At 61.1% G+C, this 87654-nt stretch carries 82 protein-coding genes and 1 other RNA gene (1 of these 83 running past the window's edge); 56 read left to right on the forward strand and 27 right to left on the reverse strand.

The genetic code is table 11. The annotated features are described in order from the left end of the window. On the reverse strand, window positions 1-386 hold the 5' portion of the coding sequence (locus MKZ87_RS20700) for an amino acid ABC transporter permease (RefSeq protein WP_085702347.1). 295 nt of this gene lie to the left of the window's left edge; 386 of the gene's 681 nt are visible here — the first part of the coding sequence; it begins with the start codon at window positions 384-386; its stop codon lies beyond the left edge, outside the window. A gap of 21 nt (window positions 387-407) precedes the next feature. Further along, complete coding sequence (locus MKZ87_RS20705) at window positions 408-1193, reverse strand: transporter substrate-binding domain-containing protein (protein ID WP_085696888.1); 786 nt, start codon at window positions 1191-1193, stop codon at window positions 408-410. 256 nt (window positions 1194-1449) lie between these two features. Here MKZ87_RS20705 and MKZ87_RS20710 point away from each other — a divergent pair, with 256 nt between their 5' ends. From MKZ87_RS20710 to MKZ87_RS20740, 7 genes are all read left to right on the forward strand, one after another. Beyond that, on the forward strand, window positions 1450-2157 hold the full coding sequence (locus tag MKZ87_RS20710; protein ID WP_266201912.1) for a FadR/GntR family transcriptional regulator: 708 nt from the start codon (window positions 1450-1452) through the stop codon (window positions 2155-2157). 120 nt (window positions 2158-2277) lie between these two features. Further along, on the forward strand, window positions 2278-2610 hold the full coding sequence (trxA, locus tag MKZ87_RS20715; protein ID WP_085696889.1) for a thioredoxin TrxA: 333 nt from the start codon (window positions 2278-2280) through the stop codon (window positions 2608-2610). A gap of 249 nt (window positions 2611-2859) precedes the next feature. After that, window positions 2860-4119, forward strand: coding sequence for a transcription termination factor Rho (gene rho / locus MKZ87_RS20720; RefSeq protein WP_007951825.1), 1260 nt, complete (start codon window positions 2860-2862; stop codon window positions 4117-4119). A gap of 134 nt (window positions 4120-4253) precedes the next feature. Continuing rightward, the gene (locus MKZ87_RS20725) at window positions 4254-6209 is read left to right on the forward strand and encodes an acyltransferase family protein (protein WP_085696890.1); all 1956 of its coding nucleotides are present in this window, start codon (window positions 4254-4256) and stop codon (window positions 6207-6209) included. Between the two features lie 80 nt (window positions 6210-6289). Then, complete coding sequence (gene ubiD, locus MKZ87_RS20730; protein WP_266201913.1) at window positions 6290-7756, forward strand: 4-hydroxy-3-polyprenylbenzoate decarboxylase; 1467 nt, start codon at window positions 6290-6292, stop codon at window positions 7754-7756. Continuing rightward, a complete protein-coding gene (locus tag MKZ87_RS20735) occupies window positions 7756-8724 on the forward strand; it encodes a CDP-6-deoxy-delta-3,4-glucoseen reductase (RefSeq protein WP_085702350.1) in 969 nt (322 codons plus the stop codon). Before ubiD ends, MKZ87_RS20735 begins: the two co-directional genes overlap by 1 nt. Window positions 8725-8921: 197 nt before the next feature. Then, window positions 8922-9590: a gamma-glutamylcyclotransferase gene (locus tag MKZ87_RS20740; RefSeq protein ID WP_085696893.1), complete on the forward strand. Its 669-nt coding sequence runs from the start codon at window positions 8922-8924 to the stop codon at window positions 9588-9590. On the opposite strand, the gene glpT is transcribed toward MKZ87_RS20740, so the two are convergent. Then, window positions 9566-10915: a glycerol-3-phosphate transporter gene (gene glpT / locus MKZ87_RS20745; RefSeq protein WP_085696894.1), complete on the reverse strand. Its 1350-nt coding sequence runs from the start codon at window positions 10913-10915 to the stop codon at window positions 9566-9568. The genes MKZ87_RS20740 and glpT overlap by 25 nt on opposite strands. 326 nt (window positions 10916-11241) lie before the next feature. On the opposite strand from glpT, the gene MKZ87_RS20750 reads away from it, so the two are divergent. Beyond that, window positions 11242-11850 carry an energy transducer TonB gene (locus tag MKZ87_RS20750; RefSeq protein WP_085702351.1) on the forward strand — a complete coding sequence of 203 codons (609 nt, stop codon included), beginning with the start codon at window positions 11242-11244 and terminating at the stop codon, window positions 11848-11850. A 51-nt stretch (window positions 11851-11901) separates the two neighbouring features. On the opposite strand, the gene MKZ87_RS20755 is transcribed toward MKZ87_RS20750, so the two are convergent. Further along, window positions 11902-12879: an NADPH:quinone oxidoreductase family protein gene (locus MKZ87_RS20755; protein WP_085696896.1), complete on the reverse strand. Its 978-nt coding sequence runs from the start codon at window positions 12877-12879 to the stop codon at window positions 11902-11904. Window positions 12880-13029: 150 nt separating this feature from the next. On the opposite strand from MKZ87_RS20755, the gene MKZ87_RS20760 reads away from it, so the two are divergent. Continuing rightward, window positions 13030-13437: a flagellar basal body-associated protein FliL gene (locus MKZ87_RS20760; RefSeq protein WP_027610485.1), complete on the forward strand. Its 408-nt coding sequence runs from the start codon at window positions 13030-13032 to the stop codon at window positions 13435-13437. A gap of 16 nt (window positions 13438-13453) precedes the next feature. On the opposite strand, the gene MKZ87_RS20765 is transcribed toward MKZ87_RS20760, so the two are convergent. The 4 genes from MKZ87_RS20765 to MKZ87_RS20780 form a co-directional block, all read right to left on the reverse strand. Further along, complete coding sequence (locus MKZ87_RS20765) at window positions 13454-14572, reverse strand: ABC transporter permease (protein ID WP_266201914.1); 1119 nt, start codon at window positions 14570-14572, stop codon at window positions 13454-13456. Beyond that, window positions 14572-17292 carry a ribosome-associated ATPase/putative transporter RbbA gene (gene rbbA, locus MKZ87_RS20770; protein WP_266201915.1) on the reverse strand — a complete coding sequence of 907 codons (2721 nt, stop codon included), beginning with the start codon at window positions 17290-17292 and terminating at the stop codon, window positions 14572-14574. Before rbbA ends, MKZ87_RS20765 begins: the two co-directional genes overlap by 1 nt. Further along, the gene (locus tag MKZ87_RS20775) at window positions 17289-18254 is read right to left on the reverse strand and encodes an HlyD family secretion protein (RefSeq protein WP_085696899.1); all 966 of its coding nucleotides are present in this window, start codon (window positions 18252-18254) and stop codon (window positions 17289-17291) included. Before MKZ87_RS20775 ends, rbbA begins: the two co-directional genes overlap by 4 nt. Window positions 18255-18375: 121 nt before the next feature. Continuing rightward, window positions 18376-18825, reverse strand: a complete 450-nt coding sequence (locus MKZ87_RS20780; protein WP_085696900.1) for an EVE domain-containing protein — start codon at window positions 18823-18825, stop codon at window positions 18376-18378. 197 nt (window positions 18826-19022) lie between these two features. On the opposite strand from MKZ87_RS20780, the gene MKZ87_RS20785 reads away from it, so the two are divergent. Then, the gene (locus MKZ87_RS20785) at window positions 19023-19178 is read left to right on the forward strand and encodes a hypothetical protein (RefSeq protein ID WP_007911192.1); all 156 of its coding nucleotides are present in this window, start codon (window positions 19023-19025) and stop codon (window positions 19176-19178) included. A gap of 35 nt (window positions 19179-19213) precedes the next feature. On the opposite strand, the gene MKZ87_RS20790 is transcribed toward MKZ87_RS20785, so the two are convergent. The 4 genes from MKZ87_RS20790 to MKZ87_RS20805 form a co-directional block, all read right to left on the reverse strand. Continuing rightward, window positions 19214-19819, reverse strand: a complete 606-nt coding sequence (locus tag MKZ87_RS20790) for a 5-formyltetrahydrofolate cyclo-ligase (protein ID WP_266201916.1) — start codon at window positions 19817-19819, stop codon at window positions 19214-19216. Window positions 19820-19899: 80 nt separating this feature from the next. Further along, a non-coding RNA gene (gene ssrS, locus MKZ87_RS20795) (6S RNA) lies at window positions 19900-20078 on the reverse strand. 30 nt (window positions 20079-20108) lie between these two features. Further along, window positions 20109-20426: a cell division protein ZapA gene (locus MKZ87_RS20800; protein WP_007951811.1), complete on the reverse strand. Its 318-nt coding sequence runs from the start codon at window positions 20424-20426 to the stop codon at window positions 20109-20111. Continuing rightward, entirely contained in the window at window positions 20423-20632 is a 210-nt protein-coding gene (locus MKZ87_RS20805) for a TIGR02449 family protein (RefSeq protein WP_007940359.1), read from the reverse strand. Before MKZ87_RS20805 ends, MKZ87_RS20800 begins: the two co-directional genes overlap by 4 nt. 125 nt (window positions 20633-20757) lie before the next feature. On the opposite strand from MKZ87_RS20805, the gene MKZ87_RS20810 reads away from it, so the two are divergent. From MKZ87_RS20810 to gcvP, 10 genes are all read left to right on the forward strand, one after another. After that, window positions 20758-21318, forward strand: coding sequence for a YecA family protein (locus tag MKZ87_RS20810; RefSeq protein ID WP_085696902.1), 561 nt, complete (start codon window positions 20758-20760; stop codon window positions 21316-21318). Between the two features lie 27 nt (window positions 21319-21345). Then, a complete protein-coding gene (gene pepP / locus MKZ87_RS20815; protein WP_085696903.1) occupies window positions 21346-22680 on the forward strand; it encodes a Xaa-Pro aminopeptidase in 1335 nt (444 codons plus the stop codon). Then, a complete protein-coding gene (gene ubiH / locus MKZ87_RS20820) occupies window positions 22677-23864 on the forward strand; it encodes a 2-octaprenyl-6-methoxyphenyl hydroxylase (protein WP_266201917.1) in 1188 nt (395 codons plus the stop codon). The genes pepP and ubiH overlap by 4 nt, the downstream gene beginning before the upstream one ends. Further along, entirely contained in the window at window positions 23857-24342 is a 486-nt protein-coding gene (locus tag MKZ87_RS20825; RefSeq protein ID WP_266201918.1) for a DUF4442 domain-containing protein, read from the forward strand. The genes ubiH and MKZ87_RS20825 overlap by 8 nt, the downstream gene beginning before the upstream one ends. A gap of 9 nt (window positions 24343-24351) precedes the next feature. Further along, entirely contained in the window at window positions 24352-25569 is a 1218-nt protein-coding gene (locus MKZ87_RS20830) for a 2-octaprenyl-3-methyl-6-methoxy-1,4-benzoquinol hydroxylase (protein WP_176247713.1), read from the forward strand. Window positions 25570-25706: 137 nt separating this feature from the next. Then, window positions 25707-26711 (forward strand): extracellular solute-binding protein, encoded by a 1005-nt coding sequence (locus MKZ87_RS20835; protein WP_085696907.1) that lies wholly within the window; start codon window positions 25707-25709, stop codon window positions 26709-26711. Between the two features lie 157 nt (window positions 26712-26868). Continuing rightward, a complete protein-coding gene (locus MKZ87_RS20840) occupies window positions 26869-28485 on the forward strand; it encodes an ABC transporter permease (RefSeq protein WP_085702357.1) in 1617 nt (538 codons plus the stop codon). Window positions 28486-28642: 157 nt separating this feature from the next. Next, complete coding sequence (gcvT, locus tag MKZ87_RS20845; protein ID WP_085696909.1) at window positions 28643-29725, forward strand: glycine cleavage system aminomethyltransferase GcvT; 1083 nt, start codon at window positions 28643-28645, stop codon at window positions 29723-29725. A gap of 49 nt (window positions 29726-29774) precedes the next feature. Beyond that, window positions 29775-30158, forward strand: a complete 384-nt coding sequence (gene gcvH / locus MKZ87_RS20850; RefSeq protein WP_085702358.1) for a glycine cleavage system protein GcvH — start codon at window positions 29775-29777, stop codon at window positions 30156-30158. 134 nt (window positions 30159-30292) lie between these two features. Next, window positions 30293-33166, forward strand: a complete 2874-nt coding sequence (gene gcvP / locus MKZ87_RS20855; protein ID WP_085702359.1) for an aminomethyl-transferring glycine dehydrogenase — start codon at window positions 30293-30295, stop codon at window positions 33164-33166. A gap of 103 nt (window positions 33167-33269) precedes the next feature. Here gcvP and MKZ87_RS20860 read toward each other — a convergent pair whose 3' ends face one another. From MKZ87_RS20860 to MKZ87_RS20870, 3 genes are all read right to left on the reverse strand, one after another. Beyond that, window positions 33270-33587, reverse strand: a complete 318-nt coding sequence (locus MKZ87_RS20860) for a DUF2388 domain-containing protein (RefSeq protein WP_085702360.1) — start codon at window positions 33585-33587, stop codon at window positions 33270-33272. 69 nt (window positions 33588-33656) lie between these two features. Beyond that, the gene (locus tag MKZ87_RS20865; RefSeq protein ID WP_085702361.1) at window positions 33657-35441 is read right to left on the reverse strand and encodes a GspE/PulE family protein; all 1785 of its coding nucleotides are present in this window, start codon (window positions 35439-35441) and stop codon (window positions 33657-33659) included. A 90-nt stretch (window positions 35442-35531) separates the two neighbouring features. Continuing rightward, entirely contained in the window at window positions 35532-35870 is a 339-nt protein-coding gene (locus tag MKZ87_RS20870; RefSeq protein WP_085702362.1) for a hypothetical protein, read from the reverse strand. A 126-nt stretch (window positions 35871-35996) separates the two neighbouring features. Between MKZ87_RS20870 and MKZ87_RS20875 the strand changes: the two genes are divergently transcribed. Beyond that, window positions 35997-36467, forward strand: coding sequence for an Lrp/AsnC family transcriptional regulator (locus MKZ87_RS20875; protein WP_007951785.1), 471 nt, complete (start codon window positions 35997-35999; stop codon window positions 36465-36467). A 150-nt stretch (window positions 36468-36617) separates the two neighbouring features. Here MKZ87_RS20875 and MKZ87_RS20880 read toward each other — a convergent pair whose 3' ends face one another. Continuing rightward, window positions 36618-37988, reverse strand: a complete 1371-nt coding sequence (locus tag MKZ87_RS20880; protein WP_085702363.1) for an inorganic triphosphatase — start codon at window positions 37986-37988, stop codon at window positions 36618-36620. 156 nt (window positions 37989-38144) lie between these two features. On the opposite strand from MKZ87_RS20880, the gene argE reads away from it, so the two are divergent. The 11 genes from argE to MKZ87_RS20935 all read left to right on the forward strand — a co-directional run bounded on the left by argE (window position 38145) and on the right by MKZ87_RS20935 (window position 50350). After that, window positions 38145-39293 (forward strand): acetylornithine deacetylase, encoded by a 1149-nt coding sequence (gene argE, locus MKZ87_RS20885; protein ID WP_085702364.1) that lies wholly within the window; start codon window positions 38145-38147, stop codon window positions 39291-39293. 135 nt (window positions 39294-39428) lie between these two features. Next, on the forward strand, window positions 39429-40727 hold the full coding sequence (gene argA / locus MKZ87_RS20890; protein WP_085696916.1) for an amino-acid N-acetyltransferase: 1299 nt from the start codon (window positions 39429-39431) through the stop codon (window positions 40725-40727). A gap of 553 nt (window positions 40728-41280) precedes the next feature. Next, the gene (locus MKZ87_RS20895; RefSeq protein WP_085696917.1) at window positions 41281-42609 is read left to right on the forward strand and encodes an OprD family porin; all 1329 of its coding nucleotides are present in this window, start codon (window positions 41281-41283) and stop codon (window positions 42607-42609) included. Between the two features lie 417 nt (window positions 42610-43026). After that, window positions 43027-44379, forward strand: coding sequence for an OprD family porin (locus tag MKZ87_RS20900; RefSeq protein WP_085702365.1), 1353 nt, complete (start codon window positions 43027-43029; stop codon window positions 44377-44379). Window positions 44380-44686: 307 nt separating this feature from the next. Beyond that, entirely contained in the window at window positions 44687-45325 is a 639-nt protein-coding gene (locus tag MKZ87_RS20905; RefSeq protein ID WP_085702366.1) for a peroxiredoxin, read from the forward strand. Window positions 45326-45673: 348 nt separating this feature from the next. Continuing rightward, window positions 45674-46267 (forward strand): NADPH-dependent FMN reductase, encoded by a 594-nt coding sequence (gene ssuE, locus MKZ87_RS20910; RefSeq protein ID WP_085696921.1) that lies wholly within the window; start codon window positions 45674-45676, stop codon window positions 46265-46267. Between the two features lie 90 nt (window positions 46268-46357). After that, entirely contained in the window at window positions 46358-47338 is a 981-nt protein-coding gene (locus MKZ87_RS20915) for a sulfonate ABC transporter substrate-binding protein (RefSeq protein WP_085696922.1), read from the forward strand. 25 nt (window positions 47339-47363) lie between these two features. Continuing rightward, window positions 47364-48512: an FMNH2-dependent alkanesulfonate monooxygenase gene (gene ssuD, locus MKZ87_RS20920; protein WP_011336452.1), complete on the forward strand. Its 1149-nt coding sequence runs from the start codon at window positions 47364-47366 to the stop codon at window positions 48510-48512. Window positions 48513-48521: 9 nt separating this feature from the next. Then, window positions 48522-49304 carry an aliphatic sulfonate ABC transporter permease SsuC gene (gene ssuC, locus MKZ87_RS20925; RefSeq protein WP_085702368.1) on the forward strand — a complete coding sequence of 261 codons (783 nt, stop codon included), beginning with the start codon at window positions 48522-48524 and terminating at the stop codon, window positions 49302-49304. Continuing rightward, window positions 49301-50107 carry an aliphatic sulfonates ABC transporter ATP-binding protein gene (ssuB, locus tag MKZ87_RS20930; RefSeq protein ID WP_085702369.1) on the forward strand — a complete coding sequence of 269 codons (807 nt, stop codon included), beginning with the start codon at window positions 49301-49303 and terminating at the stop codon, window positions 50105-50107. Before ssuC ends, ssuB begins: the two co-directional genes overlap by 4 nt. A gap of 27 nt (window positions 50108-50134) precedes the next feature. Continuing rightward, the gene (locus tag MKZ87_RS20935; protein ID WP_065259896.1) at window positions 50135-50350 is read left to right on the forward strand and encodes a TOBE domain-containing protein; all 216 of its coding nucleotides are present in this window, start codon (window positions 50135-50137) and stop codon (window positions 50348-50350) included. 177 nt (window positions 50351-50527) lie between these two features. On the opposite strand, the gene MKZ87_RS20940 is transcribed toward MKZ87_RS20935, so the two are convergent. Together MKZ87_RS20940 and MKZ87_RS20945 are read right to left on the reverse strand one after the other, a co-directional pair. Then, on the reverse strand, window positions 50528-51154 hold the full coding sequence (locus tag MKZ87_RS20940) for a TetR/AcrR family transcriptional regulator (protein WP_085702370.1): 627 nt from the start codon (window positions 51152-51154) through the stop codon (window positions 50528-50530). 118 nt (window positions 51155-51272) lie between these two features. Further along, complete coding sequence (locus MKZ87_RS20945) at window positions 51273-52649, reverse strand: glutamine synthetase family protein (RefSeq protein WP_085702371.1); 1377 nt, start codon at window positions 52647-52649, stop codon at window positions 51273-51275. Window positions 52650-52927: 278 nt separating this feature from the next. Here MKZ87_RS20945 and MKZ87_RS20950 point away from each other — a divergent pair, with 278 nt between their 5' ends. The 8 genes from MKZ87_RS20950 (at window position 52928) to MKZ87_RS20985 (ending at window position 61746) form a co-directional block, all read left to right on the forward strand. Further along, window positions 52928-53284: a gamma-glutamyl-gamma-aminobutyrate hydrolase family protein gene (locus tag MKZ87_RS20950; RefSeq protein WP_234206126.1), complete on the forward strand. Its 357-nt coding sequence runs from the start codon at window positions 52928-52930 to the stop codon at window positions 53282-53284. A 94-nt stretch (window positions 53285-53378) separates the two neighbouring features. After that, complete coding sequence (locus tag MKZ87_RS20955) at window positions 53379-54737, forward strand: glutamine synthetase family protein (RefSeq protein WP_085696928.1); 1359 nt, start codon at window positions 53379-53381, stop codon at window positions 54735-54737. A 56-nt stretch (window positions 54738-54793) separates the two neighbouring features. Continuing rightward, window positions 54794-56158: an aspartate aminotransferase family protein gene (locus MKZ87_RS20960; protein ID WP_085696929.1), complete on the forward strand. Its 1365-nt coding sequence runs from the start codon at window positions 54794-54796 to the stop codon at window positions 56156-56158. 171 nt (window positions 56159-56329) lie between these two features. Continuing rightward, window positions 56330-57442 (forward strand): polyamine ABC transporter substrate-binding protein, encoded by a 1113-nt coding sequence (locus tag MKZ87_RS20965; RefSeq protein WP_085696930.1) that lies wholly within the window; start codon window positions 56330-56332, stop codon window positions 57440-57442. A 187-nt stretch (window positions 57443-57629) separates the two neighbouring features. Then, window positions 57630-58727: a polyamine ABC transporter substrate-binding protein gene (locus tag MKZ87_RS20970; protein ID WP_085696931.1), complete on the forward strand. Its 1098-nt coding sequence runs from the start codon at window positions 57630-57632 to the stop codon at window positions 58725-58727. A gap of 72 nt (window positions 58728-58799) precedes the next feature. Then, on the forward strand, window positions 58800-59942 hold the full coding sequence (locus MKZ87_RS20975) for an ABC transporter ATP-binding protein (protein ID WP_085689847.1): 1143 nt from the start codon (window positions 58800-58802) through the stop codon (window positions 59940-59942). A gap of 35 nt (window positions 59943-59977) precedes the next feature. Continuing rightward, window positions 59978-60859: an ABC transporter permease subunit gene (locus MKZ87_RS20980; protein ID WP_234206559.1), complete on the forward strand. Its 882-nt coding sequence runs from the start codon at window positions 59978-59980 to the stop codon at window positions 60857-60859. After that, on the forward strand, window positions 60856-61746 hold the full coding sequence (locus tag MKZ87_RS20985; protein WP_085696933.1) for an ABC transporter permease subunit: 891 nt from the start codon (window positions 60856-60858) through the stop codon (window positions 61744-61746). The genes MKZ87_RS20980 and MKZ87_RS20985 overlap by 4 nt, the downstream gene beginning before the upstream one ends. Window positions 61747-61888: 142 nt before the next feature. Here the strand turns inward: MKZ87_RS20985 and MKZ87_RS20990 are convergent, their stop codons facing one another. Continuing rightward, window positions 61889-62530, reverse strand: a complete 642-nt coding sequence (locus MKZ87_RS20990; RefSeq protein ID WP_085702372.1) for an HD domain-containing protein — start codon at window positions 62528-62530, stop codon at window positions 61889-61891. 190 nt (window positions 62531-62720) lie between these two features. Between MKZ87_RS20990 and MKZ87_RS20995 the strand changes: the two genes are divergently transcribed. Beyond that, window positions 62721-63686: a GlxA family transcriptional regulator gene (locus MKZ87_RS20995; RefSeq protein ID WP_266201928.1), complete on the forward strand. Its 966-nt coding sequence runs from the start codon at window positions 62721-62723 to the stop codon at window positions 63684-63686. 7 nt (window positions 63687-63693) lie between these two features. On the opposite strand, the gene MKZ87_RS21000 is transcribed toward MKZ87_RS20995, so the two are convergent. After that, window positions 63694-66105 (reverse strand): penicillin acylase family protein, encoded by a 2412-nt coding sequence (locus tag MKZ87_RS21000; RefSeq protein WP_266201919.1) that lies wholly within the window; start codon window positions 66103-66105, stop codon window positions 63694-63696. Window positions 66106-66208: 103 nt separating this feature from the next. After that, entirely contained in the window at window positions 66209-66787 is a 579-nt protein-coding gene (locus MKZ87_RS21005; RefSeq protein ID WP_266201920.1) for a DUF6436 domain-containing protein, read from the reverse strand. A gap of 359 nt (window positions 66788-67146) precedes the next feature. On the opposite strand from MKZ87_RS21005, the gene MKZ87_RS21010 reads away from it, so the two are divergent. Further along, window positions 67147-68100, forward strand: coding sequence for an alpha/beta hydrolase (locus MKZ87_RS21010; protein ID WP_266201921.1), 954 nt, complete (start codon window positions 67147-67149; stop codon window positions 68098-68100). A gap of 101 nt (window positions 68101-68201) precedes the next feature. Here MKZ87_RS21010 and MKZ87_RS21015 read toward each other — a convergent pair whose 3' ends face one another. Beyond that, complete coding sequence (locus tag MKZ87_RS21015) at window positions 68202-68954, reverse strand: DUF2059 domain-containing protein (protein WP_085697906.1); 753 nt, start codon at window positions 68952-68954, stop codon at window positions 68202-68204. Window positions 68955-69062: 108 nt separating this feature from the next. Between MKZ87_RS21015 and MKZ87_RS21020 the strand changes: the two genes are divergently transcribed. Continuing rightward, the gene (locus MKZ87_RS21020; RefSeq protein WP_266201922.1) at window positions 69063-69695 is read left to right on the forward strand and encodes a 2OG-Fe(II) oxygenase; all 633 of its coding nucleotides are present in this window, start codon (window positions 69063-69065) and stop codon (window positions 69693-69695) included. A gap of 1 nt (window position 69696) precedes the next feature. Beyond that, window positions 69697-70182, forward strand: coding sequence for a DUF523 domain-containing protein (locus tag MKZ87_RS21025; RefSeq protein WP_266201923.1), 486 nt, complete (start codon window positions 69697-69699; stop codon window positions 70180-70182). Between the two features lie 118 nt (window positions 70183-70300). Here the strand turns inward: MKZ87_RS21025 and MKZ87_RS21030 are convergent, their stop codons facing one another. Continuing rightward, on the reverse strand, window positions 70301-70885 hold the full coding sequence (locus tag MKZ87_RS21030; protein WP_085697903.1) for a transporter substrate-binding domain-containing protein: 585 nt from the start codon (window positions 70883-70885) through the stop codon (window positions 70301-70303). Between the two features lie 132 nt (window positions 70886-71017). Between MKZ87_RS21030 and MKZ87_RS21035 the strand changes: the two genes are divergently transcribed. Next, a complete protein-coding gene (locus MKZ87_RS21035) occupies window positions 71018-71443 on the forward strand; it encodes a DUF4399 domain-containing protein (protein ID WP_007953489.1) in 426 nt (141 codons plus the stop codon). Between the two features lie 61 nt (window positions 71444-71504). Here the strand turns inward: MKZ87_RS21035 and serA are convergent, their stop codons facing one another. After that, window positions 71505-72734, reverse strand: coding sequence for a phosphoglycerate dehydrogenase (serA, locus tag MKZ87_RS21040; RefSeq protein WP_007953487.1), 1230 nt, complete (start codon window positions 72732-72734; stop codon window positions 71505-71507). Window positions 72735-72938: 204 nt separating this feature from the next. Between serA and MKZ87_RS21045 the strand changes: the two genes are divergently transcribed. The 4 genes from MKZ87_RS21045 to MKZ87_RS21060 all read left to right on the forward strand — a co-directional run bounded on the left by MKZ87_RS21045 (window position 72939) and on the right by MKZ87_RS21060 (window position 77196). Beyond that, window positions 72939-74333: an FAD-binding oxidoreductase gene (locus MKZ87_RS21045; protein ID WP_266201924.1), complete on the forward strand. Its 1395-nt coding sequence runs from the start codon at window positions 72939-72941 to the stop codon at window positions 74331-74333. 40 nt (window positions 74334-74373) lie between these two features. Then, entirely contained in the window at window positions 74374-75039 is a 666-nt protein-coding gene (locus MKZ87_RS21050; RefSeq protein WP_085697901.1) for a fumarylacetoacetate hydrolase family protein, read from the forward strand. Between the two features lie 197 nt (window positions 75040-75236). After that, window positions 75237-76160: an SdiA-regulated domain-containing protein gene (locus MKZ87_RS21055; RefSeq protein ID WP_085702379.1), complete on the forward strand. Its 924-nt coding sequence runs from the start codon at window positions 75237-75239 to the stop codon at window positions 76158-76160. A 118-nt stretch (window positions 76161-76278) separates the two neighbouring features. Then, a complete protein-coding gene (locus tag MKZ87_RS21060) occupies window positions 76279-77196 on the forward strand; it encodes an SdiA-regulated domain-containing protein (protein WP_085702380.1) in 918 nt (305 codons plus the stop codon). A gap of 147 nt (window positions 77197-77343) precedes the next feature. On the opposite strand, the gene rpiA is transcribed toward MKZ87_RS21060, so the two are convergent. After that, window positions 77344-78018 carry a ribose-5-phosphate isomerase RpiA gene (gene rpiA, locus MKZ87_RS21065; RefSeq protein ID WP_266201925.1) on the reverse strand — a complete coding sequence of 225 codons (675 nt, stop codon included), beginning with the start codon at window positions 78016-78018 and terminating at the stop codon, window positions 77344-77346. Between the two features lie 148 nt (window positions 78019-78166). Between rpiA and ilvA the strand changes: the two genes are divergently transcribed. Both ilvA and MKZ87_RS21075 read left to right on the forward strand, forming a co-directional pair. Next, complete coding sequence (gene ilvA, locus MKZ87_RS21070) at window positions 78167-79681, forward strand: threonine ammonia-lyase, biosynthetic (RefSeq protein WP_266201926.1); 1515 nt, start codon at window positions 78167-78169, stop codon at window positions 79679-79681. Window positions 79682-79720: 39 nt separating this feature from the next. Beyond that, window positions 79721-80146, forward strand: a complete 426-nt coding sequence (locus MKZ87_RS21075; RefSeq protein ID WP_085697896.1) for a DUF2269 family protein — start codon at window positions 79721-79723, stop codon at window positions 80144-80146. Window positions 80147-80263: 117 nt separating this feature from the next. Here the strand turns inward: MKZ87_RS21075 and MKZ87_RS21080 are convergent, their stop codons facing one another. Continuing rightward, window positions 80264-80920, reverse strand: coding sequence for an HAD family hydrolase (locus MKZ87_RS21080; protein WP_085702383.1), 657 nt, complete (start codon window positions 80918-80920; stop codon window positions 80264-80266). A gap of 143 nt (window positions 80921-81063) precedes the next feature. Between MKZ87_RS21080 and MKZ87_RS21085 the strand changes: the two genes are divergently transcribed. Beyond that, on the forward strand, window positions 81064-81543 hold the full coding sequence (locus MKZ87_RS21085) for an RNA pyrophosphohydrolase (protein WP_053163553.1): 480 nt from the start codon (window positions 81064-81066) through the stop codon (window positions 81541-81543). Window positions 81544-81565: 22 nt separating this feature from the next. After that, window positions 81566-83845, forward strand: a complete 2280-nt coding sequence (gene ptsP, locus MKZ87_RS21090) for a phosphoenolpyruvate--protein phosphotransferase (RefSeq protein ID WP_085697894.1) — start codon at window positions 81566-81568, stop codon at window positions 83843-83845. A 54-nt stretch (window positions 83846-83899) separates the two neighbouring features. Here ptsP and MKZ87_RS21095 read toward each other — a convergent pair whose 3' ends face one another. Then, the gene (locus MKZ87_RS21095; RefSeq protein WP_085702384.1) at window positions 83900-84646 is read right to left on the reverse strand and encodes an NRDE family protein; all 747 of its coding nucleotides are present in this window, start codon (window positions 84644-84646) and stop codon (window positions 83900-83902) included. Between the two features lie 131 nt (window positions 84647-84777). Here MKZ87_RS21095 and MKZ87_RS21100 point away from each other — a divergent pair, with 131 nt between their 5' ends. The 3 genes from MKZ87_RS21100 to MKZ87_RS21110 all read left to right on the forward strand — a co-directional run bounded on the left by MKZ87_RS21100 (window position 84778) and on the right by MKZ87_RS21110 (window position 87494). Next, window positions 84778-85560, forward strand: a complete 783-nt coding sequence (locus MKZ87_RS21100; RefSeq protein WP_085702385.1) for a sulfite exporter TauE/SafE family protein — start codon at window positions 84778-84780, stop codon at window positions 85558-85560. A gap of 96 nt (window positions 85561-85656) precedes the next feature. Continuing rightward, a complete protein-coding gene (gene lgt, locus MKZ87_RS21105) occupies window positions 85657-86472 on the forward strand; it encodes a prolipoprotein diacylglyceryl transferase (protein WP_007953463.1) in 816 nt (271 codons plus the stop codon). A 50-nt stretch (window positions 86473-86522) separates the two neighbouring features. Continuing rightward, window positions 86523-87494: a thymidylate synthase gene (locus tag MKZ87_RS21110; protein WP_011336420.1), complete on the forward strand. Its 972-nt coding sequence runs from the start codon at window positions 86523-86525 to the stop codon at window positions 87492-87494. The last annotated feature ends 160 nt before the right edge of the window (window positions 87495-87654 follow it).

The raw sequence follows: 87654 nt of genomic DNA on the forward strand, positions 1-87654 counted from the left end.
ATCGCCAATGCCGCCGCGGCTTCCAGCTGCCCGCGCGGAATTGCCTGGATGCCGGCGCGGATGATCTCGGTCGAATACGCACCGAGGTTGATCACCATCGCCAGCACCGCCGCCTGCCACTCGGAAATCTGCACGCCGAGGGACGGCAGGCCAAAAAAAATGAAGAACAGCTGCACCAGAAACGGCGTGTTACGGATCAGCTCCACGTACACGCCGAAGATCGCCGAGAACGGACGGATCTTCCACGCCCGCACCAGCGCTCCGACGATGCCCACGCCAACCCCGAGCAGCGCGCCGATGGCCGTCAGCTCAAGGGTAAACAACGCCCCGCGCAGCAGCAGGTCGGTGTTTTCCACCACCGGCAAGAAATCGAACTGATAGGCCATTAAAGTCTCCCGCGGCGCCGGTCAGAGGTCGGCCGGCAGCGGCTCTTTGAGCCAGGTCTGCGCATTCTTTTCCAGCGCGCCGTCAGCCTTGGCAGTGGCCAGGATCTCGTTGACCTTGCCCAGCAGCGCCGGCTCGTTCTTGTTCACGCCGACGTAGACCGGCGAATCCTTGAGTTTCACTTTCAGCGCGGGAACGCGTTTCGGGTTCTTTTCGCTGATCGCGACCATCACCACGTTGCCGCTGGCGATCAGGTCGACTTGCCCTGCGAGGTAGGCGGCGATGGTCGAGTTGTTGTCTTCGAAGCGTTTGATGGTCACGCCTTCGGGAGCGACCTTGGTCAGCTCGATGTCTTCGATGGCGCCACGGGTGACGCTGATGGTCTTGCCCTTCAGGTCGTCGAGAGTGTTGACGGCTGCGTCCGGCGGACCGAACACGGCGAGGTAGAACGGCGCATAGGCGCGGGAAAAATCGATGACCTTCTCGCGCTCGGGGTTTTTGCCGAGGCTGGAAATCACCAGGTCAACCTTGCCGGTGGTCAGGAATGGAATGCGGTTGGTGCTGTTGACCGGGGTCAGTTCGAGTTTGACCTTGAGCTGCTCGGCCAGCAGTTTCGCAGTGTCGATATCGAGGCCGCGCGGCTTCATGTCCGGGCCGACCGAACCGAACGGCGGGAAGTCCTGAGGCACGGCGACTTTCAAGGTGCCGCGCTTGACCACGTCATCCAGACCGTCGGCATGGGCGGGGGCCTGGCTCAGCATCAGACCGGCAAACAGGGCGGCGAGGAGGGCGCTGTAACGCTTCGTCATGGACAATCTCCGGATCGGCGGGAAGTGAAATGTGCGATCGGACAGAGCATGGGCCGTGCCAAGACAGAGGTTCGGCCCCGCAAAGCCACGGGTTTAGCGGGTTTGTTCGGTCTTACTGGTCTGAACAGTCGGATCGGGTTTCGCACTGCGATAGCGCATCGACGCGCCCTGTCGAACCCCGCTGGGGCACGACTTGCCTGATGCCTCGAATAGCTTTACAACTGGCCGCACCTTGGCCTGGTTCGTCTGGAAAACCATGAACTCGATCTCCCGCGCCGTACCCGAAGTGGCGCTGCAAGCGATCCGCAAACTAATCACCGAGCAGGGCTTCGGCCCCGGCGATGCGCTGCCCTCGCAACGGGATCTGGCGGTTCAGTTGGGTGTCAGTCGCGCGTCGCTGCGTGAGGCGTTGTCGTCCTTGAGTGCGCTGGGCGTGGTCAGCATCCAGCCGGGCAAAGGCGTGTTCGTGCATGCGCCGGTGGAATTGCCGCGCGGCGAGGGCGCGCCGGCGTGGCCGTTTGCAGCCCAGGCTTCGCCGCTGGAAATCTTTCAATTGCGCTATGCGCTGGAAGGGTTTGCGGCCGGTCTGGCGGCGGTGACGCTGAGCACGTTTGATCTGGACGAACTGGAAGACAACGTCGCGGCCATGCGCGAGCAACTGCGCGCCGGCGACTTCGAGGCGGCGGCGAAACTGGATTTCGAATTTCACCGGCGGATCCTGCTGGCCAGCGGCAATCAGGCGATGCTGAGCATCCTTACCGCCAGTGCCGACATCTTTCTGGAGAGCCAGAAACTACCGTTCATCCGCGCCGAGCGGGCCATGGAAACCTGGCAGGAACACCGCAAGATCCTCCGCGCCCTGGCTCGCCGGGCCTCTGCCGCCGCGCAGAAAGCCATGCAGGAACACGTGCGCAACGCGGCCCTGCGCACCGGAATTTCCTTCATTGCCCCCGCCAGCGCGTGACTTGAGCTATACCCAAACTCATCGGGTGCCATAGCAAGACTCAATCATCTGCGGCTTCCTGAACAAGGGAAGGGCGGCTATGATGGGCCACGTTTTTTTGCTTACAACCTGGAGAATTCCATGAGCAGCAGCGATCTGATCAAACACGTTAGCGACGCTAGCTTCGAAGCCGACGTACTCAAGGCCGAAGGCGCTGTCCTGGTCGACTACTGGGCTGAATGGTGCGGCCCTTGCAAAATGATCGCTCCGGTTCTGGACGAGATTGCAGAGGAATACGAAGGCAAGCTGACCATTGCCAAACTGAACATCGACGAAAACCAGGGAACCCCTGCCAAGCACGGCGTGCGTGGTATTCCAACCCTGATGCTGTTCAAGAACGGCAACGTGGAAGCGACCAAGGTCGGCGCGCTGTCGAAGTCTCAGCTGAAAGCTTTCCTCGACGCCAACATCTAAGCGTTGCGGTAAAGACTGTCCTTGAAAAGCCCCGCAATTTGCGGGGCTTTTTGCGTATTCAGGGCTAGACGCTCCGAAACTCAGGTGATACATTCGGCCCCGCACTGGTTTCTCCACTGCCCCCTGCTAGCCGTCGCCGACGCACTCCTTTTCGAATAAGTACGCGATCCTGTCGCCTTCTCCGCGGCGCGGCCTCATTAAGCCAAAAGCTTAATTTCCCCCCTCCATAAATGATTACGTCATTCCTATATGAATCTGACTGAACTCAAGCAAAAGCCGATTACCGAACTGCTCGAATTGGCCGAACAGATGGGCATAGAAAATATGGCCCGTTCGCGCAAGCAGGACGTGATTTTCTCCCTGCTGAAAAAGCACGCTAAAAGCGGTGAGGAAATCTCCGGTGATGGCGTGCTGGAGATTCTCCAGGACGGCTTCGGCTTCCTGCGCTCCGCTGACGCTTCCTACCTCGCCGGCCCTGACGACATCTACGTCTCGCCGAGCCAGATCCGCCGTTTCAACTTGCGCACCGGTGACACCATCGTTGGCAAGATCCGCCCTCCGAAGGAAGGCGAGCGGTATTTCGCCCTGCTCAAGGTCGACACGATCAACTTCGATCGTCCTGAGAACGCGAAGAACAAGATTCTCTTCGAGAACCTGACTCCGCTGTTCCCGAACGTGCGCATGAAGATGGAAGCCGGCAACGGTTCCACCGAAGACCTGACCGGTCGCGTGATCGACCTGTGCGCCCCGATCGGCAAAGGCCAGCGCGGTCTGATCGTTGCACCGCCGAAGGCCGGTAAAACGATCATGCTGCAGAACATCGCGGCGAACATCGCCCGTAACAATCCTGAAGTTCACCTGATCGTGCTGTTGATCGACGAACGTCCGGAAGAAGTGACCGAAATGCAGCGCACCGTGCGCGGCGAAGTGGTTGCCTCGACCTTCGACGAGCCGCCGACCCGTCACGTACAAGTGGCTGAAATGGTGATCGAGAAGGCCAAGCGCCTGGTCGAACACAAGAAGGACGTGGTGATCCTGCTCGACTCCATTACCCGTCTGGCCCGTGCCTACAACACCGTGATTCCGAGCTCCGGCAAGGTGCTGACCGGTGGTGTCGATGCCCACGCCCTGGAGAAACCGAAGCGTTTCTTCGGCGCCGCGCGCAACATCGAAGAAGGCGGCTCGCTGACCATCATCGCCACCGCGCTGGTTGAAACCGGCTCGAAGATGGATGAAGTGATCTACGAAGAGTTCAAGGGCACCGGCAACATGGAGCTGCCACTGGACCGTCGTATCGCCGAGAAACGTGTGTTCCCGGCCATCAACATCAACAAGTCCGGTACCCGTCGCGAAGAGCTGCTGACTGCCGACGATGAGCTGCAGCGTATGTGGATCCTGCGCAAACTGCTGCACCCGATGGACGAAGTGGCGGCCATCGAGTTCCTGGTCGACAAGCTGAAAACGACCAAGACCAACGACGAATTCTTCCTGTCGATGAAGCGCAAGTAATTCGCTGTTGTTTGAATAAAGCGCCCTATAAGGGCGCTTTTTTTTGCAACGGATTATTTGTATCTGGATTGAAATGTACGTGGCTGATAACTTTCGCGCTTTCCAAGGACTCTGTATCCAGAACGAGAAAGATCATGCACACGTTTGGCAATCGCCGTGATATCGACGGATTACGAGCTCTGGCGGTTATTCCGGTCGTACTGTTTCATTTCGGATTCAGTACATTCAGTGGCGGCTTTGTCGGGGTTGACGTTTTTTTCGTCATTTCCGGCTTCCTGATCACAACGATCCTGTTCCGCGAAATCAGCTCTCAGCGCTTCAGCTTCATTGATTTCTGGGCACGCCGTGCCCGCCGCATCATTCCTGCCCTGAGTGTGGTCATGCTGGTGACGCTGGCATTGGGCTGGTTGCTGCTGACGGCCAAGGACTTCGCCGAACTCGGGCGAACAGTGCGCTATCAGTCGCTTTTCATCTCCAACATTCTGTTCATGCGAGAGGACGGCTACTTTCAGCCAGCCTCGGATCTGAAGCCGCTGCTGCACACCTGGTCGCTGGCGGTAGAAGAACAGTACTACATCTTCTTTCCGCTGTTGATGGCGGTGCTGATCCGCTATTTCCGCCATTGGCGCTGGATGCTGTTCGCCGTGTTGCTGGTATCGTTCGGCTTGAACATCGCCAACATCGAACACAAGCCGGAATTCACCTTCTTCTCGCTGCCTACCCGGGCCTGGGAGTTGCTCTGCGGCGCGATGCTCGCGGTCATGCCGGCGCCGAAACAGGCGGTGCGTCCCTGGTTGTATCAGGCTGTGGGGCTGGCCGGTCTGGTGGCAGTACTGGTTGCGGTGTTCACTTTTGACAAGTCCACCGTGTTTCCGGGTTGGGCAGCCTTGTTGCCGGTACTGGGGACGACGGCGTTGATCTGGTCGGGCGCGCAAGGTGCGAGCCTCACCGGGCGGCTCTTGAGTCTGCGGCCGTTGGTCTGGGTCGGCTTGCTTTCGTATTCGCTCTATCTTTGGCATTGGCCTGTGTTTGTCTATGCCAACGCGATTTCCATCGATGGCATTCAGCCTGTTGAAGCAATCGGCTGGATAGCCTTGGCGCTGGGTCTGGCCTGGCTGAGTCTGCGCTATATCGAGCTGCCGTTTCGCGAAAAACGCTTGCTCGCCTCGCGTAATGCAGTGCTGGCAGGCAGTCTGGCGGCCATCGTTGCACTTGTGGCGACGGGGTCGGCGATCCGTTCCGCCGGTGGCGTCCCTCAACGTCTGACCGGTAAAGCGCTGGAGTATGCACAGTCCCGTGAGTGGCATGCGGGGCAGATGAAATGCATGTTGGTGACTCAGGATAAAGAGCTGGACAAGGCCTGTCTGGTGGGTGGCAGTGGGGATGTTCCGGCCACTCAATTGTTCTGGGGCGATAGCCACGCCGCCGCCTTGCTGCCGGCTATCGAGAATAATGCCCGTCGCGAGGGGCGTCCGGTTTGGCTGTACAGCATGAGCGCGTGCCCGCCGATTCTCAGCGACGACCCGCGTCAGCGCTGCAAGGATTTCAACGAACGGACCATGGAACGCGTGCGCAGTCTCGGCATCAAGGATGTGGTGCTGGCGTCCAACTGGAGCCTTTACGTGTATGGTCGCGAAGACGGCGACAAGAAGGTGCTGCTCAATTCGCAGGACGATACCGTCCAGGCCGAGCAACGCATGGCCGCAGCGCTGAAGGCGCGAGTTGCCGCATTGAGAGCGACGGGGGCGCAAGTCTGGCTGTTCAAGGAGGTGCCGCTGCAACGCAAAGGCATCGTCAACCGCTTGACCAGCCTGGCGCGGATCGGAAGGTCAGCCGAAGGGCTGGGTCGTCCGCTTGAGGAACATCTGGCGCGCCAGCATTTCCTCAGCAGCCTGTTCGACTCAATGAGCGCCGCTGATCCGGGTGTGCACGTGATCGATCCAACGCCGCTGATGTGCGCCAACGGCGTCTGCAGCATCGAGGTCAACGGTCATTCGCAGTACAAGGATGAGGATCATCTTTCGGACGCGGGGAGCTCCCGGCTGAGCCCGCTGTTTGCGCCTCTGCTGCTGGGTACGAGCCACAATTGAGCGAGGCCTGATGCTGACGGGCTGCTGTTTGCCCGTCAGAGCAGGTAGGATGTACGCCTATTTTGAGGGTGCCATCGTCAATGAAATTCAAGGATCTTCGGGATTTCGTGCAGCAGCTTGAGCAGCGCGGAGAGTTGAAACGCATCCAGATTCCCGTCTCGCCGGTGCTGGAGATGACCGAGGTGTGCGACCGCACGCTGCGGGCCAAGGGCCCGGCGCTGCTGTTCGAGAAACCGACCGGCCATGACATTCCGGTGCTCGGCAACCTGTTCGGCACTCCCGAGCGGGTCGCGATGGGCATGGGCGCCGAGTCGGTCAGCGAGCTGCGCGAAATCGGCAAGCTACTGGCGTTCCTCAAGGAGCCGGAGCCGCCGAAGGGCTTGAAGGATGCGTGGTCGAAGCTGCCGATCTTCCGCAAGATCATTGCGATGGCGCCGAAAGTCGTCAAAGACGCGCCGTGCCAGGAAGTGGTCATCGAAGGCGACGACGTCGATCTGGCGATGTTGCCGGTGCAGACTTGCTGGCCGGGCGACGTGGCACCGCTGATTACCTGGGGCCTGACCGTCACCAAGGGCCCGAACAAGGATCGGCAGAACCTCGGCATCTACCGTCAGCAAGTGATTGGCCGTAACAAGGTCATCATGCGCTGGCTCAGCCACCGGGGTGGCGCGCTGGATTTCCGCGAGTGGTGCGAGAAGCATCCGGGTCAGCCGTTCCCGGTGTCCGTGGCCCTCGGTGCGGATCCTGCGACCATTCTCGGCGCGGTCACCCCGGTGCCGGACAGCCTCTCCGAATACGCCTTCGCCGGTCTGCTGCGCGACAGCCGCACAGAACTGGTGAAGTGCCGTGGCAACGACCTGCAAGTGCCGGCCACCGCTGAAATCATCCTCGAAGGCGTGATCCATCCGGGCGAAATGGCCGATGAAGGCCCGTACGGCGACCACACCGGTTACTACAACGAAGTCGACAGCTTCCCGGTGTTCACCGTCGAGCGCATCACCCACCGGATCAACCCGATCTACCACAGCACCTACACCGGCCGTCCGCCGGATGAGCCGGCGATTCTCGGCGTGGCGTTGAACGAAGTGTTCGTGCCGATCCTGCAGAAGCAGTTCCCGGAGATCACCGACTTCTACCTGCCGCCGGAAGGCTGCTCGTACCGCATGGCCGTGGTGACGATGAAGAAGGCGTATCCGGGCCATGCCAAGCGCGTGATGCTGGGTGTCTGGTCGTTTTTGCGACAGTTCATGTACACCAAGTTCGTTATCGTCACCGACGACGACATCAACGCGCGTGACTGGAACGACGTGATCTGGGCCATCACCACGCGCATGGACCCCAAGCGCGACACGGTGATGATCGACAACACGCCGATCGACTACCTCGACTTTGCCTCGCCAGTGTCGGGGCTCGGCTCGAAGATGGGCCTGGATGCCACCCACAAGTGGCCGGGCGAAACCACTCGCGAGTGGGGCCGCGTCATCGTCAAGGATGATGCCGTCACCCAACGGATCGATGCCATCTGGAATCAGTTAGGAATAGATTGATGCGTGTAACCCTGCAGCCCTCCGGAGCGGTGCTCGAGATACGGCCCGGAGAGCGGATTCTCGATGGTGCGCGGCGCCTGGGCTATGAATGCCCGCAGAGCTGCCGCAACGGCAATTGCCATGTGTGTGCGGCGCTGCTGGTGGAAGGCCGGGTCGAACAGGCCGGCAAGGTGCACGACCACGGTGAGTTCTACACTTGCATAGCGGAGCCGCTGGAAGACTGCATCGTGCTGTGGGATGGCGTGCTCGCGCTGGGAGAACTGCCCGTGCGCAGTGTGTCGTGTCAGGTCATCGAATGCCGGGACGTCGGTGGCGATACCTTTCGTGTGCGCCTGCGGGCACCGGCCGGCAAGCCGCCGCGCTATCACGCCGGTCAGTACCTGATGATCGAGCGCGAGAACGGCGAGAAGTCGGCGTTCTCCATGGCCTCGGCGCCCCACGGCGGGCGCGATCTGGAAATCCATGTGCTGGCGCGCGAATCCAGTGCGCTGAACCTGATCGATCAGCTCAGGCGCAACCCGATGGTGCGGGTCGAACTGCCGTTCGGCGACACCCATCTGGCGGAATTGCCGGACGGGCCGCTGGTGCTGATCGCCGCCGGCACCGGCATGGGTCAGATCCACAGCCTGATCGAACATTGCCGGGCCAACGGCTTCAAACAGCCGGTGCACTTGTACTGGGGCGTGCGTCGCCCGGAAGACTTCTACGAAATCGAACATTGGGACGAATGGCTGAAGTTGCCCAACCTGTTCCTGCACAAGGTCGTCAGTGATCAATGCGGTTGGGAAGGGCGCTGCGGCATGTTGCATGAGGCGGTGTGTGAGGATTTTCCCGATCTGAAACCGCTGCACGTCTACGCCAGCGGCTCGCCGGCCATGGTCTACGGCACGCTGGATGCGCTGGTGGAAGCGGGGATGGATGCCCATCAGATGCGTGCGGATGTGTTCGCTTACGCGCCCCGTTCCTGAATTCTTTATAACTCTCTATATAGCCGATCGGTATTTATGTAATTGCATAAATGCCGGTAGGTTATATATCAATCAGGCAATAAATTAAGAACTGTGCCATGGCACTCCAATTGCTTTAAAACATATGTGCCTTATTGTTACAGCGGTGCGTTCTATTAAGTAATTCTTCACCCGCGGGGAGCTGAACGCTATTCGCCATGAGCGCCATTGAAAACGCTTTTCTGAACCTGGCTTACCCTCCGCGGCTCGATCTCGGGCCGCAGCTGACGCACGAACAACTTCTCGCTTCCATGCAATCGACCATGGCGCGCCACAAGGGCGGGCCGGTGTGGCTGTTCGCCTACGGATCGCTGATCTGGCGGCCGGAATGCACCGCCGTCGAGCGTGTGCGCGGTCGAGTGCATGGATACCATCGTGGCTTGTACCTGTGGTCCCACGAGCATCGCGGCACGCCGGAAATGCCGGGTCTGGTCTTTGGTCTGGACCGGGGCGGTTCGTGCAGCGGCTTCGCCTACCGGTTGCCGGAAGACAACCTGGACAGCGCGCTGTATGCGTTGTGGAAGCGCGAGATGCCGTTCCCGTCCTATCGCCCACACTGGCTCAACTGCCGACTCGAAGATGGCAGCCAGGTTCAGGCCTTGGGATTCGTATTGGAGCGACACCTGCCCAGCTATGCCGGCAACTTGCCGGATCATGTGCTGAGCCAGGTGTTCGAAAGCGCTTGCGGGCGTTACGGCACGACTCGCGATTATGTCGAGCAGACCGCTCACGCCCTGCGCAGCCACGCCATGCCAGACCGGAATCTGGAGGCGCGGCTCAAGCGCTGCAGGTCAAAGGCCGATCAGGCGACTGCTTCGCGGGTCTGACTGGCGACTTGCTTGTGCCACAGGGTCGGGGCCAGGAAGGCCATCGACAGCAGGCAAGCGCCCACCAGCAACACGAAACCGCCATCCCAGCCGAAATGGTCCACGGTGTAGCCCATCGCTGCACTGGCCGCGACCGAACCACCCAGATACCCGAACAGACCGGTGAAGCCCGCAGCAGTACCGGCGGCTTTCTTTGGTGCCAGCTCCAGCGCCTGCAGGCCGATCAGCATCACCGGGCCGTAGATCAGGAAGCCGATGGAGAACAGCGCGATCATGTCGATGGTCGGGTTGCCGGCCGGGTTCAGCCAGTAAACCAGGGTCGCCACGGTCACCAGCGCCATGAACACCATGCCGGTCAGGCCACGGTTGCCACGGAAGATCTTGTCTGACATCCAGCCGCACAGCAGCGTGCCTGGAATCCCCGCCCATTCGTAGAAGAAATAGGCCCACGAGGTTTTATCTACAGTGAAACCCTTGGCTTCCTTCAGGTAGGTCGGCGCCCAGTCCAGTACGCCGTAGCGCAGCAGGTAAACGAAGACGTTGGCCATGGCGATGTACCAGAGCATTTTGTTGCGCAGCACGTATTTGACGAAGATTTCCTTGGCGCTGAATTCGTCTTCGTGGCTGGCGTCGTAGCCTTCCGGATAGTCGTTCTTGTACTTCTCGATCGGCGGCAGGCCAACCGATTGCGGGGTGTCGCGCATGGTCACGAACGCGAACACCGCTACCGCCAGAGCAACAGCGGCCGGAACGTAGAACGCTGCGTGCCAGTCGTTGAACAGGCCCATGCCGACCAGGAACAGCGGGCCGATCAGGCCGCCCCCGACGTTATGCGCCACGTTCCACACCGACACCACGCCGCCACGTTCCTTCTGCGACCACCAGTGCACCATCGTGCGTCCGCTCGGCGGCCAGCCCATGCCCTGGGCCCAACCGTTGATGAACAGCAGGATGAACATCATGGTCACGCTGGACGTTGCCCAAGGCGCGAAACCGAAAATGAACATGACCCCGGCCGATACCAGCAGGCCGAAGGGCAGGAAGTAGCGCGGGTTGGAGCGGTCGGAGACCAGGCCCATGAGGAACTTGGACAAGCCATACGCAATGGCGATCGCCGACATCGCCAGGCCCAGATCGCCACGGCTGTAGCCTTCGTCGATCAGGTACGGCATGGCCAGCGAGAAGTTCTTGCGCAGCAGGTAGTAACCCGCGTAGCCAAAGAAGATGCCGGCGAAGATCTGCCAACGCAGGCGTCGGTAGGTGCTGTCGATTTTTTCTTCAGGCAATGGAGCCTGATGTGCGGCAGGACGAAAGAAAGCAAACATTCAAGAGCTCCAGATTTCTTGTTTTGACTGCGGATGCGAATGTTACAGTTTCGTTACCGAAAATAGCACCGCTTCCCATCGACAAAACAGTGGAAATGTTGGAAGTCGCACGTTCCTTTATGAACATGTCGCTCAGATATAAGTGAGGGGCGCTGTGGGAAAGGTTACTTCGGCGGCTTCCTGCAGGGTTTCAGCGAGACGTAGGGCAAGTTTTGAGGAAATCTCCTGCTTGCAACGCAGAAGCGGCGACGTTCTATTTTGGAGGGGCGCGCCTTAACCTTTTCGCAGATGCCTGATCGGGCATTCGGGTCGCGAGGGGAGGAATCATGCGCTGGTGTACGTTGTTGGTTTTGCTGTTGGTGGCGGGCAGTACCTGGGCGGCCGAGGTATTTTTGATTCCGGAACATCATCCGAAACCAATCTACCCTCCGGGGCTGCAACGGGCCGGGTTTACCGGAGGCGTCAAAGTAAGCTTTACCGTTAGTGCAGACGGAGCGGTGAGTAAGGTCGGCATTTTGAAAAGCGATCATGCCGAACTGTCCGATGCGGTCAAAAAAGCGCTGGCGCAATGGCGCTTTAAACCGTGGACTGTTGAAGGAGAACGCCCGCCAGAGCAGGAAATAATCGCCCCGATGACGTTCGGATTCGACTCTCCCGACGGTGTCAATCTGTGGCTGAAGGATCTCAAATGCCGCGAGTTCAACAGTTTGCTGGCGCACTATCCAAGACATGCCTGGGTGGATGCTGCACCGTTTCATTATGTGCGCGGTTATCTGGCAAATACGTTTTTCCAGGGACAGATCCCGATGGAGCAACGCCTGGCCATGGTCGCCAAAATGAACAAGCGTGTTCCCAGCATTGTGACGCGCTGCCAAAAGAGTCCAGGCCTTAAATACGTCACCCTTCTGCCGGAAGACATTCGCAAGGTTTTATGAGAACAGTGCATGCCTGTCTGGTCAGGTACATGACCAGACAGCTTTTTCCGTTTAGCGCACGCTGACGACAACCTTGCCCACAGCCTTGCGCTGCCCGAGATCATTGATCGCCTGCGCGGCATTGCCCAGCGGGTAGACCTGCGACACCAGCGGCTTGAGCTTGCCCTCGGCAAACCAGCCGAACAGTTGCTGGAAGTTTGCGGCGTTGTCCTGCGGCTGGCGCTGGGCGAAGGAACCCCAGAACACGCCGAGTACCGCCGCGCCCTTGAGCAGGGCGAGGTTGACCGGCAGTTCGGGAATGCGTCCGCTGGCGAAGCCGACGACCAGCAGGCGGCCGTTCCAGGCGATGGCGCGGATAGCCTGGTCGAACAGGTCGCCGCCGACCGGGTCGTAGATCACGTCGGCGCCCTGGCCGTCGGTCAGGCGTTTGATCTCGTCCTTGAGGCTGGTTTCGCTGTAGTTGATCAGTTCGTCGGCACCGGCAGCCTTGGCGACGGCGAGTTTTTCCGCGCTGCTGGCGGCGGCAATCACCCGGGCGCCCATGGCTTTGCCGATTTCCACGGCGGCGAGGCCAACGCCGCCGGAGGCACCGAGTACCAGCAGGGTTTCACCCGGTTGCAGGTTGCCGCGCTGTTTGAGGGCGTGCATCGACGTGCCGTAGGTCATGCTGAACGCGGCGGCAGTGTTGAAATCCATCGACGGCGGGATCGGCAGCACGTTGTAGCCCGGCACTGCGACCTGCTCGGCAAAGCTGCCCCAGCCCGTCAGGGCCATGACCCGGTCGCCGACCTTCAGGTGACTGACCTTTTCACCCACTTGGCTGACCACGCCGGAGGCTTCCCCACCCGGGGAGAACGGGAAGGGCGGCTTGAACTGGTACTTGCCCTCGATGATCAGCGTGTCCGGGAAGTTGACCCCGGCGGCGTGCACGTCCAGCAGGATTTCGTTCTTCTTGGCGACAGGACTGGCGACGTCTTCCAGCACCAGCGATTCGGCAGGGCCGAAGGCTTTGCACAGCACGGCTTTCATCAGGGCTATTCCTTTGGGAGTGATGGCCGATAAGTGTAGGTGTGGCAGTCAACGGGTCAACGAGCATGCCCGGCCCTGATAGTCCGCCATAAGCTTGTGCTTGCGCGGCGGGTCGTTATGCTAGGCCGCAAACCGGATAAGGAGCGAATTGTGAAAGCGTGGATCATGTTGTTGCTGGCCCTGTCTCTGCCTGTGGCAGCGCTGGCCGAAGAAGCCAAAGAGGGCGAGGCGCCGAAGGTCAACTACATCACCCTGAGCCCGCCGTTCGTGGGCAACTACGGGCTGGATGGCACGCCGAAGCTGAAGGTCTACAAGGCCGACGTGGCACTGCGGGTGACCGGCGAAGAGGCGACCAAACTGGTCAAGGCCAACGAGCCGCTGATTCGCAATCAACTGGTGGCGCTGTTCACTCAGCAAACCACCGAAGCGATGGGCAGCATCGAAGGCAAGGAAAAACTGCGTCAGGAAGCCTTGAAGCAGACCCAGCAAGTGATGAATGACGAGACCGGCAAGCCGGTGGTCGAGGATCTGTTGTTCAACAACCTGATCATTCAGTAAATGTTGTCTCGGTTGTTCAGGACGCCAGGCTCTTGCGAAACCGTGCCAGGGCGATGAAAAAGAACAGCAAACCGATGACGACCAGCGCCAGCAAGTCAGGCCACACCACGCTCAGCCCGGCGTCGCGGAACAGGATCGCGGTGCCGAGGCTGACGAAGTGGGTGGACGGTGACCCTTGCATGACCCATTGCAACCACTGCGGCATGCTGTCCAGCGGTGTACTGCCGCCGGACAACAGCAACATCGGGATAATCACCGGGATGGCCAGCAGGCCGAACTGCGGTGTCGAACGCGCCAGCGTTGCCAGAAATATGCCCAGCGCGGTGCTGGCGAACAGATAAACGGCCGTAACCAGCAAGAACAGGCTCAATGAGCCGGATAAAGGTACGCCCAACGCACCTTTGACAATCACTTCCAGGGACAGCCAGGTGCATAGCACCACCACCAGCAGATTGCTCCAGACTTTCGCCAGCATGATTTCCAGTGCGGTCAGCGGCAGCACCAGCAAATGATCCAGTGTGCCGTGTTCGCGCTCGCGCAGGAGCGCGGTGCCGGTCAGAACAATCGCCAGAATAGTGATGTTGTTGACGATCTGAATCACGGCCAGAAACCAACCGCCCTCAAGATTGGTATTGAACAGGGCTCGAGTCGTCAGTTGCACCGCAGACCCGGTCTGCACATCACCCTGGCCTGAGTAAGCCAATAACTCACGTTGAAATATCCGGCTGATGTAGCCGGCGCCCATGAACGCCTGACTCATGGCGGTGGCGTCGACGTTGACCTGCAGGGCTGGCTGGCGACCCGCGAGCAGGTCTGTCTGAAAACTGGCGGGGATGTTGATGACGAACGTGTATCGGCCGCTATCCATGACTTCATCCAGTTGCTCGTAGGGCAGCGGTACCGGCGTCTGGAATTCCGGAGGTTGCAGCGCCTCGGCCAATTGGCGCGAAAGGGCGCTGTGATCCTCGTCGACAATCGCCACGCTGGCGTTATGCACACCGATCACCGAACCGGCGGCTGGCATATAGATGGCCACGGTGAAGGCATAGAACAGGAACAGCAGTAGTACGCTGTCATGGCGCAGGCTCGTCAGCTCCTTGAGGCCCAATCGCAGGATATGTGCGAGCTTGTGCATCAGGCCTCCTGCTTTTTCAGCATGATCAGGCTCAAACCGGTGAACCCGATAAAAAAGCCGCCCAGCGCCAGGCATTGTGGCCAGAGCTGGCGCAGGTCCAGAGCTTTGGTGAACGTTCCTACGGCGATGTCGAGGAAGTGACCGGCCGGAAACAGCACGCCCATCACGGCGGCGGCCCCTTCCAGCGAAGAACGCGGCACGATCAGACCCGAGAACTGAATGGTCGGCAGGCTGGTGATGATCATGGTGCCGAGGATCGCCGCAATCTGTGTTCGGGTGAACGCTGAAATCAGCAGGCCCATGCTGGTGGTGGCCAGTACATACAAAAGCCCGCCGAACGCAAGGGTCGGCAGGCTGCCCTTGAAGGGCACGCCGAACAACCAGCGATTCATGGCCGTGAGCACGGCGAGGTTGACCAGGCTGACCAGCAGATAAGGCATTTGTTTGCCCAGGAGGAATTCGAGGCGGGTCAGGGGCGTGGCGTAGAAGTTGGTGATTGAGCCCAGCTCTTTCTCGCGCACGATGCCGAGCGCCGTCAGCATCGCCGGAATGAAGGCCAGAATCAGCGCCATCACGCCGGGACCGATGGCATTGACGCTGACCACATCCTGGTTATAGCGAAAGCGGGTCTGCAGCGTGGCCGGGGCTGACAGGGTCAAGGCCGGGCTGCTTTGTTCGGCAAGTTGCTCAAGATTGGCCAGATGAACGGCCTCGACGTAGTTGCGACTGGTCTCGGCGCGAAAGGGCATGCCGCCATCCAGCCACGCCGCGACCTCCGGCCGATGCCCGGCGTACAGGTCGCGGCCGAAGCCGGGCGGGATCTCCAGCGCCAGTTTGATTTCCGAACGTTGCAGCCGACGGTGCAGAGCCTGTGGATCTTCGATGGGCGGCTGTTCGGCGAAATAGCGGGAGCCGCGAAAGGCCTCCAGATAGGCGCGGCTTTGTGGCGTTTGATCCTGGTCATACACGGCAAAGGCCAGGTTCTCCACATCCAGGGAAATCCCGAAGCCAAAAATCACCATCATGAAAATCGCACCCAGCAGTGCAAACGCCATGCGCACTTTGTCGCGGACCAGCTCTTTGCCTTCGCGGCGAGCCACTGCCGTCAGACGACCGAAACTGAAAACCCGTTCCTTGACGGAACCGGCCGGCGCTTTCGGGGGCGGTGACGGCTCGGGGGGCGGGGCGGTTTCGGCGTCGCCCTGAGCCTGTTCAAGGCAGGTCACGAACGCTGCCTCCAGGGACTTGCCGCCAAACTGTTGTTGCAGTGCCGTCGGCGTGTCACAGGCCAGCACTTTGCCCGCGTGCATCAGCGAGATGCGGTCGCAACGCTGAGCTTCGTTCATGAAATGGGTGGAGAGGAAAATGGTCACGCCTTGATCACGGGACAGCTCGATCAACAGGCGCCAGAAATCGTCTCGCGCCGCGGGATCAACTCCGGAGGTCGGCTCATCCAGAATCAGCACTTCCGGGCTGTGCAAGACCGCCACCGCCAGTGACAGGCGCTGGCGTATTCCCAGCGGCAAGGCCCCGGACGATTGATTGGCGACACCGTGCAGATCGAAGCGTTGAATCAGCGCGTCGATGCGCTGGGCGCTCTCGGTTTTCGGCAAGTCGAACAGGCGCGCGTGCAGTTCAAGGTTCTGCCGGACGCTGAGTTCGCCATACAGCGAAAAGCTCTGAGACATGAATCCGACCCGTTTGCGCGTGGCCAGATCCTTCGCATCCACCGGATTGCCCAGCAGCGTTGCGCTACCTTCGCTGGCAGGCATCAGTCCGGTCAGGACTTTCATTGTGGTGGTCTTGCCGCAGCCATTGGAGCCAAGGAAACCGAAAATCTCGCCTCGCCCGATGGCGAAGCTGACGTGATCCACGGCCGTAAAGTCGCCGAAACGCAACGTCAGGTCATGAGCTTCGATGGCAATATCGGCGTTGCCAGTGCGAGGCGGGATCTGCAGTGGTTGAGTGGTGTGACGGCTGTCACCCTGGAAATGAGTGAAGGCGTCATCCAGCTTGCCGCTGGGCGTGACAGCGGCCAGTTCGCGGCTCAAACCGGTGGCGATCATCCGCCCGCCGTCGAGCATCAGGCAATGCTCGAACTGCTCTGCTTCCTCCATGTAGGCCGTGGCGACCAGCAGGGTCAGCTGCGGTCGTTGGCGTCGAACATCGTCGATCAACTCCCAGAACTTGCGGCGTGAAAGCGGATCGACGCCGGTGGTCGGCTCGTCGAGGATCAGCAGATCCGGTTCGTGGATCAGTGCGCAACACAGTCCGAGTTTCTGTTTCATGCCGCCGGAAAGTTTGCCGGCTGGTCGATCGGCGAACCTCAGCAGATCGGTCGCGAGCAACAGGTTGTGCAGGCGCTGGGCGCTTTCGTCTGCAGAGAGGCCGAACAAGGTGGCGAAAAAATGCACGTTCTCGCGGATCGACAGTTCCGGGTACAGGTTGCCGCCCAATCCTTGCGGCATGAAAGCGATGCGCGCGTACAGCGTGTTGCGGTGGCTGCGATCCTGGATCGGACCGCCAAGCACTTCCAGTTGCCCTTGCTGAAGGGTTTTCACGCCCGCAATCAGCCCCAACAGACTGGATTTGCCTGCGCCGTCGGGGCCGATCAAGCCGCAGCGGGTACCGGTCGGCAGGTCGAACGCAATGCCATTCAGGGCTTGCCGCTCGCCATAGCGGTGAGTGATGGCGTTCGCGTGAACCGCGACGCTGTTCATTGCAGATTGGCCGGCCAGTCGATCGGCGCGGTGCGCACATAGCCCGCGCCGGGCATGCCGGGCTTGGCCTGGGGGACGTCGCCAGGTCGGGTCAGGCGCAGCTTGACGCGAAAGACCAGTTTTTGTCGCTCGTCGCGGGTTTCGACCTCTTTGGGTGTGAATTGTGATTTGGCCGCCACGAAACTGACTTTCGCCGGCAAGGCCTGATCGGGCAGGGCGTCGAGCAGGATCCGCGCTTCATCGCCGACCGCCAGACGCCCGGCGACGGAAGCCGACAAGTAAAGATTCATGTATTGGTCGCCGGGATCGATCAGCAGCAGGACTCGGCCGCCGGCACCCAGCACTTCGCCGGGTTCGGCCATGCGCAACTGGATCAGCCCGTCGATCGGCGCGCGCAGACGGCTGTCATCGATCTCGCTGGCCAGTTGCGCAACCTGGGCCTGGGCTGCACCGATGGCCGCGCTGACTGCAGCGACCTGCGCCCGGGCTGCAGTCACAGCAGCGTTAGCGGTGCCGATCCTTGATTGCAATTGATCGATGACCTGCGCGCTGACAAAACCGTGCTTGAACAACGACTGCGAGCGGCCAAGTTCTTGCTGGGCCAGCAGTTGCTCGCTCAGGCGTAACTGCACGTTGGCCTGGGCGGCGGCGAGGTTCTCGCGGGCGCGGATAACCTCGGCTTCGGCCTGATTACGCTGGGCCTCGAGGGTTCGGGTGTCCATTCGCGCAAGCAGTTGCCCTTTGCTGACCTTGTCGCCTTCGTCGACCAAGACCTCGGCGAGACGTCCCGGGGTCTTGCTGGCGATCTGCACTTGCGTTGCCTCAAGTCGCCCGTTTGCGCTGTGGAGCCCCTCGGGAAGGCGGTTGCTCATGGACTTCCAGTAGCCGAAGCCTCCGGCCGCCATCAACAACAGAATGAGGGCGCCGGCGTATATCAGAGAGGAGCGTCGATGCGTTGACATGAGGGCATCCTGCGTCTTGGGCGTTCAGTCTGACGGGTTAAGCGATGGCATCGCTTGATGTCGGTCAAATGTCGGCGAAGCAGCAGCGCTGAGTCATGTCAGCCGCAAGGGCCGAGGTCTCTCAGCGCAAACCGAGTACTGCCGCCCACTGCTCGGCCGTCACTGGCATCACCGACAGTCGCGAGCCCTTTTGTACCAGCGGCATTTCGGCCAGTGCGGTCTGCTGTTTCAGATAATCCAGCTTCAAGACCCGGCTGAACGTCTCCACATGGGCGACGTCAATCGCGCTCCAGGCGTTTTTCTCTGGCGTGGCTTTCGGGTCGAAATAATGGCTTTGCGGATCCATTGCGGTGGGATCCGGGTACGCGGCCTGAATGATTTTGCCGATCCCGGCAATTCCCGGCTCCGGGCAGCTGGAGTGGTAGAAAAAGAATTCGTCCCCTACTGCCATGGCCCGCAAGAAATTACGTGCCTGATAGTTGCGAACCCCGTCCCAGCGCGCTTTACCGAGCTTTTCCAAACCCTTGATCGAGAGCTCGTCGGGCTCGGATTTCATCAGCCAGTAGGCCATGGTGTGTGCTCCTCAAGCGGTCGTTGGGCAGGTTGTCGGGCAATTTTATGACAAACCGACGGTCGGTTGACGTCAGCATTTGCGCAGCGGTTCACGTTGTCGCAAAATGCCGGCCTTTAAAGCTTGACGCTGCTGCACGGCCTACGAATGGAAACCGCTGCTGTCATCGTGATGATGTGCCTTGAGGGGGGCAATCGATGAAACGCAAACCGGATTTGCTGTGGACTTTGGTTATTTTGTTCGGTCTGGGCGTCGTGACCACCGGTTATGCGCAAAGTCTGTGGGCCAACAAGGCCGATGCTCCGATTGAAGTGGCGCAACAAGTACAACAGTCGACAGCCTTCAAACGCTGAAACTGCCTTTTCGACGCCGCTGATCCGCGCGGCGTCTATCCCGCGAAATACCATGCCTTGTCTGTCACCGTTCCCTGCAACGGTACATCCCAGCTCGCTTGCGCGAGACGTCCGACTTTCTGACATTCATGGGCCAGACCCAGCAGTGTAGGCTTGCGCCAGTTCTGGCGTCGGGCCAGATACGCCAGGCTGCGGTCGTAGAATCCGCCGCCCATGCCCAGGCGCCCGCCGACATCGTCGAATCCCACCAGTGGCAACAACACCAGATCCAGTGCCCAGACCTTGCGCTGACGGGCCAGATTGGCGCGCGGCTCAAGGATGCGAAAACGGTTGGGCTTGAGTTTTTCGCCTGGGCGGATCTGTTGAAAGACCATTTTGGTCCTCGGCCAGGCACTGAGCACCGGGAGGTAGGTTTTCTTGCCACGCCGCTGGGCTGCGCGCAGCAACAGGCGCGGGTCGATCTCACCGTCGGAGGGCAGGTACAGGGAAATGTGTTTGGCCCGGCGAAAGTGCGGGTCTTGTGCCAGTTGCTTGTACAGGCCTTCGGCGGCCTGGCGTTGCTGGCTCGGCGTCAGAGAGCGGCGGGCCTTGCGCAGCAGGCGGCGCAGTTGGGGGCGGGGCAGCAACGCGGGTTCGGTCATGGTTCGGCTTCGGCAGGGTGGGACGAAAACGTACGCATAAAAAATCCGATGCCGGCATGCACCGGCATCGGATTCGAATCAGGCTCCCCGGATGAGCCGCTGTCGACTTAGCCCTTGAACCCGAGAGTTCAAGGTGGAGGATGCAGTAGGCTTTAAGGCTTTCCGTCTGGCGGACATGCACACCAGCCCAACGTGCAACCCCCAGGGTAGTGCAAATCGGCTCAGGGACATCGTCAACTGGCAAGCACCCCAGGGAGTGCGGCGAGTATAACTCAAGCGGCCTGGTGAATCAGCCCTTGCTGATGTCCGGATCGTCGGCCAGCACCAGATCGACACGATCGAGCAAGTCACGCACCTGTTCACGGGTCGAACCGCTGGCCTGGATGTCCGGACGCTCTTCTTTGTGCAAGAGATCGTGGGTGATGTTCAGCGCGGCCATCACGGCGATGCGGTCGGCGCCGATGACTTTGCCGCTGCTGCGAATCTCGCGCATCTTGCCGTCCAGGTAGCGGGCGGCGCTGATCAGATTGCTGCGCTCTTCCTGGGGACAGATGATCGAATACTCTTTGTCGAGGATCTGCACGGTAACGCTATTGCTTGAACTCATGAGTCTTGCTCCAGGGCCTTGAGGCGCGAAATCATCGATTCGACCTTACGCCGGGCGATTTCGTTTTTTTCAATGAGGTGCGCGCGTTCCTCGCGCCAGGTCTTTTCCTGAGCAAGTAAGAGTGCATTTTGACTTTTTAGTTGCTCGACTCGGGTAATCAGCAGTTCGAGTCTGGCCATCAGCGCTTGCAGGTCGGTGTCTTCCATTGTGTCCACTGATTCGGTCTGATGGGTTTGGCTGGCGGACAGCCTTTAATGGTCTTGGCGAGTCTGTCGATGTAGGATACAAGGCCTTCATTCTAGACATAGCGCCGTCTGGCGCCTAGCTGCCCATGCCCATTCAGAATTCCCCGTACCAAGGCTTTGCCACCCTGCTCAATTCCAGCGGTCACTCCGTTTCGCCTGCCGAACTGCACGGCCTGTTGCTGGGTCGCAGTTGCGCCGGCGCCGGCTTCAATGCCGAAGAATGGCTGATCGATGCTGCCGAGCTGCTCGAAAGCGAGCCGCAGGACAACGTCCGCAACGCGCTGATCGGTCTGCAGGAGATGGTCAAGAGCGAACTCACCGGCGACGATATCACCGTGGTTCTGCTGCTGCCGAACGATGACGCTCCGCTGACCGAGCGCGCCGCCGCGCTGGGCGAATGGTGCCAGGGCTTCCTCACCGGTTTCGGCCTGAACTGCCGCGACAGCAGCATGCTGAGCACCGAAGCCACCGAAGTGTTGCAGGATCTTGCAGCAATCTCCCAGGTGCAAGACGCACTGGAAGAGTCCGAAGACGGCGAAAGCGACTATATGGAAGTCATGGAGTACCTGCGTGTAGCGCCGCTGCTGCTGTTCTCCGAAACCAAAAAGGCCGACGTGCCGCCAGCGGCCAAGCCGTCGCTGCACTGATCGCGTGCCAGGGAAAGCCATCTGCCCATGATCCATATCCCGAAAGCGGAATACGCCCGGCGCCGCAAGGCGCTGATGGCGCAGATGGAACCCAACAGCATCGCGATCCTGCCTGCCGCCGCGGTCGCCATCCGCAACCGCGACGTCGAGCATGTCTATCGCCAGGACAGCGACTTCCAGTACCTCAGCGGTTTCCCCGAGCCACAGGCGGTCATCGTCCTGATGCCCGGTCGCGAACACGGCGAGTACGTGCTGTTTTGCCGTGAACGCAATGCCGAACGCGAACTCTGGGACGGTCTGCGCGCCGGCCAGGAAGGCGCGATTCGCGATTTTGGCGCCGACGACGCTTTCCCCATCACCGATATCGACGACATCCTGCCGGGCCTGATTGAAGGCCGCGACCGGGTGTATTCGGCCATGGGCAGCAACCCGGAGTTCGACCGCCACCTGATGGACTGGATCAACGTGATCCGTTCCAAGGCGCATCTCGGCGCCCAGCCGCCGAACGAATTCGTTGCCCTGGATCACCTGCTGCACGACATGCGTCTGTATAAATCGGCGGCAGAAGTGAAGGTGATGCGCGAAGCGGCGCGGATTTCCGCCCAGGCCCACATCCGGGCAATGCAGGCCAGCCGTGCCGGCCTGTACGAGTACAGCCTCGAAGCCGAGCTCGATTACGAGTTCCGCAAGGGCGGGGCGAAAATGCCGGCCTACGGTTCGATCGTCGCTGCCGGGCGCAACAGCTGCATCCTGCATTACCAGCAGAATGACGCGTTGCTCAAGGACGGCGATCTGGTACTGATCGACGCTGGCTGCGAAATCGACTGCTACGCCAGCGACATCACCCGCACCTGGCCGGTCAACGGCAAGTTTTCCGCCGAGCAGAAAGCGATCTACGAATTGGTATTGGCCTCGCAGGAAGCAGCGTTCGCTGAAATCGCTCCGAACAAACACTGGAACCAGGCGCACGAGGCCACGGTTCGGGTCATTACCGCCGGGCTGGTGAAGCTGGGGCTGTTGCAGGGCGAAGTCGACGAATTGATCGCCTCCGAGGCCTACAAGGCGTTTTACATGCACCGCGCCGGCCACTGGCTCGGGATGGATGTGCATGACGTCGGCGAGTACAAGGTCGGCGGTGAATGGCGGGTGCTGGAAGTCGGCATGGCGCTGACCGTGGAGCCGGGCATCTACATCGCCCCGGACAATCAGAACGTAGCGAAAAAATGGCGCGGCATTGGCGTGCGCATCGAGGATGACGTGGTAGTGACCAAGAGCGGTTGTGAAATCCTGACCGGCGGCGTGCCGAAAACCGTCGCCGAGATCGAAGCCCTGATGGCGCAAGCACGGACCTGCGCGGCATGAGCCGGGTCAATCTGGCAATCATCGGTGGCGGTCTGGTCGGCGCCAGTCTGGCGTTGGCCTTGCAGGCCGGGGCCAAGGCCCGTGGCTGGAAGATCGTGCTGATCGAACCGTTCGCCCCCGGGAACACCTGGCAGCCAAGCTACGACGCGCGTTCCTCGGCGCTGTCCTTCGGCTCGCGACAGATTTATCAGCGGCTGGGTGTGTGGCAGGAAATCTCCCGCCGCGCCGAGCCGATCAAACAGATTCACGTGTCCGACCGTGGGCGCTTTTCCACCGCCCGACTGTCGGCGATGGAAGAGGGCGTTCCGGCACTTGGTTATGTAGTGGAAAACGCCTGGCTCGGTCAGTGCCTGTGGCAGCACCTCGACAAAGATGTGATCAGCTGGCGCTGCCCGGCAGAAGTCTCCCGCATGGAACCGTTGCCGGACGGCTATCGCCTGACCCTCAACGATGAGACCACGGTCGAGTGCGATCTGGCGGTGCTCGCCGATGGCGGCCGTTCCGGTCTGCGTGAGCAACTGGGCATCAACGTACGCAAGCGCCCCTATAACCAGAGCGCACTGATCGCCAACATCACCCCGAGCGAAGCCCACAACGGCATGGCGTTCGAGCGCTTCACCGACGAAGGCCCGATGGCGCTGCTGCCGCTGCCGGAAAACCGTTGCGCGCTGGTCTGGACCCGTCTGGGCATGGACGCGCAACGTCTGGCGGACCTGAGCGAGCGGGATTTCCTCAGCGAACTGCAAGGCGTGTTCGGTTATCGCCTCGGCACCCTGAAACAGGTCGGCGCACGGTATCTGTACCCGCTGGCGCTGGTGGAAGCCGAAGAGCAGGTGCGTTCGCATCTGGCCGTTCTCGGCAACGCCGCCCACAGTCTGCACCCGATTGCCGGGCAGGGTTTCAACCTGTCCCTGCGCGATGCCGATGCGCTGGCCGCCGCGCTGCTGACCAGCGACAAACCGCTGGGGGATTTCGCCACGTTGCAGGCTTATCGCGAGCGTCAGCGTCTCGATCAGGACCTCACCGTCGGCTTCTCCGATCAGGTCACGCGGCTGTTCGGCAGTACCCAGCCGCTGGTATCACTGGGACGCAACATCGGCCTGCTCGGCCTCGATCTGCTGCCGCCGGCCAAACGCTGGTTCGCCCGTCAGGCCATGGGGCTGGGGACGCGGCCGGATGCGTGAGTGGCTGATCAGACGGTTTGGCAAGGCGCGGCTGATGCGCTGGATCATGACGTTCTACCCGCCGTACTTCGGCGCGGGTGTCCGGGTGAAGCACATCAGCGATGACTTTCGTGACATTCAGGTCTCGATGGGCCTGGGCTGGTACAACCGCAATTACGTCGGCACCCAGTTCGGCGGCAGTCTGTATTCGATGGTCGATCCGTTCTTCATGTTGATGCTCATGGAAAACCTCGGCTCGCGGTACATCGTCTGGGACAAGGCCGCCGACATTGATTTCATAGCGCCAGGCAAAGGTCCGGTGTTCGCCCGGTTCCACATCGACGACACGTTGCTCGACGAGATCCGTCGGCAGACCGCCAGTGGCGAAAAGTACCTGCCGCAGTTGCAGGTCGATATTCATGACGGCGCCGGCAACCTGGTGGCGCGGGTCGGTAAAACCCTTTACGTGCGGCTCAAGCCGCCAGCGAGACAGGCTTAAAGCATGGAAATGCGCGCGGATGTGCTGATTGTCGGAGCCGGAATGGTCGGCAGTGCCCTGGCGCTGGCGTTGCAGGGCAGCGGACTGGAAGTGCTGTTGCTCGACGGCAGCCCGTTGAGCGTCAAACCCTTCAATGGCGATGCGCCGTTCGAGCCACGGGTGAGCGCACTGTCGGCGGCCAGCCAGCGCATCCTCGATCGCCTCGGCGTGTGGGACGGCATCGTCAACCGACGCAGCAGCCCTTACACCGACATGCACGTCTGGGACGGCAGCGGCACCGGCCAGATTCACTTCTCGGCCAGCAGCGTACACGCCGATGTGCTCGGGCATATCGTCGAAAACCGCGTGGTTCAGGATGCCTTGCTCGACCGTCTGCACGATTGCGACATGGGCCTGCTGGCCAACGCGCGGCTGGAGCAGATGCGCCGCTCCGGTGACGACTGGCTGCTGACCCTGGCCGACGGCCGCACTTTGCGCGCACCGCTGGTGATTGCGGCGGACGGGGCCAATTCCGCCGTGCGCCGTCTGACCGGCGTCGCCACCCGTGAGTGGGATTACCTGCATCACGCCATCGTCACCAGCGTGCGCAGCAGCAAACCGCACCGGATGACCGCGTGGCAGCGTTTCACCGATCACGGGCCGCTGGCGTTTCTGCCGCTTGAGCGTAACGGTCAGCAGGACTGGTGCTCGATCGTCTGGTCGACCACGCCGAGCGAGGCCGAGCGATTGATGGCGCTGGATGAAGCGGATTTCTGCCGTGAGCTGGAGCGAGCGTTCGAAGGCTGCCTTGGCGAAGTCATCAGCGCCGACCCGCGCCTGTGCGTGCCGCTGCGTCAACGCCACGCCAAACGTTACGTGGCCGAAGGCCTGGCGCTGATCGGCGATGCGGCGCACACCATTCACCCGTTGGCGGGGCAGGGCGTGAACCTCGGCTTCCTCGATGCCGCCGTGCTGGCTGAAGTGCTGCTGCAAGCGCACGAACGCGGCGAACGCCTGGCGGACGTGAAAGTCCTGAGCCGCTACGAGCGCCGGCGCATGCCGCACAACCTGGCACTGATGGCGGCGATGGAGGGGTTCGAGCGGTTGTTCCAGGCCGATCCGTTGCCATTGCGCTGGTTGCGCAACACCGGCCTGAAAATCGTCGAGCAGATGCCAGAGGCCAAGGCGTTGTTCGTGCGTGAAGCATTGGGGCTGACCGGGGACCTTCCAGTCCTGGCTAAACCTTAGTGCTCTATTGAGGCTGACGGCGCCGGAAGTTTCGGGCTGTGCAACATCTGGTAACTCCTTGGGAAAGTGTTCGATTGAGCTCGCAAATGTGAGTCCTTATCATTTGGGCCACTTTTCCCGACCGAGAGACCGCTCCCATGTTGGCATCCAAGCGTGTTCTGACCGCACTGGCCCTGACCCTGATCGGCAGCACCGCCGCCCAGGCCGCCGACGAGGTGGTGGTCTACTCCTCGCGTATCGATGAACTGATCAAACCGGTGTTCGATGCCTACACCGCCAAGACCGGGGTGAAGATCAAGTTCATTACCGACAAGGAAGCGCCGCTCATGCAGCGGATCAAGGCCGAAGGCGAGAACGCCACCGCCGACCTGCTGCTGACCGTCGATGCCGGTAACCTCTGGCAGGCCGAGCAGATGGGCATTCTCCAGCCCTTCACCTCGAAAACCATCGACGCCAACATTCCCCTGCAATATCGCTCGTCCAGCCACGCCTGGACCGGCCTGAGCCTGCGCGCGCGGACCATCGCCTATTCCACCGAACGGGTGAAACCGGGTGAACTGACCACTTACGAAGCATTGGCCGACAAGAACTGGGAAGGCCGCCTGTGCCTGCGCACGGCGAAGAAGGTCTACAACCAGTCGCTGACCGCCACCATGATCGAAGTGCACGGCGCCGAGAAGACCGAGAAGATCCTCAAGGGCTGGGTCAACAACCTGTCCACCGACGTGTTCTCCGACGACGTCGCGGTGCTGGAAGCGATCAACGCCGGCCAGTGCGACGTCGGCATCGTCAACACCTACTATTACGGGCGCCTGCACAAGCAGAAGCCGGAACTGCCGGTGAAACTGTTCTGGCCGAACCAGGCGGATCGCGGTGTACACGTCAATCTGTCGGGTATCGGCCTGACCAGACACGCACCACACCCGGAAGCGGCCAAGGCGCTGGTCGAGTGGATGACCACGCCTGAAGCGCAGAAGATCTTTGCCGATGTGAACCAGGAGTTCCCGGCGAATCCGGCGGTGAAACCTTCGGACGAAGTGGCGGCTTGGGGGGAGTTCGTGGCTGATACGCTGCCGGTTGAAGTGGCGGGCAAGCGTCAGGCTGAAGCGATCCGGATGATGGATCGGGCGGGTTGGAACTGAGTTTTCACTTTTTTTGATCATTCCCACGTCGAACCGACTGCGTGGGAATGCAGGCCCCCGACGCTCTGCGTCGCATCAACGATAGCGTGATGCGGAGCGTCACAGGATGTGTGCCCACGCAAAGCGTGGGCACACACATTTGAATGAGACTGTTTCATTGGCCCACCCCGCCCAACGCCGCTGGTACCCCATCGTCTTCGCCATCGCCGCGTTGGTGTTGCTCCCTCTCAGCGTGCTCCTGCTCTCATGGCAAACCATCGATCAGCAGATCTGGTCGCACCTGTGGGAAACCCAGATGCCGCGCCTGCTGGGCAATACGCTGACACTGGTCTTCGGCGTCGGTGTCGGTGTGACGCTGATCGGCGTGAGCCTTGCCTGGCTCACCAGCCTCTGCGAATTCCCCGGACGACGCTGGCTCGACTGGGCGCTGATGCTGCCGTTCGCCATCCCGGCCTACGTGCTGGCGTTCGTCTTCGTCGGCCTGCTGGACTTCGCAGGTCCCGTGCAGACCCTGCTGCGCGAATGGTTCGGCAGCGGCCTGCGCCTGCCGCGAGTGCGCTCTACCGGTGGCGTGATTCTGGTGTTGGTGCTGGTGTTTTATCCCTACGTTTACCTGCTGGCGCGCACCGCGTTCCTGGCGCAGGGCAAGGGCTTGATGGAAGCCGCGCGAGTGCTCGGCCAGTCGCCGTGGCAGGCGTTCTGGCGCGTGGCGTTGCCGATGGCGCGGCCGGCCATCGGTGCCGGTGTGGCGCTGGCGTTGATGGAAACCCTGGCGGATTTCGGGGCGGTCTCGGTGTTCAACTTCGACACCTTCACCACCGCGATCTACAAGACCTGGTACGGCTTCTTCAGCCTGCCGAGCGCCGCGCAACTGGCCAGCCTGCTGTTGCTGGTGGTGATGCTGGTGCTGTACGGCGAACGTCGCGCGCGCGGCGCCAATCGGGCAAGCAACGAGCGACCACGGGTCAAGGCGCTGTATCACTTGCGCGGGCCAAAGGCCTGGGCGGCGAGCGGCTGGTGCGGTCTGGTGTTCGCCTGTGCGTTTGTCATTCCGGTGCTGCAACTGGTGGTGTGGTTCTGGCAGCGCGGGCGATTCGATCTGGATGAGCGCTACGCCGGGCTGATTCTCCACACGTTATATCTGGGCGGCATGGCGGCGCTGATCACGGTCGGCGTTGCGATGTTGCTGGCGTTCGCCCGGCGTCTGGCGCCAACCCGGACGATCAACTCTGCGGTCGGTCTGGCCAATCTCGGTTATGCCTTGCCGGGCTCGGTGCTGGCGGTGTCGATCATGCTTGCGTTCAGTTATCTGGATCGGGAGTTGGTGATTCCACTGTCCGGCTGGCTTGGCGGTGCGGGCAAACCCTTGCTGCTGGGCAGTCTGGCGGCGTTGCTGCTGGCGTATCTGGTGCGGTTCGTGGCGGTGGCCTATGGGCCGCTGGAAAGCAGTCTGGCGCGTATACGGCCTTCTTTGCCTGAAGCGGCACGCAGCCTGGGTGTCAGTGGGCCGCGACTGTTTTTCAAAGTGTATCTGCCGCTGTTGCTGCCCGGCACGCTCAGCGCCGCGTTGCTGGTGTTCGTCGATGTGCTCAAGGAAATGCCCGCGACCCTGCTGATGCGCCCGTTTGGCTGGGACACGCTGGCGGTGCGGATCTTCGAAATGACCAGCGAAGGCGAATGGGCGAGGGCGTCGCTGCCGGCATTGACCCTGGTGCTGGTCGGTCTGTTGCCGGTTGTCGGACTTATTCGCCGCTCGGCGCATCGAAACACTTAGTAGTGAGTCCTGAATCATGCGGCTACAATGCGCGGCATTCGGTGCGGTCCGTCTGACAGACCCTGTCGCTGAAATCGGCTGAAAGCCCTTTTTTACGGGGTTTTCCGATCCGTGCAGCAGCGTTCCGCACCTTCGCCACGCCCGGAAGGAGAAACCCATGGGACAGCGTACGCCTCTGTATGACCTGCATCTCGCCCTTGGCGCGAAGATGGTCGATTTTGGCGGTTGGGACATGCCCCTGCATTACGGCTCGCAGGTCGAGGAGCATCACGAAGTGCGTCGCGATTGCGGGGTGTTCGATGTTTCCCACATGACCGTGATCGATGTCACCGGCCCCCAGGCCAAGGTCTGGCTCCAGCATTTGCTGGCCAACGACGTCGAACGTCTGCACAGCCCCGGCCGTGCGTTGTACAGCACCATGCTCAACGAGCGCGGCGGTATCGTCGACGACATGATCGTCTACCGTCTCGAGGACGGTTATCGCCTGGTGGTCAACGCCTCCACCCGCGATCAGGATCTGGCCTGGATGCAGGCACAGTTGGGCAGCTTCGATGTGCAAATGCACGAACGCTCCGAGCTGGCGATGCTCGCCATTCAAGGCCCCCATGCCCGGCACAAGATTGCCGAACTGGTGACCCAGTCCCGCGCCAATCTGATCCAGATGCTCAAGCCTTTTGAAGGCCACGTCGACGGCGACTGGTTCATTGCGCGCACCGGCTATACCGGTGAGGACGGTCTGGAAATCGCCCTGCCGGCCGATCAGGCTCCGGGATTTTTCAACGATCTGGTGGGCGCCGGCATTTCTCCCATTGGCCTCGGCGCTCGCGACACCTTGCGGGTGGAAGCGGGGATGAACCTCTACGGTCAGGACATCCATCAGGACGTTTCGCCACTGGCCTCGAACATGGCCTGGAGCATCGCCTGGGAACCGGCCACGCGCCGATTCATCGGACGTGATGCGCTGGAAGCGGAAAAAACCGCCGGCGTGCAGCACAAACTGGTCGGCCTGGTGCTTGAGGAACGCGGGGTTTTGCGTGCGCATCAGGTGGTTCGTATCGCAGATGTTGGCGAAGGAGAGATCACCAGTGGTAGTTTCTCTCCTACGCTTAGCAAGTCGATTGCCCTGGCGCGTGTACCGATGGCGACTGCCGACCGCGCCGAAGTGGAAATCCGTGGCAAGTGGTATCCGGTACGCGTGGTCAAACCGACCTTTGTCCGTCACGGCAAAACCTTGATCTAAACCTTTTCCGGCGGGCACGACCGCTGACAATTTCTTGAGGACACCGAGCATGAGCAACATCCCAGCTGAACTGCGTTTTGCCGAAAGTCATGAATGGGCGCGCCTGGAAGCCGACGGCACTGTCACCGTGGGCATCAGCGATCACGCCCAGGAAGCGTTGGGTGATGTGGTGTTTGTCGAGCTGGCAGAAGTGGGCAAGGTGTTCGCCGCCGGTGATGCCGCCGGCGTCGTCGAATCGGTCAAGGCTGCTTCCGACATCTATTCCCCGGTTGGTGGCGAAGTGATTGCCGTCAACGAAGACCTGGCCGGTTCGCCGGAAGAGCTGAACAACGATCCGTACGCCGCGTGGATCTTCAAGCTCAAGCCAAGCGACAAGTCCGAGCTGGACAAACTGCTCGACGCTGCCGCCTACAAGGCCGCCATCGGCGAATAAGCTGCAGGCCAGATCCCAAGGCCCCGACCCGTCGGGGCTTTTTTCTGCCCGGGACTTTTGCCGTCGGGGTGGCTGCTATGCTGGTTTGACCGTGTTGCATTGACGCCGAGCCGCCAGCCAAGAGAGAGCCCGTCATGTCCCAGTTGCCATCCCTGAGCCAGTTACGCGATCCCCATGCCTTCCTGCGCCGCCACCTCGGCCCGGATGCCGCCGAGCAGCAGGCGATGCTCGACAGCCTCGGCCTCGGCAGCCGGGTCGAACTGATCGAACAGACCGTGCCGCCGGGCATTCGCCTCAACCGCGAGCTGGACCTGCCGCCGGCGCTGGACGAACAGGCGGCGCTGGCCAAGCTGCGCGGTTATGCCGAACAGAATCAGGTCTGGACCAGCCTGATCGGCATGGGCTACCACGGCACCCTGACGCCGACCGTCATCCTGCGTAACGTGCTGGAAAATCCCGGCTGGTACACCGCCTACACGCCTTACCAACCGGAAATCGCCCAGGGCAGGCTCGAAGCGTTGCTCAACTTTCAGCAACTGACCATCGACCTCACCGGCCTTGAACTGGCCAACGCCTCCCTGCTCGATGAAGCCACTGCCGCCGCGGAAGCCATGGCTCTGGCCAAGCGGGTGGCGAAGTCAAAAAGCAATCTGTTCTTCGTCGACGAAAACTGTCATCCCCAGACCATTTCCGTGGTGCAGACCCGCGCCGAAGGCTTCGGTTTCGAGCTGATCGTCGACACTGTGGATAACTTGAAGCAGCACCAGGTGTTCGGCGCGCTGCTGCAATACCCCGACACCCACGGCGAAGTTCGCGACCTGCGGCCGCTGATCGACCACCTGCACGCGCAGCAGGCGCTGGCCTGCGTGGCGGCGGATCTGCTCAGCCTGTTGCTGCTGACCCCGCCGGGCGAACTGGGTGCGGACGTGGTGTTCGGCTCATCCCAGCGCTTCGGTGTACCAATGGGTTATGGAGGCCCGCACGCGGCGTTTTTCGCCAGTCGCGAGGAATACAAACGGGCAATTCCCGGGCGGATCATCGGCGTGTCGAAAGATGCCCGTGGCAACGTCGCGCTGCGCATGGCCCTGCAAACCCGCGAGCAGCACATTCGCCGGGAGAAAGCCAATTCGAACATTTGCACCGCCCAGGTGTTGCTGGCCAACATCGCCAGTTTCTATGCGGTCTATCACGGCCCGGAAGGACTGAAACGAATCGCCCAGCGCGTGCACCGGCTGACCTGCATTCTCGCCGCCGGACTTGAACGCCATGGCATCAAGCGCCTCAACGAACACTTCTTCGACACCCTCACGCTGGACGTCGGCGGGGCGCAAACCGCGATCATTGAAAGTGCCCGGTCCGCGCAGATCAACCTGCGCATCCTCGGTCGTGGCCAACTGGGGCTGAGCCTCGACGAGGCCTGTGATGAAACCACCGTGGCCAGGCTGTTCGATGTGCTGCTGGGCGCCGATCACGGGTTGAGCGTCGATGATCTCGACGGCGAAACGCTGGTCTCCGGCATTCCCGACACGCTGCAACGCAGCACGCCGTACCTGCGCCACCCGGTGTTCAACGCCCACCACAGCGAAACCGAGATGCTGCGCTACCTCAAGCAACTGGAAAACAAGGATCTAGCGCTCAACCAGTCGATGATCCCGCTGGGCTCCTGCACCATGAAACTCAACGCCACCAGCGAGATGATCCCGATCACCTGGCCGCAGTTCGCCAATCTGCACCCGTTCGTTCCCCGGGAGCAGGCTGTCGGTTACACGCTGATGATCGAAGAGCTGGAGCGCTGGCTGTGCGCGATCACCGGGTTCGATGCGATCTGCATGCAGCCCAACTCCGGCGCCCAGGGCGAGTACGCCGGGTTGCTGGCGATCCGCAAATACCATGAGAGCCGCCAGCAGGGCGGGCGGGATATTTGTCTGATTCCTTCCTCGGCCCACGGCACCAACCCGGCCTCGGCGCAGATGGCCGGGATGCACGTGGTGATTGTCGAGTGCGACGAGGCCGGCAACGTTGATCTGGAAGATTTGAAAGCCAAGGCGTCCGAGGCTGGCGCCAGGCTGTCGTGCCTGATGGCGACCTATCCGTCGACCCACGGCGTGTACGAGGAAGGCATCAACGAAATCTGCGAAGTTATCCACAAGCACGGCGGCCAGGTGTACATGGACGGCGCCAACCTCAACGCCCAGGTCGGGCTGGCGCGGCCGGCGGACATCGGCGCCGACGTATCACACATGAACCTGCACAAGACCTTCTGCATTCCCCATGGCGGAGGCGGGCCGGGCATGGGGCCGATTGGCGTGCGTGCGCATCTGGCGCCATTTGTTGCCAACCATCCGGTGATTCCGATCGACGGGCCGCAACCGCAGAATGGAGCGGTCAGCGCCGCCCCATGGGGCAGTGCGAGCATTCTGCCGATCAGCTGGATGTACATCGCGATGATGGGGCCGCAACTGGCGGACGCCAGCGAAGTGGCGATCCTCGCGGCGAATTACCTGGCGCAGCACCTGTCCGGCGCTTTCCCCGTTCTGTACACCGGGCGCAACGAGCGGGTCGCCCACGAATGCATTCTGGATCTGCGGCCGCTCAAGGCCGCCACCGGCATCAGCGAGGAAGACGTCGCCAAACGCCTGATGGATTACGGCTTCCACGCGCCGACCATGTCGTTCCCGGTGCCGGGCACCCTGATGGTCGAGCCGACCGAAAGTGAGTCCAAGGCCGAACTGGATCGCTTCATCGGCGCCATGCTGAGCATCCGCGCAGAAATCACCGAGGTGCAGAACGGCAACTGGCCGGCCGAAGACAACCCGCTCAAGCGGGCGCCACACACCTTGGCCGATATCACCGGCGTGTGGGATCGGCCTTACAGCATCGAGCAGGGCATCACGCCGGATGCTCACACCAAGGCGCACAAGTATTGGCCGGCGGTGAACCGGGTCGATAACGTCTACGGCGACCGCAACCTGTTCTGCGCCTGCGTGCCGGTGGACGATTACCGCTGATCTTTCGCGTATGCCTCGACCGTGGGAGCGGGTCAGGGCGAACCGGAAACTGCGGGCACAAAAATGCCGCTCGTGTGAGCGGCATTTTTGTCTGTCCGGAAAGTTATTCCGACGCCACGGCGTTCTTCGCCAGAATCGCGTTCGCCAGTTCCATGTCCGTTGCCTGCAGGCCCGGATTGTCGGCGCGGACTTTCTGCATCGCCGCTTCCAGGTACGGGCCACGGATACCGCCGTCACTGGCGACGAAGCTGCCGGCATCGTCCTGGGCGGCAACGATCAGTTTGTGATCCTTGAAGGTCAGGTAGGTCGAGCCGGTGGTGGCACCGGACGAAATGACGTTACGCCAAAAGCTGTCGGCCATTGCCGAACCAACAGGCAGAGACAGCAGGGCAAGGGTGGCGACAGCAAGTTTGAGATGCATGTTGGGTGACTCCACTGGTGTTGAATAACCGGTTGGATCGCCGTTTCCCCGATCCGGTTCCGTGAGCGGCTATTTCTGCTCGCTCTGGGGTGTCACCCGCAACACTTCCTCAAGGGTTGTCAGCCCTGCCGCGACTTTCTGTGCGCCGGACAATCGCAGGCTGCGCATGCCTTCCTTGAACGCCTGCCGGCGGATCGCGGTGAGATCGGTGTCGGTGCTGATCAAGGCCTTGAGGCTGTCGCTCAGTTGCATGATTTCGTAGACCCCGGCACGACCGTGATAACCGGTGTCGCGGCATTCCAGGCAACCGATGGCCCGTTGCGCATTGCCCGGCAGCGGCGCCTGCCACGGCCGGGTCAGGGTTTGCCAGTCTTCTTCGTCCAGAGTCAGCGGCGCCTTGCAGTGCGGGCACAGGGTTCGTACCAGTCGCTGCGCCATCACCCCGAGCACGGTGGCCTTGATCAGGTAATGCGGCACGCCGAGTTCCAGCAGGCGGCTGATGGCGCTCGGCGCATCGTTGGTGTGCAGGGTCGAGAGCACCAGGTGCCCGGTCAATGCCGCCTGGATTGCCATTTCGGCGGTCTCTAGGTCACGGATCTCGCCGATCATGATGATGTCCGGATCCTGCCGCATCAGCGCGCGCACGCCGGCGGCGAAGGTCAGGTCGATGTTGTGCTGGACCTGCATCTGGTTGAACGCCGGCTCGACCATCTCGATCGGATCCTCGATGGTGCAGAGGTTGACCTCCGGGGTCGCCAGTTTTTTCAGTGTGGTGTAGAGCGTGGTGGTCTTGCCCGAACCGGTCGGGCCCGTGACCAGAATGATGCCGTTGGGCTGGCGGGTCATGTCCTGCCAGCGCCGCAGGTCGTCGGCGGAAAACCCGAGCTGGTCGAAATCCTTGAGCAGCACCTCCGGGTCGAAGATCCGCATCACCATTTTTTCGCCGAACGCGGTGGGCAGGGTCGACAGGCGCAGCTCGACTTCGCCGCCGTCCGGGGTCTTGGTCTTGACCCGGCCGTCCTGGGGTTTGCGCTTCTCGGCAACGTTCATCCGGCCGAGGCTTTTCAGGCGGCTGACGATGGCCATCGTCACCTGCGGCGGAAATTGATAGACGTTGTGCAGCACGCCGTCGATGCGAAAGCGCACCGTGCCTTGCTCGCGCCGGGGCTCAATGTGGATATCGCTGGCCCGCTGCTGGAAGGCGTACTGGAACAGCCAGTCGACGATATTGACGATGTGGGCGTCGTTGGCGTCGGGTTCCTGATCGCTGGCACCGAGATTGAGCAGTTGCTCGAAGTTGCCGAGATTGCCGCCCTGCGCATCGGCATTGCTGGCGCCGCTGACCGATTTGGCGAGACGAAAGAACTCGACGCTGAAACGCTGAATGTCGGCGGGGTTGGCCACCACCCGTTTGATCGGCAGTTTCAGGACGTGAGTCAGATCCGCCTCCCAGCCGCTGACGTAGGGCTGGGCGCTGGCCACAGTGACCGCGTCGCGGTCGACCGACACCGCGAGGATCTTGTGGCGCTGCGCAAACGCATAGGACATCAGCGGTGTGATGGCGGCGACGTTGATCTTCAGTGGATCGATCCGCAGATACGGCTGGCCGGCCTGCTGCGCCAGCCACAGGGTCAGGCTTTCCAGGTCGAGGTGTTTGCCCGGACGGCTGAGGTCGTCCAGTTGCTGGCTGGCGATGAATTCCAGCGGGTGCTTCTGACCGTGGGCGGCATGCCGGCGCCGGGCATTCAGCGCCTGCTCGGCCGAGTCCTGGCAGATGAAACCCTGGGCGACCAGTTCACGCAGTACCTCATTGAGATCCAGCCAGCGGTCCTGAGTGGCAAGTTGAACGGGCATGCGGACTCCTTTTGAACGACAGTGCGCAAAGGATAGTCGTGGCCCCGCCGACCGTTGGGCCACTACCCGACGAAGACGTTTCGGCTCTTGTCAGCCGGTCGCCTGCGCCGGCGCATCCCACGCCGCGTCGGGGTTTTGCAGGTTTACCGAGCAGACGCTGATCAGGTTACGAAGTTTTTCCGCGATCACCTGGGCGCGGTGCCAGCTCAGGCCACCCATGACGATGTCGATCGATAGCAAATCGTCCATTCGCTGGACATTGACCTGTTCCGGGGTGAGGAACTGCAAGCCGAACAGGTTCAGCACCCGCACCAGCACATCCGGCTCGGCCTCGGCCAGGATCCGGTATTGCGCAAGGCAATGAGGGTTGCTGGCGTTCCACACATCGGCACGGGGCGCGGGGGTGTTGACGGCTTCGAGGTGTGGCATGGCAGGTCTCCGGAGTCAGTGGAGAAATTTTTACATTCGATGCCGGGCATTTCTTATCTAAGATGAGCCGATTCCGCGATTGATCGGCTGGATCAATTCGCTATTGGCTGATTCCGAGGATTATTTATGCACAGTGAGCTGGACAGCTACGACCGACGCATTCTCGCGTTGCTGCAAGAGGACGCTTCCCTGTCCAGCGCACAGATTGCCGAACAGGTGGGTCTGTCGCAGTCGCCCTGCTGGCGGCGAATTCAGCGGATGAAGGAGGAGGGGATCATTCGGGGTCAGGTGACTTTGCTCGATCGCAAGAAGATCGGCCTGAACACGCAGATCTTCGCCGAGATCAAACTCAACGCCCATGGGCGCTCGAACTTCACTGAGTTCACCGAGGCGATTCGCGGCTTTCCCGAAGTGCTGGAGTGTTATGTGCTGATGGGGGCGGTGGATTTCCTGCTGCGGATCGTCGCGGCGGATATCGAGGCGTATGAGCGATTCTTCTTCGAGAAGCTGTCGCTGGTGCCGGGGATTCAGGAAGTGAATTCGATTGTGGCGTTGTCGGAGATCAAGTCGACGACGAGCCTGCCGGTACTGCGCTGATTTGATGATCGTTCCCACACTCTGCGTGGGAATGCAGCCCGGGACGCTCCGCGTCCCAAAGCGGACGCAGAGCGTCCATTGAGGCATTCCCACGCAGACGGTTCGACGCCTCGACGTGGGAACGATCACAGTCTGCTGGCGATGGCGGTGTTACATGCGCAGCAGCATTTTCCAGGCGCGATTCTGGTACACCGCAATCGCCTGATGCTTGCGTGCATCGAGCAGTTCGTCAGTGATGGTCGGCTCGTTGGCCAGTTGCGCCAGTTTGTTCAGCTCGCCGTACAGACGATCCATTTCCGGGATGTCCAGCACGTTGCGCGCGTGGTGCAGCCAGACCTGGATGCGCTCGATGCGCGGCAGTTGCTCGGCCAGATCTTCCGGTTGCTGCTGATAACGCTGCAATTGCAGCGAAGTGGCTTCTTCGCCCAGCAGGCGCGGCAGCCAGCTTTGCAACTGCGCGGCACCCTGGCGATTGCCACGGGTGTTGCGGTCAGCCGTCCAGGTGCGGGCCAGCAACCAGCGCGAAGCGTTCAGCGAGAACAGGCCCCAGCGCGGGTCTTCCAGTTCTTCGAGGAACTGCTCCGGCGCGGCTTTGCGCACGTCTTCGTCTTCGATGCCGACCTGTACCAGCGGGCGCCAGTCTTCCAGCAGTGCATCCAACGCAACGCGCAAGTCGTGGGTCGACTGACGGGGCGCGGCCTGGCCGAGGCTGCTCAGCAGGGCGCGCATTTCCGCAAGGTTCTCGACCCAGTCCTGCAGCAGGCGCCAGTGACCGTTGAAACGATACTGTTCGGCCAGACGTTGACTGCTGCCGAGCAAGTGCCAGGCCAGGGCGGCGAAGGCGTCGTCCAGCGGCGTTTCGGCGGTAATGACCGGCGCCGGCAGGCTCAGCGAGTAGCTGTTGGCGTCGTACAGGCGATAACCGCGCTCGGCCTTGCTGATGTCGCACGGCATCAGGGCCAGGGTTTCGGCCAGTTCGGCGGCCAGTTCCAGCAGTGCGGCAGGTTCGCCTTCGCGCAGTTCCAGTTCCAGCTCGCAGATTTCTTCTTTCTGCTTGCCGACCACCACGTGGCCCAAGTCCAGCGCGGCTTCGATGACCACTTTGGTCTTGCCACGGCCCCAGGCGATTTCGGCGCGTTCGCGGACGAAATCGGTGGTGAAGATCGGCTTCAGGGTTTTCTTGTCCAGCTCGGCAAGGGACTCGGGCCAGCACTCGCCGTCGAGTTTCTTCACGTCGAGCTTGGCTTTGGGCAGGTGCCAGTCGTACTCGTTACGCTCGGACAGGCCGGCGACGCTCTGGCCACGGGTCTTGAGGGTCTGAATCACTTCTTCGCCGTCCTTGCGCAGGCGCAGGGCAACTTTGGCCCGGGCCAGGTCACGCTCGGGCGTGTCGAAGTATTGATTCATCAACTCACGGCGTTCCCAGCCACTTTTGTTGCGTTTTTTCAGGAGAGGGTGCTCGCGCAGGGCGGCGAGGGTTTCGCGGCTGACGCGGAGTTTGATTTCGGTTTCTTTCTGCATGGCCGGAAAATCCAGGATCGGGAGCGCAGCCGGGGGAATGTGTGGCTGCCAAGGTCGTGCAGTGTACAGGACTGAACCTTCCTACGCTTTGCGGCGGTTTATTCTCGGCGCCGGATGGTTCTATGATGAACCTCAATCCGGGAGTTGGAGTCAGCGATGCCTTTGCCGTCCATGCAAGACCAGTTCGCTGCACTGATCGCCGCGCCGTCGGTCAGTTGCACCCAGCCGGGCCTCGATCAGTCCAACCGGGCGGTGATCGACCTGCTCGCGGGCTGGCTCGGCGACCTCGGTTTCGCTTGCGACATCCAGCAGGTCAGCCCCGGCAAATTCAACCTGCTCGCCAGTTTCGGCAGCGGCCCCGGCGGGCTGGTGCTGGCCGGGCACAGCGACACGGTGCCGTACGACGATGTGCTGTGGAAAACCGACCCGCTGAAACTCACCGAAGTCGATGGCCGCTGGGTCGGCCTCGGCAGTTGCGACATGAAGGGCTTTTTCGCTCTGATCATCGAAGCCGTGCAACCGCTGCTCGACCAGCCGTTCAAGCAACCGCTGCTGATCCTTGCCACCTGCGATGAAGAAAGCTCGATGTCCGGTGCCAGGGCGCTGGCTGAAGCAGGGCGGCCGCTGGGCCGGGCGGCGGTGATCGGCGAGCCGACCGGGCTCAAGCCGATCCGCATGCACAAGGGCATCATGATGGAGCGCATCGATATCCTCGGGCAGAGCGGCCATTCGTCGGATCCGCGTCTGGGACTCAGCGCTCTCGAAGCGATGCACGACGCCATCGGCGAACTGCGCGGCCTGCGCCTGTTGTGGCAGCGCGAATTCAACAACCCGCAGTTCAGCGTGCCGCAGCCGACCATGAACTTCGGCTGTATCCACGGTGGCGACAACCCCAACCGCATCTGCGGCCAGTGTTCACTGGAGTTCGACCTGCGGCCGCTGCCGGGGATGGACCCCAAGGTCTTGCGCAGCGAGATTCTGCACAGGCTCAATCCGGTCGCCGAACGCCATCAGGTGAAGATCGATTACGCACCGCTGTTTCCCGAAGTGCCGCCGTTCGAGCAGGCCGAAGACGCGGAACTGGTGCGAATTGCCGAAAAACTCACCGGCCACACGGCCGAAGCGGTAGCGTTCGGCACCGAAGCGCCTTATCTTCAGCGCCTTGGCTGCGAAACCATCGTCCTCGGTCCCGGCGACATCGCTTGTGCGCACCAGCCGGACGAGTACCTCGAAATGTCACGTTTGCAGCCTACCGTGCATCTATTGCGGCAGTTGATCGAACATTACTGTCTCAAAGCTGTATAAATTGCCCACACACCCACCCGTATTCATGAGGAGAGCGCGCGTGTCGCCAAGCCTGTTCCGACGATAACCATCAGCCCGCTGTGCGTTTTCCGTTTCGCCCCTTTTCCGGCTGCTATTTATTACAGGCCCAGGTTCATGCCCGAATACGTCAATTGGCTTCGCCACGCGTCTCCCTATATCAATGCTCACCGCGATTGCACCTTCGTCGTCATGCTCCCGGGCGACGGCGTCGAGCATCCGAATTTCGGCAATATCGTCCACGACATCGTGCTGCTGCACAGCCTCGGCGTGCGGCTGGTGCTGGTTCATGGTTCTCGCCCACAGATTGAAACCCGTCTCGCCGCCCGCGGCCTGACCCCGCACTACCACCACGGCATGCGCATCACTGATGCCGCGACGCTGGAGTGCGTGATCGACGCGGTCGGTCAGCTGCGCATCGCCATCGAAGCGCGCCTGTCGATGGACATGGCTTCGTCGCCGATGCAGGGCTCGCGTCTGCGGGTGGCCAGCGGCAACCTCGTGACGGCACGGCCGATCGGCGTGCTGGAAGGTGTCGACTATCACCACACCGGCGAAGTACGCCGGGTCGACCGCAAGGGCATCAACCGCCTGCTTGACGAGCGCTCCATCGTGCTGCTGTCGCCGCTGGGCTATTCGCCGACCGGTGAAATCTTCAACCTGGCCTGTGAAGACGTGGCGACCCGTGCTGCGATCGATCTGGGTGCCGACAAGTTGCTGCTGTTCGGTGCCGACCCCGGTCTGATCGACGAAAACGGCAAACTGGTGCGTGAGCTGCGCCCGCAACAGGTGCCGGCGCACTTGCAGCGTCTGGGCAGCAACTATCAGGCGGAACTGCTGGACGCTGCCGCCGAAGCCTGTCGTGGCGGCGTGGCGCGCAGCCATATCGTCAGTTATGCCGAGGACGGTGCGCTGCTGACCGAACTGTTCACCCGTGACGGTGGCGGTACGCTGGTGGCCCAGGAGCAATTCGAACTGGTGCGCGAGGCGGCTATTGAAGATGTCGGCGGCTTGCTCGATCTGATCAGCCCGCTGGAGGAGCAGGGGATTCTGGTGCGTCGGTCCCGTGAGGTGCTGGAGCGTGAAATCGAGCAGTTCAGCGTGGTCGAGCGTGAAGGAATGATCATCGCCTGTGCGGCGCTGTATCAGATTGCCGATTCGGATGCCGGCGAGCTGGCGTGCCTGGCGGTGAATCCCGAGTATCGCCATGGCGGTCGTGGCGACGAACTGCTCGAGCGCATCGAAACCCGCGCCCGGGCGCAGGGTCTGAAGACCCTGTTCGTCCTCACCACCCGCACGGCCCACTGGTTCCGCGAGCGCGGTTTCGAACCGAGCAGCGTCGAGCGCCTGCCGGCGGCGCGGGCTTCGCTCTATAACTATCAGCGCAATTCGAAGATCTTCGAAAAGACGCTTTGACTCATCAGGCTGTGGGGCAGCAGATGCAGGCCGCAAGCTCCCCACTCAGCCGCTTTCTGCAGTACCCCCCTGATTCAACATCACTGAACACGATTGCTGCATCGAGCCAGGTCAATTCGGCAAGGCGGATGCGTTGTGCGTGAAAAAAATATCCCGATACACAAACTGTAACAATTGATCTGGATATTGCGCGGGTTGGCAGTTGTTGTGATGGAAATGTTTCCGGATTGCTTCAGCACAAATCACTCTCGACAGGGTGATTCAAATACTCTTCAGAAATTGATCGTCGCGTTCGCGTAGGGAGCACTCGAGCCTTTAAACGCGGGGTTTAAATTCCTAAAGGGTATTAGAAAAGAAGACATCAATTCTTTTCGGATTCATGACGAACTCATGAAACTGCATGGACCAAAAAACCGGAGATTAGACTATGGTCGTAGACACACATGGTTACGATTGACTTGTGAGTCACGCTCTGGCGCTAATCGCTAACCTTGGGACTCGGGCGTCGATCCGGGCCGGGAAAACAAGAATTAGAAACGAGAGGAGCTTGACAATGAATAAGTCCACCTTGGCCGTGGCTGTGGCCTTTGGGGTATTGGCGCAGCAGGCAGGTGCCGCGGGTTTCATCGAAGACAGCAAGGCTTCCCTGAGCTCCCGCACCATGTACTACAACAACGATAACCGTGATGGCGGCGCCGATCAGAAAGAGACCGCGCAGGGCTTCAAGTTCGATTACCTCTCCGGTTTCACTCAGGGCACGGTCGGGTTTGGTCTGGATGTGCAGGCGATCAGCGGCATTCACCTGGATGGTGGACGTGGGCACCACCCGGACAGCAACACGTTCTCCCCAAGTGATTCTGACGGCTCGGCAACACATTCCTGGAGCCGCATAGCGGGTAACGTCAAGGCACGTCTGTCCAAGACCGAAGCTCACTTGGGTGGTGCTCTGCAACCTAACTTGCCGATTCTGGTCGCTAACGATAGCCGCCTGCTGCCTCAAACCTTCGAGGGTGGCACGGTCACCTCCAAGGAAATCGACAACGTCACCTTCAACGCCGGTCAGCTCGAGCATGCAGTGGGTCGTGCCTCGACAAACAGCACTGGCCTGGCAGTGGCTGGTGGTACGCAGGACAGCAATCAGTTCCGCTATGCAGGCGCCGACTGGAAGGTCACCAAAGACCTGACCCTGCAGTACTACCACTCCAACCTGCAGGATTATTACAAGCAGAACTTCTTCGGCCTGGTGCATGTTCTTCCGATCGGCACCAACCAGTCGTTCAAGACCGATATCCGCTATTTTGACAGCAGCTCCGATGGCAAGAACGGGGAGGCAGGCTACCGCTTCAATAACAACGGTGGTTATGCCAGGAACCCGGGCGAGGTCGATAACAAGACCTGGAGCGCCATGTTCACATACACCTTGGGTGGCAACGCATTCTTGCTCGGCCATCAACGCGTCAACGATGACGGTGGTTTCGTCTACTTGAACCAAGGCAACGTGGTGGATGGCAACGGTCGTCCTGAAGGTGCCGGTGGAACCAGTTTCTATTTGTTCACTGACGCCATGGTTAACGGTTTTGTCCGTGCCGGTGAAAACACTACCTTCGGACAGTATTCCTATGACTTCGCAGGTCTGGGCGTACCGGGCCTCAAAGCCTCGATCGCTTATCTGCATGGCGAAAACATCAAGGCAACGAACGGTACCGGTAGCGACATGTCCGAGTGGGAGCGAGACATGCGTATTGATTACACCGTTCAAGAGGGCGTACTCAAAGGCTTCGGCGTGACACTGCGCAATGGTGTTTATCGTGGCAGCCAGATCAATATTGCCGATCAGGATCAGACCCGTCTGATCTTCAACTACACCTATAGCTTCCTGTAAAAAATGCTGAAAAAGACCTTGCCGCTCGGCAAGGTTTTTTTTGCCTTTTATTCCATATTCCTGAATGTTACTTATTGAGTGTTTTTTATTCTTTTTGTGTTTTTCGGCGTCAGTCTAGAGTAGACCGTCCGATCTCCGGAATGCGCTGCGGTGTTTTGGCATTTTTGTCCCTCGACAATCTAAAGGGTTCAGGAATCGGCGTTTGAGCCGATACCTCGATTCTGTCGCGCGTTTGTATATGTCTCGACGTTCTTAAAAAGAGTGGAACAATTCTTTTCGAGATTATGACGAGGTATGCTTCCGCGGCTTTGACGGGGCTAAGAGATCCGCAGCGTTAGGTGTTCCAGGTTTTCGGGCAATTGATCCGGAGCCGACAGCAAAAAAAAGCAAAAGAAATAGAAACGAGAGGAGCGAAACATGAACAAGTCCACCTTGGCCCTGGCCGTGGCCGTAGGGGTTTTGGCGCAGCAGGCAGGCGCCGCCGGTTTCATCGAAGACAGCAAGGCCACCCTGGGGCTGCGTAACTTCTACATCAACACTGACAACCGCGACAGCGCTGCCAAAACCGCCTCCGGCGTGCAGAGCAAGAACGAAGAATGGGGCCAAGGCTTCGATCTGCGTTTCATCTCCGGTTACACCCAAGGCACCGTAGGCTTCGGTATTGATGCTATCGGCCTGCTGGGCGTTCGTCTGGATTCGGGTGGCGGCACTAACGGCGCCACTGGCGCTTCTTACGGCGGCACCGTGTTCCCAAGCAAGTCCAACGGTGAAGCGGTTGATAATTTCTCCAGCCTGGGCCTGACTGCCAAGGCCAAGATCTCCCAGACCGAACTGAAGCTGGGTACTCTGCAGCCGAAGAACCCGGTTATCGTGACCAACGATGGCCGTCTGCTGCCACAAACCTGGCAGGGCGGTCAGATCACTTCCGGCGAGATCAAGGACCTGACTTTGGTCGCTGGTCAAATCGAAGCTGTGAAAGGTCGTAACTCCAGCAACAACGAGAACCTGTCCATCGGCGGTGCGAATGCTCGCGTAGCCAACAGCAACAAGTTCTACTACGCCGGTGGTGACTACAAGATCACCAAAGACCTGACTGCCCAGTACTACTACGGCAACCTGGAAGACTTCTACAAGCAACACTTCCTGGGTCTGGTTCACAACTGGGCAATCGGCCCGGGCGTGCTGAAGTCTGACTTCCGTTACTTCCACAGCAGCGACGATGGCGCCAACAACAACACCGCGGCCTACTTCGGCAACGGTAACTATGTTGGCAACGTCAGCGGCAAAGGCCCGATCGACAACAACCTGTACAGCGGCCTGTTCCTGTACACCGTTGAGGGTCACACTTTTGGTGGCGGCTACCAGGTTTCCAACGGCAGCTCCGACTTCCCTTGGCTGAACCAGGGCGACGGTTCGTCGAACTACACCATCACCGACATGCAGATCCAGAAGTTCGGTCGTGCCGGCGAGAAAACCTGGCAAGCTCGCTACTCGTATGACTTCGCCAAAGTCGGCCTGCCAGGCCTGACTGCCGGTGTGGTTTACCTGCGCGGTGACGACATCGACACCGTAGGCTCCAACCGTCGGGAGAACGGTACCGGTGCTTCCGAGTGGGAACGCGACCTGACTGTTGGTTACGTGGTACCAGAAGGCCCGCTGAAAAACCTGGGTCTGATGTGGAAAAACGCTACCTGGCGCAACGACATTCCAGGTCAGCGTGACCAGGACGAAAACCGCCTGATCGTCAGCTACTCGATCCCGCTGCTGTAATAGCGCGCTCCTGCACTGATGTAAAAAGCCCGATGTAAAAAAGCCCCGTCCGGCATCGCGCCGGACGGGGCTTTTGCGTTTCGGGTCCGGCTCACCCCCGTAAGCCTTTCCCGATGTTCCCCTCTTTACAGCAACTCAAGGCCTTCTCGAACCTTGTGGGCGATGTTCGTCGCGATGCTGCGGGGCGTCCAGTGAACAGATGTTTAATATTCAATAACGATATAAATATCTCGTTATTTATTCTTTTTCAGAAGAACAAATCCCGAGCTACAGTTGAGGTCTCCAACAACTCATCAGGAGCCGCACCATGAGCCTCAGACTTGGCGATATCGCCCCCGATTTCGAACAGGATTCCAGCGCCGGCAAGATTCGTTTCCACGAATGGCTGGGCGATAGCTGGGGCGTGCTGTTTTCTCACCCGGCGGACTTCACCCCGGTCTGCACCACCGAGTTGGGCTTCACTGCCAAGCTCAAGGATGAGTTCAGCAAACGTGGCGTGAAAGCCATTGCGCTGTCGGTCGATCCGGTGGATTCGCACCACAAGTGGATCGAAGACATCAACGAAACCCAGAACACCATCGTCAACTTCCCGATCCTGGCCGACGCCGATCGCAAGGTCTCCGATCTGTACGATCTGATCCATCCGAACGCCAACGACACCCTGACCGTGCGTTCGCTGTTCGTGATCGATCCGAACAAGAAGATCCGCCTGACCATCACCTACCCGGCGAGCACCGGGCGCAACTTCCACGAGATTCTGCGGGTGATCGATTCGCTGCAGCTCACCGACAACTACAAGGTGGCCACCCCGGCCAACTGGCAGGACGGGCAAGACGTGGTGATCGTGCCGTCGCTCAAGGACGAAGACGAAATCAAGCAACGCTTTCCGAAGGGCTACCGCGCGGTGAAACCGTATCTGCGCCTGACCCCACAGCCGAACAAGTGATCTGACCGGGCACACCTCGTTGCAGATCGTTCCCACGCTCCGCGTGGGAATGCCGCCCGTGACGCTCTGCGTCACAGTGGACGCGGAGCGTCCATGGATTCATTCCCACGCAGAGCGTGGGAACGATCATCAGTGCTAGGGAGCGATTAGTACGAACACGATGCAGGGTTTCAGGCCGTTTTCACGGCCTGTTTTTTTGCCCGCAGGAAAGTGAAATACATATCTCTTTAGAGAATAACCAAATGAATAAATATGATTTATGGATATATAAATGAGCTGGTAAGGTCACTGTCATTGAAGCGAGACCGCAACCCGCGAATCGCCTGTAACGCGCAAGGAATCTTCTGAATGCTGGTCGTCTCACTCGGTGGCAGTCCCAGTCAACGTTCCCGCTCCGGGGTGTTGCTGGAGCGCTCGCAACGCTGGTTGCAGCAGCAAGGGGTGGAAGTGGTGAGTTATCAGGTGCGGGACTTTCCGGCTGAAGACCTGCTCCACGCCCGCTTCGACAGCCCGAAGGTGCTCCACCTGCTGCAACAGATTGAAAACGCCGATGGCCTGCTGATCGCCACGCCGGTGTACAAGGCGTCGTTTTCCGGCGCTCTGAAGACCGTGCTGGATCTGCTGCCCGAACGTGCGCTGAACCACAAGATTGTTTTGCCGATGGCCACCGGCGGCAGCATCGCCCACATGCTGGTGGTCGATTACGCCCTCAAACCTGTGCTGTCGGCATTGAAAGCCCAGGAAATGCTGCAAGGTATTTTTGCCGAGGACAGCCAGATCGCCTACGGCGAGGGCAGTGCCCAGGCGCAGCTGGCACCGGCGCTGGAGCAGCGGTTGCATGAAGCGCTGGACCAGTTTGTCAGCGCCATGGCCCGTCGGCCGAAGCCACTGGAGCCGGGGTTGTTGAACGAACGTTTGTTGAGTGCTCGCTGGAGCATTTGAGCCACATCGAAATTTGAAGTACTGGCCTTACTCGCCCGCCAACGGGCAAGCAGGTGCAGCCAAAACCCAACAGCAAAAAAGGAGAGCGCTATGCGCACTGTATTTTTGCGTCGTGGTCTGGTCGCTCTGTTTGCTGCGGCTGTGTCCTTCGGCGCCATCACTCAAGCTCAAGCCGAGACGCTAAGAATCGGTTATCAGAAGTACGGCACCCTGGTGCTGCTCAAAGCCAAGGGCACCCTGGAAAAACGCCTCGCCGCCCAAGGCGTCGACGTGCAATGGACTGAATTCCCCGGCGGCCCGCAATTGCTGGAAGGCCTGAACGTCGGCTCGATCGACTTCGGTGTCACCGGCGAAACCCCACCGGTCTTCGCCCAGGCAGCCGGTGCCGACCTGCTCTACGTCGCCTACGAGCCACCAGCGCCGAACAGCGAAGCGATCCTCGTGCCGAAAGATTCGCCGATCAAATCGGTGGCGGATCTCAAGGGCAGGAAAGTCGCCCTGAACAAAGGCTCCAACGTTCACTACCTGCTGGTGCGTGCGCTGGAAGACGCCGGCCTCAAGTACACCGACATTCAAACCGTATTCCTGCCGCCGGCCGATGCCCGCGCCGCGTTCGAACGTGGCAGCGTCGACGCCTGGGTCATCTGGGACCCCTACCAGGCTGCCGCCGAGAAACAGCTGCAAGCGCACACCCTGCGTGACGGCAAAGGCATCGTCGACAACCACCAGTTCTACCTGGCGACCAAACCCTATGCACAGAAAAATCCCGAGGTGATCAAGACCCTCGTGGACGAAGTGCGCGCCGTCGGCGAGTGGTCCAAAGCCAACCCGCAAGACGTCACCCAACAGGTGTCGCCGCTGCTCGGCCTGCCGGCAGACATCACCCTGACCTCGGTGAAACGCCAGGGCTATGGCGCGCTGTTCCTGACCCCGGAAGTGGTCGCCGCACAACAGAAAATCGCCGACACCTTCTACCAGCTCAAGCTGATTCCCAAGCCGCTGAGCATCAAGGACGTGATCTGGACCCCACCGGCCGCTGTGGCCCAAAGCTCGGCCACCCAGGCCCAGTAATTCGAATCCCCAAGGAGACCACTCCATGAGCCTCAACATCTTCTGGTTCCTGCCGACCCACGGCGACGGCCATTACCTTGGCACCGCCGAAGGCGCCCGCGCCGTCGACCACGGTTATCTGCAACAGGTCGCGCAAGCGGCGGATCGACTGGGTTTCGGCGGCGTGCTGATTCCCACCGGCCGTTCCTGCGAGGACTCGTGGCTGGTGGCGGCCTCGCTGATCCCGGTGACCCAGCGTCTGAAATTCCTCGTCGCCCTGCGCCCCGGGATCATTTCCCCGACGGTGGCGGCGCGTCAGGCCGCGACCCTGGATCGTCTGTCCGGCGGCCGTGCACTGTTCAACCTGGTGACCGGTGGCGATCCGGAAGAGTTGGCGGGTGACGGTCTGTTCCTCGATCACGAAGCGCGCTATCAGGCCTCGGTGGAATTCACCCGGATCTGGCGCCGTGTGCTGGAGGGCGAAACCGTGGATTACGACGGCGAGCACATCAGCGTGAAGGGCGCCAAATTGCTCTATCCGCCGATCCAGCAACCGCGTCCGCCACTGTACTTTGGCGGCTCGTCGGAAGCCGCGCAGGATCTGGCCGCCGAGCAAGTGGAAATGGTGCTGACCTGGGGCGAGCCGCCCGCGGCAGTCGCCGAGAAGATCGAACAGGTTCGCGCCAAGGCTGCCAAGCTCGGCCGCACCGTACGCTTCGGCATCCGGCTGCATGTGATCGTGCGGGAAACCAACGCCGAAGCCTGGCAAGCGGCGGATCGTCTGATTTCTCATCTGGACGACGACACCATCAAGCGTGCCCAGGCCTCGCTGGCGCGGTTCGATTCGGTCGGTCAGCAACGCATGGCCGCGCTGCACGGCGGCAGCCGCGACAACCTCGAAGTCAGCCCGAACCTGTGGGCCGGCGTCGGTCTGGTGCGCGGCGGTGCCGGTACGGCGCTGGTCGGCGACGGCCCGACCGTGGCGGCACGGGTGAAGGAATACGCGGATCTGGGCATCGATACCTTCATCTTCTCCGGTTATCCACACCTCGAAGAATCCTATCGCGTGGCCGAGCTGTTGTTTCCGCACCTCGACGTCGAGCGCCCGGAACTGCCGAAAAGCGCCGGTTACGTCAGCCCGTTCGGCGAGATGGTGGCCAACGACATTCTTCCCAAAGCCGCGTCCCAGAGCTGAGGCGCTGCCATGAAGAAATTTATCCACAGCCTCGCGCCCTGGGCGTTGCCGGTGTTGTTGCTGGGGGTGTGGCAGTTGTCGGTGTCGGCCGGTTGGTTGTCGACGCGGATTCTGCCGGCACCGGTGGCGGTGATCGAAGCCGGCGTGAGTCTGGTGCGCAGCGGCGAAATCTGGACGCACCTGGCAATCAGCGGCTGGCGCGCCGCGCTGGGCTTCACCATCGGTGGCAGCATCGGCCTGGTGCTGGGGTTCATCACCGGTCTGTCGAAGTGGGGCGAGCGTCTGCTCGACAGCTCGGTGCAGATGATCCGCAACGTGCCGCACCTGGCGCTGATTCCGCTGGTGATTCTGTGGTTCGGCATCGACGAGTCGGCGAAGATTTTTCTGGTGGCGTTGGGCACGTTGTTCCCGATCTACCTCAACACCTATCACGGCATCCGCAACGTCGATCCGGCGCTGGTGGAGATGGCGCGCAGTTATGGCCTGTCCGGTTTCAGCCTGTTCTGGCAGGTGATTCTGCCGGGCGCGCTGCCTTCGATTCTGGTCGGTGTGCGCTTCGCCCTTGGCTTCATGTGGCTGACGCTGATTGTGGCGGAAACCATTTCTGCCAGTTCCGGCATCGGTTACCTGGCGATGAACGCCCGGGAGTTTTTGCAGACCGACGTGGTGGTGCTGGCGATTCTGCTGTACGCGGTGCTCGGCAAGCTGGCCGATCTCGCGGCCCGGGGACTTGAGCGCGTCTGGCTGCGCTGGCATCCGGCCTATCAAGTGGCCAAAGGAGGTGCGGCATGACGGCTCAACAACCTCCACGCCTGCTGCGCGGGATTCCGCTGGTGGTTAGCAACCTGCAGAAGACCTTCGGCGCGCGGCAGGTGCTGCGAGACATCGATCTGCACATTCCGGCGGGGCAGTTCGTCGCTGTGGTCGGGCGCAGCGGATGCGGCAAAAGCACCTTGCTGCGCTTGCTGGCCGGCCTCGATCAACCCACCGGCGGCGATCTGCTGGCGGGTGCTGCACCGCTCAGCGATGCCCGGGATGACACCCGGCTGATGTTCCAGGAAGCGCGGCTGCTGCCGTGGAAAAAGATCATCGACAACGTCGGTCTCGGCCTCAAGGGCGACTGGCGCCCGCAGGCCTTGCAGGCGCTGGATGCAGTCGGTCTTGCCGATCGCGCCAATGAGTGGCCGGCGGCGCTGTCCGGCGGGCAGAAGCAGCGCGTGGCGCTGGCTCGGGCGCTGATTCATCAACCGCGTCTGTTGCTGCTCGACGAGCCGCTGGGTGCGCTGGATGCGCTGACCCGGATCGAGATGCAGCAACTGATCGAACGTCTCTGGCAACAACATGGTTTCACCGTGTTGCTGGTGACCCACGACGTCAGCGAAGCGGTGGCGATTGCCGACCGGGTGATTCTGATCGAGGACGGCGAAATCGGTCTCGATCTGCCAATAGAGCTGCCGCGCCCTCGGGTACGAGGCTCACATCGCCTGGCCGCGCTGGAAACCGAAGTACTCAATCGTGTGTTGTCCCTGCCCGGCGAGCCGCCGGCGCCGGAACCCGTTTCACCCTTGCCGACGCAACTGCGTTGGGCTCAATAACTCAAGCAAACGACAGGAATCAATGCCATGACTATCAAAGCCATCAACGTACGCAACCAGTTCAAAGGCTCGATCAAGGAGATCGTTCTCGGCGACGTGCTGTCGGAAATCGACGTGCAGACCGCTTCCGGCATCGTCACGTCGGTGATCACCACCCGTTCGGTCAAGGAACTGGAGCTGGAGGTCGGCAGCGAAGTGATCGCCTTCGTGAAATCCACCGAGGTGTCCATCGCCAAGTTGTAAGTCTGTGAGTAAAAAACAACCCCGAAGGGTGTGAGCCCTTCGGGGTTTTTTATGGTCAGTGCGGTCGAGTGATCGTTCCCACGCTCCGCGTGGGAATGCAGCCCGTGGCGCTCCGCGTCACTGGACGCGGAGCGTCCCCAGAGGCATTCCCACGCAGAGCGTGGGAACGATCATGTCTCAGCGTTTGGGCAGATAGGGCGGCAGATACAGCCCGATATAGGCATCGAACACCCGCATCCCTTCTTCGGCCATGCGCGGGGTGATCTGCCCATGCTGCTGCACCGAACGGGCGTAGACGCGGTCGCCCAGTTCCATGGCCAGCGCGAACACATCCACGTCATCCGGCAGGCGCGGCAGTTCGAAGTGATGATCGAACAGCTTGTGCATCAGGTCGCCGAGTTCGAGGTCGTGCTGGCGGTCGGCCTGGGTGACTTCGGTCAGACCGTGTTGCGCGAGGATCAGTTGCCGGGCGGCGGCATCCTCGCCGTAGATCTGCAGCATCCGCTCTTCGACCAGCCGCGACAGGTCACGCCAGTTGCGCAGGGCGGCGTGGTCGATCGGCGCTTGCAGGCAGGCGCGGAAGGCTGCGTGCACGTCCGCCGTCAGGGCTTCAAGCAGCGCCGGGACGCTGGCGAAGAAGTGGTAGACCGAGGAGGGCGGAATCTGCGCGCGCTCGGCCACGCTGTAGATCGACAGGCTCGCCACGCCCTCGGCGGCCAGCAGCGTGCGTGCGGCGTCGAGTATCGAATCGATCCGCGCCTGACTGCGGGCACGGGGTTTGCGGACGGGGGCGGGACGCGTCATGAAAGTCTCCTGCGGGGCAGCGGGCATTGTACGCAGAGCTTGAATCTCTGCCACAGAGGCCAATAAAAAAACGCCGCTGGCTGAGAAGCCAACGGCGTTTTCGTTTGCTGCAATCCGCTTAAACGGTGTGCAGGTACCAGTTGTACTCGAGGTCGGAGATGGAGTGTTCGAACTCCTCCAGCTCGCTCTCTTTACAGGCGACGAAGATATCGATGTATTTCGGATCGATGTACCTGGCCATCACCTCGCTGTCGTCCAGCTCGCGCAGGGCATCGCGCAAGTTGTTCGGCAGGCTCTGCTCGTTCTGCTCGTAGCTGTTGCCTTCGGTCGGGGCCGGTGGCTCGATCTTGTTGGTCAGACCGTGGTGCACGCCCGCCAGCACCGATGCCATCAGCAGGTACGGGTTGGCGTCGGCGCCGGCCACGCGGTGTTCCAGACGGACCGCGTCGGCGGAGCCGGTCGGTACGCGCAGGGCCACGGTGCGGTTGTCCAGGCCCCAGCTCGGCGAGTTGGGCACGTAGAACTGTGCGCCGAAACGACGGTAGGAGTTGACGTTCGGGCAGAGGAAAGCCATCTGCGCGGGCAGGGTCTCGAGCACACCGCCGATCGCGTGACGCAGCGCGGCGTTCTGCTCGGGATCCTCGCTGGCAAAAATGTTTTTGCCTTGTTTGTCGAGAACCGAAATGTGGACGTGCAGACCGTTGCCTGCCTGGCCCGGGTACGGCTTGGCCATGAAAGTGGTGTCCATTTCATGGTCGTAGGCGATGTTCTTGATCAGACGCTTGAGCAGGACTGCGTAGTCGCACGCCTTGATCGGGTCGGCGACGTGGTGCAGGTTCACTTCGAACTGCGCCGGGGCACTTTCCTTGACGATGGCGTCAGCCGGGATGCCTTGCTCTTTGGCACCTTCCAGAATGTCCTGGAGGCAGTCGACGTACTCGTCGAGGTCGTCGATCAGGTAGACCTGGGTCGAGTGCGGACGTTTGCCGGAGATCGGCGAGCGTGGCGGCTGAGGGCGGCCGTTCACGTTTTCCTGGTCGATCAGGTAGAACTCGAGTTCGAATGCGGCGCAGATGGTCAGGCCAAGCTCGTCAAACTTTGCAACAACTTGACGGAGCACTTCGCGCGGATCGGCGAAGAAAGGGTCACCTTCGAGTTCGTGCATGGTCATCAACAGTTGCGCGGTCGGGCGCTTCTGCCATGGCTCGTTGCACAGGGTATCGGGGATTGGATAGCAGATACGGTCGGCGTCGCCGATGTCCAGGCCCAGACCGGTGCTTTCCACCGTCGAACCATTGATATCCAGAGCAAATAGAGAGGCCGGCAGGTTGATGCCTTTCTCGTAAACCTTGTGGAGGCTGGTGCGTTCGATGCGCTTGCCGCGCACCACACCATTCATATCCGCAATCAGAAGGTCAACGTACAGAACCTCAGGATGTTCCTTAAGGAACGCGTTCGCTTCGTTAAGCTGAACGGCACGCGGGGGTACCGACATGATGCAACACCTTTGTTGTTAAAAATATCAATCATTGATCTTTTCTGGTTTCAGTCAACCCGAACGGCCTGCCGAAGTCAAGCGAGGCCTTTTCTGCCCTGAAAAAGCGCCACGAGGGCATTTATGGGGCACTTTGGGGCATTTTTTTATCCGTGAAGGACGCGCCACCCGCAGGCTTGAGCAGGCCGTGTTGTATTTTTTACGGGGGTGTTGTGTAAAAAAATGAACAAGGCTAAGCTCGGGTCAAACCCATAACAGCAATAATACCGGGGTGCTTCATGTCTCGCCTGCCGTTAATCGGCGTCACCGACTGCTCTTTGCAGTCCGGTCTGCATGCTTATCACATCAGTGGCGACACGTCCGTCCGCAGCGCGGCCCGCAAGGCCTGCAACGTGCCAGCGATCTCCCTGCCCATGGCAGATCGAGCGGCAGCGTCCGATATTCCGGACGTGTGCGAGGGCATCCTCTTTAACGGTTCTACTTTCAATATAGATCTCTTTCCCGCTCCCGGCCTGCATCGCGTCCGTCGCCGTGCCCGTGATTCTGCACACCCGGAATGTGCACAGGAAATGCAACACCAGCGTAAAGGGCAGGTAAGCTCCTCCTTCATTGTCTATGCGCGGTGCCAGGCGTAAGCCGGCACTGCGCGCGAGCAAGGCCCTTTAACGCGACGCCTGGTGCGTCAAACATTGCCTGACATCTGTCAGGAGACTCAGCCCAGAGGCATTTATGAGTAACAACCTCGACCAGCTCACCGATTGGTTGAAAGACCACAAGATCACAGAAGTCGAATGCATGATCGGCGACTTGACCGGCATCACCCGGGGCAAGATCTCGCCGACCAACAAGTTCATCGCCGAAAAAGGCATGCGTCTGCCAGAGAGCGTTCTGTTGCAGACCGTGACCGGCGACTACGTCGAAGACGACATCTATTACGAACTGCTCGACCCGGCCGACATCGACATGATCTGCCGTCCCGACCAGAACGCCGTGTACCTGGTGCCATGGGCCATCGAGCCGACCGCCCAGGTGATCCACGACACCTACGACAAGCAAGGCAACCCGATCGAGCTGTCGCCGCGCAACGTCCTCAAAAAAGTCCTGAAACTCTATGCCGACAAGGGCTGGCAGCCGATCGTGGCGCCGGAAATGGAGTTCTACCTGACCAAGCGCAGCGACGACCCGGACTATCCGTTGCAGCCGCCGGTCGGCCGTTCCGGACGTCCGGAGATCGGTCGCCAGTCGTTCTCCATCGAAGCGGCGAACGAATTCGATCCGCTGTTCGAAGACGTCTACGACTGGTGCGAATTGCAGGAGCTGGACCTCGATACGCTGATCCACGAGGACGGTACGGCGCAGATGGAAATCAACTTCCGTCACGGCGATGCGTTGTCGCTGGCCGACCAGATTCTTGTGTTCAAGCGCACCATGCGTGAGGCCGCGCTGAAGCACAACGTGGCCGCGACCTTCATGGCCAAGCCGATGACCGGCGAGCCGGGCAGTGCGATGCACCTGCACCAGAGCATCGTCGACATCGAGACCGGCAAGAACGTGTTCTCCAATGACGACGGCACCATGAGCCAGCTGTTCCTGCACCACATCGGTGGCTTGCAGAAGCTGATCCCTGAATTGCTGCCGCTGTTCGCTCCGAACGTCAACTCGTTCCGCCGCTTCTTGCCGGACACCTCGGCGCCGGTGAACGTGGAGTGGGGCGAAGAAAACCGCACCGTGGGCCTGCGCGTCCCGGACGCCGGCCCGCAGAACCGTCGGGTGGAAAACCGTCTGCCGGGCGCGGACGCCAACCCGTACCTGGCGATTGCCGCAAGCCTGCTCTGCGGCTACATCGGCATGGTCGAAGGCATCAACCCGAGCGCGCCAGTCGTGGGCCGTGGTTACGAGCGCCGCAACCTGCGCCTGCCGCTGACCATCGAGGACGCCCTGGAGCGCATGGAAAACAGCGCGACCATCGAGAAATATCTGGGCAAGACCTTTATCACCGGCTACGTCGCGGTCAAGCGGGCCGAGCATGAAAACTTCAAGCGCGTGATCAGTTCCTGGGAGCGTGAATACCTGCTCTTCGCCGTCTGATACGCCGGGCGCGGTGGCCAGCCGCCGCGCCTTCACCGATAACAAGGAGAATTGGCATGACCAGCAACAACCCGCAAACCCGTGAGTGGCAAGCCCTCAGCAGCGATCACCACCTGGCCCCTTTCAGCGACTTCAAGCAGCTGAAAGAAAAGGGTCCACGGATCATCACCAACGCCAAGGGCGTGTACCTGTGGGACAGCGAGGGCAACAAGATCCTCGATGGCATGGCGGGTCTGTGGTGTGTGGCGATCGGTTATGGACGCGATGAGCTGGCCGATGCGGCCGCCAGACAAATGCGCGAACTGCCTTACTACAACCTGTTCTTCCAGACCGCGCACCCGCCGGCGCTGGAACTGGCCAAGGCCATCGCCGACGTGGCGCCGGAAGGCATGAACCACGTGTTCTTCACCGGTTCCGGCTCCGAAGGCAACGACACCATGCTGCGCATGGTTCGCCACTACTGGGCGATCAAGGGCCAGCCGAACAAGAAAGTCATCATCAGCCGCAAGAACGGCTACCACGGCTCCACCGTGGCCGGCGCGAGCCTGGGCGGCATGACCTACATGCATGAACAGGGCGACTTGCCGATTCCGGGCATCGTCCACATCGCCCAGCCGTACTGGTTTGCCGAAGGCGGCGACATGACCCCGGAAGAGTTCGGGATCTGGGCGGCCAATCAGCTGGAAGAGAAGATTCTCGAAGTCGGCGTGGACAACGTCGGTGCCTTCATTGCCGAGCCGATCCAGGGCGCCGGCGGCGTGATCATTCCGCCAGACACCTACTGGCCGCGCATCAAGGAAATCCTCGCCAAGTACGACATCCTGTTCGTGGCTGACGAAGTGATCTGCGGTTTCGGCCGTACCGGCGAATGGTTCGGCAGTGATTTCTACGACCTCAAGCCGCACATGATGACCATCGCCAAAGGCCTGACGTCCGGCTACATCCCGATGGGTGGCCTGATCGTGCGTGACGAAGTGGTGGCGGTGCTCAACGAGGGCGGCGATTTCAACCACGGCTTCACTTACTCCGGTCACCCGGTGGCGGCGGCGGTGGGTCTGGAAAACATCCGGATTCTGCGCGAAGAGAAAATCATCGAACGCGCCCACGAAGAAACGGCACCGTATTTGCAGAAACGTCTGCGCGAACTGAACGATCACCCGTTGGTGGGTGAAGTGCGCGGGGTCGGTCTGCTGGGGGCCATCGAGCTGGTGCAGGACAAGGCCACTCGCAAGCGTTACGAAGGCAAGGGTGTGGGCATGATCTGCCGCCAGTTCTGCTTCGACAACGGGCTGATCATGCGTGCCGTGGGCGACACCATGATCATCGCGCCGCCGCTGGTGATCAGCAAGGCGGAGATCGACGAGCTGGTTACAAAGGCACGCAAGTGCCTGGATCTGACCCTGAGTGCGTTGCAGGGCTAAGTGCTAGGCTCAGAGCGATGGAGCTGTTGCGAAGTCGCTCGGAACTGTCAGAAAGGCTGGTCTTTTCTTGAAAGACCGCCTCGGATCTTGCCAGACTAGTCGCGGTTCCAGTTGTCCGGGTTCGGCCGCTGAACAAAGTGGTTCAAAAAAGAAAATTTGGAGCATTAACGCATGAAGGCATTAGGCAAAAAGCTCGCTGGCAAGACTCTGCTCGCCATGTCCCTGATGGGCGTGATGGCGGGTGCGGTTCAGGCGGACGACAAGGTGTTGCACGTTTACAACTGGTCCGACTACATCGCGCCGGACACGGTTGCCAATTTCGAAAAAGAGACGGGCATCAAGGTCGTCTATGACGTTTTCGACAGCAACGAAACCCTGGAAGCCAAGCTGCTGGCCGGCAAGTCCGGTTACGACATCGTGGTGCCTTCCAACAACTTCCTGGCCAAGCAGATCAAGGCCGGCGTTTATCAGGAACTGGACAAGTCCAAGCTGACGAACTGGAAGAACCTCGACGAAGACCTGCTCAAGGCCGTTGGCGACGCCAGCGACCCGGGCAACAAGCACGCGTTCCCGTACATGTGGGGTTCGATCGGCATCGGTTACAACCCGGAGAAGGTCAAGGCCGCGCTGGGCATCGACAAGATCGATTCCTGGGACATCGTGTTCAAGCCTGAAAACATCGAGAAGCTGAAAAGCTGCGGCGTGAGCTTCCTCGACGCTCCGACCGAAATGATTCCGGCGGCTTTGCACTACCTGGGCAAACCGACCAACAGCAAAGACAAGGCTGACCTGAAAGCCGCCGAGGACCTGTTCCTCAAAGTGCGTCCTTCGATTGCCTACTTCCACTCCTCGAAGTACATCTCGGACCTGGCCAACGGCAACATCTGCGTGGCGGTCGGTTACTCGGGTGACCTGGAACAATCCAAGACCCGCGCCAAGGAAGCCGGTGACAAGGTCAAACTGGCCTACACCATTCCGAAAGAAGGTGCCGGTACTTTCTACGACATGGTCGCCATTCCCAAGGATGCCGAAAACGTCGAAGCCGCCTACAAGTTCATGAACTACCTGCTCGAGCCGAAAGTGATGGCCGAAATCACCAACGCCGTGCGTTTCCCGAACGGCAACAAGGCGGCCACGGCGCTGGTGGACAAGGAAATCACCAGCGATCCGAGCATCTACCCTTCGGCTGAAGTGAAGAAGCAGCTCTATGCGATCAGCGATCTGGACGCAGCCACCCTGCGTCTGATCACTCGCAGCTGGACCAAGATCAAATCCGGTAAATAAGCCGGTTTGAAGCAGTCATCGCTGGCCGTCGCCTTCATCCGGGCGGCCAGCGGTGCAATTAAATGACAGAAAGTTTTGCTGGAACGGTTTTTCGAAGGTAAGTTGCGCGCCGGTTTTGTTGCCGGGCAACCGTGACTGTCATGCAGCACGGGGCAACTTGGGCCCAACTAAATCAGAGGACCTCCACTTGCCTATTTTTTCTTCTTTGCGCAATGCCTTGCTGGCTGCCGCCGGCCTGACGTTCGCTGTCGGTGCCCAAGCCGCCGGTACTGTGCATATTTATAACTGGTCGGATTACATCGGCGAGACCACTCTGGCCGACTTCCAGAAAGAAACCGGGATCAAACCGGTCTACGACGTGTTCGACTCCAACGAAACCCTGGAAGGCAAGCTGCTCGCCGGGCGGACCGGTTACGACGTGGTCGTGCCGTCGAACCACTTCCTCGGCAAGCAGATCAAGGCGGGCGCGTTCCAGAAGCTCGACAAGGCGCAGTTGCCGAACTATTCCAATCTCGATCCGGTGCTGCTCAAGCGCCTGGAGCAGAACGATCCGGGCAACCTGTACGCTGTGCCGTACCTGTGGGGCACCAACGGCATCGGCTACAACGTCGACAAGGTCAAGGAAGTCCTCGGCGTCGACAAGATCGATTCCTGGAGCGTGCTGTTCGAGCCGGAGAACATCAAGAAGCTGCACAGCTGCGGCGTGGCGTTCCTCGATTCGGCCGATGAAATGATGCCGACCGTGCTCAACTACATGGGCCTGAACGCCAACAGCACCAATCCAAAGGATTACGAGAAGGCCACGGCCAAGTTGCTGGCGGTGCGTCCTTACGTGACCTACTTCCATTCTTCGAAATACATCGGCGACCTGGCCAACGGCGACATCTGCGTGGCCATCGGTTTCTCCGGCGACATTTTCCAGGCGAAGAACCGCGCCGAAGAAGCCAAGAAAGGCGTGAACATCGCCTACTCGATCCCGAAAGAAGGTGGCGCGCTGTGGTTCGACATGCTGGCGATTCCGAAGGATTCGGCCAACGTCAAAGAGGCCCACGCCTTCATCAACTATTTGCTGAAACCTGAGGTGATCGCCCAGGTCAGTGATTACGTCGGTTACGCCAACCCCAACCCGGGTTCGGACAAGCTGATGGAGCAGTCCATCCGCACCGACGAGTCGGTTTATCCACCGCAGGCCGTACTCGACAAGACCTACGTGTCGATCGAGCTGCCGCCGAACATTCAGCGTTTGATGACCCGCAGCTGGACCAAGGTCAAGTCGGGTAAATAGCTTCAACGTACAAACTATCCTGGGTTCGTCTTGCGTGGGCGAACTGCACTCTTTTTTCTGGGAGTTTTGTAAATGGCAGTTGCCTCCGGCGCCTATAAGAAAGCCCTCGAGGGCGATCAGACACCGAAACAGGTGCTGGTCAAAATCGACCGGGTCACGAAGAAGTTCGACGAGACGGTTGCCGTGGACGATGTGTCCCTGGAAATCAAGAAGGGCGAGATCTTCGCCCTGCTCGGCGGTTCGGGATCGGGCAAATCCACTCTGCTGCGGATGCTGGCAGGGTTCGAACGGCCCACGGAGGGGCGCATTTTCCTCGACGGCGTCGACATCACCGACATGCCGCCGTACGAGCGACCGATCAACATGATGTTCCAGTCGTACGCCTTGTTCCCACACATGACCGTGGCGCAGAACATCGCGTTCGGCCTCAAGCAGGACAAGATCCCGGCAGCCGAGATCGACGCCCGCGTGGCCGAGATGCTCAAACTGGTGCAGATGAGCCAGTACGCCAAGCGCAAGCCGCACCAGTTGTCCGGCGGCCAGCGTCAGCGTGTTGCATTGGCGCGTTCGCTGGCCAAGCGGCCGAAACTGCTGCTGCTCGATGAACCGATGGGTGCACTGGACAAGAAACTGCGTTCGCAGATGCAGCTTGAGCTGGTTGAGATCATCGAGCGCGTGGGTGTGACCTGCGTGATGGTGACCCACGACCAGGAAGAGGCCATGACCATGGCCGAGCGCATCGCGATCATGCACCTGGGCTGGATCGCCCAGATCGGCAGCCCGATCGACATTTACGAAACCCCGACCAGCCGTCTGGTCTGCGAATTCATCGGCAACGTGAACATCTTCGAAGGCGAGGTGATCGACGACGCCGAAGGCCACGCGACCATCACCTGCAAGGACCTCGACCGGCAGATCTACGTCGGCCACGGCATCAGCACCTCGGTGCAGGACAAGTCCGTGACCTACGCGATCCGTCCGGAAAAACTGCTGGTCACCGCCGACCAGCCGACCTGCGAGTACAACTGGTCGAGCGGCAAGGTGCATGACATCGCCTACCTCGGCGGTCACTCGGTGTTCTACGTCGAGTTGCCGAGCGGCAAGCTGGTGCAGTCGTTCGTGGCCAACGCCGAGCGCCGTGGCGCACGTCCGACCTGGGGCGATCAGGTCTACGTGTGGTGGGAAGACGACAGCGGCGTGGTACTTCGCTCATGAACATGCGCAAATTCAAACGCCGGCTCAATCGAATAATTCCCGGTGGCCGTCAACTGGTCATCGGGGTCCCGTTCATCTGGCTGTTCCTGTTCTTCATGCTGCCGTTCTTCATCGTCCTGAAGATCAGCTTCGCTGAAGCGGACGTGGCCATCCCGCCGTACACCGAGATCTACACCTACGCCGAACAGAAGCTGCAACTGCTGCTGAACCTGGGCAACTACGCGATGCTCGGCGACGACGAGCTGTACATCGCCGCCTACCTCGGCTCGCTGAAAATGGCGTTTTTCAGCACGTTGCTGTGCCTGTTGATCGGCTACCCCATGGCCTACGCCATCGCCAGCGCCCGCAAGGAAGTGCAAACGGTGCTGGTGCTGCTGATCATGATGCCGACCTGGACCGCGATCCTGATCCGCGTGTATGCGTGGATGGGCATCCTCAGCAACAACGGTCTGCTCAACGGCTTCCTGATGAGCATGGGCTTGATCGACGAGCCGCTGCAGATCCTCAACACCAACCTCGCGGTGTACATCGGCGTCGTCTATTCGTACCTGCCGTTCATGATCCTGCCGCTGTACGCCAACCTGGTGAAGCATGATCCGAGCCTGTTGGAGGCTGCGTCCGACCTGGGTTCGAGCACCTTCAACAGCTTCTGGAAAATCACTGTGCCGTTGTCCAAGAACGGCATCATCGCCGGCTGCATGCTGGTGTTCATCCCGGTGGTGGGCGAGTTCGTGATCCCGGAACTGCTCGGCGGCCCGGAAACCCTGATGATCGGTAAAGTGCTCTGGCAAGAGTTCTTCAACAACCGTGACTGGCCGGTGGCGTCCGCCCTGGCGGTGGTGATGCTGGCGATCCTGATCGTGCCGATCATCCTGTTCAACCGCAGTCAGGCCAAGGAAATGGAGGGTAAAGAATGAAGCGCTTCCGTTTCTCCAGCCTGATGCTGGTGCTCGGCCTGTTGTTCATCTACCTGCCGATGCTGATCCTGGTGATCTACTCGTTCAACGCCTCCAAACTGGTGACGGTCTGGGGCGGCTGGTCGGTGAAGTGGTACGTCGGCCTGCTCGACAACACCCAACTGATGGGCTCGGTGGTGCGTTCGCTGGAAATCGCCTGCTACACCGCGGTTGCCGCCGTGGCGCTGGGTACGCTGGCAGCCTTCGTGCTGACCCGCATCACCCGCTTCAAGGGCCGCACGCTGTTCGGCGGCCTGGTCACCGCGCCGCTGGTCATGCCTGAGGTGATTACCGGTCTGTCGCTGTTGCTGCTGTTCGTGGCGATGGCGCAGATGATCGGCTGGCCCCAGGAGCGCGGCATCGTCACCATCTGGATCGCCCACACCACGTTCTGTGCGGCCTACGTGGCGGTGGTGGTGTCGGCGCGTCTGCGCGAGCTGGACCTGTCGATCGAAGAAGCGGCGATGGACCTCGGTGCGCGTCCGTGGAAGGTGTTCTTCCTGATCACCATCCCGATGATCGCGCCGTCGCTGGCTGCGGGCGGCATGATGTCGTTCGCCCTGTCGCTGGATGACCTGGTATTGGCGAGCTTCGTGTCCGGCCCGGGTTCGACGACCCTGCCGATGGAGGTGTTCTCGGCGGTGCGTCTGGGCGTGAAGCCGGAGATCAACGCCGTGGCCAGCCTGATTCTGCTGGCGGTGTCGCTGGTGACCTTCCTGGTCTGGTTCTTCAGCCGCCGTGCCGAAGAAGCCCGCAAGAAAGCGATCCAGCAAGCCATCGAAGAAGGCGCTGCGGATTCGTGGAAGCAACCGGACGTGCGCCGGGCGCCGACGCCGGAAGCGGCTTGAGCCAGTGGGGTTGATCACAACTCTGTGATCAACCCCAATCCAAACTGTGGGAGCGAGCATGCTCGCGAAAGCGGTGTGTCATTCAACATCCATGTTGGCAGATACGCCCCCTTCGCGAGCAAGCTCGCTCCCACAGTTGGTTTTAGGCCGACCAAGGAGAACTGCGGATGACCTCGACAAAGTTCATCGGCTTGAACCCCGGCATCTGATCTTTCAGCACATCGGTTTTCACGTTGCCGAACGTGGTCTGCGGACGATGACGCAAGCCGTCGGCAAACGCGCAGATGATGCACTCCTTGAAGCCTTCGCCCCGCGGATGCGCATGCACCACTGCCTCGCGCTGCACCGTGGTGAACGCCGCGTAGTCCATGCCCAGCACATCCATCTCGACACCCGCCGTCACCAGCGCCACGGTCGGACGCAAATGCTTCGGCACCCCCGGCGTGGTGTGCAGGGCGATCGACAGCCAGACCTGCTCGATGTCGTCATCGCTCAAGCCGTATGGCTTGAGAAATTCGGCAGCTGCGTTGGCGCCATCGACTTCGAAACGCTCGTCATCGCTGCGGTGACCTTCGACCAGCCCCAGGTCGTGGAACATCGCGCCGACGTACAGCAGCTCCGGATCATAGGCCAGTTGCTTGCGTTCGCCGCTCAAGGCGCCGAACAGAAACACCCGGCGCGAGTGGTGGTAAAGCAGGTCGGATTCGATGTCGCGAATGTATTCGGTGGTGGCCCGGGCGAGGGCGCTGTCGGGGATCCGGATACCGGCGATGGTCGTGGTCATGTTGAGCTTCCTCGTCGAAAACGCCGTCGTGGCGCTGATGGAGAAAGTCTGTTCCCGGGGGCAAAACCGGACAATCGATCCATGGCTGCGATCCTTGCCATTGCACCTGCAAATCGTGCCAGCTCGCTTCTGCGGTGAGGATTGGCTAGGGTTGGCGCTGATCCGTCATTCCCCGGGAGCCCACATCACCATGAACAAAACCGTCGCCATTGTGGTGTTCCTCGGCGTGCAGGCGCTGGACGTCAGCGGGCCGATGGACGTGTTTGCCGAGGCCAACCGCTTCCTGGCACCAGAGGATCATTACCGGCTTGAGGTGATCGGCGTTGAGCGCGGGTCGATGGCGTGTTCCAACGGGCTGACCCTGAGCGCGCATCGGCATTTCAGCGAAGTGCAGGAGGCTTATGACTTGCTGCTGGTGGCGGGCGGGCCACAGTTGCCGTTTCTGGATTTCGGCGAGACGTTCGATGCCTGGCTGCGTGAGGCTTGTGGACGGGCGCGGCGTTTTGGCTCGATCTGCAACGGCGCGTTCATGCTCGCCCGTGCGGGATTGCTGAACGGGCGCACGATCACCACGCACTGGAACGACGCCGAAGCACTGGCGCAGTTGTGTCCGTCGAGCCGGGTCGAGGCGGATCGGTTGTACGTCGAGGATGGCCAGCTCTACACCTCGGCGGGGGTGACGGCGGGGATCGATCTGTCGCTGTACCTGCTGGCGCGTGACTACGGGGCCGAGGTGGCGCTGAGCGTGGCCAAGCGGCTGGTGGTGTTTACCCAGCGCTCGGGCGGGCAGTCGCAGTTCAGCCCGTTTCTCGCGCCCCATGCAGAGCCTACGTCGGCGGTGGCGAGGGTGCAGCTGTACGTGCTGGCCAATCTCACCGGCGACCTGACCATCGCCGACCTGGCGAATGCGGCGAACATGAGTGCGCGGAATTTCTCCCGGGTGTTTGCGAGGGAGGCGAAAGTCACCCCGGCGGAGTTCGTCGAACGGGCGCGGGTGGATGCGGCGCGGGTGATGCTCGAAAGCACCACGGCGCCGCTGAAGACGGTGGCCTATCAATGCGGGTTTCGCGATGCGCAACACATGCGCAGCGTGTTCAACCGGCGGCTGGGGGTGACGCCGCAGCAATTCCGGCTGAATTTTGCGGCGATGGTTTGAGCGGCGCTTATTGCGCCGCTCGCGCCGGCAACAGCTTCAAGGTACTGCGCGTATTCGCCGTTACCTCTTCATCACTGAAATGCGCCTGCACATACATCCCGTCCACATACGCTTCCGCCTGATCGTCATAGTGACTGTCGAACGGCACGCCGCTCTGGCCGACCGGGTTGATGGTCAGGCTGTGAGCCGGATCAGCGAAGTCAACCAACCGCCGCGTCGACGGGCCGTAAGTCACCGGCCACGGCGCCGGGCCGATCTTCGCCGAGAGATTGTTCGGCACTTCATGGGAGCCTGGTGCAGCGAACGGGCCAACGTTGAAAATGCGATCCAGCGGCTTCTGCTGCCCCAGCGGATGACCATGGGTCAACGTGTGCGCCTTGCCCCATTGCCAACCGGAAGCATCGTCGCCGAGAGTCGACTTCAGGTGCGCCATGCTCGCCTGCCACGCGGCGCGTACGGTGTCGACGCGGGTTTCCTTGGCCGGCGTGCTGCGGTTGTCCCACCACGGTGAATCGGCATTCGCCGCGAGCCGGGGCAGGGCTGCATCGATCACTCGGGTCGACAGCAGGGTTTCGAAGAAATCATTGCCCAGCTCATCACGCATCGCCGCGTCGGCAAGGTTGAACAGGAACTGGTTGAACACCGTCGCACTGACCGAATCCAGCGGATAGTCGCCTTGCCATTGGGCCAGTTGCTCGACCAGCTTCTGCTCGGCGGGATTGCCCGCCACTTCACGCAGCACCGGCAGCAACGGCGCCAGCAGACGCGGCCCGTAACCCGTGGCGGTGCCCAGTTGCAGTTTCTGGTTGGCCTCGTTGTCCCACTTCGCGTTCTTGTCGGCGAGCTGGCGGTTGAGTTGCTGGCCACGGTCGGCGAGGTTGTAGTAACCGGGGATCTCCATGCCGGTCGGCGACACGGGCTGGAAGTTGGCCGAGACGATATAGCCCCGCGCCGGGTTCTCTTCCTGCGGGTTGGCGCTGAACGGGAAGTAGCCGTCCTTGTCCGCCTGATTGCTGCTGCCGTCGAGAATGAAGCCAGGCTTCACCCCGGCCGGACGCTTGGGTAACAGCGCCGAGGCCCACCACGCTATATCGCCCTTGGCGTTGGCGTAGACGATGTTCAGCCCCGGCGCCTGCACCTTGGCGGCAGCGGCGCGAGCCTTGGCCAGGGTGTCGGCGCGGTTGAGCTGGTAGAAACCTTCGAGGATCGGGTTTGGCGTTTCGAGAAATGCCCACCACATCGCAATCGGGGTTTTCCCGGCGGCGCTGCCGAGGGCGTCGTTGACGATCGGGCCGTGGGGCGACTGGCGCAGGGTGATGGTCACCGGGGCCAGGCCTTTCACCGCGATCTGCTGCTCGGTCTTGACCATGTCGGTCCACTGGCCGCGATACCAGACCTGATCCGGGTGGTCCGGGTTGACCTTCTCGGCGATCAGGTCCAGGTCATCGTTCTGGAACATGGTCAGGCTCCAGCCGAAATCCAGGTTGTGCCCCAGAAACGCAAACGGCACCAGCGCCTGATGATGGCCGTAGAGTTCAAAGCCCGGCGCCGACAGCTGCGCTTCGTACCACACCGACGGTACCGAGAAACGGATATGCGGGTCGCCGGCCAACAAGGGCTTGGCGCTCTTGCTGCGACTGCCGGCGATCACCCAGGCGTTGCTGCCTTCGAACTGCGGCAGGCCGTTATCGATCAGCGCCTGTTCGCTGACGCGGGCGAGGGTGTTCAGGTCTTTCCAGTCTTCGGCGGCGAGGGCCGGCGCCATGCCGGCGTGACCCTTGGCGAGCACGCCCTTGGGCTGCCAGTCGAGGTCGAAGACGTTGAGGTAGTCGGCGCCCAGTTGATCGCGCACGTAGGTCAGCAGCGGTTCGGTGCGAAACGCGGCGGCAAAGCTGTAAGCCATGTAGCCGGCGACGCTGATGCTGTCTTCGGCGGTGAACGGCCGCTTGGGGATGCCCAGCACGTCGAACTCGACAGGGGCGGCGTGCGAGTCCTGATATTGATTGATGCCGTCCAGATAGGCTTGCAGGGCCTTCCACGCCGGTGACTGCTTGTCGAGGCCGGCCACGTAACTGGCGGCGCGCTCGCGGATGCGCAGGCTGCGGAACAGTTTGTCGGTGTCGAGCAGTTTTGGTCCGAACACTTCGGCCAGTTCGCCCCGGGCGAGACGGCGCATGGCTTCCATCTGAAAGAGGCGATCCTGGGCGTGCACATAGCCGAGGGCGCGGTAGAGGTCGGCCTCGTTTTCGGCGCGGATGTGCGGCACGCCGCGCTCGTCGTAACGCACGGTCACCGAACCTTGCAGGTTGCGCAGTTCCACCTGGCCCTGACGCGTCGGTTGCTTGCTGTAGACATACCACCCGCCGGCGGCGAGCAGGACAACGATGAGCAAGGCAAGAACGGTGAAGACGCGTTTCATGGTGACTCCTTGTGCATTCGGGATTGCCGCCCGTGCGGGCTGCAAACAATTAGCACACGCTTCGTGTGCTGCGCATCGCCGTCCTTGAAATGTCCGGAATGCCTTACTTCGTCTCTGCCGGCCACGGGCAGTAGCAACCGACCGCCAGCGTATGGGTCGCATTGACCGGACGATCGTCACTCAAGGCTTGCAGGATCGGTTCGATAAAACTGTTGCTGGAGTTGCACGTCAGGCCTTCGCTGTACGGGCCGAAGTACGCCAGTTTGCCGCTGCGATCCCAGATCGCTACGGCGGGGCTCGCGGGAATCTGTTCGGCGCCGGGCAATACCGCGATGGTCTTGAGATTGCTGAGCGTGGCGGGCAACTGGCCGTGGCTGCCGGCCTTCTGCACGGCAAAGAACTCGACGCCCTTGGGGCCGAACTGTTCGACCATCTCGGTCAGGTGCTGTTGATTACCGACGTTGCACGGGCAGGCCGGATCCCAGAAATGCACCAGACGGATATTGCCGGGGCCGGCGAGGTCGTCGGGCAGGCGCAACGGGTCGCCGGAAAACACCGCAGTGTGTTCGCTGAACGCCCGCAGGTAGCGGCCCTGAAACCAGTCGTACGCGGCCCACAGCACGCCGGCACACACGATGGCGAGCAGGCTGGCAAACAGTGCGGTGCGGTAGGGCGGGCGCATGGATTTGGTTCCTCAGAGGCTGGGGGCGCTCTCGACTGATTTCCCCGCCGCGCCGGGTCTGCTGTTGTGCAGGGCAAGGCGCGAGAAGCGCGGTTTGGTTGTTCCAAATAAGCTTCGAGCAAAGCAGCCCTGCACAACAGCAGGCCCGGCCCTTCGGGTTGTGCCTTAAAGCGAGCCAGCCTGCGTTGCAGGCCTTGGAAAGGGAACACCATTCCCCGCGGCCTGCGCCTTGCCTGGCTCGCTTTAAGGCGACAACGCGGTGGGGAAATCAGTCGAGAGCGCCCCCAAGCTTGCCATGCTTGCTTCTACAGATGAATATCGCAGGCCGATAAAGTCTGTTTACCGTTCTGGAATTGCCCATGTCTGTTGCTTTCGATCCCGATCATCTGCGCGCGAGCCTCAAGCCGTTGGCCGAGTGGCAGCCGTTGTCCGAGGAGGCGAAGGCGTATCAGCGGTTCTACAAGACCGACTTTCCGGAGCGTGATGTCTGGCGAGGAATGGGCCGGTTCGACATTGATGGCTATCAACTGGTCAGTCATTGCTGGTGGCCGGCGGAAACGGCCAAGGCCACGCTGTTTCTGGTGCACGGTTTTTATGACCACACCGGCCTGTACCGGCATGTGATCGAGTGGGCGCTGGATCAGGGCTTCGCCGTGATTGCCTGCGATCTGCCGGGGCATGGTCTGTCCAGCGGCGAGCGTGCGAGCATCCGTGATTTCTCCGAATATCAGGATGCGCTGCAAGGCCTGTTCGCCGAGGCGCGCTCGATTGCGTTGCCGCAGCCATGGCACCTGTGCGGGCAAAGCACCGGCGGGGCGATCATTGTCGATCACGTGCTCAACCATGGTGAAAACAGCCCGGCCCAAGGGCAGTTGATTCTGCTGGCGCCGCTGGTGCGGCCGCGCGCCTGGGGCTGGTCGCAGTTCAGTTACTACCTGCTGCGGCCCTTTGTCAGGGGCATCGCCCGACGTTTCAGCGAAAACTCCAACGACCCGGATTTCCTGTCGTTCCTGCAGGCCGATCCGTTGCAGCCCAAGCGTCTGCCGACCGCGTGGGTCGGTGCGCTGTCACGCTGGATCAACCGGGTGGAATACGCGAAGAAAAGTCCGCGCCGGCCACTGATCGTGCAGGGCCAGGCGGACATGACCGTGGACTGGCAGCACAACCTGCAAGTGATGAAGTGGAAGTTCGACCGGCCGCAGATTTTGCTGCTGGCCGACGCGCGGCATCACCTGGCCAACGAAACGGCGGAAATGCGCGAGGAGTATTTCGAGTTCTTGAGCAAGCGGATCAAGGGCCGGAATCACTCCTGATCCTGATGGCCCCTTCGCGAGCAAGCTCGCTCCCACAGTAGATCGCAATCAGTTGTGGGAGCGAGCTTGCTCGCGAAGGCGGTCGGTCAGGCAGCAGAGATTTATTGATTCAGGTTCGAGGTGCTCTGGCCGACGGCCAGCCCGGCGCGGATCGCGGCCAGCGCGGCCTGATAGTAGGCCTTGCCTTCAGTGGATTCGGCAAAGGTCGCGAACTCTTCCAGCTCTTCATCCGACAGGTCGCGATAGACGTACAGCAGCGTGTTGTTCAGGTCGGCGCCGATCTGATCCATCAGCCGCTGGCGCTGACCGTTCAACATGCCCTGGGCCTGACCGCCGCCAAGCAGGCCGGGGATCATCGAACTCAGACTGTCCGCCGCCACGCCGGCAATCGCCAGACTGACTTCGGCACCGGCTTCACGGGCGGGCAGGGCCTGGGCGAGGTGGCCGATGATCAGCAAACGACTGTCGCTGGCCGGCATCTTCGGCAGGCCCTTGGCGTTTTTCGCCAGTTGATCGCGGCGGGTCGCCAGCAGTTCGGCGGCGACGATCTTCTTGCCCAGCGGTGACTGAAAGAACGACAGGGCCGGTTGCGGATCGGCGAGGTTCTTGCGCAGTTGCGCTTCGGCGCGTTGATCCACGGCCTGGGGGGCGAAGCGCTGGTTGCTGTTATTCACCAGCGCTTGAAACACCGCGGGCGGCAGGCTGTTCTGGTAACGCTGCTGCGCGGCACTCAGGGCATCGTTGAAATGCGCGCGTTGTTCTGGCCAGCCAGCGACCTTGTACAACTGGTCGTGGTCGTCCGCCCAGGCGGGCAAAACGCAGAACATCAACAGTGAAAAAAGCAAACGGCGCATAAGGACTCCTGTCGGCAGCCGACTATTCTCCGTGCGGTGCCAGTACTTGTCGAGAATTCGTATCAAGCCGCCGCGTGGCTCTGTCGGAATTCTTGCCGCAGGCATACTATGCGCGCCATGCAAATATCCTCTGATCACCCGCTGCTGTTACGTATCGTCGACGACCTGGCCGAGCGCGGCTGGTCGCAGCAGAACATTTTCCTGCCTGCGGATTTGACCCGCGCGCTGGCGGCCGAGTGCCGCAAACGTGACGCCGAAGGTGAATTGGCGCCGGCGGGCGTCGGACGCGGGCCGTTTTCTGAGGTTCGCGAGGGCATTCGCGGCGACCATATCCAGTGGATCGATCCCGGCCAGGCCGAGGCCAGCGACCGTTATCTGAACCTGATGGACAGCCTTCGCGAGGCTCTCAACCGGGGTTTGTTCCTGGGGCTTGAAGACTTTGAGTGCCATTTCGCCCTGTACCCGCCGGGCGCGTTCTACCGCAAGCATGTCGACCGTTTCCGCGACGATGACCGACGCATGGTCTCGGCGGTGATCTACCTCAACGACGGCTGGTTGCCGGAGGATGGCGGGCAACTGCGCATGTACCTGGAGAACGACTGCGTTCATGACGTACAGCCTACGGGCGGTTGTCTGGTGGTGTTTCTCTCCGGTGAAGTCCCCCACGAGGTTCTGCCGGCACAGCGCGAGCGGCTGTCGCTGACAGGCTGGTTCCGCCGCCGTGGCAACGAGCCGTTCTGAGATGCACAGGATTCTGGTCAGTCGCTGCCTGCTGGGCCATCGCGTGCGTTATGACGGTGGGGCCAGCGGGCCGTTCGATCTGCTGGAACAGTGGATTGCCGAAGGGCGCGTGGTGCCGTTGTGCCCGGAAGTCGCCGGCGGCTTGCCGACGCCACGAGCGGCGGCAGAGATTCCGGGCGGGCAGGGCGGTGAAGTGCTCGATGGCCTTGCGGCGGTGATCACCACTGAAGGCGAGGACGTCAGTGCGCAGTTTCTCGACGGCGCGCGCCAGGCGCTGGAGCTGGTGCAGAAACACGGGATTCGCGTGGCGGTGCTCAAGGCCAACAGTCCTTCGTGCGGAAACCTGTTGACCTATGACGGGACGTTCAGTGGGGTGAAGGTGAGTGGCGAGGGGGTTACTGCCGCGTTGCTGAAGCGCCATGGGGTGCAGGTCTTCAGCGAGCTCGAATTGCCGCAGGCTGCACAAGCGCTGACACAACTCGACTAATCACACACCAACAACACTGTGGGAGTGAACTTGCTCGCGATTGCGTATTGTCAGTACCGATATCGGTGGCTGAAAGGCCGCTTTCGCGAGCAAGCTCGCTCCCACATGGAAGTTGTGTTCACTTCAGGTCTTCAGAGGCCTGCACGCTCAGCCACTTTTTCGACAACGCTTCCAGCCGCCCATCCGCCCTGATCCGCTGCAAGGCATTTTCCAGGCTTGCGTGGAACGCCGGGTTACCCTTCTGAAACGGAATCGCCAGATCCACCGGCGGCCCGACCTTCGGTTTCTCTTCGGTCAGTGCCTGGACCAGTACCATCGGCCGGGGCTGCTCGTCCTTTTTCGCCAGCAATTGTGCATTCACCTGCGTGTAAGGCTCGCTCATGTCGAAACGTTCCTTGAGCTCAGGTGTCAGTGCTATGTGGTTGAGCGCGACGTCGTACTTGCCGCTTTCGACGCCCTGGAGCAGATCGGCTTCGTCGGTGACGATGAAGTCGGCCCGCACATCCAGTTCGTTGGCCAGCAGTTGCCCAAGCTCGACCTCGAACCCCGTGAGCGTGTCGCCGTCCTTGAAATTGAAGGGCGGTGTATTAGCCTCAAGGGCTATGCGCAACTCGCCACGGTCGTTGACGTCATCAATCAGTTCGGCGTGAGCCAGAGGGCTCAGAAGGGGAAGCAGACAGATCAGGCCAGGCAGAAAACGCATGGTCACTCCTTTGAAATCGATATCGGCCTGTTTTCCAGGCTCGCTTTGCTATGGTTGTCGAGTGCCTTCGACAACGAATGGTCATGAAGTTGTCATGACCGTGCGGATTTTACGGAAAAACTGGAGAAGAAAATGAAAAGCTTTATGTCACGTGCAGCGTTGGCCGGTGTGCTGATGGGTGTTTCGGTACTGGCCAGTGCGGCCACTCCGGCACCGAAGGGCGCCGAAGTGTTCATCGTTTCTCCCGAGGACGGAGCCACGGTTCCGCAGACCTTCACGGTCAAGTTCGGTGTAAAGGACATCGCGCTGGCGCCGGCCGGTGACGTCACCAAGAACACCGGTCATCACCATCTGCTGATCGATGCCAAGGAAATCGTTCCGGCCGGCTCCGTTGTGCCGACCGACGCCAACCACATGCATTTCGGCAAGGCGCAGACCCAGGCCGACATCAAACTCGCGCCGGGCAAGCACACCCTGCAACTGGAGCTGGGTGACAGCGGTCACATGGCGTTCGATCCGCCGATCGTGTCGAAGAAGATCACCGTCAACGTCGAATGACGTTCTCGCGTGCATGAAAAAGGGAGCCCGAAGGCTCCCTTTTTTGTCGCTCAGCGCCGGATCAGAACAACACGCGGCTACGGATGGTGCCGTTGACGTGTTGCAGCTTCTCTTGCGCCAGTTCCGAGTACTCGGCGTCGACGTCGATCACCACGTAGCCGACTTTCTCGTTGGTCTGCAGGAACTGACCCGAAATGTTGATGCCGTTTTCGGCGAAGACCTTGTTGATCTCGCTCATCACACCCGGGATGTTCTCGTGGATGTGCAGCAGACGGTGCTTGCCAGGGTGAGCCGGCAGGGCCACTTCCGGGAAGTTCACGGACGATACCGAGGTACCGTTGTCGCTGTACTTGACCAGTTTTTCTGCCACTTCCAGACCGATGTTGGCCTGCGCTTCAGCGGTGGAACCGCCGATGTGCGGGGTCAGAATCACGTTGTCCAGGCCGCGCAACGGGCTTTCGAACTCTTCGTCGTTGGAGCGCGGCTCGACCGGGAACACGTCAATGGCGGCGCCGATCAGGTGCTTGTCCTTGATCGCGGCGGCCAGGTGATCCAGCTCGACCACAGTGCCGCGTGCAGCGTTGATCAGGATGCCGCCCTTCTTGATGGCGCGGATTTCCTTCTCGCCGATCATCCACTGGGTCGCAGCGGTTTCCGGAACGTGCAGGGTGACGATGTCGGACATGCCCAGCAGCTCGTGCAGGTTGCCGACCTGGGTCGCGTTGCCCAGTGGCAGCTTGGTCACGGTGTCGTAGAAGAACACCTGCATGCCCAGACCTTCCGCCAGGACCGACAGCTGAGTACCGATCGAGCCGTAACCGACGATGCCCAGTTTCTTGCCACGGATCTCGAAGGAGTTGGCTGCGGACTTGATCCAGCCGCCACGGTGGCAGGAAGCGTTTTTCTCAGGGATGCCGCGCAGCAGCAGGATCGCTTCGGCCAGCACCAGCTCGGCCACGGAGCGGGTGTTGGAGTACGGCGCGTTGAACACGGCGATGCCGCGCTCGCGGGCCGCTTCCAGGTCAACCTGGTTGGTGCCGATGCAGAAACAGCCGACAGCGACCAGCTTCTTGGCGTGATCGAAGATCTCTTCGGTCAGCTGGGTGCGCGAGCGAATGCCGATGAAGTGAGCGTCAGCGATCTTTTCCTTGAGCTGGGCTTCCGGCAGGGAGCCTGTCAGGTATTCGATGCTGGTGTAGCCCGCCGCCTTGAGGACGTCGACAGCCGATTGGTGGACGCCTTCGAGAAGAAGGAACTTGATCTTGCTCTTATCGAGAGAAGTCTTGCTCATCTGCGTAAACCTGTATCCCGGAGAAAAATGGCAGGAAATGGTCAACAGACATTGACCTGGACGACAAGAAAGCCGTCACCGCAGAACCGGCCTGGGGCACTGGCCTGCGGGGTCGGTATGCTAGCATAGCCACCCCGCTAATCACTCATTCCTGCGACGTGAAGCGTTCTCAGGATGACCATGAATTGTTCGAGAGTTCCGTCGATGACCAATCCTGCCCTGATTGATGAACTGAAGACCCTGGTCGAGCCTGGCAAGGTCCTGACCGATGCCGACTCCCTGAACGCTTATGGCAAGGACTGGACCAAGCATTTCGCCCCGGCGCCCAGCGCCATCGTGTTCCCCAAGACCATCGAGCAGGTGCAGGCCGTCGTGCGCTGGGCCAACGAACATAACGTGGCGCTGGTGCCGTCGGGCGGGCGCACCGGGCTTTCCGCCGCCGCCGTGGCCGCCAATGGCGAAGTGGTCGTGTCGTTCGACTACATGAACCAGATTCTCGATATCAACCTCACCGACCGCACCGCCGTCTGTCAGCCGGGCGTGGTCACCGAGCAATTGCAGAATGCCGCCGAAGAACATGACTTGTACTACCCGGTCGACTTCGCCTCGGCAGGTTCCAGCCAGATTGGCGGCAATATCGGCACCAATGCCGGCGGGATCAAGGTCATTCGCTATGGCATGACCCGCAATTGGGTCGCAGGCATGAAAGTGGTGACCGGCAAGGGCGATGTGCTGGAACTGAACAAAGACCTGATCAAGAACGCCACCGGTTATGACCTGCGGCAGCTGTTCATCGGCGCCGAAGGCACCCTGGGTTTTGTGGTCGAGGCGACCATGCGCCTGGACCGTTCGCCGAAAAACCTGACCGCGATGGTCCTCGGCACGGCTGATTTCGATTCGATCATGCCGGTGCTGCACGCATTCCAGGGCCGGCTGGACCTGACCGCGTTCGAATTTTTCTCCGACAAGGCCCTGGCCAAGGTCATGGGCCGTGGAGACGTCCCGGCGCCGTTCGAAACCGACTGCCCGTTCTATGCCTTGCTGGAATTCGAGGCGACCACCGAAGAAGTGGCCAATACCGCGCTGGAAACCTTCGAGCATTGCGTGGAGCAGGGCTGGGTGCTGGACGGCGTGATGAGCCAGAGCGAAACCCAGTTGCAGAACCTGTGGAAGCTGCGCGAATACATCTCCGAAACCATTTCCCACTGGACGCCATACAAGAACGACATCTCGGTGACCGTCTCGAAAGTCCCGGCATTTCTGCAGGAAATCGACGCGATCGTCGGTGAACACTATCCCGATTTCGAAATTGTCTGGTTCGGCCACATCGGTGACGGCAACCTTCACCTGAACATCCTCAAGCCGGACAACCTGAGCAAGGACGAGTTTTTCGCCAAGTGCGCCACCGTCAACAAGTGGGTGTTCGAAACCGTCGAGAAGTACAACGGTTCGATTTCAGCCGAACACGGCGTGGGCATGACCAAACGCGACTACTTGACCTACAGCCGCTCGCCGGTGGAAATCGAATACATGAAAGCGGTCAAGGCGGTGTTCGACCCGAACGGCATCATGAACCCGGGCAAGATCTTCGCGGTTTGATTGGCAATCCCTGATGAATCAATGAAGGCAGGAGTCGGTAATGAGCTATCAGCACCAGTATGTCGACGGTACGCGGATTCATTTTCCGCTGGGAAAAGTGGTGTGCATCGGCCGTAACTACGCCGAACACGCCAAGGAACTGGACAACCCGGTGCCTACCGAGCCGTTGCTGTTCATCAAGCCCGGCAGTTGCGTGGTACCGCTGGAAGGCGGTTTCAGCATTCCGACCGAGCGTGGCTCGGTGCATTACGAAGCGGAAATCGCTGTGTTGATCGGCAAGCCACTGTCGACCAAGCCGAGCCGTGAAGAAGTGCTGGACGCGATCTCCGGTTTCGCCCCGGCGCTGGACCTGACCCTGCGCGACAAGCAGGCCGAGCTCAAGTCGAAAGGGCTGCCGTGGGAAATCGCCAAGTCGTTCGACGGCGCGGCGGTGATTGCACCGTTCGTGGTCGGCAGCACCTTTTCCGACCTGACCGACATCGGCATTCGCCTGACCATCAACGGCGAAGTGCGCCAGGACGGCAACAGCAGCGCGATGCTCAACCCGATCGTGCCGATGATCCAGCACATGGCCGGCTGCTTCTCGCTGCAGGCCGGTGACGTGATTCTCACCGGCACACCGGTGGGCGTCGGTCCGCTGAACGTTGGCGATGAAATCGTGCTGGAACTGCCGGGCGCCAGTCGCTTCACCAGCAGCGTTCGCTGACGGCAACTCTGAAAAAAACTGTGGGAGCGAGCTTGCTCCCACATTTGTTTGTGTGTTTCAGCTCGCAAACATATAAGGCGTTCCGGCCATTTGCCGTTTTTTTCACATTTAGTCCGGATAATTCCGGTCATTCTGGCGTCTGAGCCGGCCTCTTTGTGCTATTACCCGTAGCCTGAATTTTCGGAACGCGTCCTTTGATGTCATCTCAAACTCAGCTCAAACCCGCTCGCCGTTCACGCTTCGCCCTGCGCTGGTATTCCTGGCTGTTGTTGGTAGCCGCCGCTACGTATGGCCTGGCGTTTGCCATGCATTGGGATGACCGTGGCCTGTTGTGGGTGCTGGAGCGCTTCGAGAGTTCGACCGAGAAGCAGGAAAGCGTCTGGCTTCCGGACTACCGGGCGGTCATCGACGCCAAACTGCTGCCTGGCATGGAAAAGGACGAAGCTTCGGACCTGTCCTATAACCCGCAGACCAAAACCCTGTTTTCGGTGATGGGCAAGAACCCGTTTCTGGTCGAGCTGACTCTGCAGGGCGACGTGCTGCGAAAAATGCCGCTGGTGGGCTGGAGCAATCCGGAAGGCCTGACGGTGATGGAAAACGGCTTGATGGCGATTGTCGACGAGCGCGCGCATATGCTCTCCATCGTCAAGGTCGATGCTGACACCCGTGAGCTTAAACGCGACGATTTCCCCAAATACGACCTCGGCCCGTCGAAAGACCAGAACAAAGCTTTCGAAGCCATTACCTGGGACGCCCGCAATCAGCAACTGCTGCTGGGCGAGGAGCGTCCGCCTGCGCTGTTCACCTGGAAAAGCGACGGCAGCCAGACGCTCAAAGGCGACAAGCAGAAACTCGACAGCGATGAGCTGGACCTGCGCAACCTTTCAGCATTAGCGATTGACCCGCGCACCGGTCACACCCTGGTGCTGTCCGCCGATTCGCACCTGTTGCTGGAGCTGGACGAGAAGGGCGAACAAGTCAGCTTCATGACCCTGCTCGGCGGTTTCAACGGCTTGAAGAACACCATTCCCCGCGCCGAAGGCGTGACCATGGACGAGGCGGGCACGCTGTACATGGTCAGCGAGCCGAACCTGTTCTACCGCTTCGAAAAGCAGAAGTAATTGCTCCCGCAGCAATTGCAGATCTGTGGAGTTGTGGCTTGAGGCAAGTGGCCATTAAGCTTCAGTTCAGACAGGCGTGATATTTCATCCGCCTGTTTTGATTCCGAGCCTGCCCCGAATGCGTCGACTTGCCCGTCCCAAGCCTCTGTTCATCATCCTGTCGGTGATTGCCCTGATCGCGCTGATTGCGATTGGCCAATACATGCGCCTGTTCGAGCGTGCCTGGTTCAACCTGCATACGCTCTGGCAGCCGATGAACAGCGAGGCCATCGGGCTGGATCAATATCGGGTAGCGATCGAAGCGAAGGTCATTGACGGACTGAACGACGACGTCTCGGCGCTGACCTACGATCCGGTGCGCAAGAGCCTGTTCACCGTGACCAACAAGAATGCCGAGCTGATCGAGCTGTCACTGGATGGCACGATCCTGCGCCGTGTTGCCTTGATCGGCTTCGGCGATCCGGAGGCGGTGGAGTTCATCAGCGCCGATACCTACGTAATCACCGATGAGCGCCAGCAACGGCTGATCAAGATCCATCTGGAGCACGACACTACGTTCCTCGATGCGGCGGACGCCGAGCAGATGACCCTTGGTGTGCACATGAGCGGCAACAAGGGGTTTGAAGGTCTGGCTTACGACTCGGTGGGCAAGCGCCTGTTCGTGGCCAAGGAACGGGACCCGATGCTGATCTATGAAGTGCACGGTTTTCCGCACTTCAACCCGGAAAAATCCTACGCGGTACACGTAATCAACAATCCCAAACGCGATGCCGGGATGTTCGTGCGAGATCTGTCGAGCCTGCAATACGACGAGCGCAGCGGTCATTTGCTGGCGCTGTCCGATGAATCGCGGCTGATTCTGGAACTGGATGTGGACGGGCGCCCGTTGAGCACGATGTCGTTGAGCGGTGGTCGACAGGGCCTGAAGAAAACCGTGCCGCAGGCGGAAGGTATCGCGATGGATGACGACGGGACGTTGTATCTGGTGAGTGAGCCGAATCTGTTCTACGTCTTCAAGAGGCCTGCGCAGAACTAACCAAAAGCCCAAAACACTGTGGGAGCGAGCTTGCTAGCGATGAGGGAGGGTCAGTCGCCAAACATGTCGACTGTCACACCGCTATCGCTAGCAAGCTCGCTCCCACAGGTTTTTTCATCTGCCCACAAAGATGTGGGTAGTTTCGGCTTATTCAGCCTTCAGTGTTTTTACACCTTCGGAAGTGCCCAGCAACAACAGATCCGCCGGGCGTGCCGCAAACAGACCGTTGGTGACCACGCCGACGATCGCGTTGATCTGCGCTTCCAGCTCCACCGGATTGGTGATCTGCAGGTTGTGCACGTCCAGGATGATGTTGCCGTTGTCGGTCAGCACGCCTTCGCGGTAGACCGGGTCGCCGCCCAGCTTCACCAGCTGGCGGGCCACGTGGCTGCGGGCCATCGGGATCACTTCCACCGGCAGCGGGAACGCGCCCAGCACCGGCACCAGTTTGCTGGCGTCGGCGATGCAGATGAAGGTCTTGGCCACGGCCGCGACGATCTTCTCGCGGGTCAGTGCTGCGCCGCCGCCCTTGATCAGGTGCAGGTGTTCGTCGCTTTCATCGGCGCCGTCGACGTAGAACTCCAGATTGCTCACGGTGTTCAGCTCGTACACCGGAATCCCGTGGCCCTTGAGGCGCGCGGCGGTGGCTTCGGAGCTCGCGACCGCGCCATCGAATGCGCCCTTGTGCTGGGCCAGGGCATCGATGAAGCAGTTGGCGGTGGAGCCGGTGCCGACGCCGACGATGCTCTTGTCGTCGAGTTTCGGAAGGATGAAGTCGACGGCGGCCTGGGCCACGGCCTGTTTGAGTTGATCCTGGGTCATGCGGGCTCCGGAAGCGGGCAAGGTAAGAACGGAAAGGCCGGCATTATAGCCTCAAGCCGGGCTAAAACCTCTGGATTCGTGTGGTCGTGCGCCCAAAAGCCGGGTTAGACTCGTTGGCCCTGCCCAACCCGCTCAGTGATGCTTTCCGATGCTCGAACAGTACGTCAAGAAGATCCTCACCTCGCGCGTTTATGACGTTGCCGTAGAAACCCCGCTGCAGAACGCCCGCCAGCTCTCCGAGCGGCTGGGCAACGACATCTGGCTCAAGCGCGAAGACTTGCAGCCGGTGTTCTCGTTCAAGATTCGCGGCGCCTACAACAAGCTGACCCAGTTGAGCGACGAAGAGCGCGCCCGTGGCGTGGTCACCGCGTCGGCGGGCAACCACGCGCAGGGCCTGGCCCTGGCGGCGAAAGTGCTGGGCGTGAAGGCGACCATCGTGATGCCCAAGACCACCCCGGAAATCAAGGTCGAAGGCGTGCGCTCCCGTGGTGGCAAGGTGGTGCTGCACGGCGATTCCTTCCCGGAAGCGCTGGCCTACTCGCTGAAACTGGTCGATGAAAAAGGCTACGTCTATATCCACCCGTACGACGATCCGCACACCATTGCCGGGCAGGGCACCGTGGCGATGGAAATCCTGCGTCAGCACCCGCAGCCGCTGGATGCGATCTTCGTTCCGGTGGGCGGCGGCGGTCTGATCGCCGGCATCGCGGCGTATGTGAAATACCTGCGCCCGGACATCAAGGTCATCGGCGTCGAACCCGACGACTCCAACTGCCTGCAAGCGGCAATGGCTGCGGGCGAGCGCGTGGTGCTGCCGACCGTGGGCATCTTCGCCGACGGCGTGGCAGTGGCACAGATCGGCCAGCACACTTTCGACATCTGCAAGGATTACGTCGACGAAGTGATCACCGTCAGTACCGACGAAATCTGCGCGGCGATCAAGGACATCTACGACGATACCCGTTCGATCACCGAACCGGCCGGTGCCCTGGGCGTGGCCGGTATCAAGAAGTATGTCGAGCAGCGCGGCGTCAGCGGCCAGACCTTCGTGGCCATCGATTCCGGGGCCAACGTCAACTTCGACCGCTTGCGCCACGTCGCCGAGCGCGCCGAGCTGGGTGAAGGTCGTGAAGCGATCATCGCCGTGACCATCCCGGAGAAGGCCGGCAGCTTCAAGGCATTCTGCGAGGCCATCGGCAAGCGCCAGATCACCGAATTCAACTACCGCTATAACAATGGCAGCGAAGCGCACATCTTCGTCGGCGTGCAGACGCACCCGGACAGCGACCCGCGCAGTGCGTTGCTGGCGAGCCTGACCGAGCAGGGTTTCCCGGTGCTCGACCTGACCGACAACGAGCTGGCCAAGCTGCACATCCGTCACATGGTCGGCGGACGTGCGGCGCACGTGGTCGATGAAGTGGTGCTGCGCTTCGAGTTCCCGGAGCGTCCGGGTGCGCTGTTCAACTTCCTCAACAAACTCGGCGGTCGCTGGAACATCTCGATGTTCCACTACCGCAACCACGGTGCGGCGGACGGCCGTGTGGTGGCGGGCCTGCAAGTGCCCCACGACGAACGTCATCTGGTGCCCGCAGCCCTTGAGGAAATCGGCTACCCGTACTGGGACGAAAGCGACAACCCGGCCTATAAGCTGTTTCTTGGCTGAACGGCTACGCTGATGGGCAGGCCATAAGGAAATCGGATCATGGAAACGTTAACCGCCCTGAAAGCGGCGCACATGCTGGCGACCGCGGTGTTGCTGCTCGGTGCGCTGGGCCTCGGAACAGGCGTCTGGCGCGCACGGCGCAACGGTGATGCGACGGCGGGCAGCCGCACGTTGCAGCGGCCATGGCTGTTTGTCTGGTTGTTGATCGTACTGGCGCTGGTGAGCATGCCGTTCACCGGCTGGTGGATGGTGCATCTGGTGGGCTGGCCGCTGGGGCAGACGTGGATTCTGGCTTCCAGCGTGCTGTACACCGTGGCCGCACTGGCGTGGTTCTGGCTGCTGGTGCGCTTGAACCGGTTGCGCAAGGCGCCGGGCGGCGTGGGCCGGTTCAGTCTGGGGCTGGCGTTGTTCGGGCTGGTCTGCTTTATCGCGATTGCCGGGTTGATGGGCGCCAAGCCGGTTTAAGGCCCGGGATCGAGTCGGCCCCAATCGCGAGCAAGCCGCTCCCACAGGGGATTGTGTGCGACACAGATCCAATGTTGGGGCGGGCTTGCTCCGGGCGGCGTTCCGACGAAGGCGTAGTCAGTCGCGCAGACTGATTACCGGCCAGCCGCGTTTCTCGGCTTCGGCCCGCAGGTTCGGATCCGGGTCGACTGCGACCGGATTCACCACCTGCTCCAGCAGCGGCAGGTCATTCATCGAGTCGCTGTAGAAATAGCTGCCTTCCAGCGAATGCCCGGTTTCTTCCAGCCAGCGGTTCAGGCGCGTCACCTTGCCTTCACGGAAGCACGGCACGTCGGTGCTGCGTCCGGTATAGCGGCCGTCCTGCATCTCGCATTCGGTGGCGATCAGGGTTTCGACGCCCAGGCGCGCAGCAATCGGTGCGGTGACGAAGCGGTTGGTGGCGGTGATGATCACCAGCTTGTCGCCGGCGTCGCGGTGCTGGTTCAGCAACTCAACGGCCTTTGGCAGCATGATCGGTTCGATGCAGTCGCGCATGTAATCGTTGTGCCACTGCTCAAGCACGGCCATCTCGGTGCGGCCGAGAATCTCCAGGCAGAAGTTCAGGTAGGCGGCGTTATCCAGTTTGCCGGCCAGGTAATCCTGGTAGAACTCGTCATTGCGCGTCTTGTAGGCAATCGGGTCAAGGAAGCCGCGTTCGCACAGATAATCGCCCCAGGCGTGGTCGCTGTCGCCGCCCAGAAGGGTGTTGTCCAAATCGAATAAAGCCAGGCGCATTGCAGTTACCCGCTGAAAAGTCAGTAAAAAGGCCACAAGAATACGGTCTTTTCACAAGAGTGCACATAAGCTCGGAACCTTCGTTGCCGCCTTCACAACCTTTGTGGAACAATGCGGCGACATGCGTTTGCGAGGTTGTTGCCGTGATCGACCCCGATGGTTTCCGCCCTAATGTCGGGATCATTCTGACGAATGACGCCGGCCAGGTGCTATGGGCTCGCCGTATCAATCAAGATGCCTGGCAGTTTCCGCAAGGGGGAATCAATCCCGAGGAGACGCCGGAAGACGCCTTGTACCGCGAGCTGAACGAAGAAGTTGGCCTGGAACGCGAAGATGTTGAAATTCTCGCCTGTACCCGGGGCTGGTTGCGCTATCGTTTGCCGCAACGTCTGGTGCGAACCCACAGCCAACCGCTGTGCATCGGCCAGAAACAGAAATGGTTTCTCCTGCGCCTGGTCTCCAACGAGCAGCGGGTGCGGATGGATTTGACCGGTAAACCGGAGTTCGATGGCTGGCGCTGGGTCAGTTATTGGTATCCGTTGGGCCAGGTGGTGACATTCAAGCGCGAAGTGTATCGCCGCGCTCTCAAAGAGCTTGCCCCGCGCCTTTTAGCGCGCGACTGACGACGGAGTTCGACCCCGAGCCATGCTCAATACGCTGCGCAAGATCGTCCAGGAAGTTAACTCCGCCAAGGATCTCAAGGCGGCGTTGGGGATTATTGTGTTGCGCGTCAAAGAGGCCATGGGCAGCCAGGTCTGCTCGGTCTACCTGCTTGATCCAGAGACCAACCGCTTCGTGCTGATGGCCACCGAGGGCTTGAACAAGCGCTCGATCGGCAAGGTCAGCATGGCACCCAACGAAGGTCTGGTCGGCCTGGTCGGCACGCGTGAAGAACCCCTGAACCTCGAAAACGCCGCGGATCACCCGCGCTACCGCTACTTCGCCGAGACCGGCGAGGAGCGCTACGCCTCGTTCCTCGGGGCGCCGATCATTCACCACCGCCGCGTCGTCGGCGTGTTGGTCATCCAGCAGAAAGAACGCCGCCAGTTCGATGAAGGTGAAGAAGCCTTCCTCGTGACCATGAGCGCGCAACTCGCTGGCGTCATCGCTCACGCCGAGGCCACCGGCTCGATCCGTGGCCTTGGCCGTCAGGGCAAGGGCATCCAGGAAGCCAAGTTCGTCGGCGTGCCGGGTTCGCCGGGTGCGGCGGTCGGTACCGCGGTGGTCATGCTGCCGCCGGCGGATCTGGACGTGGTGCCGGACAAGACCATCACCGACATCGACGCGGAACTCGCGCTGTTCAAGACCGCCATCGAAGGCGTGCGGGCCGACATGCGTGCGTTGTCGGCCAAACTGGCGACCCAGCTGCGTCCGGAAGAGCGCGCGCTGTTCGACGTCTACCTGATGATGCTCGACGATGCCTCGCTGGGCAGCGAAATCACCACCGTGATCAAGACCGGCCAGTGGGCCCAGGGCGCGCTGCGCCAGGTCGTGACCGATCACGTCAACCGTTTCGAATTGATGGACGACGAATACCTGCGTGAGCGGGCGTCGGACGTCAAGGACCTGGGCCGTCGCCTGCTCGCCTACCTGCAGGAAGAGCGTCAGCAGAACCTGGTCTATCCGGAAAAGACCATTCTGGTCAGCGAAGAACTGACGCCGGCAATGCTCGGCGAGGTGCCGGAAGGCACGCTGGTCGGTCTGGTGTCGGTACTCGGTTCGGGCAACTCCCACGTCGCGATCCTGGCCCGGGCCATGGGCATCCCGACGGTAATGGGCCTGGTCGACCTGCCGTATGCCAAGGTCGACGGCATCGAACTGATCGTCGACGGCAATCGCGGCGAGGTCTACACCAACCCCGGCGATGTGCTGCGCAAGCAGTTCGCCGAGGTGGTGGAAGAAGAGAAGCAACTGGCGCTGGGTCTCGACTCCCTGCGCGACCTGCCGTGCGTGACCCTCGACGGCCACCGCATGCCGCTGTGGGTCAACACCGGCCTGCTGGCAGACGTGGCGCGGGCGCAGAAGCGTGGCGCCGAAGGCGTCGGTCTGTACCGCACCGAAGTGCCGTTCATGATCAACCAGCGCTTCCCGAGCGAGAAGGAACAACTGGCGATCTACCGCGAGCAGCTTGCCGCGTTCCACCCGCAACCGGTGACCATGCGCAGCCTGGACATCGGCGGCGACAAGTCGCTGTCGTACTTCCCGATCAAGGAAGACAACCCGTTCCTCGGCTGGCGCGGGATCCGCGTCACCCTCGATCATCCGGAAATCTTCCTGGTGCAGACCCGCGCGATGCTCAAGGCCAGCGAAGGCCTGAACAATCTGCGGATCCTGTTGCCGATGATCTCCGGCATCCACGAGCTCGAAGAAGCGCTGCACCTGATTCACCGTGCCTGGGGCGAAGTGCGCGACGAAGGCACCGACGTGCCGATGCCGCCAGTGGGTGTGATGATCGAAATTCCTGCGGCGGTTTACCAGACCAAAGAGCTGGCGCGGATGGTGGACTTCCTGTCGGTCGGCTCCAACGACCTGACCCAGTACCTGCTGGCCGTGGATCGCAACAACCCGCGGGTCGCCGATCTCTACGACTACCTGCACCCGGCGGTGCTGCAAGCCCTGCAAACCGTGGTGCGCGACGCCCATGCCGAAGGCAAGCCGGTGAGCATCTGCGGCGAGATGGCCGGTGACCCGGCGGCGGCGGTGCTGTTGATGGCGATGGGCTTCGACAGCCTGTCGATGAACGCCACCAACCTGCCGAAGGTGAAATGGATGTTGCGCCAGATCAACCTGAGCAAGGCCAAGGAACTGCTGGCGGAGTTGATGACCATCGACAACCCGCAGGTGATCCACAGCTCGCTGCAACTGGCGTTGAAGAAACTCGGGTTGGCGAAGATGGTCAATCCGGCGGCAGCCAACCCGCTCTGAAATTCTGAGGGCCTCATCGCTGGCAAGCCAGCGATGGCGCCCGTATAGCAACGCCTAAATCAGAATTTCCACTTCCCCCAAGTGCCCGCCATACGGCCCGAAACTGCGCTCCACCATCCGCCGCGTCCCGTCAGCCTGCACAATCAACGCCGTACTCGCCCGTGTCCCGTAGCTCTGGCTGGCAATAAACACACTCGACAGCAACGACTCGGTCGCCAGCCCCACGCCGGTATCCGGCAGCTCGGCAAACGGCGCCGTTTGCGCATCCCCCAACAACGCCAACAACCGCTCGGGCTGCGGATCATCCAGCACGCCACTCAACGCTGCCTTGGCCTTGAGCAGTTTCGGCCATGGCGTATCCAGCCCGGCGTTGGACAAACCATAAACGCCGGGCTGCAACATCACCGGTTCCGATGACCGCGCATTGAAATGCCACAGCTCGTTGGTATTGCCCAGCAGCAGGTTGAAGCCGGCATATTCCGGGGAGCGGGCGACAACGTCGGACAAATAGTCATCGATCGACAGGTTTCCGGTCAGAAATCCCGCCACCAGCTCGCCCCGAGAGCGTCGGGCCGGCGGTTGATGCGGATCGCGAATGTTGGTCAGCGCCGCAAAACGACCGTTGGCGCCCAGGCCGAGCCAGGTGCCCCCAGCCTCCAGATCCCGACCGGCATGAACATGCGGCGACTCGGGCCACTGCGCCAGCGGCAGGCTGGGCCGGGCGTAGAACTCGTCGCGGTTGGCCGCAACGATCAGCGGCTGGGCATGCCCCGGCCGCCAGGCGAAAACGATCAGGCACATAAGGTGGTCCTTGTGTGTTTTTTGCCCACTCTACGCAGACATTGTCCGTGCATCCATCGCCAGTGGAGCCGAAGGGTATCCATCCGTTACCATGCCGCTCCGGTTTTGGGGACGCGCCTTGGGAGGCAGTCATGGAATTTCTGCTCTATCTGGCGCTCGGCGCCTGTGCGGGCGTATTGGCCGGGCTGTTCGGAGTGGGCGGCGGGATCATCATCGTGCCGGTGCTGGTGTTCAGTTTCACCTTGCAGGGCTTCGATCCGTCGATCCTGACCCATCTGGCGGTCGGCACGTCCCTGGCGACGATCATCTTCACCTCGGTCAACGCCGTGCGTGAACATCATCGACGCGGCGCGGTGCGCTGGCCGATCTTCCGCTGGATGACCGTCGGCATCCTGCTCGGCGCCGGTTTCGGTGCGCTGACCGCCGAGGCGATCTCCGGGCCCAACCTGCAAAAGATCATCGGTGTGTTTGCCCTGGTGATCGCGGCGCAGTTGGCACTGGATGTCAAACCCAGGGCCAGCCGAACGGTGCCGGGCAAACTCGGTCTGACCGTGGCCGGCAGTGTGATCGGCTGGGCGTCGGCGATTTTCGGGATCGGCGGCGGCTCGCTGACCGTGCCGTTCCTGACCTGGCGCAGCCTACCGATGCAGCAGGCGGTGGCGACCTCGTCGGCCTGCGGCCTGCCGATTGCCGTGGCCAGTGCAATAAGTTTCATGATTCTGGGCTGGCATGATCCGTTACTGCCGGCTCATAGTCTCGGTTTTGTGTATCTGCCGGCGCTGCTCGGCATTGCCCTGACCAGCATGGTATTCGCCCGTCTCGGCGCGCGGCTGGCGCACAGGTTGTCGCCGAAGTTGCTGAAACGGCTGTTCGCGGCTTTGCTGTTTTGCGTGGGCTTGAGCTTTTTGTTCTGAACCGTCTGTTTTGGCAGGTCGCAATCCTGGGTTAATCCTGAGGTGACAGCGTCGCCCGGGAATTTTTGAAGATTTGAATGCTAACGAGGAGTCGCAATGCTGCCTTACCCGCAGATCGATCCGGTGGCCCTGGCCATCGGTCCGCTGAAAATCCACTGGTACGGCCTGATGTACCTGGTCGGCATCGGCGGCGCGTGGTTGCTGGCATCGCGCCGGCTCAACCGTTTCGACCCGACCTGGACCAAGGAGAAACTCTCCGATCTGGTGTTCTGGCTGTCGATGGGGGTGATTGTCGGCGGACGTCTGGGCTATGTGCTGTTCTACGACCTGAGCGCCTACATCGCCAACCCGACGCTGATTTTCGAGGTGTGGAAGGGCGGCATGTCGTTCCACGGCGGTTTCATCGGCGTGATGCTGGCCGCGCTGTGGTTCGGCAAGCGTAACGGCAAGTCGTTCTTCCAGCTGATGGACTTCGTGGCGCCGATGGTGCCGATCGGCCTGGGCGCCGGGCGCATCGGCAACTTCATCAACGCCGAGCTGTGGGGCAAGGCCACCGACGTGCCGTGGGCCATGGTGTTTCCGCCGTTCAGCGACCCGGCGCAACTGCCGCGTCACCCGTCGCAGCTGTATCAGTTCGCGCTCGAAGGCGTGGCGCTGTTCCTGATCCTCTGGCTGTTCTCGCGCAAGCCCCGGCCGACCATGGCGGTCTCCGGCATGTTCGCGCTGTTCTACGGCATCTTCCGTTTCATCGTCGAATTCGTTCGCGTGCCGGACGCGCAACTGGGCTATCTGGCCTGGAACTGGCTGACCATGGGGCAGGTACTCTGCGTACCGATGATCATCGGCGGGCTGTTCCTGATCTGGCTGGCCTACCACCGCGCCCCGGCGGCGCCGGTTGCACCGACAGCTTAAACATTCGAACCCCGGCGATGTTTGCCGGGGCTCAAGGACACAGGTAACTCATGAAGCAATATCTCGATCTGGTGTCGCACGTCATCAACAACGGCACCAAACAGGCCAACCGTACCGGCGTGAACACTATCAGCTTTCCGGGCGCCATGCTGCGCTTCGATCTGCAGGAAGGTTTCCCGGCGATCACCACCCGCAAGATGGCCTTCAAATCGGCCATCGGCGAGATGTGCGGCTTTCTGCGTGGCGTGAACAACGCCGCCGAATTCCGTGCGCTGGGCTGCAAGGTCTGGGATCAGAACGCCAACGAAAACGCCCAGTGGCTGGCCAACCCGTTCCGCCAGGGTGAAGACGACCTCGGCGAAATCTACGGCGTGCAATGGCGCAAATGGCCGGCCTACAAGCAGATTCCGCTGAGCAACACCGCCGCCATCGAACAGACCCTGAGCAACGGCTACAAGCAGATTGCCCAGGGCGAAGAAGACGGCCAGGCCTACGTGGTCTTGTACAAAGCCATCGATCAGGTGCGCCAGTGCGTCGACACGATCATCAAGGACCCGGGCAGCCGCCGCATCCTGTTCCACGGCTGGAACTGCGCCCAGCTCGATGAAATGGCCTTGCCGCCGTGCCATCTGCTGTACCAGTTCCACCCGAATGTCGAGACCAAAGAGATCTCTCTGACCCTCTACATCCGCTCCAACGACCTGGGCCTGGGCACGCCGTTCAACCTCACCGAAGGCGCCGCGCTGCTGAGCCTGATCGGTCGCCTGACCGGCTACACGCCGCGCTGGTTCACCTATTTCATCGGTGATGCCCACGTCTACGAAAACCACCTGGACATGCTCAACGAACAGCTCAAGCGCGAGCCGTTCGCCATGCCGAAGCTGAAGATTTCGGATCGTGTGCCGGAATTTGCCAAGACGGGCGTGTATCAGCCGGAGTGGCTGGAGCTGGTAGAGCCGAGCGACTTCTCGCTGGAAGGCTACGAGCACCATGCGCCGATGACCGCGCCGATGGCGGTCTGACAGGCAATGTAAAAAACTGTGGGAGCGAGCTTGCTCGCGAAAGCGTCGGGTCAGTCGATATTTTTACCAACTGACACTCCGCCTTCGCGAGCAAGCTCGCTTGTATGCTGGTACTTGAAGGGAGGAGGAGGGACAAGGCTCGATTCTGACTGTTGGCGCA

Source organism: Pseudomonas sp. MCal1 (assembly GCF_026341415.1).
GTDB lineage: Bacteria > Pseudomonadota > Gammaproteobacteria > Pseudomonadales > Pseudomonadaceae > Aquipseudomonas.

Coding starts and splice junctions, on each gene's coding strand:
- MKZ87_RS21055 (WP_085702379.1), top strand. CDS start 75,237: ATGTCATCTCAAACTCAGCTCAAACCCGCTCGCCGTTCACGCTTCGCC.
- MKZ87_RS20990 (WP_085702372.1), bottom strand. CDS start 62,530: ATGACCACGACCATCGCCGGTATCCGGATCCCCGACAGCGCCCTCGCC.
- ubiH (WP_266201917.1), top strand. CDS start 22,677: ATGAGCCGGGTCAATCTGGCAATCATCGGTGGCGGTCTGGTCGGCGCC.
- MKZ87_RS21080 (WP_085702383.1), bottom strand. CDS start 80,920: ATGCGCCTGGCTTTATTCGATTTGGACAACACCCTTCTGGGCGGCGAC.
- MKZ87_RS20965 (WP_085696930.1), top strand. CDS start 56,330: ATGAAGGCATTAGGCAAAAAGCTCGCTGGCAAGACTCTGCTCGCCATG.
- MKZ87_RS20870 (WP_085702362.1), bottom strand. CDS start 35,870: ATGCCACACCTCGAAGCCGTCAACACCCCCGCGCCCCGTGCCGATGTG.
- MKZ87_RS21095 (WP_085702384.1), bottom strand. CDS start 84,646: ATGTGCCTGATCGTTTTCGCCTGGCGGCCGGGGCATGCCCAGCCGCTG.
- MKZ87_RS20810 (WP_085696902.1), top strand. CDS start 20,758: ATGCCCATTCAGAATTCCCCGTACCAAGGCTTTGCCACCCTGCTCAAT.
- MKZ87_RS20950 (WP_234206126.1), top strand. CDS start 52,928: ATGTCTCGCCTGCCGTTAATCGGCGTCACCGACTGCTCTTTGCAGTCC.
- MKZ87_RS21075 (WP_085697896.1), top strand. CDS start 79,721: ATGGAAACGTTAACCGCCCTGAAAGCGGCGCACATGCTGGCGACCGCG.
- MKZ87_RS20830 (WP_176247713.1), top strand. CDS start 24,352: ATGCGCGCGGATGTGCTGATTGTCGGAGCCGGAATGGTCGGCAGTGCC.
- MKZ87_RS20765 (WP_266201914.1), bottom strand. CDS start 14,572: ATGCACAAGCTCGCACATATCCTGCGATTGGGCCTCAAGGAGCTGACG.
- argA (WP_085696916.1), top strand. CDS start 39,429: ATGCCCGAATACGTCAATTGGCTTCGCCACGCGTCTCCCTATATCAAT.
- ssuC (WP_085702368.1), top strand. CDS start 48,522: ATGAAGAAATTTATCCACAGCCTCGCGCCCTGGGCGTTGCCGGTGTTG.
- MKZ87_RS20895 (WP_085696917.1), top strand. CDS start 41,281: ATGAATAAGTCCACCTTGGCCGTGGCTGTGGCCTTTGGGGTATTGGCG.
- MKZ87_RS20975 (WP_085689847.1), top strand. CDS start 58,800: ATGGCAGTTGCCTCCGGCGCCTATAAGAAAGCCCTCGAGGGCGATCAG.
- argE (WP_085702364.1), top strand. CDS start 38,145: ATGCCTTTGCCGTCCATGCAAGACCAGTTCGCTGCACTGATCGCCGCG.
- MKZ87_RS20780 (WP_085696900.1), bottom strand. CDS start 18,825: ATGGCCTACTGGCTGATGAAATCCGAGCCCGACGAGCTCTCGATCAAG.
- MKZ87_RS21110 (WP_011336420.1), top strand. CDS start 86,523: ATGAAGCAATATCTCGATCTGGTGTCGCACGTCATCAACAACGGCACC.
- MKZ87_RS20960 (WP_085696929.1), top strand. CDS start 54,794: ATGACCAGCAACAACCCGCAAACCCGTGAGTGGCAAGCCCTCAGCAGC.
- MKZ87_RS20775 (WP_085696899.1), bottom strand. CDS start 18,254: ATGTCAACGCATCGACGCTCCTCTCTGATATACGCCGGCGCCCTCATT.
- gcvT (WP_085696909.1), top strand. CDS start 28,643: ATGGGACAGCGTACGCCTCTGTATGACCTGCATCTCGCCCTTGGCGCG.
- MKZ87_RS21005 (WP_266201920.1), bottom strand. CDS start 66,787: ATGCGCCCGCCCTACCGCACCGCACTGTTTGCCAGCCTGCTCGCCATC.
- MKZ87_RS20995 (WP_266201928.1), top strand. CDS start 62,721: ATGAACAAAACCGTCGCCATTGTGGTGTTCCTCGGCGTGCAGGCGCTG.
- MKZ87_RS20750 (WP_085702351.1), top strand. CDS start 11,242: ATGCGCTGGTGTACGTTGTTGGTTTTGCTGTTGGTGGCGGGCAGTACC.
- trxA (WP_085696889.1), top strand. CDS start 2,278: ATGAGCAGCAGCGATCTGATCAAACACGTTAGCGACGCTAGCTTCGAA.
- serA (WP_007953487.1), bottom strand. CDS start 72,734: ATGAGCAAGACTTCTCTCGATAAGAGCAAGATCAAGTTCCTTCTTCTC.
- MKZ87_RS21100 (WP_085702385.1), top strand. CDS start 84,778: ATGGAATTTCTGCTCTATCTGGCGCTCGGCGCCTGTGCGGGCGTATTG.
- MKZ87_RS21010 (WP_266201921.1), top strand. CDS start 67,147: ATGTCTGTTGCTTTCGATCCCGATCATCTGCGCGCGAGCCTCAAGCCG.
- ssuD (WP_011336452.1), top strand. CDS start 47,364: ATGAGCCTCAACATCTTCTGGTTCCTGCCGACCCACGGCGACGGCCAT.
- gcvP (WP_085702359.1), top strand. CDS start 30,293: ATGTCCCAGTTGCCATCCCTGAGCCAGTTACGCGATCCCCATGCCTTC.
- MKZ87_RS20805 (WP_007940359.1), bottom strand. CDS start 20,632: ATGGAAGACACCGACCTGCAAGCGCTGATGGCCAGACTCGAACTGCTG.
- MKZ87_RS20860 (WP_085702360.1), bottom strand. CDS start 33,587: ATGCATCTCAAACTTGCTGTCGCCACCCTTGCCCTGCTGTCTCTGCCT.
- rpiA (WP_266201925.1), bottom strand. CDS start 78,018: ATGACCCAGGATCAACTCAAACAGGCCGTGGCCCAGGCCGCCGTCGAC.
- glpT (WP_085696894.1), bottom strand. CDS start 10,915: ATGTTTGCTTTCTTTCGTCCTGCCGCACATCAGGCTCCATTGCCTGAA.
- MKZ87_RS21060 (WP_085702380.1), top strand. CDS start 76,279: ATGCGTCGACTTGCCCGTCCCAAGCCTCTGTTCATCATCCTGTCGGTG.
- lgt (WP_007953463.1), top strand. CDS start 85,657: ATGCTGCCTTACCCGCAGATCGATCCGGTGGCCCTGGCCATCGGTCCG.
- MKZ87_RS20905 (WP_085702366.1), top strand. CDS start 44,687: ATGAGCCTCAGACTTGGCGATATCGCCCCCGATTTCGAACAGGATTCC.
- ptsP (WP_085697894.1), top strand. CDS start 81,566: ATGCTCAATACGCTGCGCAAGATCGTCCAGGAAGTTAACTCCGCCAAG.
- MKZ87_RS20940 (WP_085702370.1), bottom strand. CDS start 51,154: ATGACGCGTCCCGCCCCCGTCCGCAAACCCCGTGCCCGCAGTCAGGCG.
- MKZ87_RS20825 (WP_266201918.1), top strand. CDS start 23,857: ATGCGTGAGTGGCTGATCAGACGGTTTGGCAAGGCGCGGCTGATGCGC.
- rho (WP_007951825.1), top strand. CDS start 2,860: ATGAATCTGACTGAACTCAAGCAAAAGCCGATTACCGAACTGCTCGAA.
- MKZ87_RS21000 (WP_266201919.1), bottom strand. CDS start 66,105: ATGAAACGCGTCTTCACCGTTCTTGCCTTGCTCATCGTTGTCCTGCTC.
- MKZ87_RS20735 (WP_085702350.1), top strand. CDS start 7,756: ATGCGTGTAACCCTGCAGCCCTCCGGAGCGGTGCTCGAGATACGGCCC.
- MKZ87_RS21020 (WP_266201922.1), top strand. CDS start 69,063: ATGCGCGCCATGCAAATATCCTCTGATCACCCGCTGCTGTTACGTATC.
- MKZ87_RS21050 (WP_085697901.1), top strand. CDS start 74,374: ATGAGCTATCAGCACCAGTATGTCGACGGTACGCGGATTCATTTTCCG.
- MKZ87_RS21030 (WP_085697903.1), bottom strand. CDS start 70,885: ATGCGTTTTCTGCCTGGCCTGATCTGTCTGCTTCCCCTTCTGAGCCCT.
- MKZ87_RS20880 (WP_085702363.1), bottom strand. CDS start 37,988: ATGCAGAAAGAAACCGAAATCAAACTCCGCGTCAGCCGCGAAACCCTC.
- MKZ87_RS20705 (WP_085696888.1), bottom strand. CDS start 1,193: ATGACGAAGCGTTACAGCGCCCTCCTCGCCGCCCTGTTTGCCGGTCTG.
- MKZ87_RS20955 (WP_085696928.1), top strand. CDS start 53,379: ATGAGTAACAACCTCGACCAGCTCACCGATTGGTTGAAAGACCACAAG.
- MKZ87_RS20800 (WP_007951811.1), bottom strand. CDS start 20,426: ATGAGTTCAAGCAATAGCGTTACCGTGCAGATCCTCGACAAAGAGTAT.
- ssuB (WP_085702369.1), top strand. CDS start 49,301: ATGACGGCTCAACAACCTCCACGCCTGCTGCGCGGGATTCCGCTGGTG.
- MKZ87_RS20945 (WP_085702371.1), bottom strand. CDS start 52,649: ATGTCGGTACCCCCGCGTGCCGTTCAGCTTAACGAAGCGAACGCGTTC.
- MKZ87_RS21045 (WP_266201924.1), top strand. CDS start 72,939: ATGACCAATCCTGCCCTGATTGATGAACTGAAGACCCTGGTCGAGCCT.
- MKZ87_RS20875 (WP_007951785.1), top strand. CDS start 35,997: ATGCACAGTGAGCTGGACAGCTACGACCGACGCATTCTCGCGTTGCTG.
- MKZ87_RS20915 (WP_085696922.1), top strand. CDS start 46,358: ATGCGCACTGTATTTTTGCGTCGTGGTCTGGTCGCTCTGTTTGCTGCG.
- pepP (WP_085696903.1), top strand. CDS start 21,346: ATGATCCATATCCCGAAAGCGGAATACGCCCGGCGCCGCAAGGCGCTG.
- MKZ87_RS20900 (WP_085702365.1), top strand. CDS start 43,027: ATGAACAAGTCCACCTTGGCCCTGGCCGTGGCCGTAGGGGTTTTGGCG.
- MKZ87_RS20785 (WP_007911192.1), top strand. CDS start 19,023: ATGAAACGCAAACCGGATTTGCTGTGGACTTTGGTTATTTTGTTCGGT.
- MKZ87_RS20740 (WP_085696893.1), top strand. CDS start 8,922: ATGAGCGCCATTGAAAACGCTTTTCTGAACCTGGCTTACCCTCCGCGG.
- MKZ87_RS20835 (WP_085696907.1), top strand. CDS start 25,707: ATGTTGGCATCCAAGCGTGTTCTGACCGCACTGGCCCTGACCCTGATC.
- MKZ87_RS20985 (WP_085696933.1), top strand. CDS start 60,856: ATGAAGCGCTTCCGTTTCTCCAGCCTGATGCTGGTGCTCGGCCTGTTG.
- ilvA (WP_266201926.1), top strand. CDS start 78,167: ATGCTCGAACAGTACGTCAAGAAGATCCTCACCTCGCGCGTTTATGAC.
- ubiD (WP_266201913.1), top strand. CDS start 6,290: ATGAAATTCAAGGATCTTCGGGATTTCGTGCAGCAGCTTGAGCAGCGC.
- rbbA (WP_266201915.1), bottom strand. CDS start 17,292: ATGAACAGCGTCGCGGTTCACGCGAACGCCATCACTCACCGCTATGGC.
- MKZ87_RS20710 (WP_266201912.1), top strand. CDS start 1,450: ATGAACTCGATCTCCCGCGCCGTACCCGAAGTGGCGCTGCAAGCGATC.
- MKZ87_RS20755 (WP_085696896.1), bottom strand. CDS start 12,879: ATGAAAGCCGTGCTGTGCAAAGCCTTCGGCCCTGCCGAATCGCTGGTG.
- MKZ87_RS21025 (WP_266201923.1), top strand. CDS start 69,697: ATGCACAGGATTCTGGTCAGTCGCTGCCTGCTGGGCCATCGCGTGCGT.
- MKZ87_RS20790 (WP_266201916.1), bottom strand. CDS start 19,819: ATGACCGAACCCGCGTTGCTGCCCCGCCCCCAACTGCGCCGCCTGCTG.
- ssuE (WP_085696921.1), top strand. CDS start 45,674: ATGCTGGTCGTCTCACTCGGTGGCAGTCCCAGTCAACGTTCCCGCTCC.
- MKZ87_RS21015 (WP_085697906.1), bottom strand. CDS start 68,954: ATGCGCCGTTTGCTTTTTTCACTGTTGATGTTCTGCGTTTTGCCCGCC.
- MKZ87_RS20725 (WP_085696890.1), top strand. CDS start 4,254: ATGCACACGTTTGGCAATCGCCGTGATATCGACGGATTACGAGCTCTG.
- MKZ87_RS20865 (WP_085702361.1), bottom strand. CDS start 35,441: ATGCCCGTTCAACTTGCCACTCAGGACCGCTGGCTGGATCTCAATGAG.
- MKZ87_RS20935 (WP_065259896.1), top strand. CDS start 50,135: ATGACTATCAAAGCCATCAACGTACGCAACCAGTTCAAAGGCTCGATC.
- MKZ87_RS21035 (WP_007953489.1), top strand. CDS start 71,018: ATGAAAAGCTTTATGTCACGTGCAGCGTTGGCCGGTGTGCTGATGGGT.
- gcvH (WP_085702358.1), top strand. CDS start 29,775: ATGAGCAACATCCCAGCTGAACTGCGTTTTGCCGAAAGTCATGAATGG.